The following is a 114,810-nucleotide window of genomic DNA, read 5'->3' as shown; positions in this document are numbered from 1 at the left end:
TTTTAAGTTTATGATCAATGCTATTGAAACTGATGTTACCAACTAACTCTTCTTGATAAAAAATACCACAGGTTAGGCTCTTACCATCGGCATAGTCATGTAATGACTTTTGGGCGAATCCTTTAAAATCATCCGCAGATTGGCAAAAGATAGGCCAAGCAAGCCATTGTTTTAAATAGTCATAATTCGCTTTAGCGAGTGCTGAATAAGCTTCTGAAAAGCTTGGATCAACTAGTCCTAGTTTAATATCTTGATCCACTTCCATGGCAAACATAAGTACTCCTTTATATTGTTCTCGTATGTTTGGACTGCTTATTAGAGCATGTTTTTTGGGCAGCTGCGCTAGCGGGATTTTAAATTAGTCGGTAATTAGGGCTATTGCTCGAAAAAACTTTAAACTATACTGTATGTATATACAGTTTTTTTGGAGTTGATATGCGAGTTTCTTATTTAGGTACATCAGAATCCCGTGCTTTTATTGATGCGAATAGCATCCAAATCCCTCTTTATATGGAATCTGTTTCAGCTGGATTTCCATCACCCGCGCAAGACTTTGTCGAGCGTAAACTAGATTTGAATGAACTTTGTATTAAACACCCACAATCTACCTTCTTTGTACGAGTGCAGGGAGACTCTATGTCTGAGGTAGGGATTTATAATCAAGATGTACTTGTGATAGATCGCTCCTTAACGGCTCGCCATGGGGATTTTGTTATAGCTTGTGTTCATGGGGAGATGACGGTGAAAGAGCTTGTGCTCAAGCCTAACGTGGCTTTAAGGCCAAAAAACAAAGCCTATTCTGCAATCGCTATTACAGAAGAGTCTGAATTGGCCATCTTTGGTGTTGTGATTAGCGTTGTTCGTAATATTCAGAGACAAGAATGAGCAAGGTATTTGCTCTGGTAGATTGTAATAACTTTTATGCCAGTTGTGAAAAACTGTTTCGACCTGACTTAAAGCATAAGCCCGTTGTCGTCTTGTCGAATAATGATGGTTGTGTTGTTGCACGCTCTCAAGAAGTTAAAGCTCTAGGAATCAAAATGGGTGGGCCTGTCTTTAAGTTGGCGGACGATATTAAACGTTATGGCATTACCTGCTTTTCCTCTAATTATGCCTTATATGCAGATATGTCGAATCGCGTGATGACTTTGCTAGAGGAAGCTGCGCCTGCCATTGAAATCTATTCTATCGATGAAGCCTTTTTGGACTTATCTGGTATTGATGCCTGTACAGACTTGTTAGATTTCTCTTTGGACCTTAAGCGTAAAGTGGATACTTATACTGGTATTCCTGTCTGCATTGGTATAGCGCCTTCTAAAACACTCGCTAAGTTGGCTAATCATGCAGCGAAGCAATATCGCGCAACAGGTGGGGTGGTGAATCTGATGTCGTCAGAGCGGCAAACACGTCTGTTAGCTTTAATTGATGTGGTCGAAGTTTGGGGAGTAGGTAGGCGTTTATCTAAAAAGTTGTATCAATTGGGAATACATACCGCGTTAGATTTAGCACGAGCAGATATCAATATGATACGTGAGCAGTTTTCTGTTGTGCTTGAACGTACGGTAAGAGAGCTAAATGGGGTTGCTTGCATTGACCTTGAACATATTCCACCCGTTAAGCAGCAAGTAATTTGCAGCCGTTCTTTTTCCCATAGAATTACCGAGAAAGATCAGATGCGTGAGGCTCTTTGTAAATATGTGACGCGAGCAGCAGAAAGGTTAAGGGAGCAAAAGCGAACAGCCAAGCTGGTCAGTGTGTTTATTCGAACCAGTGCTTATAGTCCGAACGAGGCGCAATATGCGAATTCATTAGTAGCCGAACTTGCTTGTCCTAGTGATGATACGAGAGACCTCATTGGTATTGTGGAAGCCAGTTTAGATAAACTGTGGCGAGAAGGGTTTTATTACGCTAAGGCGGGTGTTGTGCTATTAGATCTTTATGATGCAGAGCACAGACAGAGTGAGTTATTTACTTCCTCACGGCCTCAAAAAAAATCTAAAGAGCTTATGCAGGTGTTGGATAAAATCAATCAAAAAGGCATAGGGCATGTGTATTTTGCAGCACAGGGAACCGCCCCTGTTTGGCAAATGAAGCGAGAGTATTTATCCCCTGCTTATACGACTAATTGGCATGATTTACCTAAAGTACGCTGATGGGATATCAGACATACTTTAGGGTGTCATTGGCCCAAAGACTGGCTTCACCATAGGAGCGGCTTAACGCGATTCTTTCAACAGAGGGAAGAACCGCAATATAGTTCCAGTCTTGTTTTTCTAAGGCGCAGGCTTTACGCAAACGTGTGCCAATATCGCCGCGATAATGTTTAATCGCTTCGAGTATTTCGTCATCCAGATTAATCTGTTCAAACACTATCTTTTTTTCCACCTGAAGCACTAAATCGATACCTGACATAATACCTGCCATAAAATCAGAATCAGGACTGGTTGATTTTTCTTGTACTGCGAGGGCTTCACAGCATTTAGCGCGAATTAATAAAAAGCGAAAAATTTCGTTTGAGTGTTTTGAGTTTGCAGTAATCGTAATGAGTAAAGCCCATTTTTTGATTTGTTTTAGGCCTAAGAAAACAACGGCTTCTTTCAAGTTAGTGACTTTACGTTGCAAGCCACAAATGGGGCTATTTAAGATGCGTAATAACTGATAGGACAATCTAGGATCTTTACTAACTAGCTTGGTCACTTTCTCAACCGTGATGTTTTCATTAGATAGCTCGCTCACCAGTTCTAATGCGTTACTCATACTTGAGTTAATGCGACGGCCTTTCACAATAGAAGGTTTTTGTAAGTAGTAGCCTTGGAACAGATCAAACCCTAGTTCCTTGCATTCATCGTACATTTTTTGATCTTCAACTTTTTCTGCCACTAGAATAAGTTTTTGGTCCTTGAGTGCTTGAATCTGTTCGTGATGTTTATAAGGATCTGTGTGTAACACATCAATTTTGACCATTTTTATATAAGGGAAGAGACCTGCGTAACTTGGATCAAAGTTATAATCATCAAGTACGAATCGATAACCTGCTTTATGCCAACTGGCAACTGACTCGATGAAAGTGGGGGTGATTTTTTGATCTTCAAGGATCTCGATATAGACTAGGGTTGGGTCAATGGGAAAAAAGGCATCTGACATTAATAAATCACGAGTGATATTAACAAAATACGGGGTACGCATTTGCGTTTCTAACTCGGTAATACCAATACATAAGTTCACTAGTACTTGGCTGGTCGCATCCTCTCCATCAATAACATTCGCCATAGTTTCATCATTATTACGAAACAATAATTCATAACCAAACAACTTATTTTTTTTATCAAAAATAGGTTGCTGAGCCATCATTAAATCATTAAGCGTGCCAGGTAATGAAGCCATTCTATATCCTTTTGAAGGTGAACTTAGCAGGTTCTAGCCTGCCCAAATCTATGCTGTTAAATATTAACAGGGCTAATTCATAGATTACGAGCTGCATAATCAATAATAGTTGTAAAAGTTAGATCAGAGTAACTTAGATTAAGAAAATATCAGAAATTTAGGTAGGTTTGCTAAAAAAATAAAAGGAAGCGGGATTAGTGGCTAGTCATTGCTAAAAAAAGCAATTTCGATATCGCTTTTGACGATGGCGCAGCAGGCGAGTAGATAACCGCTTTGAACCCAAGCCAGTGGTTCTTCTAAATAGGTTACATTGCCCCGTAGGAGCTTAAGTGAGCATGAGCTGCAGTAGCCTTCACGACACTGGTATTCAACTAGAATACCAGCGCGTTCAAGCTGAACAAGTAAGGGTTCATCCTCAGTCACAATAATTTCTTTTTTACCCAAAAGCACCCTGTGTAGCAGGTCTTGGTTGTTAGAAATCACTGTCATTGAAATTGTCTTCCTTGTTACAAGTCGAAATCATCAAAATCAGATTCATCTAAGTCGTTATCAATTTGGCCGACTAAGTAAGAGCTGATTTCTGCTTCTTGAGGTGCAACTTGTACATTGTCACTTACCAACCAAGCATTAATCCAAGGGATAGGGTTATGTTTAGTTTCAAATGTAGGTAGTAAACCAATAGCTTGCATGCGTATGTTGGTGATGTACTCAACATATTGGCCAAGGATTTGTGCATTCAAGCCGATCATAGAGCCATCTTTGAAAAGGTAGCTTGCCCATTCTTTCTCTTGCTCTGCCGCTTCAAAGAAGATTTGGTAGGCTTCATCTTCACATTCTTTGGCAATTCCTTCCATTTCTGGGTCATCTTTACCTGATGCCATCAAGTTGAGTATGTGCTGAGTCCCTGTTAAGTGTAGGGCTTCGTCACGGGCAATCAGTTTGATGATTTTGGCATTACCTTCCATTAAGGTGCGTTCTGCAAAGGCAAAACTACAAGCAAAACTCACGTAGAAACGAATAGCTTCAAGTACGTTGACTGACACCATGGTTAGGTAAAGGGCTTTTTTAAGCGCTTTCAAGTTAACATTAACGTCACCTTTACCTGGAACATTGTGAATACCTGGGCCTAGGGTGTTATATAAACCGACTAATAGGATTAAATCGTCATACCATTTTGAAACACTTTCAGCGCGCTTGGTAATCTCTGTATTTTCTGTAATGTCATCAAATACAACACCTGGCTCATTTACTATGTTTCGAATGATATGGGTATAAGAGCGGCTATGAATTGTTTCACTAAAAGACCAGGTTTCAATCCAAGTTTCAAGTTCGGGAATGGAAACGATAGGTAGTAGGGCAACGTTAGGAGAGCGACCTTGAACACTGTCTAGTAGTGTTTGGTATTTCAGGTTGCTTAGAAAAATATGTTGTTCATGAGCTTCAAGGCGTTGGAAGTCTTTTCTATCAGAGGATAGATCCACTTCTTCAGGGCGCCAAAAGAAAGACAATTGCTTTTCAATGAGCTTCTCAAAAATAGGGTGCTTTTGTTGGTCGTAACGTGCGACGTTAACATTTTCACCAAAGAACATAGGTTCTTTCATACTATCAAAGCGTTTGCGGTTGAAAGTAGAGTAGCTCATTTAAATAAGGTGTCCTTTAATCGGTTTGCAGATATGGCTGAGTAAACACAAGTTTAACATGTGTTAATTATCACATAAAAACGCAGCACAAGGTGTCTTTTGTGCTGCGAATTCGAATGATGATATGTCTAAATTTGACTCGCTATCATGTATTTATACGTTAATCTTTCTTAACCTATATTTTACACGCACCGCCAGCGCAATCATCTTCTAAGTCATCTTGTTGATCGTCTGCACCATCACGAGTGTTATGGTAATAAAGTGTTTTAATACCCAGTTTATAAGCTGTCAGAAGGTCTTTCAGTAGTGTTTTCATTGGTACTTTTGAAGACTCAAATTTAGCTGGATCATAATTTGTATTGGCTGAAATTGCCTGGTCAACAAACTTCTGCATGATACCAACAAGCTGTAAGTAACCATCATTAGACGGAATAGACCATAACAGCTCATACTCATCTTTTAGTCGCTCAAACTCTGGTACTACTTGTTTAAGGATGCCATCTTTACTTGCTTTAACAGAAACATAACCACGTGGTGGCTCAATGCCATTCGTTGCATTATGGATCTGAGAAGAGGTTTCAGATGGCATAAGTGCTGTTAGTGTTGAGTTACGTAGACCGTGTTCAACAATGTCTTTACGCAGTGTTTCCCAGTCATAGTACAACTCAGGAGAGCAAACTTTATCGACTTCTTTCTTATAGCTATCGATTGGTAAAATGCCTTTAGAGTATGTGGTCTCGTTGAAGGCTTCACATGCGCCACGTTCTTTTGACAGATTGTTAGACGCTTTGAGTAGGTTGTACTGAATCGCTTCAAATGTTTTGTGAGTTAACTCGTTAGCACTACCATCAGAATAGCGAACGCCGTTCTTCGCAAGGTAGTAAGCATAGTTGATCACGCCCACACCTAAGGTTCTACGCAAATCTGTTGCTCTTTGAGCCGCTGGCACAGGGTAGTTCTGATAATCTAGCAAAGAGTCTAGTGCGCGTACAATAAGATCAGATAACTCTTCTAGCTCATCTAAGCTCTCAAGAGAACCTAGGTTAAAAGCAGATAGAGTACAAAGTGCGATTTCGCCTTTGTCGTCATAAATATGCTCTAAAGGTTTAGTCGGTAAAGCAATCTCAAGGCATAGGTTACTTTGTTTCACTGGCGCTACAGCAGGATCGAAAGGGCTGTGAGTATTACAGTGGTCGACGTTTTGCAGATAAATACGGCCTGTACTTGCACGTTCAGATGCAAATAAAGTGAATAGTTCAGAGGCTTTTATTGTTTGCTTACGAATGCTGTCGTCAGCTTCGTATTGTACGTATAAACGCTCGAATTTTTCTTGGTCTGCGAAGAATGCGTCATAAAGGCCAGGCACATCAGATGGGCTAAACAACGTAATGTTGCCACCTGAGATAAGGCGCTGGTACATAAGGCGGTTAAATTGAACACCATAATCAAGGTGACGAACACGGTTCTCTTCAACACCACGGTTATTTTTCAATACCAGTAGGCTTTCAACTTCAAGGTGCCAAATAGGGTAGAAAACGGTCGCAGCACCACCACGTACACCGCCCTGAGAACAACTCTTAACCGCTGTCTGGAAGTGTTTGTAGAAAGGGATACAGCCTGTGTGGAAAGCTTCGCCACCACGAATAGCACTACCTAGAGCACGAATTGCTCCTGCATTCACGCCAATACCAGCTCGCTGACTCACATACTTAACAATCGCACTAGATGTCGCATTGATAGAGTCAAGAGAGTCGCCACATTCGATTAGGACACAAGAACTGAACTGACGAGTCGGTGTTCGTATGCCAGCCATAATCGGCGTAGGCAATGAAATTTTGAAGTTTGATACAGCATCGTAAAAACGGCGGATATAATCAAGGCGAACACATGTGTCGTAATTGGCAAATAAACAAGCAGCAACTAACAGGTAGATGAACTGTGGGCTTTCGTAAATATCGCCTGTTACACGGTTTTGAACCAGATACTTGCCTTCAAGCTGTTTAACTGCAGCGTAAGAGAAGTTCATATCACGGCCGTGATCTAGGAAGCTGTTTAATTGATCGAATTCTTCTGCTGTATAGGCTGTTAAAATATCGGCATCATAGCGTTGTTGCTCAACCAAGTTTTGAACATGAGCATGTAGATGTGGTGGCTCGAATTCACCGAATGCTTTTTTACGTAAGTGGAAGATAGCAAGGCGTGCTGCCATGTATTGGTAGTCAGGCGTATCTTCAGAGATTAAATCAGCAGCAGACTTTATCAGTGTTTCGTGAATGTCTGTGGTTTTGATCCCTTCGAAGAATTGAATCTGTGCTTTTAGTTCAACTTGAGAAACAGAAACGTTGTCTAGACCTTCTGCGGCCCATGTTACAACTTTGTGTATTTTTTCTAGATTAATCGACTCTGTTTCGCCGTTACGCTTAGTGACTGTCAGTGTGGTCATGCCCATGCCTAAGATAAATGCTGATTTGATTTGAAATACTGTATCTAGTGTCTTAATCCTAAATGAGGCACTAGATATAGTAATTAATTTGATTTGTTGATGCAGACGATAGTGTGCATTGAGGTGAAAATCAAGCCTTGAAAAAGGCTTGATTTTAGGTCTTGCTTAACTAATAAGTGGTTACTTACTTGAGCCGCCTTAACTCTTCGTTAACTGCTTATTGCAACTCTTTTAAATTAAATTTTAAATTTTTTTGAGCCAATTCATGACTGATTTAAAAATATTCAACTAGTTGTTTTTTGGTTAAAATATCAACAGAGCTAATTGGCTAAATAAGGCAACTAAACTATAGAGTACAAGTTGGTGGCAAAGGTAAATAGGTAAGGCGTGTCTGCCTAAAAAGGTAAGCAGTTTACTGTTTAACGCACTAGGAAGACGCATTTTATGAAGTTTAAAGTGCCCCATTATCGGGCCAAGAAATACGACACCAATCCAAGGGAATAAGTTGACTATGTCTAAGGTGCGCTGAGGGAAGCCAAATTCACCTGTTAGATAAGTGTGTAAGCTAAAGCTTTTAACACTATCTATGCCAAAGTAGGCTGCTAGAAGGCCTATGCCAATGGCTAGGCTTAACCAGGGATTTCGCGCCACAGGAAGCACCAACCAGCTGGCTAAAAAGATAAAGTGCAGAATGCCAAAGAAAATCCAATTTTGGGGCACGGTCAGATAGGTCATTAATGAGATACCGCTAGCGGCAAGGAAAAGCTTAAACTGGCGTTTGAAAATACTTGGCCATTGGTAACCATTGCGACAGCTAATATAGGTTGACCAACCAACAGCTGTCATAAAAAGAGTGATAATGACGCTACGAAAACCCACCCAAAAAGGGTCTCTTAGTGAATAGTCTATATAGTCAAACTCACGTAAGTCCCAACATAAATGAAAGATAATCATGAGTAAAACAGCAAGTCCACGATATATATCTAAACTTGAGCTACGTTGCGTGTTGATGTGTTTGTTATAACCAGTCCATGATATCCATTTATGTGCTTGAGACTTCATATCTTACCTTGGTAAACGTTTAAGGAACCTGCGAATAAGTCCTCCCGCCTCAGCGTGTGGATAAAAGCGCCTAGATTTATGGCAAGAGCCACAACTTAATAGTCATTCTATTAATAAGGCACTTAACATAAAGATAGTGCTTTTAGACCGCGCCCTTCGGGTCTTTAAATAATACCTACTCGGTCTTTCAGAAAAAGTAACACTCTGCGTTGTCCCTTCTTGAAAGGTACCTACATTACATCAAAGTGACGCCTTGATTAATACTTTTTCTGAAAAGACTGAGAAGAGGTGACTTAATCGCAAGTTCCTTAACTTAATCACAGAATCTTTAGATTTATTATACGCAATGGTAGGGGGTGAAAATAGAGCCGGATAGGATTTGTGATATAAGCTTTGATGGCTGAGAACACCAAGAATGAAGCCAATACTCAATACGAATTAAAGTATTGAGTATTGCAGTCTGAGATTAAGGTGCTTTGCGAGACCTTACCCAGTGTCCATTTGAATCGAGTGTATAACACAGTCGATCATGCAGGCGGCTAGGTCTGCCTTGCCAGAACTCAATGAAATTGGCTTTTAAAATATAGCCCCCCCAATTTTCAGGGCAAGGGACTGTGTCTTCTTGTGTTTTCTGCTCTAAATCATGAAAGCGTTTATGTAGCTCATCTCTTTCTATTGTGTGGCTTTGAGGTGATACCGATGCAGCTAACTTGCTGCCTTGAGGTCGTGTGGCAAAATAGTCTTCAGAGGCTTTACGAGACACTTTTACTATTTCACCTTCAATACGAACTTGACGGCTGAGCTCAGACCAGAAAAAGTTCATGCAGGCTTTGTTGTTATTGGCAAGATCTTGGCCCTTGTCACTGTCATAGTTGGTAAAGAAGGAGAAGCCTTGCTCATCTCTTTGCTTAAGGAGCACAATACGAGAATGGGGTGCACCAGTTTGGTCCACAGAGCTAAATACCATAGCTGTTGGATCATTAGGGCACGCATCTATGGCATCCTTTAGCCAAGTGTCAAAAAACGCCATAGGGTCAAGGTTAGACTCATCTTCTAACAAGTCTTTGAATTGGTAATCACGTCGGATAGCACTAATATCTCGGTTCATAATTAAACTCTATAAGTAGATTTTGTCATTACTTTGGAAATCAAAGTCATAGTTTTCATAACGGCTTCAGGGAAAACCACTCCTCCAGATTCTAAAGCTGCAATTTGATGTTTGGCTTCATCTATACGCATTTGATTAAGTATCGCTTTACTCTTTTCGTCTTCGAGTGGCAGAGACTCTAGGTGTTGATCTATATGAAGACAAACTTGCTCTTCCGTTGCGGCAACAAAACCGAGACTCAAGCGGTCGCTGATTAAACCTGCACCAGCACCAATCGCAAAAGAGGCACCGAAGAATAAAGGATTAAGAACACTCGTATGGCTGCCAAGTTCGTGTAACCTTTGCTCACACCAAACTAGATGGTCAATTTCTTCCGCTGCAGCTTCATCCATTTCCTCTCTAACACTGGAGAGCTTTGCTGTTAGGGCTTGGCCAGAATAAAGCGCTTGAGCACAGACTTCACCAGTATGATTAATACGCATTAAGCCAATGCTATGACGCTTGTCTTTTTCATCCATAGGTGTTTCAACCGCCTTGTTGGCAGGAGAAGGGCGATTGGCTTTCGCTGAATTGGGTACAAGGGTGCGCAATGCTCGGTCAAGATTCAAAATGCTGTTATCAATAAAAGACATCATAAAAAAACTCTGGTAAAACTTTTCTGTGTTGCTTCCCTTTCATAAGTAAAGGAAGGGTGTGTGCTTAACGCTAACCTGGAGGCCAATTTAGTTTACGTTCAGCAAGTACGTGCATATGAATATGGTAAACAGTTTGGCCACCATCTTGATTGCAGTTCATCACGGTTCTAAAGCCAGATTCACTAACGCCTTTAGCTTTGGCAATGGTTTTAGCAACAAAGTGCATTTTTCCCATGAGTGGAATATCTTCTTCTGTCAGATCATTTAATGTGCTGATGTGTTTTTTTGGAATAACCAAAAAATGTACAGGGGCTGCAGGCATGATATCTTCAAATGCAATGACATCATCATCTTCATATAGCACGGTAGCAGGAATCTTTCCTGTGCTGATGGAACAAAATAAGCAATCCATATTAACTCCGTAATAGTCTGTGACTCGGTTCATTGAAGCAAGCTTTAAGCTGGCTCATCTTGACTTAGAGCAGGGTTGCTTTTTGTAAGCGCAAACCTTTTGCCGTGAGTCGGGTAATGGTGTGTTTAAGCTGCTGTGGCAGTTCAAGTGTATGTATTAGCTCATCAAAACCTAGAGTAAGAGCAAAGTCTTTAGGCATTTTAACATTGTCGCTTACCAGTAGACACTGATCTTCTAATCTCAGTAATGGTTTTATTTGGCGTACAACAAGTTGAGGGATATAACCATCGTGTTCAAATAGCACAACCAAGTTAATGATTTTCTTATCCGCTTGAGCGGGCTGCAGTGATGTAAGCTCGCTAATGTTCTTGATTTGTATGATATTAATTGGCCAAGACTGTAATAGGCTTAATAGCTTTTGACAAGCAATTGAGTCGTTGCCCATGATAAACAGTTGGCAAGCGTAAATAAGATCATTATCGGGTAAGCGGCTTTGAATACGGTATCTGGCTGGAAAATGTATGTTTAGGCGTCTTTGTTGTTTATCGCCAGAGATACTCATTTTTCCATGCATACTACTCAGTAAATACTCCACATAACCTAGGCCTAAGTTAAGTAAATGGTCTTGTAGCTGGGTAAAGCGCCTTGGTAGAGGAGAAATGCTGATATCTAAATGGCTTAGATTGTCCCTATTATCATCCAGCTTTTTTAGAGTGATAGTTAATGCCTTATCACCATAATGTTTTAGCTCTAATAGTAGTGTTAGGAGCAAGTGCTGAATTTTTTTACCTTGGTCAATTTGCTCATAAGATTGAGTGTTGGCTGTGTTAATTTCCACTAACACACCATCCTGATCTATTTCATGAAACAAATTAAGCGTTTCATCAATCAGGGTATCAATGTCAGCAAAGTCACTTGAAGTATCTTTAAGGTTGCCATTCATCTGACCAAGGTTATCCAATCTCTCAAGCATATTTTCTAAATTGCGATTTGCAAGCAGGGCCGTATCTTGATTGTCAGCAGATAAGTCAGTGTGTAGTTTGTCCTTTTCATTAAAGGCACCGCTAATAATATTAGTCTGGCGGCGCATTCTTGAGGCTAAATCGTTAACAAAGTCGAACAGCTGAGAGTCATGAAAATTGCTTTTTTCAATTCGGCTACCATTGAGTGAATTTAGTTTAAGTAGCATGGCAACAAAGTGGATTAGCCCTTCTAATATGACGGTTACCATAAGGCCCCAAATAAAGAAGGTTGGGCTGGCAAGAATGCCATACATGGTTAATATCCAAAAACTGTGGCCAATAAAGAGTAATAAACGAGCCGCTAAATAGTAGCCTGAGTATGGAATGTGTTTGAAACTGGCGATAATGCTCAAAATGGTTAAGCTGGTGACTGTTGATACCGTTGCTGTTGATAATAAGAAGATACTAAACTTATCTGGAGCCAAGCTATAGAGTAAGGCAAGAGCACCGTTTGTGACGCCTAGCGCAACTAAGAACTTATCGATTTTGGGCAAGGTGTTCTTACTATCGAGATAGTAGCGTGAGAAGAAAACCAGTGCCATCGCCGAAAAGAGTGCGGCAAAGTTATAACTACGGATTTGAATGCCAATACTATTGGGGAAAAGCTGGATCAGGTAGCCATGTAAAGAGAGATGTAAGATAATCATTCCTGCCAGTAACATGCTATAGAATAAGTACATAGGGTTACGGGAAAAGGAAAAGAATAAAATATTTGCAGCCATCAGTAAGACGATAATACCGATCAATATTCCTGTGATTAATGACTCTACTTGAAAGTCACTGGCGATATCATTGAGTGGTAAAATATCAATTTGGGCATTAATAGGCGTGCTAGAAGCTAGCTTAATATACACATTGGTAATGGGTGGGTTTCGGGTAGGAAATGGCACCAAATAATGTGGATGATTAAGAGGTCTGTTGTTATAAGGGCGAAGCTCTCCTAGTTCAGCAATGGGAAAGGCTATGCTTAAATGAGGCATATAAATATCAAGGATTTGCAGCCTAGGTGCTTTGACTTGAAGTGCAAGGCTGTTTTGCTCGGTTAGGTGTATTGCAAGTTTAGCTCGAATCCAAATGTTGCCTTTATTAAGGCCAAACTGCATAAAACTTTTGTTGATAGGTAGAAATTGAGAACTGTATTTCTCATTCATTAATTGAGCGAGATTTAATTGGCCAGATGGGTCATGAAGGTAGTCACCCACTAAGCCGATATCAACACGAGAGTTACGGTTATCTAACAAGCTAACTTCAAATTGTGCAAATGCCTGATTTGATAAAAACAAAAGAAATACAATGCAGAGTCGAATGATCACTGTGTTAGTCCATGAACAAGAGTTGTCAAAACCATATTATTAACTAGATAGGGGATTAAATGCTATATCCGATTTTGCTTGAGTATTATTTATATTTTTGTTTTGCCTTGTTGGCGATTACTTGGTTTACTCGCGCCACAAAGCCAGCACTAAGAACAAATCTATTATACGGGTATGGTTTGCTGTCAACGTTGGGCTTTTTATTGGCGCTTGATTGGATGGGAGGAGTCATTTTTGGCCTGATATTGTTAGAACTAGGCCGATTGTTAAGACGCTGGTTAGATAAAAAAGCAGAGCAGCTTAAGAAGTAGTGGCGTTTAATTAATCCAAGATATAAAAAAACCGTGACTTTGAAATCACGGTTTTTTTATGCTTAATAAAGCTAGGATCACTTTTTCAAACTAATCACTTTCAATTTAGTTTGATTGCTCACGCTTAATCGCTCTATGGGCAATGTCTGTTCTAAAGTAAACCTTGTCCCAGCTTACTTTATTGACAACATCATAAGCCGCTGCTTGGGCTTGTGAAACCGTGTCACCTAGAGAGACTGCACATAGAACTCGGCCACCATTAGTTACAACATTGCCATCTTGTTGGCATGTGCCTGCATGGAATATTTTTTGATGGCTAGGAAGTTGCACATCGTGGCCTGAAATAGCGTCACCTTTCGCATAAGCTTCAGGGTAGCCGCCTGCAGCAAGTACGACACCTACGCTAGCTCTAGGGTCCCAATCAGCTGAAACTTGATCTAGCTTGCCATTGATAGCGGCTAAACAGAGTTCAGTTAGGTTAGAGCGTAAACGCATCAAGATAGGTTGCGTTTCAGGGTCGCCAAAACGGCAGTTGTATTCCAATGTTTTTGGTGTGCCATCAGCAGCAACCATTACACCTGCATATAAGAAACCACGGTAACGGTTGCCTTCTGCATTCATGCCTTTAACGGTTGGCATAATGACTTCGCTCATGATGCGATCATGAATTTCAGGTGTCACGACAGGGGCTGGAGAGTAAGCACCCATGCCACCCGTATTTGGGCCTAGGTCGCCATTATCACGGGCTTTATGATCTTGGCTTGATGCTAGAGGGAGAACAATTTCGCCATCTACCATGCAGATAAAACTGGCTTCTTCACCGATTAAAAATTCTTCTATTACTACACGGCTACCAGCATCACCAAAACTGTTACCTTGAAGCATGTCTTCAACCGCCGCGATCGCTTCGGCTTCAGTTTGCGCTAAAATAACACCTTTACCTGCTGCTAAGCCGTCGGCTTTAACAACAATTGGTGCGCCTTGTTGCTTGATATAGGCAACGGCTTCGTCAATTTGAGTAAAGTTGCCATAAGCTGCTGTTGGAATGTTATGACGTGCTAAGAAGTCTTTAGTAAAGGCTTTTGAACCTTCAAGTTGAGCAGCTGCAGCGGTAGGGCCAAAAATAGCCAAGCCTGCTTTTTCAAAAGCATCTACGACGCCGATAACGAGCGGTGCTTCTGGCCCAACAATCGTAAGGTCAATTTTGTTTTCTAGAGCGAAAGCAACTAGAGCGTCTGTGTCAGTGACACCAATCTCAACATTTTCAACTTTATTTTCTAATGCGGTGCCAGCGTTACCAGGGGCAACGAAAACTTTATTAATATCGGATGCTTCAGCGACTTTCCAGGCTAGAGCATGCTCACGACCGCCATTACCAATAACTAATACTTGCATGGGATTTCTCCTAGCGATGACAGCTGGTGTTGTATACTAGCTGTCATCACAATGTTAATTAATATTTGTATGACTTAGTGACGGAAATGACGCATGCCAGTAAAGACCATTGCCATGCCAGCTTCATCAGCTGCAGCAATGACTTCTTCATCACGCATAGAGCCGCCAGGCTGTATAACTGCAGAAATGCCTGCTGCTGCCGCTGCATCAATACCATCACGGAAAGGGAAGAAGGCGTCAGATGCCATCACAGAACCTTCAACTTGAAGGTTTTCGTCAGCCGCTTTAATGCCTGCAATTTTAGCGCTATAAACACGGCTCATTTGACCTGCGCCGACACCAATTGTTTGGCCTGCTTTAGCGTAAACAATGGCATTGGATTTAACAAATTTAGCGACTTTCCAAGCAAATAGAAGATCATTTAGTTCTGCTTCACTTGGTTGACGTTTAGAAACAACTTTAAGGTCTGCCAAAGTGATGTTGCCATCATCGCGGCCTTGAACTAATAAACCACCATTAACACGCTTGTAATCAAGAGCTGCTGGCTTATCAGCTTGCCATTGACCACAGCTAAGAAGACGAACGTTTTGTTTTGCACTAACAATGTCAGCGGCTTCAGCGCTTACGCTAGGCGCAATGATAACTTCAACAAATTGGCGATCAACAATGGCTTTTGCTGTTTCTGCACCCAGCTCTTGGTTGAAAGCAATGATGCCACCAAAGGCAGAGGTTGGATCAGTTGCAAAGGCTTTGTCATAAGCTGCTAGTTGATTTTCAGCAGTAGCAACGCCACATGGATTCGCGTGCTTAACAATGACGCAAGCAGGTGTGGTGAAGCTTTTTACGCACTCAAGTGCTGCGTCAGTATCAGCAATATTGTTGTATGACAGAGCCTTACCTTGAATTTGTTTTGCTGTGCTAATAGAGGCTTCTTGAGGGTTAGCTTCAACATAGAAAGCGGCTTTTTGATGAGGGTTTTCGCCGTAACGCATTTCTTCTTGCTTGTTGAATTGCAAGTTAAAGGTACGAGCAAAGTCTTCGCTGCCACCAGGCACTTTTTTGCCTAGGAAGTTAGCAATAGCGCCATCATAATGAGAGGTATGCTCAAATGCTTGTACTGCTAGGTCAAAACGTTGTTCGTAGCTAAGGCCGCCATTTTCTTTCAGGCTAGCAAGAATGCCTTCATAATCATTCGGATTAACTACAATCGCCACATCTTTATGGTTTTTAGCAGCAGAGCGAACCATGGTTGGGCCACCAATGTCGATGTTCTCTATTGCCATAGGTAAGTCGCAATCAGGACGCTCAATAGTCGCCTCAAAAGGATATAGGTTCACAATCACCATATCGATTTCATCTATGCCATGCTCAGACATGATGTTTTTATCAAGATCACGGCGACCTAGAATGCCGCCATGAATCTTCGGGTGTAAGGTTTTTACGCGGCCGTCCATCATTTCAGGGAAGCCTGTGTAATCAGATACTTCAGTTGCTTTAACATTTGACTCTGTTAAAAGTTTAAAAGTACCGCCAGTAGACAGAATTTCAACACCTTGGGCAACGAGTTGCTCAGCAAAAGCAACAATACCGGATTTGTCGGAAACACTGATTAGAGCGCGTTTAATCGGGGTAACTGGGTTTTGATTTGCCATCGTGGATTTCTCAATTATTTATTTAGCCAAAGAACGGGGTAGAAAAACAAAAAAAGGGCGTTGAAAACGCCCTTTTTTGGAAACTATAACATGCCATACTGCTTTAGTTTTTTGCGCAGCGTGCCTCGGTTTAAGCCAAGGATAGCAGACGCTTTAGTCTGATTATCTTTCGTGAAGCTCATCACTGACTCTAGTAAAGGTGCTTCCACCTCTGCTAGTACTAACTGATATAAGTCAGTAATGGGTTGCCCATCAAGATGAGCAAAATAATTCTGTAACGCTCTATCGACATTGTCACGAAGTGTATGTGACTGTTCAGAAGAGGTTGATTGAAACGATTGAGTGTTAATTTGTTCTACCACTGAAAAACCTTTTAGTTTAAAGCTAACCAATTTCTAGCAAATAAAGCAAAAATGGGTGACGCTATTTTTGCTTTATCGACTATGTGCAAATTCTGTAGGACTATTGACCGACAAAAAAATCTTCTAATTCATCAAGCTGTTCACTCGTATTATCAATACGATTAAAAACAGCTCGAAATGTGCTCAGATCTGATAAAGTACGTAGGTACCAACCCACATGCTTTCTCGCAATACGAACACCTAAATAATCGCCATAAAATTGATGGAGTGCTGCTACGTGTGAAAGTACCAGTTGTTTTACTTCATCCAAAGTTGGCGCTGCAAGTTCTTCGTTGTGCTCTAAAAAGTGTGCGACTTCTCTAAATATCCAAGGTCTACCTTGAGCTGCGCGTCCGATCATGATGCCATCAGCACCGGTATAATCTTTCACAAATTTTGCTTTATGGGCATCATTAATGTCACCGTTTGCAAAAACAGGAATTGAGAGGGCCTGTTTAATTTCTGCTATGGTGTCATATTCAGCGTTACCTTGAAATTTACATGCTCGAGTGCGGCCATGAACTGCTAGGGCTTGGATGCCTATATCTTCTGCCATTCTAGCAATGCGTAAACCATTTTTTTGATCTTCACTCCAGCCAGTACGAATTTTTAACGTGACTGGTGTATCGACACTTTCTACTACCGCTTCCAGTATTTCTCGGACTAAAGCTTCGTCTTTTAATAGAGCAGAACCTGCTGCCTTATTACACACTTTTTTAGCTGGGCACCCCATATTGATGTCAATAATTTGGGCGCCAAGTTCAATGTTTTGACGAGCTGCTTGTGCCATCATGTCAGCATCTCCGCCAGCAATTTGAACTGACCTTGGTGATACTTCAGCATCATGTACAAGACGATTACGGCTTTTGTTTGTGTTCCATAATCTAACATCAGATGTAACCATTTCGGATACCACTAAACCCGCACCCTGCTGATGGCAAAGGCGTCGAAAAGGGATGTCCGTAATGCCTGCCATAGGGGCGAGAATTACAGGTGATGAAATAGAATAAGGACCGATAGCGAAAGCCATGATATTCCTGTTTACTGGTACGGTATTGTTAAAGATCAGTTACAGCGTCGAGCGGGCGTGAATAATACCTATGCCAAGGGTATTTTTGAAGTCTTGACATGCATAAAATTGACTGTTTTTTGTGCTTTTTTCGATTATTAGTTTAAAAAGTCTATTAAAACAATTAGCTTGAGTCTGATGCGAATTTTAGTCTTGATTTAATTGAAACGATAAAAAGTTGCTATTTGATGGTTTGGTTGAATTTCGAACAGCTGGTTTTGGTTGAAATTCTAGATTTATTCAAGTTATTTGACTTGGCGTTTCTCTTTAAACTGATAAAAGTAATTATCACATTTAGTAAGAGCGAGTTTCTGAACGGTATACTTTTAGTTTATGGGTAACGGCTGAGGCACCAGGGTCGGCAATCGGAATAACCAGGTGAATAGGTGTTTTTGGAGGCATATAGGTAATGTCTAAAAAGTCCTTATCGAGAAAGTCTTTTTGTGAAAAAAGGCGTGCTGCTACAGGGCTGCCATTTAAATCGTAAAATTCCATGGCGATTTTAGGCATGGGCTGCGAAAAATCACTATGATTTGTCATGATCGCATTAACTACTAATGCATTTTCTTTAGTTGGGTGGCTCTGCACTCTAACATGTTGGATATCGATAGCTTTGACGTCTTCAAAGATAGGTAGTACGCAGCCATAATAAGAGCACACAATATTATAGATAGGTCGAAATGAGGCAGAGCGACTGCCCGTTTCGTAGTTCACAATAATTAATTGAACCGCGCTTAAGATAATTAGAGTAAAGCAAGCAAGTGCCCAACGCCATGTATGTTTAGGTTTGGTATCGCCGTTTTCTTCCGGGTCATCCATTAGTTCCCCTAGGTTATGGGATACATCATGGTTAAATTGTAGGCTCTGACCACTATTATTGCCTTCTTGTTGAGAGACAGACTGGGCTAGCTCTTGCAGTGCTTGCATGTATTCTGGTTCTGCGGCGGGTCTAGCTGAACTTTCTTTTGTCTTTGGTGTTTGTAGGTTGGACGCTGTACTTTGCGGGCTAGTTAGGGTTTTAGCATCAAGGAAAAAGTCATCATCACTCATACTTAATGTTGGTTTAACAGATTTGTTAGTTTTAGAAGTATTGGTTTTAGCTTGATTTTGAGCGGCTTCAAGTTCTGCTAGCTCAAGTTCCCAAGGCGCTGGCTCTTTCTCTGCTTTTAATACCTTAGCATTTACTTTGCGAGGCTTATCAGTTTCTTTATTTGATGTTTTTTCACTGTTCTCAGGTGTTGCTAAGTCATCGTCTGAAATAAGTGTGTTTAGCCAATCTGGATTAACGATATCGTCATCATCTGCTGCCGTAAATAAATTTGGGCTATGGCCTTTGGGAGCTGCTTCTTTTGGTTTTGCTTTGACTACTTTTTTGTTTGGCGTTTTATGAGTAGGTGACGTGTTATTAGCTGTTGATGTTGTATTGTCCAGTGTTTGTGTTGCATGAGACTGTGCTTCGAAAATATGGAAGCATTGACCGCAGCGTACTTTACCTTTTGCCATAGTAAGTACGTCGGCACTTACTCGAAAAGCAGTGGAGCATTTTGGGCATTGGGTAATCATACTATCTGGCATAATAAAGCAATTCGTCTACTTGATTAAAATAATAAAAAGTTTTGCTTAAAAATATAAAAGTGAGCTTGTTAGAGCAAAAAACTATGTCAATAAAAGCCTTTCATTTATATTGCTTACCATGCTGGGCACGGTAAGCAATAGTGTCCGGTTAAGCATTTTTGGTTGCGACAATGCGGATCCAATCTTCTTTTTCAACGACTGACTCAATTGTAAACCAAGGGCTGTAGGCATCAATCACTTCTTGCGCTTGGTTTGATAAAATACCTGAAAGAGCCAGTTGGCCACCAGTAGCAACTAGTGCTGAAATAGTGTCAGCAAGTTGAGCTAGAGGGCCTGCCAAAATGTTAGCGACTACGATTTCAGCTTGCAGGTCGCTTTCATAAGGCGGTAGTTTTACTTCAATGCGGGTAGCATCTATTTTGTTGCGTTCTGCATTGTCTTGAGTGGCTTGCACTGCTTGAGGGTCAATGTCGATACCGACCATGTTGTTAGCCCCTAATAGCAAGCCAGCTATCCCTAAAATACCTGAGCCACAACCATAATCTATGATGGTTTTGTTATGACAATCTAGGTTGTCTAGCCATTCAAGGCAAAGTGCTGTTGTTGGGTGTGTGCCTGTACCAAAAGCTAAACCAGGGTCTAACATAAGGTTAACGGCGTCTGGATTAGGAATCTCACGCCAGCTTGGGCATACCCATAAACGTTCACCAAACTGAATAGGGTGGTAGCTATCCATCCATTCACGTTCCCAATCTTTATCCTCTAAAATCTCAATTTTAGTGGCTAAATCTGCATTAAGTTCGGTCGCTTTTTCATCGATTAAAGGGCGAATTTGTTCTATGTCAGCATCCGCTTCAAATAAGCCTGTGACACGGGTGTGGTTCCAAAGCGGTGTGGTATTTAATTCTGGTTCATAAACAGGGTCATCGTTGACGTCTTCAAATGTAACAACCATAGCGCCACACCCGAGCAAAAGGTCTTCTAGTTCTGGTACTTGTTCTGGCGTGCTCTGAACGCGGATTTGAAGCCAAGGCATATAATGTTTTCCTGTTTGTTATGCTTTTTAGGTGAAAAATTAACCTAATGATTTTGTTGATCAAGCTATGTAGAGTCAAAAACTACTGTTAACTTCCTGTTTAATCAAATAATAAAAGAACAGAAAGAGGGAGTATATTGATTTTATTTAAATAAAGCTGCTTGATAAACATGATTACGGCTCGAACTATCAAGGATAGTCGAGCCGTATTCTTAGCTTAACCTTTACTCAAAATGAAGTGTAGTAAAAGTTTATAGACCTAACTTCTTCTCAAGGTAGTGAATGTTAACACCGCCTTCGATAAAGTGTGGATCTGTTGCTAGTTCTTTTTGCAGTTCAATGTTGGTCTTGATGCCGTCGATGAAGGTTTCATCTAGTGCATTAGATAAACGTTTAAGTGCCGTTGTTCTATCGTCTGCATGGCAGATGATTTTACCTATCATGGAATCATAGGTAGGCGGAACAGAGTAGCCACTGTAAATGTGAGAATCAACACGGACACCCATGCCACCAGGAGCATGGAAGTAGTTGATCTTACCTGGGCTAGGCATGAAGGTTTTTGAATCTTCCGCGTTAATACGAGATTCAACCGCATGGCCGTTCAGTACTACGTCTTCTTGTTTGATTGAAAGTGTTAAGCCACTTGCAATGCGAAGCTGTTCTTTAACGATATCAACGCCTGTTACCATTTCGGTAACTGGGTGCTCAACCTGAACACGTGTGTTCATTTCGATAAAGTAGAAGCGGCCATCTTCATACAAGAATTCAAATGTACCTGCACCACGATAGTTAATCTCAATACAAGCATCAACACAGGCTTGTAAACAAGCTGCACGAGAAACTGGATCAAGGTGAGGTGCTGGCGCTTCTTCCAATACTTTTTGGTGACGACGTTGTAAAGAGCAATCGCGATCATATAGATGAACGGCATTACCTTGGCCATCAGCAAGAACTTGTACTTCAACGTGACGTGGGTTTGTTAGGAATTTCTCCATATAAACCGTGCTATCACCAAAGTAAGAACCCGCTTCAGATTGAGTGATGCTGATAGACTTAAGTAGGCTAGCTTCGTCGTGAACAACACGCATACCACGACCACCACCACCGGCAGCTGCTTTAACGATAATTGGGTAGCCAATTTCGAGTGCAATACGCTTACATTCTTGTTCATCGGTTGGTACTGGACCATTAGAGCCAGGTACTGTCGGAACACCCGCTTTACGCATGGCAACGATAGCAGATACCTTGTCACCCATTAGGCGAATTGTTTCAGCTTTCGGGCCGATGAAGGCAAAACCAGAGTTTTCAACTTGCTCTGCAAAGTCAGCATTTTCAGCTAAAAAGCCATATCCTGGGTGGATTGCTGTACTGTTTGTTACTTCAGCTGCACTAATAATCGCAGGAATGTTTAGGTAGCTTTTTGCTGATGGGTTTGGACCAATACAGATTGACTCATCAGCCAAGCGTACGTGCAGCAAATCACTGTCAATTTTAGAGTGGACAGCCACTGTTTTGATACCGAGTTCTTTACAAGCACGTAAAATACGTAATGCAATTTCACCACGGTTAGCAATCAAGACTTTATCAAGCATGATAGGACCTATTGAAGTAATTAAACGATAGTTACAAGCGGTTGGTCGAATTCAACAGCTTCGCCGTCTTCAACAAGAATTGCACCGATAGTACCTGATTTGTCAGCTTCGATTTGGTTCATCATTTTCATTGCTTCAACGATACAAATAGTATCGCCAGCATTTACTTTTTGGCCAACTTCAACGAAAACTTTAGAGCCTGGCGCTGGAGATCTGTAGTGAGTGCCAACCATAGGAGATTTAACTGCATGACCTGATACTTCAGGCGCTGCTGCTGGTGCGATTGCTGCAGGTGCTGCTGGAGCTGGTGCTGCCGCAGGCGCTGCTACTGGCGCAGGGGCTGCATAAGCGACAGGTGCTGCACCGCCGCGACTGATGCGTACTGCTTCTTCGCCTTCTTTAATTTCGATTTCGTATACATTGGATTCTTCCAATAGCTCGATCAATTTTTTGATTTTACGAATGTCCATGTTTTATCTCTTCTGTCTGTGTTTATTTTTCCAAAAAGTCTAAGCCTTCTGGTGTTAATTATGAGCGCGAACGCTAACTATGCTTATCTTGAGTGCAATAAGTCATAGCGAAATCTAGTGCATATTCATAACCTTTAGTGCCAAGACCACAAATGACGGCTTTGGCGACATCATTAAAGTATGAGTGGTGTCTAAATGGCTCTCGGGCATGAACATTAGAAAGGTGAACTTCGATAAAGGGCGTATCAATTGCTAAAATGGCGTCACGAATAGCGACACTAGTATGGGTAAAGGCAGCAGGGTTGATAATAATAAAGTCTACTGTGCCTCGAGCATCATGGATTCGATTAATGATGTCGTGCTCGGCATTGGATTGCATGAAATCCAATGTGTGCCCCGCATTTTGAGCTTGTTGAGTCAGTGTTTTTTCTACATCAGCTAGTGTTGTTGAACCATAAATTTCTGGTTCACGGGTGCCTAACAAATTTAGGTTAGGACCATTTAGCACTAAAAATGACGCCATACACTTTTCTCTTGATTGATAATTGACGTGAAATTATCGTTAAAAAGCAGGAATTTGTCTAGTTCTTCGGGAAAAAACACAAAAAATGTTTTTATTGTTTATTTTTCAATCTTTAGTAAACTCTTCGTTCGTTTTTCGTGTTACTAATTTTGCTTCAGGCTGTAATTAAGTCGATCGACTACTTCTTTTTTCGAGGGTTCGCCAACTAAAGCTATATCCTTTAAATGTTTACCTGCACCAGAGAAAAACAAAACACTGGGTGGCCCATATAATGAAAAAGCTTGCAGAAGGGCTTTGTTGTCGGCCGAGTTGTCTGTGACATCGGCTCTGACTAAGGTGAATTGATTTAACAGAGGGACGACATCCGGTGCTAAAAAGATTTCTTCTTCCATTACTATGCAGCTAATACACCAGTCAGCATAAAAGTCGAGCATGATAGGTTTGTCTTTTGGGTTGTTGGCGATGATGTTATCTAACTCTTCAAGAGAATAAATATCAGTAAAATTCAGTGCTTGAATGTCTGTTTTTGGCCCTGCTTGATTGAGGGTTAAATGGTGAAGCGGAGCTAAGGCATTGCGACCTCCAGATGCGCCGCCAATTGCTTGTAGCAGCGCTATCATAAGCATAATGATACCTAAGCCTAAGCGTAAAACATTATGTTTGTTTAGTTGGTAGCGCATGAGGAAATAAGCGCCTAAGAAAGCAAAGAATACGCTCCATATGATTAATTCGTAGTGACCTAAATTAAGGCGGCCAACTAACCAAATAGCCACGCCTAAAAGCGCAAATCCCATCAAAGCTTTAATGTCGTTTAGCCACTCTCCAGCACGAGGTAAAATTTTACGGCCAAATAATGCGACTAACAGTAAAGGCGTTGCCATGCCTAATGCTAAGACAAACATGAGCCCAGCCCCATAAAGAGGGTCTGCTTGAGCGCTGACGTATAAAATAATGCCAGCCAGAGGTGCAGATACACAGGGTGAAACAATCAAGGTAGCCACGACACCAGTGATAATGACACTGATGCTTTTGTGCTTACTGTTGCTATTACTCAGGTTCTCTAATTTGTTCTGTAAACGAGAGGGAAGCTTTATATCAAAAATGCCAAACATGGCGAGTGATAATAAGGCAAAGATACTTGCACTAATCAGCAGGACTGTGGGGCTTTGCAAATAAGCTTGTATGTTGTATTTGGTGCCAAAGAAGCCAGCTATTGCGCCTAAAGCGGCATAAGTAGACGCCATGGCAAAAATGTATAAAAGAGTATAGTAAACGCCTTGCCAAGGCTTTTTCTGCGAACCAACAACAATAGCTGAAACAATAGGCACCATAGGTAGTACGCAAGGGGTTAATGAGAGCAAAAGGCCCAAACCAAAGAGTGTCATTATGATAGTTAGGCCGCTGCCACTTTGAATTAGGTTAATGATTTCGCTGGTTTGTGATGGTGCAGGTAGTGCTGGATCTAGACTCAAAGTAGGTGAAATGGCTGACTGAGCTTTATTATTTGTAACGGTAACTTCAATTGGAAGAGATTGAGGAGGGTAACAAAGTCCTTTATCTGCGCAGCCTTGATACTTAACCTGGGTTTTGATTAACGTGCCAGCTGGTAGATTTTCATCATAAACTAGGGTTGCTTTGAATTGATCTCGATAGACGATGACATCGCCAAAATATGGGTCTGTTTTATCTAAACCTTGAGAAAAAGGGGCGAAGCGAATTTGGCTATTTAATTCACTTTGATCAACTAGTTTAAATTGGTGTTGATAAAGATAGTAACCATCAGCAATATCCCACATGACTTCAATCTGGTTGTTTTCTTTAGGACTAAAACTAAACTGAAATGCTTCTTGTACGGGTAAAAATTCATTTTTTGAATTAAATGGAAGTTTTAAATCCAATGCGTGCAATGATGCACTGGTTAAGAATAAAATAAGCAGGGTAAGGTATCGCATAAATTCCATCTGTATAGTGATGCTAAAATCTGAAACGGGCTAATGTTAACGTGTCAGACATATGATTGTGAAATTAGTTGCCAATAAAATGACTTTTTATGAAAGTTTTGAGGAGAGAAGTTTGAAATCATTGCTGGCGGTGTTTTTTATTTTATTATTGAGTGCTTGCCAATCAGTTTCTACAACACAAGTCAGCGCTGCTGAAAGTACTCTGCAGCCAGAGTCAGGCACAATAGTGTCTAAAGATGTTGGTAGTAACGCTGGTTTTATTTCAAATGTTAGTTTGAAGCAGGCTGTAGACGTAAAGCAAATTGATAGTTTAATGCAAGTTGAAGAGCTTGATGAAGAAAGTCTATTAGTTGTTGAGCCAAAGGTGATGACAGAGAAGCCTACCGATACTTCGATTTCATCAGACCCTATTACTTTGAGCTTATTAGAAAGAGGTGAGACTGCATTAGCGCAACAAAAGCTTCTTACGCCAGAAGATGATAACGCTAACCTGTATTTTCAAGCCGCTTTAGGCCGAGAACCTGATAACTCTTCTGCGCAGAATGGTATAAAAGAAATTATTCGCTATTACACCGCTTGGGCATTAGATAAGGCTAAGCAGGGACAAACAAGAAATGCTAATAAATATCTTGCTGCGGCAAGTTTTGTTGATGAAAGTGATCCTTTAATAATACAAACAAAGCGAGAGATTAAAGATTGGCGCGCAGGTATAAAGCGAACATCAAAAACGACACAAAATGCTCAAAATAAGTCAAAAAGTTTGCAAACAAAATTTTATTTGCCGCAGAACTTGTTTAGTTTGCCTGAAGCGCTTGTAATTCAAAAGTTACAACCAATTATTGATAGAATTGAGAAAGATCAACTTAATATTGAGATCTTTTGGCCGAATGATAAAGAAGCGAGACTGCTTTATCGCATTATCAATAGTCGTACGGAAGATTTTCGTGTACGTGGAATGATATATCGACGTGCACAACATATGATTGAAGTTAAACAAGGTTAAGGTGTAATTAACATGATGAAATTCGCAGATAAGTTGTCTTTTTTGCAAGGAGCTGGACGACTGTCTAGTGTGGGGAAGTGGATCGCCATACTTGTTGGCGTATTGTGTATTGCCTGGACCGCTCTGGGTGTTTATTGGAGTAATGAACCTGATCAGTTTGATGTCGTGTCAGCGGCAAAGCAACAGGCAGAACAGAGAGGTTACCTTAATAACAGTAAAAAGCTTGTGGTAGGTTATACCACAACGAATACTCTCTATACCTTGGTGGATACCTTGCTTGAAAAGCCTGGTGGTTTTTTAAGCAATGATATATTACCGCCTGGTGCTTTAGTTGATAATATTCCTGCTTGGGAGTTTGGCGTACTTGTGCAGGTACGTGACTTGTCTCGTGCATTACGTAAAGATTTTAGTCGCTCTCAGTCTCAGTCAACAGAAGACCAAAATCTTAAGGTTGTAGAGCCACAGTTTAACTTTGATCATACTAGTTGGGCGCTTCCTTCTAGTGAAAGTGAATATCAACGTGGTAATGAAGAGCTTTTAAAATACCTTGATAGACTTGCTGTACGCGGCGAAGGTGGTGCTCAATTTTATGCTCGCTCAGATAATTTGCAAAACTGGTTACAAGATGTTGAAACGCGTTTAGGTAGTTTGTCTCAGCGCTTGTCAGCAAGTGTTGCTCAAACACGTGAAAATACAGATCTTGCCGGTGATGCTAACGCTCAGCAATCGACTCAAGAAATGTCTCAACAAAAAGTAAAGACACCTTGGCTTAAAATTGATGATGTTTTTTATGAGGCGAGAGGCGCTAGCTGGGCTTTGATTCATATGCTTAGGGCTGTTGAAGTCGACTTTGTCTTTACTCTACAAGATAAGAATGCGTTGGTAAGTTTGCGACAAATTATTCGTGAATTAGAAGCAAGTCAGGCGACCGTCTGGTCTCCAATGATATTGAATGGTAGTGGTTTTGGTATGTTAGCTAACCACTCTTTGGTTATGGCATCTTATATTTCACGTGCAAACGCAGCCATTATTGACCTTCGTCGTTTGTTAGAGCAAGGCTAGTTGTGACGCTATTAAAGCAGGGGCATATTCGACTCGCTGAGTTGGAAGATGCCCCTGATATCCTATCTATTTATAATCAAGCGATTGAGACAGGGTTAGCCACAGGACACTTAACACCTATTAAACTATTAGATGTATTGGACTGGTTAGAAGCTGGGCATCTAGAGAGACCTTTCTGGGTTTTTGAGTATGAAAATTCAATTTTGGGTTGGGCTAATGTTGATGATTTTCATGGGTTACCGACTTTTTCAGATTGTGTTGAAGTAGGGGTTTATGTTTGCCCAGAGAATCATAGGCGTGGGATAGGAAAGGCACTGCTCAATCGGCTTGAAAAAGATATGACGCTATTGGGTGTTTCTCATCTTATGGCATTTGTTTTTCAAGCAAACAAATCTAGCTTGGCTTTGTTTGATTTACATGGATTTGAAGAATGGGGTTTATTGCCCAAAGCCGCAAAAGTATCGAGCCAACAATTTGATATTTGCCTTTTGGGTAAGCGTTTAAAAACTGAGGTTTAGAACACTGAGTATTTAAACAATGGATGCAAGAGAGCTAAGCAAGATACCTTGTTATTAAAAAAGGGCCATTGGCCCTTTTTTTGTGCTTGTAAAATGAATCCCTTAAATAGGCTAACTACATCGGTTCGAAAACAGAACCAAGGCTAGGGACGAAAAGCTTGTTATAAAGGCGACTGGCGTAATCATCCGTCATCGAAGCCATATAGTCACATATAATTCTGTGGCCGTTTTTGTCTTTAGTCTCGGCCTCTAGCCATTCGATTGCCAAATCTTGTGGTAGCAATCTTTGTGGATCAGCACTTAGTGCTTCAAACATTTCAAGTAACATTTGTTGACCCTTATAAACCAACATTTGCACCTCGGGTTTGAAGATGATGTGCTTCATTTCAAATGCTTTTAGTGCGTTAAGTGCTGTGGCTTCAGGTACTGGAAGCTTTGCTTGAAACCTTAGAAGGGGGTGTTCGAAACTTGAGTTTTCAGTGATTTGACATGAGGTGATGAAATGACTGACTAAAAAACCGATAGCATCTTTTCTAAGGTGGCTTTTTCCACTAAAAAGCTTATCTCGTATCATTGCAATATTGTCATCTAGTGCAGTACATCCGGCCTCGAGAAGTTTAGGTTCTAAGTGGGTTTGCCACATGCTTAGAGTAACCATACCAAGCACTATGGCATCTTCAAGGTCATGGACCCCATAAGCAATGTCATCGGCAAGATCCATAATGCTGGTATCAAAACCTGAATGGCATGATTTAGCGTGGCGGCTACCTGGTTGTTTATTTATTTGTTTAAAGGCATTTCGATCTGATTGAGAAAAGGGGGCTAAAATCCAGTCAAGTAAGTCCTTTTCATCATTGTAAACACACTTAGGCGGCGACCAAAGTACAGCTTTGAATTGGCGGAAAGAGGCTTGCTTTGCTTCATATTCGCCAACAACGTCTTGGTGTACCACTGGGTATTTTAAAATACCTAATAAGCTTCGGCGGGTAACATCCATGCCAAACTCTAGAGAGTAAGATCCTCGTTTACCAAGAATGCGTAAAGACTGAGCGTTGCCTTCAAAACCTCCGTGCTCTGTCATCAGGTAATTTAGCGCAACTTCTCCACCATGACCAAAGGGTGGGTGACCAATATCATGGCTTAAGCATATGGTTTCGATTAAAGACTCATCCGGTAGCCATGCTTGAAATTCTGCATCCTCAAAACTAGCGCTACGTAAGTGGTGCACTAATCCATTGCCGATTTGAGCGACTTCTAAAGAGTGGGTTAATCTAGTACGACTATAGTCATTTTGACGTATAGCGAGTATTTGGGTTTTGGATTGCAGCCGTCTAAAGGCTGCACTGTGAATGATTCTCGCCCTGTCCCTTTGATAAGGTGTTCTATAGTCATTATCTCTCGACTCAATTGGACCTGATTGACGCTCTTGCCATACATTGAACATATTCTGGGGTGCAGAATCAGTCACTTTTGGATCTCCTCGTTAAGGATTTGGGCAGTTAGCCTTCATCTTTCACGAAAAGACGATTTAGGTCAATGTTCGTTATAAATAGAGCTGCCATAATTTGAGCTTATATTTGAAATCTTATGGATGACGCCGTGTTAAACAGCCAACATTTAATTACGTTTAAACTTTTGGTGGAACAAGAAAGTTTTACCCAAACAGCACGTTCACTAGGCATAACTCAACCAGCAGTTAGTCAGCATATTCAAAAGTTAGAGCAAGAGCTTGGGCGAGTATTATTAATTCGTCATGGCCGTAAAATTGAGCTGACACTAGCGGGTAAAACCCTGTATCAGCATGCTCAAGACTTAGAAAAGGAGTATCTGGACCTTATGACTCGCTGGCCACAGACAGCTTAGATAAGAGGTGTTCTTGTTCTATCGAGTTAAGGTATTGCTCAGCTTGCTCTAACTGGTTTTCATTAAACACTTTAACCTGAAGCTTATTAAGTGCTGCGGCCGTAATACCTTGGCCAGGTATTTTTGTGCCCGAGAATTGACCGTTATAGATGTGATTGTTACCGCAAGAAGGACTGTTAGCTTTAAGAATGGCAAGTTTAATATCTTCTTTAACAGCAAGATTGCAGGCCAGCTGAGCCCCTTTTTCAAATGCTTGAGTGACCGTTTCACCATCAATGGTCATGACTTCAAGGTAGTTGCTTGATTGTTTATCTGAAATGATTTCTGCTGCTGCTCTAGGAGTACTTAAACCGCCTGCAACTTCAGGGCAAACACTGACTAAACGGCCTTCTTCTTGCCATTTTTTCCAGATTAAAGAGGGTAGCGCATTATCCTTGCCATCGTATCGAACAGGGTGTCCATCAAGGCAGGCGCTTACAAGAATTTTGTACATATAATAGGGCTTTTCGTTAAAACTCTATGATAGCACTACAAACAATAAAGAGAAGCTTAGTGGAATAAGCTTCTCTTTATTAAGTCTGAAGAAGTTATTGATTATTGACTGGGATAAGGTTTGAAGCGTGTAGGCCACATTCCTTATGCTCAGATTCTTCCCACCACCAGCGACCTTCTCTCTCATGCTGATTAGGAAGTACAGGACGAGTGCAAGGTTCACAACCAATACTGATATAGCCTTTTGCGTGTAGCTCGTTGTAAGGTACATCAAACATCTTGATGTAATTCCAAACATCTTCAGATGACCAATTTGCAAGAGGGTTAAACTTGTATAAAGGCTTATCTTCTAGGCTAAACGCATCGTCAAGCTCTGCGATAGCAAGTTGAGTTCGTGTGCCATGGCTTTGATCTTTACGTTGGCCTGTAATCCATGCATCAAGTGTGTGTAACTTTTTACGCAGAGGGGCAACTTTACGAATGCCACAGCATTCTTTATGGCCATCATCAAAAAAGCTAAATAGGCCTTTTTCACGGGTAAAGGCTTCTAAAGCTTCACGATCAGGGCTTAAGATATCGATTTTTAAGTTATAGTGTTTTCTAACTTGTTCGATAAAACGATAAGTTTCTGGGTGCAGACGTCCAGTATCTAGAGAGAATACTTGAATATCCTTTTTGGCTTTTACGGCCATATCAATTAATACAACATCTTCAGCGCCACTAAATGAGATAGCAATGTTGTCGAATTCTTTTAATGCGTTGTGAATAATTTTTTGTGCCGCATCTTCCGTGTTTGCTTGGGTGAAAGCATCTAAATCAAATGGTGTCATTGTATTGCGCCTAAATGGTTAGCCTCTTTTAGCGCAACCATAGCAAGATGTGACACGCTAATGAAATAAGAAAGCACACTAACCTTATGCTTTCTTGGATTAACTGTGAGAATGATTTTTATTTATCAAAACAGTGGTTTAATTAGCTCTCATTTGTGAGTGCTTGGTATAGGCAATATAAGATTCCGGCCGTTACACCCCAGATATGAATATTTTCATAAGTAACTTCAAAAAATCCTCTGGGCTTGTCGGCGAGTATTCTATGTTCAAATTTGAAGTTCTTCGGATTGAGCAAATAATCCAAAGGAACCCAATAAGCTGACTCAACCTCATCATAACAAATCATGATAGGTGTGAGCTTTGTTACTTCTGCGATGACAGGGCTGACACAGAAACCAGAGGTGGTGAAATAATCACCGAGTTGACCAATAACATTAAAGTTTTGTGGCTTAAGGCCAACTTCCTCTTCTGTTTCTCTAAGAGCCGTGGCAATCACTGTGGCATCGGTCGCATCCATTTGGCCACCAGGAAAGGCAATTTGACCTGGGTGGTTACGCATGTGCTTCGCTCTTTGCGTTAATAACACTTGCAAACCTGCGGTTGGCGAATGCCAGATAGGTAATAGGACTGACGCAGGTTTAAAGGTTAAATCATATTCACTCGGTGCTAATTTCTGATCTGGGTTCTGAACGTCAGGTGTGTAAAATTTGCTATCAAGCGCCCGCGAGATCTCTTCGATACTCGGAGAGATCGCAGGGGAAGCCAAAAATGTTTCTACATCCTTCATAGTATCCCTTAACTTAGAAATTCTGTTTCCAAAGTATGGGTCAAACGCTTCACTTTTGTGAAAGTTTCACGAAATTCTTCTTCGCATTGAGAGTCGGCAACAAGGCCTCCTCCGGCCCAACAGTGTATGTTTTCTTTATCGGCAACCAAGCTTCTAATTGTGATGCTTGAATCCATTTGCCCATTTAAACTGAAGTATGCAATTGATCCGCAATAAACCGAGCGCTCGTGCGGCTCTAGCTCATCTATGATTTGCATCGCTCTAATTTTTGGTGCGCCTGTTATCGAACCACCCGGAAAGCTATGTCTAAACACATTAAAGTGCTTGTGCTTTTCTTGGATACTGCCGGTAATTGTTGAAACAAGATGATGGACATTTGGGTAAGTTTCTAGGGCAAATAGCTTAGGCACTTTAATTGATCCTGTGTCACAGGTTCGTCCCATGTCATTACGTAGCAAATCGACTATCATCAAGTTTTCTGCTTTATCCTTAGTAGAATTTAGCAATTCTTGTGCCAATGCTTCGTCTTCTGCTGGTGTTTTGCCTCTAGCTCGAGTGCCTTTTATTGGCTTTGACTCTACTTTGCCTTGATCAACTTGCAGAAAACGCTCTGGTGAATGGCTTAGTATGCTCCCCAGTTTATCGATTTCCATATAGGCTGAAAACGGCGTAGGGCAGCTTTTTCGTAGACTTTGGTAAGCCTGTAGCGTATCACCTAGGTATTGGCTGCTAAAACGTTGGGCTAGATTGACCTGATAGCAGTCACCCGCTTGAATATACTGCATGACTTTTTCAAATTTAGCCGCGTATTCATTGGTTTGCATATTAGATTCAAAGTGACGCTTAAGCTCGAATCTAGTCTTAAGCGGATCGGTTGAATCTGGGCTTGTATTGCATTCATTTTGTAACTTAGTCTGAGCGCTTTTGAATATCTCATAGCGAGCTAAAATATCCTGAACTTGCTCTTCTTGACACCAGGGCGTGTGCATTAAAATAGTCTGTTTTGTTTCATGTAGACTGATAATTGCCCAACCATAAAGGCCAGCCTGAATAATAGGCAGGTTAACATCGTGTGCTACTGTGTTGGGCAAACTCTCAACAAAGTGACCACCATCGTAACCAAAATAGCCAACGAGTCCGCCAGTGAAGGGCAGCTTTTCGTCTGCTTCCTTTGCCCAGTCGAATTGACATGCTTTATTTATGACGTCTTCAATGCCTTCCATTACTGGTAAAGAGTCATCAAGATCAAATAAGGGCAGATCACGCCATTCAAGTTGGCAATGTGTATCATTTAGGTGCGCGCTTAGCTTGGCTAAGGGGTCTGCAACTAGAATATCACACTTGGTATCTGGGAAATGAGGGTGATTACTGTCTAACAGTATAGGCTGTGGTAGATCTCGATAAAAAGGGTAAAGGTGAAAGAGTTCCTCAAAGTAAGGAAGATTTACAAGCTTAATATCTGTCATAATAATATCGAAACAAGAAAAAACGCTATTGTATCGACTCTCGCTCATCAGTGGTATCACTTGAACGTCATTCACAAAGGAATATTCCCATTGTCCCAAGTTTTTTATCTTAATCTTACTAATACTAAGCTTGCCTATCGAGTTTATGAAAACCCCAATGTTTCAGTTCAGCGCACAGGTGTCTTTATTCATGGGGCTGGTGTGGGTGGTGAAATTACTTGGTCTGCCATTATGGAGCACTTATCTAGCTGGAATAAAATTATAGTGCCTGATTTAAAAGGTATGGGTGACACCTATGCCCACCATCAATCAGAAGAAGCAGTATCTATTGATACTTTGACTGAAGAGGTATGGCAGCTAATTGAGCATTTAGAATTAAAGCACTTTGATTTAGTTGGTTATTCATTAGGTGGTCTAGTATCGCTTAAGCTTAATCAGGTCTTAGCTCAGCAGCATAAAACGGGTAAAAATCTCGATTTGGCGATTAATAAAATGTGCCTATTGGAGCCTGCAAGCTTAGATAGACAAGATAATAATGAGTTGCTTGCTCTGAGAGAAAATTATAAAAAAGCCGCTAAAACTATTCGTGAAACAGGTGATGTGGAACTGGGCATAGCTCATTTTGTTGACAGCGTTGCACCAAATAGACGTAAATATCCTATTGCAGAGGCAACGACGCAGTCCCGTTTAGCACACAGAGCGGATGGCTTCTCTTATGCGTTGGATGCAGTAACAGATTATGTTCAACTTGATACACATGAATTAAGAGCCAATTTATTAAAACTTGCACCGCCAACGCTATTACTTGCGGGTGACTTAAGCCACATCGCTTTGAAGCAACATTATGAGGCGCTTGCACAGCAACACCCTGGTTGGGCTTTTGAGCTGTTATCTGGCTGTGATCATTCTTTACCTTTTCAAAAGCCCAGGCAGATCGCCAAGAAAATGAATAAATGGTTTACTAGTGAGAAAATTGTACAGTCTTAAATTTGAGCAAGATCAAAGGCTTGAGTTGATACTAAAGACTTATAGGGCACGCTTTATTGACTCGAGGTAAATCTCATTTTAGGGTATTAACGGCTCTTACAGGGCTTAATAATACATTAGTGTTGCTAGGGAACCTGCGATAAAGTCACCTCTTCTCAGTCTTTTCAGAAAGATCCGAAGGGCGTGGTCTAAAAGCCCTATCTTTACGTTGAAGAGCTTATCAATAGAATCACTATTAAGTTGTGCTCCTCGCCATAAATCTAGCGGCTTTTATCCACACGCTGAGGCGGGAGGACTTTTTCGCAGGTTCTCTAGGTATGAATTAACACTGATCTTAGTTTTAAAACGTTGGAAACAAGGAGGTTTCCTATGTCTTTAAACGCTAAGCGCGAAAGGCATGCTTTTACCTTGGTAGAAATGTTAATTGTGCTTGTCATCTTAGTGGTTATGGCTAAACAGGTTTTAGGATCAAGCTTAAGTCACTGGTTTGGCCAAACTGATTATGAAAAATTATTGGCTGCTCAGCAAAGTTTAGCTCGTGGATTAAATATTGCTCGTCAGTACGCCGTGCAAGCTAAACAAACTATCTCTCTTTGTGCAGGCGATTATCGAAATCAAGAGTGTGAAGGGGATTGGTCATTAGGTTGGTTTATTCAATCTGATACCGCGATTAAGACCTACCATTTATTCCCATCGGGCATCTCTATTGTCTGGTCTGGATTTCCGGCTGCTAAACAGCAGATCGATTTTTATCAAACAGGCTATTCAGGCTATCAAAATGGCACATTTTATCTGTGTCAGTTTGGTTTAATTGCTCGTATTGTTGTCAATCAAAGTGGGCGTTTTTACCTTCACCCTGTGAGTGAGTCGTCAGGCTCAGTTGAGGGCTGTTAATGAGGTCAACTTTCATAAGAGTCAGACACGCTTCTAAAGCGAGCTCATCAGGTTGGGTGCTGATAGAAACCTTAATGAGTTTAGTGATTTTTGCTTTGGTTATTGGTTTGTTAAATCAGCAAAATGAGAAAGAATTTGAACAAATTCAAGTGCTCAAGTCGTCCGTTAAAAAAGACTATCGAGATCAGCAGTTATTAACAGTTCGTCGACTCAAACAAGATTATTTATGGCTTGAAGCAAGCTTTGAAACGGGAGGGGCTAGCGAGTGCGTAACGTGCTCTCAAGCATCTTTAGATACTTGGTTTCTTCATTGGATCGCACCGATTGGTACAGTTGAATTTTTATCGAGTGAGCTAATGTTTGGAGTTCATGAGTGAAGCCTCAACTTTCCGCCAGTACTTTTTCTGGTTATTTGATGTTTGAGCTAGCGGTTTCAATGCTTGTTCTTATGGTGCTCATGCAACTGCTATTGCCTGTTTTAGCAAGCGTTAGGCAGCAAGCCAATACCAAAGGCCGATTGCTATCTCGGATTGAACTAGAGGCCGCTGTGATGGACCACTTTCAATCACAGCTTGCACCGATGTTTTGGCGAGGATGTGGCAATGCGTCTGGCTTAACTTTCACTATTGGAGCTGCTAAGCAAACACTGCCGGAGCGTATTGATAACAAAGCAGTAATAGCACAAAGCGATTGGCTCAGTGCTGCACATCTAGGTGTTTGTGCTTATCCTATTCAGGTAACGAGCTTGTCTGAAACAATTCCTTATACCTGTGAATGGACAGATGAGGTGATTTTTTCAAACTGTGATATGTCGTCACAAGGCGTGGTGGAACAAGTTGGAAGTAGTAGTACAGATTTAACATTCTATGATTCAGAAGTGCTTGGCAGAAGTGGTCTTGTATTATCAAAGCAAACTTTTATCTGGTATTTGGCTCCAGGTAAGCTAGAGGATGCTTTTTGGCATACACCAGGAGAGTTGGGCAATTCTCTTGAACTCTGGAGTGGTATTCGCCATATGTCATTTTATCCCTTATTGGATAGGGACTCTGATGGTACTTTTGACACAATGACAGTTGAATATGGGACATATCCTACCTCCCAGTTAAAAGGCTTATGGGTAGAGTTAGCTGTAGCAGAGAAGGTGTGCTCTCAAGAAGAGAAAAGTATTGAACAAGAGTTTGTAAATTACAGAGGAGAGGTTTGGCACTTCTACCCAAAATGTGAGTTCATTATTCGCTTTGTGGTGAGCTGATGTATCGACCTAAAATAAAAGCGGCTTTTATTAGTTTACCTGTTCTTCTCTTACTTTTATTTGTGATCTCGCTTTCTTATCAATTTAATCAGAAACAGGCTCAGCAAAGGCAATGGCGTTATCAACAAACAAAGGTACTAAAAGAGCAATTCATATGGCAGGCCTTTGAATTTCAAGTGGTTTCAAAAGTCATCTCTAGCCAAGCGAGTACGTCTGTGTGTGCTAGATTTTGTGAATTAGAGATTGATGAAATAACCACAGCTGCTTGGCCTAATACTTATCAATATCAGGGCGAAGCACTGGTTTGGCTCTTTGAAAAGTATCTAGGAGATAAGGATAGATACAGACTTTGTGCTAAAGCGGTTTTAAATCCCATGATTCATTGTTGGTGGTTAGAGCATGCTGATGGGCAACTGTATTGGTTTGCGAGTTTACCCATCAATCATTAGAAGTATTAGAAGAAGTTTCCTATTCTCTAATTATTGGTCTTCTAAATAGTGTTCTTTACTACAGTAGAAGTGATTGTTCTGGCCTTTAACTGCATGGCTTCTTGGGGTGTAAACACCGCAGACCTTACAGGAAATCATTTCCTCTTCAGGATGACTTTTGTTTTCTTTTTTATTTACTTGTTCGCTTCTTTGGTTGATGAGGGCACGAATATTTCTAAATAGCCACCAGAGTAGAAGAAAAATAAGAGTAAAAACAATTAAGCGTACGATCATCAATATTCCCTTTATTGGGTAACTTAAACATAACAAATCTATTCTAACAGACTTGATAGGATAACAAAGCAATGACCTTAAAAGTAGCGATGGCCCAGGTTGATATGTTGGTCGGTGATATTAAACAAAATAGCCAAACAGTTATTGCCGCAGCACTTAAAGCAAGAGATGAGGGCGAGGCTAGAGTGATTGTTTTTCCTGAGCTGACCTTGATGGGTTACCCACCTGAAGACTTACTATTAAAACCCAGTTTAGAGCAGGCAATTGAACTAGCATTAGATGCCGTATTAGATCAGGTGAAAGATATCTATGTGATACTAGGTTATCCAAGGCATGTTGACGGTGCTTTATTTAATTGCGCTGGTGTGCTGTTTAATGGGGTTTTAATCGCGGAATATAATAAACAGAAATTGCCGAACTATAGAGTGTTTGATGATAAGCGCTATTTTGAAGCGGGAAACCAAGCTCTGGTTGTTGATATTGATGGTATTCGAATTGGGCTTAGCATCAGTGAAGATATCTGGCATCAAGAGCCGAGTGCTTTAGCAAAAGAAGCGGGCGCACAAATTATTTTTAACTTAAATGCTTCACCTTTTCATATGGAAAAGGTAAATGTCCGCGAAGCATTACTTCATAAGAGAGCGTTAGAAGTAAATCTCCCCATTCTTTACGTTAATTACATGGGAGCTCAAGATGAGCTAGTGTATGAAGGCGGTTCATTTATTGTTGATCACAAGGGGGTGAAGGTGTTTCAAGCCCCTTGGTTTGAAGCGGGTTTGTATTATGTAGAATTAAGCGCTCATTTTTCTGTCACGCTGCGTGGCGAAGAGACATTCCTTGTTGAGCCATTAAACGGTGCTTTGATCCCTAATTTATCGACTGAAAGACGTCTCTATCAAGCCTTAGTATTAGGTTTACGTGATTATGTTGAAAAGAATCAATTTAAAGGAGTGTTAGTCGCCTTAAATACCCATCTCGAATCAATACTGACCTTTGTTATTGCAGTTGATGCTTTAGGTGCTGATAGAGTGAAAGCTGTGCTCATGACAGACGAAAGCACAAGTGAGATAGATTCTGGAGCCTTAATAAGTATCGCAAATAAATTAAATGTAGGAATTGAGCGAGTTGATATTGAACCTATGATGCTTGCTTATCAAGTGATGTCACCATTAGGTGGGAAAAAGCGCAAAGGCTCGGGAGCTAAATTAAAGGCGCGTATTCGAACCTTAACCTTGATGACAATGGCTAGTTCTTTAGGGGTGATGGCATTATCGAGCGTGAATAAAAGCGAGATGGCGCTAGGGTGTACCACTTTATATGGTGGCATGTCTGGAAGCTTTTCAGTGTTAAAAGATATTTTTAAAAGCCAAATTTTTAGTTTATGCCAATATCGAAATAGCGTTAAGCAAGTTATTCCGTCCAATTGGTTGCAAGAAAACGCTTTAGATCAAGATGTTATTCAATTACTGGATATTAAATCTATCCGCGACTATCAAGTACTGGATCAGGTGCTTGATCTCTATATAGGGCAGAACTTAAATTTAGAAGAGATAGTGACGCAAACACATATTAGTTATAGCAATGTATGTCGAATATTGAGTTTAGTCGACGCAAGCGAATTTAAGCGGCGCCAATCACCTCTGGGAGTACGAGTGACACAAGCAAGTTTTGGAAGAGATCGACGTTATCCGATTTCAAATGGCTGGCAACTAGGTGAATGAAAAAGAGAGGGTAGTTTTGTACCTAGAAATGAAAATAGGAAGGTGAATTACCACCTTCCCATGGTATCGTCTTGTTCTTTGATACGGCCTTACTCTATTGCCTCTCCTTCACTAGCAAAGCGAATACGTTCGACTCTCTCTTCTTCTTCTGCGAAAGCGGCTTTGATCTCTTCAAGTACACTATCAACATCAGCAGAATCACTTGCATCTTCAAATAGGCCTGTTAATTGAGTTTCTGGCGTGAGCTTTCCGTCTTCATACAGTGACCACATCTCTTCTGCATAGCGGCTGTGCTTCAACTCAGGCGCATATTGGCCGTAATATAAGGCCATATTTTCTACATCGCGTTTTAACATGTCGAAAGCGCTGTTATTCGCAGCGGCATTGACTGCTTGAGGCAAGTCAATGATCACAGGACCATAACTATCAACGAGCACATTAAACTCGGAAAGGTCTCCGTGTATCATGCCAGCACATAGCATGAGTTTGACATAGTGCATAACCAGTTCATGGTCTTCAATGGCTTGCTCATAGGATAAAAACACATCACTTAAACGTGGTGCTACATCACCCTCATCATCAGCAACTAGCTCCATTAATAGCACGCCATCATAACACCCATAAGGCTTGGGTACTCTGACGCCAGCAGCAGCTAATTTATAAAGAGCATCCACCTCGGCATTTTGCCAAACCTCTTCCTGTTGAGCTCTGCCATATTTTGACCCTTTCTCCATCGCGCGCGCGCGCCGGCTATTGCCAACTCGCCGGCCTTCTTGATAAAGAACGGCTTTTTTGAAGCTGCGTTTAGCGGCTTCTTTGTAAACTTTGGCGCACTGAATTTCGTTATTGGAGCGAACCACATAAACATCGGCTTCTTTGCCGCTCATGAGACGACTGATAACTTCGTCTATCAAACCGTCTTCAACGAGAGGCTGTAATCGTTTTGGTATTTTCATGAGGCCGTTTTACCTTATTTACTGTCTTTTGTGAATACTAATCACAAAAGACAGTAAAGGTTTCCTTCTGATATTAGATTTTAATGTGATTAAGATCTCTATTTACTTAAGTAAAGCATTGAGTGAATTAAAAGGGAGCAGGGAACTGACGAAATACAGAATTAACATCTTTTAGTACTTCATCGCTAAGGCTTAACTCAAATGCACTTAAATTCTCTTTTAGTTGAGGCATGCTGGTGGCACCAATAATCGTAGAGGTGACGCCGTCTACTTGATCACACCAGGCAAGCGCTAGCTGGGCGGGAGTTAATTGATGTTTCTGCGCTACATTAAGATATTCTGACACGGCCTGGTTAACTAGGCCGGTGTCTCTAAAGAGCCCGTGACGTTGGGTAGCAAAGCTCCAGCGAGCCCCTTCTGGTCTTGCGCCATTTAGATATTTACCCGTTAATGCCCCCGTTGCTAGAGGTGACCAAGGTAAATAGGCTATATCTTGATGGATACAATTCTCAATGAGATAAGGCCAGTCTTTAGCATGCAATAAACTAAATTCATTTTGGATGGAAACTGCTCTTGCTAGCTGGTGCTTCTCGCTCAAGTTAATGTACTCATTGATGCCCCAAGGGGTATCGTCAGATAATCCATAATGACGTATCTTGCCTGCTTTAATACACTCATCAAGGGCTTGAAGAACTTCCAGCATTTGATTTGAATGTTCTGCACCATCAATGTCACTGAATGTCACAGTGCCTGGGTGATGCTTGGAAAAATGAGGTGTTGTGCGGTTCGGCCAATGTAATTGGTATAAGTCGATGTAATCAGATTGCAATCGAGCCAAAGAGGCATCGACAGCGGCAAAAATGCCTTCAGCACTAAGGGGGGCTCCTGAGCGAATGTAAGGTAAACCTGGTCCTGTAATCTTTGTGGCTAAAATAAATTCACTTCTACGTTCTGGGTGGTGTGATATCCAATCACCAATAATTTCTTCAGTACGGCCATAGGTTTTTATAGTAGGAGGAATAGCGTACATTTCGGCGGTATCAATGAAGTTTATTCCTTGTGCTAGAGCATACTCTATTTGCTCATCAGCATCTTTTTGTACATTTTGTGAGCCCCAAGTCATAGAGCCTAAACACACTCTAGAAACGGATAAATTACTACTGCCTAGTTTTGAATATTGCATATACCTAGCTTCCTATTAGTAAGGCTATCTCGAATTATAATTAACTTATTGTTTTATATGATGGGGAGAAAAGTTGAAAAATCTACTAATCTCCTACATCACTTAACACTGTCTTTTCTTGCCTTAAGGTTTGAGGTGTTTTGTTAAACCAGCGATTAATTGCACGATAAAATGTTGAGGATTCTGCAAAGCCCAGTTGCAGAGCAATGGCCTTAAAGGCGAGGTCAGTTTCTTTGATTAACTGTATTGCTTGATCGCGTTTATGCACATCTAATAAGGATTGAAAACTGGTGTCTTCCTCTTGTAGGCGTCTTTGTAGCGTACGAGGGCTAACGTTTAAATGGTCTGCAATTGTTTTTTTGCTCAGGTTAAGGTGATGATACTGACCTAATGCGAATAAGGTCTTATCACGCCAGCTTCGGGTTTGATGGCTGAGAAATAGGGTTTGAGCATGGGATAAATGTAATTGATTTAAGCTAGCATCACTGTCTATTAACTCTTTATCTAATAAGGTGACAGGGAAGTAGATACAGGTTTGCTGTTGATTGAACTCAGGAACCAAGCCAAAGACATTTTTATAGGCATCTGAATCTGATGTCATCCCATGTTCAAGCATTACCTTGTCAGGGACTAAATCCTTATCTCCAACTAACCAACGAGTAAAGGTAAGTAAGAGTGTTAGAGCTGATTCGTATTGATGACGACTGAAAGGTGTTTGATCAATCTGGGGAGTGAAAACAATGCATATTTTATTTCTTTGATAGCACAAAGAGAGACTCGCAGCTTCCGTAATGAGGGGTAAAAACTTGATGAAGTGCTGATAAGCTTCTTTTAAATTTGGGCTGGTCATAGCAAGGTAAGCTACCACATGAAAATAAGACGGTCTAAAGACTTGTCCCATTATCAGGCCAAAGTGTTCATGGTTGCTTAATTTCTCGGCTTGAAACCAAATTTGCTGTGTTTCTTGTAACGAGAGGTATTCCGGTTTGTTTTTATCTAAATCTAGCGTTATTTGTGTTTTAGATAAGATCTCTTCTGTTTCAATACCGAGTGACTTGGCCGAGGCAAGTATGGCTTTTATCCAATGGATTGAAACACGCTTTTTAAACATCATTGCACTCATAGTGAATAGGTAGGGCTAGATTATCTTGCTTTGGCTCGTTAGGTCAATGAAGAGTGCTTCTTGGGCGACTGTTTTTCCTGAGGGTCTTGTTATCTTTAATAAGAGTGGCCTTGTGATCTAGGCTGATGAAAATTCAAAATAAAAATAAGGTGGTTCAAATGTCCAAATCTATGCAAACTTGGCTTGATGAGTACGGAGAGAGTCATCAAAACAAGCTAAACAAAGCTATTCATTGGTTTTGTGTTCCTCAAATTGTTTGGACTGTCATGGTTTTTATGTATGTCATACCTGTGCCAGACCTAATGACTTCGATTTCACCTTATTTAAACTTTGCCTCACTTGCCTGTGTATTTACTTTGATATTCTATTCAAGACTGTCTTTTTCATTAACAATTGGAATGACAGTCTTTCTGTTGGCTTGCTATTTTTCTATGCTGGGATTTGAATCTCTCTTCCCCGGTTTTTTATTAACCTTTGCTCTTGTATGGTTTGCCTTTCTCTGGTTCTTACAGTTTTATGGACATAAGGTTGAAGGGAAGAAGCCATCATTCTTTAAAGATCTACAGTTTCTTATGATAGGGCCAGCTTGGTTAATGAGTTTTATCTATCTCAAAATGGGCCTTAAATACTGATTGCTGATCATTATTTTCTTTAAGTAAAATATTGAACGGTTAGTTTGAGGAACTGCTTAAGAGCGATCTGTCAAAGCTAGGTTTGAAGCCTAGATCTATAAATTAATTTTATTCAAGTTAAGTTAAAAGAGAAGGCCTGCTTCTCTTTTAACACTCACCTTACTGGTTTTTAACAACCAAGCCTTTTCTACTTCTATACGAAAAAATCATTATGCGGCTTCGTTATTGTTCTTATGAATAAACTGTATTTGTAGTGTTTTGTTTTGATTGTTTTGAAAGAAACTGAACAAAGAAATAAGATTCAGCTTTTGAAATGTGGAGAAATTTAACCTAACTATCGATTTAATTGTTTTATTTTCTATTATGATGAAAAAAAATTTTCTATAATTGCTCGCCACTGTTACTAAGTGTTATTAAATGTGCGCTTTGTTAATTATGCGTTATTTGAAAATGAACCCTTTTTTAGCAAATTAGAATGGCTGTTTATACTTTATAAATAGTGATTACTTATTTGTTAAGGAGAATTCATTGTATTTTTCTTTATAAGGTCCTTAGATGAAAATTAAAACTCGATTAATTGCTATTCTTGTCGCCATTATGGTGCTCATGCTGATAGCAATTCTTTGTCAGAATATTGCTACTTACAAGAATGATGAACAAAACGAGAGTAGTCGTACCCGTTATTTATCTTATTTATTAGCCGATGAGTTTAGGCAAACATCCTTGGACCTTACTAGGTTAAGCCGCACTTATGTGGTGACAGGTGAGCAAAAATATTGGGATGCTTATTGGGATATTGCGAAGTGGCGTGCTGGTGATAAAGCTAGGCCAAATAATGTGAATCCGGCTTTATATCCAGGTCAACGTAAAAAACAAAGCGATATTATGGAGGAGCTACACTTTTCTAAAACTGAATTTAGATTGCTTGATGAGGCAACCAAAAGTTCTAATTTATTGATCGCAACAGAAACTCAAGCAATGGAGTCAATTCGCCATGGCCGCCTTGTTGAGGGGCCTTTTAAGCCTTATTCAGGGGAGTCTGTAAAAGCGTTTGCTGCAAGGATTGTATTTGATAATCAATACCACCAAGAAGTAAACGCTATTTTTAGCCCGGTTGATAAATTCTTCAAAGCGTTAGATCAGAGAACAGCTGCTGATTTAGCGCAGTCTCAAGCTTCAGCTTCTCTTTGGCTAAAAGCGGGCTTTGCTAGCCAAATTATTGTTGCTCTTCTTATTATTAGTTTGATCTTCTTTATCATGCAGGCTTTGTTTAGACCTCTTCAGTCAGCCATTAACGCTATGCTGAATATTGGTGAAGGGGATGGTGATTTAAGTAAGCGTCTTAATGATCAGGGAACTAATGAGCTATCGACTCTCGGTCGAGGTTTTAATTTGTTTGCGAATCAAATTCAGCATGTTGTGGTCGAGTTGCGTCAAGTCATTGATGATATATCTTCTTCCTCAACACAGCTAAGTGCGACAGCTAATTCAACAGATAAAGCTGTTGCTGAACAAAAAGTGGGAATAGAGCAGTTGCTGGTGGCTTTGGAGCAAATTCTACCTGCAGTTCAAGAGGTGGCTACAAATGCAGCTAAAGGTGCTGACTTAGCCAATACATCTGATAAAGCAGCGAGTAAAGGTTTGCTAGTTGTGGATGAAACCATTCAAAACATTCATCTATTACAATCTGATATTGATAGTGCTGCTGGGGTTATTAATAAATTAGCTCAAGATTCAGATGATATTGGATCTGTACTGGATGTTATTCGTGGCATTGCTGATCAGACTAACTTATTAGCGCTGAATGCAGCGATTGAAGCTGCTCGTGCTGGTGAGCAGGGGCGTGGTTTTGCCGTTGTTGCGGATGAGGTTAGAACCTTGGCAAAACGAACACAAGATTCAACGTCTGAAATACAGCTGATGATAGAGAAGCTGCAAACAGGTGCTAAAAATGCAGTAGAACGTATGGATGAAAGTAAATCCCGTGCATTGGCTTGTGTTGGTAACAGTCGTGATTCAGGGGAGTCGTTGACAGAAATTACCACATCCGTCGCTTCGATTAGCAATATTAACCAACAGATTGCCGCAGCAACCGAAGAGCAAAATACGGCAATAGAAGAAATAAGAAGAACGGTTGAAGTGATTAATGAACACGTTGAGAAAACCGCTGCAGGTTCAAAAGAAACGGCACATAGTAGCCAGCATACAACTGAGCTTAGTTTGAAAATTCAAACCTTAGTTGGAAAATTTAAAACTGACTGATTGAACCATGAATAAAAAAGCCCGATTGTTTGAGATAAACAATCGGGCTTTTTGAGTTTTCATATTTGCTATTTGCTATTTGCTATTACGAGAACTTAACACCTATGTCTGTCGCGAACTCTTCAGGGCTGACAACAATGCCTTCTCCTGCTAGGTTTGGGGCAATGCCAAGATTGAATCCATCCTTGGCCATACCTGGTAACCACTTCTCGACAAAGTCAGTAAACTTAATATGTAAAGCTTGGGACTTTTCATATTCGCTTCCACGCCACTGATTGGCTAACTCCTGGTCATGCCATATTGGTAATACCTTGTCTTTACCTAGATCGACAAGGATACAGCCATCTTCATCATGCAACACCCAAAGATCTTTTTGCTGTTTACAGTGGCTCATAATGGCGTCATAACGAGAGTTTGTTTGAAGACGAAAAAAAGTTTCGATTTGTTGGCTGTCAAAGCCCATTGCTATACCTATAAGTTTAAAATTTTCATCATAATATCATATTGAATTGGGACGAAAATCAAAAATTTGTGTTAATTGAAAGAATGGTGAGTATAGAGGCAGGTGATAATACGCTTAAGCGAAATAAAATATCCTGCCCGATTTTCTATGCAAATAGAGTATCTATTTGATTTAAAAAAAGTTGTCGCCTATCTGGGTTGATCCAAGCACCGCTAAAGCTATTTTTAGCTAACTGTTTAAGTTCATCTTTTGTCAGTTCTGATTGCTCTATCAATACTTGATAATTGTCATTCATGTAGCCACCAAAATAAGCAGGGTCATCAGAGTTAACCGTTGCAGCTAGGCCTTTATGGAGCATTTCTTTAATAGGGTGCTGGCTCATATCATTAACGACACAAAGTTTTTTGTTTGATAAAGGGCACACAGTTAAAGTTAATTGCTCATGGTTAATACGTTGGACTAGCTCATCATCTTCTAGGCAGCGATTGCCGTGATCGATACGATCAACTTTAAGTTCATTCACTGCTTGCCAGATATATTTTGGTGGCCCTTCTTCACCTGCATGAACGGTTACTTTTAAACCTAAGTTCTTGCAGGCTTTAAAGACCCTTAAAAACTTTTCAGGAGGATGGCCAAGCTCAGAGCTATCTAATCCAACGGCATAAATTTTCTCAAGGTGAGGGATTGCTTGTTCTAAGGTGTTAAATGCGCTTTCTTCACTTAAATGTCTTAAAAAAGACATGATGAGCTTAAAGCTCATTCCCCAGTTTGTTTCTGCTTCTTTTAAAGCACGATAAATGCCATTGATCTGGGTAGAGAAGGATATACCTCTTTCAAGATGGCCTTGTGGGTCAAAAAATATTTCAACATGCACCACGTTTTGGCTATGAACTTTGGTTAAATAAGCAAAAGTGAGCTCGTAAAAGTCCTGTTCGGTAATAAGAACTGACATGCCTTGATAGTAGAGATCGAGGAATTCTTGTAGATTGCTAAAAGAGTATGCTTGTTTAAGTTGTTCTATTGAGGTGTAAGAGAGAGATATCTTATTGCGTAGGGCAAATTCAAACATTTGTTCAGCTTCAAATGTACCTTCAATGTGCAAATGAAGCTCTGTTTTTGGCATGTTAAAAGCAAGGTCTAACAAATTCGATTTTTCTATCAAGAGGAGATCCTATTCTTATTTTGACTCCGTCTTGCTTTCGGCTTTAACGCTTTGTTCCTGCGACTTAACATCGTCTATTATATCCAATGACTCTATCTGAGTATTCTCTGCCTTGTTCTGCTTATTTTCAAGCTCTGCACGGACTTTTAATATGTGAGCAAGCGTTGAAATAGCAATTTCGCCTGGTTGTTTTGAAATGATTTCAACTTCACCCATAGGGCATTGCATGTGAGCAATCTGTTCTTTGTTAAAGCCCTTGTCTCTCAACCTATGCTTGAAACGAGCACTTTTCGTTTTTGAGCCAATGACACCTAAGAAAGCACTATCTTCACGTTTTAAAATCGCTTCACTCAGTTCCAAATCTAACTGATGATTATGGGTAAGAACTAGGTAGTAGGTATTTTCAGGCATATCGGCAATTTCATCGACAGGGTAATCGCTGATAATTTGATTCACATGCTGTGGGATGTGTTCTGGGTATTCGTCAGCTCGGCTGTCAACCCAACTAACTTGGCAAGGCATTTGGCTTAGACAGTTGATGATAGCTCGACCTACATGGCCTGCACCAAAAATTGCTAGGTGAAATTTTGGTTGGATAACGGTTTCAAATAACACGGTTACAAAACCGCCGCAGCATTGCCCTAGTGTTGCGCCAAGAGGAAAATCTTGGGTCACAATTTGAGCTTGATTTTGTTTAAGTTGTTGGCGAGCACTATCAATTGACTTAAATTCAAGATGACCACCACCAATCGTGCCAAAGCTGTGATTAGCCGTCACTAGCATACGCGCACCCACTTCACGGGGCGTAGAGCCTTTGATTGAAAGTACAGAGACCATTACAAAGTCTATCCCTGACTGCTCCAATCTTGCCGCTTCTTTGATCCAATGAGTATTCATACTTAAGTCTTCTTTATCTGTCGTAAATTAAAAGTGTGCCTAAAAGAGGGTATTCATACCCTCTTTTATTGTATCAAACTAGCTGCCGCGATATGTGCTGTAGCTGTAAGGAGATACTAATACTGGTACATGATAATGGCTGGTCACATCATTAATGCCAAAACGTAGGACTACATCATCTAAAAATAGTGGTTCTTCTTGCTGAATACCAAGGCGACGATAGTAATCACCGATTGCAAACTCAAGCTCATATTTACCTTTCGCAAAATCTGCTTCAGCTAAAATTGGGCTATCACAACGACCATCACTGTTTGTTGTTGTTTCTGCAATAAGCTCTTTTGTGTCGCTAATCTTAAATAGCTTAATTGCAACACCGCTTGCCGGAACACCATTTGTTGTATCAAGTACGTGAGTGGTTAAATATCCCATGTTACTTTCCTTTCGTTATTCTTGATTGTGAAATTATAGTTTCATATATTAACCTTGGTAACAAGAATTGGCTAGTATCGTAAACAAAAAAGGGGTATCAAATTGTGATACCCCTTTAAATTCAACAAAATAGGTTAGAAATTAATTCGGCATTTTAGCCTTGATACCCTCCACATACCAGTTTACTTGTGAGAGTTCTTTATCTGTTAGCGTGTGATTTGCCTCAATAACCAGTTTGCCGCTGTTGTCTTTTATCGGTCCGGTGAAAGGCTTAAATTCGCCAGAGCGAATAGCGTTATAGGTTTCATCTATTTTAGCTCTTACCTCTATTGGTAGGTTTGTATTGATAGAAGAGACATTTAGCATATCGTCTTTAAAGCCCCCCCAAAAATCTTGAGGCTTGTAAGTGCCGTTCATGACGGCTTGAGTGGTTTTTAAGTAGTAGGGGAACCAGTTATCTCTGATTGAAAAAATATGCGCATCTGGTGCAAAGTGGCTCATGTCTGAAGCTTGTCCTATGCCCTTAATGCCTCTTTTTTGGGCGGCAATAAGAGGGGCTGGGCTATCTGTGTGCTGTAGCATAATATCGACACCTTGGTCGATTAATGCGTTGGCAGCATCTGTTTCCTTGCCTGGATCATACCAGGTGTTAACCCAAACAATCTTAATATCAATATCTGGATTGACTGTTTTCGCGCCCATATAGACGGCATTGATATCTCTAAACACTTCTGGGATAGGGAAAGAGGCAATATAGCCTATGGTGTTTGTCTTGGTTAGCATGCCTGCTGCTACACCAGAAACATAGCGCCCTTCGTAAGTTCTAAGTGCGTATGTCCCCATATTCTTTGAACGCTTATAACCTGTAGCATGTTCAAAAGTCGTTTTCTTGAAACGCTTTGATACCTTAAGTGTTGGATTCATAAAACCAAAAGAGGTGGTGAAAATGAGGTCGTTTCCGGCTTTGGCAAGTTGTGTGATGACTCTTTGTGCATCAGCCCCTTCAGGTACGTTTTCGACGAAAGTGGTTTCTATCTTGTCGCCGAAGAATGACTGTAGCTCTTCTCGCCCTCGGTTGTGTTCATAGCTCCAGCCATGGTCACCAATTGGACCAACATAGACAAAGCCGACTTTAAAAGGCTCTTCTGCTTGCGCTAGATTCATACCTGTGACTAAACCTAATCCGACTAACAAAGATCTTAATTTCATTTTCACTCCTTCGCCCTAAGGCATACTAAGTTTTGAAACACTTATTGGGATACTACAAAGTTGACACATTCCTTAATTGGTTAAGTTCAGCAAATTTTAGGCCATTTGCCTTGGATCGAAAGGCTTACCAAGAGATCTTGGGGCCAAGAGTTTTTCTTTGAATTTATCTGCACTAATGATAACCATCACTAAAACAGTGGCAACATAAGGCAACATAGCCAGTAGGTTGGGGGAGATTGACCAGCCCATACCTTGTAAAACTAGATGCATAATACTGGCTAAGCCAAATAAATAAGCTCCCAACATAATGTTGCCTATGCGCCAAGAAGCAAAAACCACTAATGCCAAGGCGATCCAACCACGACCTGAAGACATATTTTCAATCCACATGGGTGTATAAACTAGCGACATATAAGCGCCTGAAAGGCCAGCCATAGCACCGCCAAACATAATGGCGCAATATCTCACTCTTAATACTTTAATACCGATCGCATTAGCTGCATGAGGGTTTTCTCCAACCGCTTTTAATACCAGGCCAGTTCGAGTTTTATTTGCGACATAAGCGACTATGCCTGCCATAGCAAAGGACACATATACAAGCAGATCATGAGTAAATAAAACTTTACCCAGTATTGGAATATCTGATAACAGGGGAATAATGATAGGTTGAAAGCCTTGTACTGTTTGTCCAACCACATTGGCTCCGACAAAGGCACTCAAGCCTGTACCAAAAATAGTAAGGGCTAAGCCTGTTGCCACTTGGTTTGCGCCCAGTTGCAGCACTAAGAAGGCAAATATTAAACTCATGATCATGCCCATAAATATAGCACCAAATATACCTAAGCCTGCCGAGCCAGTTGTATAGGCTGCTAGAAATCCCACCACGGCCCCCATTAGCATCATGCCTTCTTGACCAAGGTTTAAAACACCAGACTTTTCACAAATAACTTCACCTAATGCAATGAAAAGTAAGGGGGTTCCTGTCTTGATGGCTGCAAATAAAATTTGAGTGATAAAATCAATGTCCATAATAATGTCCAGCCTAGTTTTGATATTGGGAGTTTGAAGGGAAGGTCAAACGATAGTGAATAAAGAAATCACATGCTAACAAGAAGAAAAGTAGGACTCCTTGAAACATACCTACAACAGCAATAGGGATCCCCATTTCTATTTGAGCAAGGTCACCTCCCATATACAATACCGCCATAAAGGTGGCTGAAAGCAATGCTCCAAGGGGGTGTAGACGACCAAGGTAGGCTACAATAATGGCAGAGTAGCCGTAGCCTGGAGAGATGCCGGGAACCAGTTGACCTATTGGGCCTGCGACTTCAGAAACACCCGCAAGCCCTGCTAGAGCGCCTGCAAATAACATGACTGCCCAAGTTAATTTAGTCTGATTAAAGCCAGCATATCTAGCAGCAGGCTCGTCTGCTCCAAAGACTTTAATCTGAAAGCCTAAATGGCTTTTAGCCAGTACAAAGGCTGCAAAAATAGCTAATAAAACAGCAAAAATAATGCCTATATGAGCGCGGCCATCCTCATTTAACAGAGGTAAGATTGTGGCATCTGAGAAAATAGCCGATTCAGGAAAGCCAAACCCATCAGGATCTCGTAATGGACCATGTACACCCCATAAAAGCAGGTAGAGGGCGATATAATTAAACATTATGGTGGTGAGTATAAGATTAGAGTTGAATTTAAGTTTTAAGAATGTCGGGATAGCTGCCCATATCATACCGCTAAAAATGCCTGCGACCAGAGTAAGAGGAAGAGCAAACCAAGCTTCTGAATCAACAAATTGAAGCGCCATTGCGCTGCCACCTAGTGCCCCAATAAGGAGCTGCCCTTCTGCGCCAATGTTCCATAAATTAGCGCGATAACAAAGAGAGAGGCCGACTGCACAAAGTAGTAAAGGGCCCATTTTGACGAGCATTTCGCTAAAGTTGTAAGCATCAGATAAAGGCGCTATTAGAAGCAGATGCATTGCTTGAAGTGGATCTTTATCAAGCAGGCTAAATAAAATAGACCCGAAAATAAGTGTCAGTAAGATGGCCAGTAAAGGTGAAGCGAACGACATAAACTTACTGGGCTCAATACGAGCGGTAACTTGAATCATGCTGAAGCCTCCTTACTTGGTATACTTGTTTCGCCGATAAAAGTGCCTGCCATCCATTGTCCTATCTGATCAATGTTAGTGTCTTCACACCGTACGACAGGGGAAAGATAGCCGTCACATACTGCTGCCATGCGATCAGCTAACAAGAAGAGTTCATCGATATCTTCTGAGACGAGTAAGATGGTTGCTCCTTCATCTCTTAACTTTAATAGGGCTTGATGTATAGCTAAAGCCGCGCCAACATCTACACCCCAAGTAGGATGGGCGCATATAAGAACGTTAGGGTTTTGGCCAATCTCGCGGCCCATTATGAACTTTTGTAAATTCCCGCCGCTTAAACTTTGTGCCTCTGAGAATTCACCATGGCATTTTACTTTAAAGCTATTGATAAGCTGGCTGGTGTAAGATTTAAGACCTTTCCAGTCAACAATGCCTTTGTTAATAAAGCCTTTTGAATGGGTGAGTAGGGTGTTCTCACTTAAGCTCATATCTGGAACAGCGCCACGGCCAAGTCTTTCTTCTGGCACATAGGCCATGCCAAGTTGTCGGCGTTTTCCCGCACCTAAGTTACCTATAGGGACTTGATTAAGTTTAATCATTTCAGGTCTAGCTCTGCTGTCTTCACCACTAATAGCCGACATAAGCTCTTCTTGGCCATTGCCTGCTACACCTGCTATGCCTAGGATCTCTCCTGCGATAAGCTCAAATTGAATATCTTTAAGTTGTGTGCCAAAAGGCTGAGCGCTTGGAAGGTTTAAGCTATTTATTTCTAGGCAAACTTGATTGCCTGTTTTTTTGGTGTAACCGGCATCTTGGTCTGCTAGATCTCCTACCATCATTTTGGCTAAACTGGCGGGTGTTTCCTCTTTAGGGTTGCAGGTATCGACAACTTTACCTGCTCTTAAAATGGTTGCACTTTCGCAAATTTCAGTGACTTCATGCAACTTATGGCTAATGAAGAGTATGCTGCAACCTTCTATAGAGAGTTGTTTTAATACGACAAATAAACCGGCGACTTCCTGTGGTGTTAAGACCGAGGTCGGCTCATCTAAAATGAGCAGTTTTACAGATTGGACCAAGCAGCGCATTATTTCGACTCTTTGTCTTTCGCCTATTGAAAGTGAGTGAACATACTTATCAGGGTCAACATTTAAGCCATATTGTTTAGATAATTGGCTGATACGTTGAGGTAAGTTTGGGATGGCTGCAAGTTGGCTCTTGCTTAAACATAGTTCGATATTTTGGCTAACGCTGAGTGTCTCAAAAAGCGAAAAATGCTGGAACACCATTCCAATGCCCAAATCTCTGGCATTTGCTGGATTACTTATTTTGACAGGTGAACCTTCCCAAATAAGCTCTCCTGCGTTCGGGGCGACCACACCATAAATTGCTTTTACCAAGGTGCTTTTTCCTGCACCGTTCTCACCAAGTAGTGCATGAATTTCACCATTTTCAAGTGACATACTGATATTGTCATTGGCAAGGCAGCCAGGATATTCCTTTGTGATATTCTTTAGGATGAGGCGAGCTGGAGCGGTATTTTCTTCGTTAGTTGTATTCGGTGTCTCTATCACAATCACATCTCTACTTATTTTAAGCACACAATATTAGTGCTCAGATTTAAGTTGATATAATCCCAGCTCTGCTTAAGAGGTAGGGTACTTATAAAGTCTGAGTGCTGAACAAAAACAAATTTAATGATCAAGTATTAAGCTAAGCAAAAAGAGTGCCTAACTAGATTTTCCTATCTTGATGCTAGCTTTAGTCTAGTTGAAACTGAAAAATTGAAAGAAAAAACATCTAAATGTTGAAATTTTTGTTTCAGGTATTCAATAATTGCTCCATTTATTTTAAAGTTAGGGCATAAAGAATTATCTAACATGGAATTGAATTTATTCATCAATCGATAACATGCTCATATTTTTTTAACGTATCTATTTAGTTTTAACAACTATAAATTTAAAAAGAAATTTTCACGGAGTGCCACTTTATGTCTGATTACCCAAGAAACTTAACCGGCTATGGTGCCAATCCACCACACCCTAAATGGCCTAATAAAGCGCGAGTTGCTTTACAGTTTGTATTAAATTACGAAGAAGGTGGTGAGAACTGTATTCTTCATGGTGATAAAGCTTCAGAAGCGTTTTTGTCTGAAATGGTGGGTGCTGATGCGCGTGAAGGTGTTCGCCATATGAGTATGGAGTCTATTTATGAATACGGAAGCCGGGCTGGAGTATGGCGCTTACTTAACCTATTTAAAGAGATGGATATCCCACTCACTATTTTTGCTGTCGCAATGGCACTAGAGCGTCACCCTGATGTAGCTAAAGCATTTGTTGATGCGGGACATGAGATTTGTAGTCATGGTTATCGTTGGATTGATTATCAGTATGTGGATGAGGAAACAGAGCGTGAACACATGCATAAAGCGATTGAAATTATTGAACGCTTAACAGGAAGTCGTCCGCTTGGTTGGTATACAGGCCGTACTGGTCCAAATACTAACCGCATTGTGGCTGAAGAGGGTGGTTTTTTATATAACGCAGATGATTACAGTGATGATCTCCCTTTTTGGAAAGATGAAGCTGGTACTCCCCAGTTAATGATTCCATATACGCTAGACACTAACGATATGCGTTTTGCCGCTCTTCAGGGTTTCAATACGGGAGAGCACTTCTTTCAATACCTAAAAGATGCTTTTGATACATTATATGCAGAAGGCGCAGAGTCACCAAAGATGCTATCTATTGGCTTGCATTGCCGTCTTATTGGCCGTCCTGCTCGTATCGCTGGCTTGCGTAGATTCTTAGAGTATGTGAAACAGTTTGATGATGTTTGGTGCTGTCGCCGTATTGATATAGCTCATCACTGGCGTGAAAACTTCCCTTATCAGAAATAATGCCGATTAACTCGAAGTGCTAATTTTCAGTGCTTCTAAGCAAGAGAATAGATGATGACAATTTTAATTAATAAGCCGAGTGAATTAAGTAAAGAAGATTTCATGGCACAGTTTGCTGGTGTGTATGAACACTCTGATTGGGTGGCTGAATTATTATGGCAGCAACTTGAGGTGAGCGTTGAAAAGCAATGCTTTGATACTGTTGATGCGATTGCCGCTCAAATGCGCCAAATTGTAGACACCGCAAGTTATGACCTTAAATTAGCGCTTTTACGAGCTCACCCAGATTTAGCAGGTAAAGCGGCATTGGCGGGTGAACTAACTGACGACTCTACTTCTGAACAGGCTGGAGTGGGCCTTGATGAGTTAAATGAAGAAGAGTTTCAGCGTTTTCAGCATATCAATGATAGTTATAAAACTAAGTTTGAGTTCCCTTTTATTATGGCGGTAAAAGGGGCAACAAAAGTGCAAATTTTTGATGGCTTTGACGGCAGGATAGATAACAGTGTTGAAGTAGAGTTTGCCCGGGCAGTTAATGAGGTTCACAAAATTGCAGGCTTTAGGTTAGCGGAAAAATAACTTGTGTATTTATGAGTCGTTTACAGATAAATACTCATATTTTTAAATGAATAGTTTCATTAAAAAGGCTGTTAGGGAGAAGTTCTTCTTAACGGTCTTTTTTTATATCCGTGCTTTTTATGAATTTGCTAAGTTGATGAAAATTAAGGAAAGTTGGAATTTTGTTTTAACTTCTTATTAAATTTTCATGCTTTATCACAATAAAGGTGTATTTTTTAAAAGCAATTTGGCATATAGGGTAGGCTTTTTAATGGCGCTTCTGTAAGATAGTCGTTCGGTTTTTAATCATTGCTGAAATGATACTGTTAAATTGTATTAATGTTTTTAACGTGTTTTTTTGTTAGGTGTTTGATAGAAAAAAGCAGCAGCGTGGAGTTGGGTGAGTTTTGAGTCGTATCCGAGCTTGTATAGATCAATTTTTAGGCCTCGGCGTTGGTGTTGATGCTGATAGTAGTTCCTACCATGTACAGGTTGTAAATTTATCATATTTGCTAACCTTTGCGGCTTTTCTGATTCTTTTTATCCCTAGTCTTCAGCTTAATAACGTTTTCCTTCTTGTATTTGAAATTTTATCGCTTGGCTTTTTATTGTTTGGTTTGTACCTGAATATTAATCAGCGCCAAAATTATGCGGCGATATTATTTCCTGTCATTGTGATATGTAATACCTCTGTCAAAACCATGGTGTTTTATGGTGTTGATAGCCATCTTCATTGGTTCTTAGCGGTTATTGGTGTTTATGTGTATACGGCTTTTAGTCGTGAAATTAGACATTGGCGTGTTCCTTTTTTGATTGTCAGCGTTGCTATTTTTATTTTGTGTTATGCCTATCCTAATTCGTCTCAAATTTTGATGACTCCAGAGCAGCAAGTCGTTGTGAGGAACTTAACTTTTATTATTACGCTTGCCGCGATTAGTGGGGCAACCGCATTAGTTGTTGGGCGCCTTAGACGAGCTAATTCTGATTTACGAAAGCTTGCTGAGTTAGATGAGTTGACGGGGATCGCTAACCGTCGCAAAGTGCTTGCAGATGCTGTAAACATTTATGCTGATGCTGTTATTAATATGGAATCTTGTGTTTATGCCATCGTTGATCTTGATCATTTCAAAAAGATCAATGATACCTATGGTCATGAAGCTGGCGATGTCGTATTAAAAAGTGTTGCTGCTAAGATGGATGAAACAATCAGACCTTCGGATAAGTTAGGGCGTTATGGTGGTGAAGAATTTGTTGTCATCATGCCTGATACGGATATAGCGCAGGGGTTGCAAGAAATGGATCGTTTGCGCCAAGAAGTAAGTGATATGCTAATAGAAACTGATATGGGAGTGGTTGTTCCTGTCACTCTAAGTGTTGGTTTATCTGCAATCTCACTTGAAACAAACCGTTATGAAGAGATTCTTGCAGAAGCGGATAGTGCGTTGTATAGCGCTAAACGCGAAGGTCGTAATCGAGTTTCCGCATATACTAGTTTTTAGCTAAGTCCCCTTTTTTTATTTTTAAGCATGCCTTTATAGTCATGTTTAACTTTCCTTATTAGATCAAATTCTATGTCTATTTTACCTTACGTACTTTGTCGAGAAGCAGATTATTGGGTTGTTAATAAGCCTGCTGGTATGAGTTTTCATGCTGAAAGCCAAGAGTTGGGGTTTATGCAATGGATGCATGAGCATTATCCTGATCAAACTTTTTATCCAGTACACAGGTTGGATAAAATTACTTCGGGCTTGATCCTGTTAGCAAAAAACAAACAGGCTGCTCAAATGTTTGGGCAGATGTTTGAGCGGCACTTGATGACTAAGTTTTATTTAGCGATAAGTACAAAAAAACCAAAGAAGAAGCAAGGTAGTATCAAGGGTGGAATGCAGCAAGGTCGCCGTGGTAGTTGGATGCTTAACCAGACAAATGAAAACTTTGCACATACGCAGTTTTTCTCCACACCTTCAAAACCTGGTGTTCGGTTATTTTTATTAAAACCTAGAACCGGTAAAACACATCAACTTAGAGTGGCTTTAAAAAGTATAGGTGCACCTATTCTTGGTGATGTTCGTTATGGTGGTGAGGTGTCTGACAGAGGTTATCTGCATGCTTTTTATTTAAGTTTTGATTGGTTGGGTGAGACTAAGGTTTATCAAGCTGCACCTGGCTCCGGAAAGGAGTTTGAGTGCGTTGAATCTGCAATGCTTGAGGCCGGTTTTACTTCTCCTAGCGAGTTAGTTTGGCCTAAATAATCTTATTAATCTCAAACTTTCTTGTGGCTTATAAATTAAATCAGGATTGCCTGAGACTCTTATATTAAATCCTTGTAGAATGCCCGCCAGAGGTAAATTTAATGAAAAATGTTTTATTGTATTGTCGTCCAGGCTTTGAAAAAGACTGCGCCGGAGAAATTACTGAATTGGCATCAACTCATGGCTTTTATGGTTATGTTCGCATGCAACCAAAGCAAGGCTTTGTGGTTTTTGTAATGGAAAAAGCGGATGCGGGTGAGTCTCTAATTGATGCGCTTTCCTTTTCTGATTTAATCTTTGCTCGTCAAATTATTGCAGTGAATGATGAAATTAGTATGGGAAGTGGTGGTCGTGTTGAGGCCTTGCTTGATGCGGCTAAGCAGTTGCCATTAGCCCAGGATCTTTGGATAGAAACGGCAGATACAAATGAAGGCAAGGGGTTGGCTGGTTTAATTAAAAAACTGGATAAGCCATTACGTCAAGGTTGGAAAAAAGCCAGTTTGCTAAGAACTAAAGCCGTTGGTATTAGGCATCATTTGTTTCTTGTCAGTGGGGAGCTTGCTTACTTAGGTGTATCTAATGCCAAGTGTCGTAGTGAGTTTCCGCTTGGAATTAGAAGGCTAAGGTTTCCATCTAATGCGCCTAGTCGCTCTACTTTGAAACTTGAAGAGGCTATGCATGAGTTTGTACCAGCCAAGAAATGGCCGGTTTTGTTGCGAGAAGGTATGACTGCTGTTGATTTGGGGGCAGCACCAGGTGGTTGGACTTATCAATTGGTTGAGCGTGGTATGCGTGTAACCGCTATAGATAATGGGCCTATGGGTGAGTTATTGATGGCGACAGGTTTGGTTGATCATCAAAAGGCGGATGGTTTTAAGTTTCAACCACCAAGACAAGTTGATTGGCTTGTATGTGATATGGTTGAGAAGCCGCAAATGGTTACAGAGCTAATGGCTAAGTGGCTTAGTCAGGGTTGGACTAGGCGCAGTATTTTTAATCTTAAGTTGCCCATGAAAAAGCGCTTTCAAGAGGTCTCTACTTGTTTGGCTCTGCTAAAAAATTCGCTGGATAAAGCGGGGCGTCAATACGAAATTCAGGCAAAACATCTGTATCATGATAGAGAAGAAATTACTGTGTGCGTTATCTGTCATTAAAGTTGATTTCATATCAGTAAAAAGGCCAATCATTTGATTGGCCTTTTTACGTTATATTGCAGAGTTTTCAGGAGAGGGGAAGTATCCCATGGCTTCTTCCATTAACTTGTCTCTTTCGTAAATATCTTTTCTAAAGCCCGGCATTCCATTTCTATCAGGCACTACAGTGAAGTAGACAATATAAACTGGCAATTGTTTGGGTAAGCTCACAATCTTGGTTTGCTTTGATTGAATCGCATTTTGTAACACTTCAACTTGTTTGCTGCCTGCGATTAGGTTGTTGGCAAATAGGTCTGGCTCTTCAAGGCGAATGCAGCCAGAGCTAAAAGCACGATTAGACTCTTTGAATAGGTGTTTTGCAGGTGTGTCGTGTAGGTAGATTTCGTTCCTATTAGGGAACATAAACTTGTAAAGACCTAACGCATTGCCTTCGTCTGGTGTTTGCTCAAACCGATATTTCAGCTTTTGTGGTGTAATTTTCTTCCAGTCGATCTGGCTTGAGTCAAGTTCTTTGGCACCAACTGTCCAGCTGGAATAAACCTTATAACCCTGTTCAAGTAGATAGTTAGGGTTTGTGTGTAGCTTAGGTAGTAAGCTCTCTTGTGCTATTCTGTGAGGAACTCGCCAAGTCGGGTTGGCAACCATATAGGTCATTTGACCTTTAAATACAGGTGTTTTACGTTCTTTTTTACCTATTACCGCTTTCATAGTAGAGTGCTGATCATTCAGGATGGTGTGTACTTTGTAATCAGTTAAATCTACCCAGATTCTCTCGGCTTCTAGCTCAGAAGGGAGCCAGCGCCAGCGTTCTAAATTATAGGCAATTTGCTTTGCTCTTAATTCAATTGGAACATTTAGCATCTCAATAGTTTGCGAGCCGGCATGTCCATCTGCCTTCAAGTCATGGCGACGCTGGAAGTTAATAAGCGCCTGCTTAACTTTTTTGTCGAATTTATCTTCTTGAATGGTTCTGGTGGAGAAGCGAATGTCTCCTAGTTGAACTAGGCGGGCTCTAAGTTGTGCGATTCTCGGGCCTTGGTCGCCTAAGGAAAGTGGAACGCCAGCAGAAACGCGGATGTCTTTTTGTTTGTTGGCAATATCTTGATAGTAAACTAACCACTTCTGTAAAACTTGGTAATTAGGGTGACGTGGTGCTAGTTGGGGTAGGTAGTTAACCATATCGCTAGTGGCGTTTAAGTAAAGTAGTTCTGACCACTGGCTTGTTGGGGCATCTAATTGCCAGTTAGGGTCTATAAGTTGCGGCTCGTAGCGACCAATGCTTAAGTCGTGGGCGTAACTTGATAAGGCAATTGTGGCGATAACATCTAGTTCGGCGAGCTGCTGTGTACTTGGTTGCTGAATGGCTAGATAGTCTTTAATTGTGCTGGTGTGATAATAAATGGGATTTAGGCCGTGGCTGCCAGCTTCTTCTAAGATATCAACTAATTTGTATAAGGAAGGGTTTAGGATATTATTTTCTATCCAAAAAGGTTTGAATTCTCTGAAGCGATAGGCGGCTTGAACGGCTTCATTTGGCAGAGCTTGTCCTGCAACTGGGGAGAATGCATTTACCATCATGCTGACTTGGCTAGTAACGCTTGTAGCGATTTGTTCGACACTAGGTGGTGTGACGACAAAATTACTCGGGCTGCTTTTGGGTTTCGGGGCTGAGCAGGCACTAAGTAATAATATAGCTAGTGCGCTAGCAAGTCCTTTTAAGGCAGTCCAGTTCATTCATATCTCCTTGGTGATTGACTCATATTAGTTGGTCATTGTTTCTAGTTCAGTAATTGTGATTAATGCCATGTCTCTGGTATCTCCACAAATATCTTTGTCAGCTTTAAAGTCACTGCATACTTTAGGTCGAGCATTATCTTCAAAGATATTACATTGAAAATCATTGAGAAGATGTATGCACCTTTCTCCTGCAGCTTTGCCATTAGGCATGCCTGGAATAGCAGAGCTTATTGATGGCGCTATACAGCAAGCTCCGCAAGAGGGTCTACATTGCATTCTTGTCTCTTAATTGGCAAAAGATAATTTTAACCTAAAACTATGTAAAGCAAGTGAAAAATATGTATTTTTTCGATTGTGTTAAGTAGATTGTTTTTTATAGGGATTTTGCTCTGTAACCATGTTAACTAATGTAATATTTGGTGTATTAAACTGTCGCTTTTTCGTCTGCCCGTGTATTGTTTATGTGTCTAGTTCCCTTATATGAAATGAATATGAAAGAAAAAATCCTTTTGGTTGAAGATAGCTCTGTGGTGCTAAAGGTACTTAAGCATTTGGTTGGTCAAAATTCAAACTTTGAACCTGTTTTAGCCAATAGCTATAAAGCGGCATTGGAGCAAATTGACATTCATGGTAATGACTTATTTGTTGCAGTTGTTGATTTGCATTTACCTGATGCGGAAAATGGTGAGATCGTAGATGCAATGCTTGAAAAGGGGATTCCATGTGTTGTGTTAACTGGGACCTATGATGATAATCTACGCCTGTCTCTGCTTAATAAAGGTGTTGTGGATTATGTGACTAAAGATAGTCGCTATTCATATCAGCATGTTATGAAGGTGGTTGAGAGATTACGTAAAAATGTTGCAATTAAGGTATTAGTAGCTGAGGACTCGACAACCAGTCGAAACTTTATCAAAACTTTATTGCAGCAATATCGTTTTCAGGTAATCGAGGCGAAAGATGGGCAGGAGGCGCTGACTATCTTGGAGTCGGATGACACCATTAGTATGTTAATAACCGACCACAATATGCCTATTATCAATGGCTATGATCTAGTAAGGATGTTGCGACGTAACATGCGCTTTCAAGATTTGGTAATTATTGGTTTGTCTTCTGAAGGTGATTCATCGTTAACCGCAAAGTTTATTAAGTCAGGCGCAAATGACTTTCTTAAAAAGCCTTTTTACCATGAAGAATTCCACTGTCGAGTGATACATAACTTAGAAGCGCAAGAGATGTTAAATACCATAAGGGATTTGGCGAATCTAGATGCGCTTACAGGCCTTTATAATCGCCGTTATTTGATGGCTGAAGGGGAGAGTTTCTATCAGGGGGCGGTGGCTGCGCATAGGCCAATCCATGTTGTCATGATAGATATCGATCATTTTAAGCAGATTAATGATAATTATGGCCATTTGATTGGCGATAAACTCTTGGAGGCTTTTTCTGAACTTTTAAGTGAGTTTTTCTCAGACTCCTTAGTTGCTCGTTTTGGTGGTGAAGAATTTTGTGTGCTAAATGATGCTTGTACTGTGGAGGGAATCTCTCAGCGCTTAAAGGCATTGAATGAGTGTTTGGATGCTCGGTCGTTTACCAGTGAAGAAGTGAAAGTGACTTATAGTGGTGGCGTAGTGAGTGAAGTTTATGAAAACTTAGAAGGTGCCGTAAAAGTGGCGGATACACGTCTTTATTTGGCCAAGAACAATGGTCGGAATCAGGTTTGCAGTTTAAGTGAAGTTGGTTAGTTTTAATAAATAGTTGGTGTTAAAAAAATATAAAAAAACCGCGTATCATACGCGGTTTTTTGTTTTGCAGGTTTTAGCTTTTTAGTAGCTTCATCAAAATCGGGGTAACAATGCCTGGATTAGCCTTACCTTGGGATGCTTTCATGATTTGTCCCATAAAAAAGCCCATCATTTTTTTCTGTTTATCTGCTTCAGCTGCTTTAAACTGTTCTACTTGAGCAGGGTTTGCTGCGATGATTTCTTGAATCATGGCTTCAATAGCGCCTGTGTCAGTAACTTGCTTAAGGCCTTTCTTTTCAATAATTTCATCAGCACTGCCTTCGCCATTCCACATGTCAGCAAGTATGTCTTTTGCAGTTTTTCCATTAATTGTATTGTCTTTAATGCGTGCTAATAATAGGCCCAGGTTGCTCGCATTAACAGGGCTGTCTTTGATGTCTAGCTGGTTTTGGTTTAGTAGCTTGCTTAGCTCGCCCATCACCCAGTTTGCAGATAGTTTAGTGTCACCTGCAGATTTGTTAGTGTCTTCAAAATAATCAGCCATAGGGCGGCTAGAAGAAAGTACACCGGCATCATATTCGCTTAGTTTGTAATCACAGATAAAGCGTGCGGCTTTTTGAGTCGGAAGCTCAGGTAGGCTTGTTTTAATTTCATCAACATACTCTTGTGTCAATACGACAGGGAGTAGGTCTGGGCAAGGGAAATAACGGTAGTCGTTAGCATCTTCTTTCGAGCGCATGCTACGTGTTTCATCTTTATCAGGATCATACAGTCGTGTTTCTTGTGTGATTCTACCGCCATCTTCTAGGATATCAGCTTGTCGTTCGACTTCAGTGTGGATGGCTTTTTCAATGAAACGGAAAGAGTTTACGTTTTTGATTTCGGTGCGAGTGCCGAATTCTTCTTGGCCTTTAGGGCGTAGTGAGATGTTAACGTCACAACGCATAGAGCCTTCTGCCATGTTGCCATCGCAAATGCCAAGGTAGGTTACGATAGAGTGAATCATCTTAACGTATGCAACGGCTTCTTTTGCTGAGCGAATGTCTGGCTCAGAAACGATTTCTAATAATGGAGTGCTTGAGCGGTTTAAATCTATGCCAGACATGCCATGAAAATCTTCGTGTAAAGACTTGCCAGCGTCTTCTTCTAGGTGGGCACGAGTGATACCGACGCGTTTTGTTGTGCCATCTTCAAGGGCTACATCTAGGTGGCCGATACCAACAATTGGGTCGTCCATTTGGCTGGTTTGATAGCCTTTTGGTAAATCTGGGTAGAAGTAGTTTTTACGAGCAAAAACAGATGTCATGCCAATGTCTGCATTGACGGCGTGTCCAAACATCACAGCCATTCTAAGGGCTTCCTTGTTAAAAACAGGAAGAGCACCTGGCATGCCTAAGTCAACTAAGGTTGTTTGAGTGTTTGCGTCAGCACCAAAGCTAACAGGTGCGCCAGAGAAGAGTTTAGATTGCGTGGATAGTTGGGCGTGAATCTCAAGGCCTATAACGATTTCCCAGTTCATTCTTATGCTCCTTTTTCCATGCTAGGGGTTTGTAGGTGCCAATCAGTTACTTGCTGGAACTGGTGTGCAATGTTAAGTAGTTTTGATTCAGCAAAATAGTTGCCCATAATTTGTAGGCCAACAGGCATTTTATTGCTAAAGCCTGCCGGTACTGACATGGCTGGGATGCCTGCTAAGTTTACTGACAAGGTGTAGATATCTTCTAGATACATGGCAACAGGGTCATCTGTTTTGCTGCCAATAGCAAAGGCGGTACTTGGCGCAACAGGGCCCATAATAACGTCAACTTCATTTAGAGTATTAACAAAGTCCTGCTTAATTAAGCGACGAATTCGCTGTGCTTTTAAGTAGTAAGCATCGTAATAACCTTCTGATAGTGCATATGTACCGACCATGATGCGCTTTTGTACTTCCTTGCTAAAGCCCTCTGCGCGAGATCTCATATACATATCTAACAGGTCTTTTGGTTCATCGCAGCGGTGGCCATAACGAACGCCGTCAAACCTTGATAGATTAGAAGAGGCTTCGGATGGTGCAATGACATAATAAGCTGGAATGCTTAATTTTAAGTTAGGTAGTGATATATCAATAACACTAGCACCTAATTTCTCAAACTCTTTTACCGCTTCTCTGATTGCATCAGCGACGCCTTGTTCTAGGCCTTCGCCAAAGTACTCTTTAGGTAGACCTATCTTTAAACCCGTAAGTGGTTTGTTTAGGTCGGCTAAGTAGTCTTGAGTGTCTACTTCTGCAGATGTCGAATCTTGTGGATCGAAGCCCGCAATGGCGTTCATCAAGTGAGCGCAATCTTCTGCGCTACGAGCCATAGGACCAGCTTGGTCTAAACTGGAGGCGTATGCAATCATGCCAAAGCGAGACACTCGACCGTAAGTTGGTTTAAGGCCTGTGATACCACAAAAAGAAGCGGGCTGACGAATTGAGCCGCCGGTATCTGTTCCAGTTGTTGCAACGGCCATCCCAGCTGCGACTGCTACAGCAGAGCCGCCAGAAGAGCCTCCAGGAACTAGGTCTGTATTCCAAGGATTCTTCACGAGGCCGTAATGGCTGTTTTCATTAGAAGAGCCCATTGCAAACTCATCCATGTTTGTTTTGCCAAGCATGATTGCGCCAGCTTGTTCTAGGCGAGCTGTTACGGTTGACTCATAAGGTGGGATGAAGTTATTTAGCATTTTTGAGGCGCAGGTTGTTTTAATGCCGTTAGTGCAGAATAAGTCTTTATGCGCAATCGGTATGCCGGCTAATGGACCTGCTGTGCCGGCTTGAATCGCTTCATCAGCTTTTTGGGCTGCAGCAAGTGCTGATTCAGAGCACACAGTGATATAGCTATTTAGGCTAGGGTTTAGTTCCTTGATTTTATCAAGGTAGCTTTGTGTTAATTCGACGCTTGTGATTTCTTTGTTGCGTAGCTTTTGTACAAGGCTAGAGATGTTTTGTTCAAGCATGATGGTATCCAATTAATCAATCACTTTGGGCACTAAGAAAAGGCCTGCTTCTGTGCTTGGAGCATTCGCTAGGAAAGCTTCGCGACGGTTTTCTTCTGTTACTTCATCTGCACGTAATCTTTGTGTCATTTCCAACGGATTGGAAAGCGGCTCTACACCATCTGTATCGACTGACTGCATTTGCTCAACTAGTTCTAAAACGCTGGAAAGAGATGATTGATATTGAGAAGCATCTTCTTCAGTGAGTGCTAGGCGCGCTAAATGAGCAATTTTTTGCACGTCTTGTTTATCTAGAGACATATTTCACCCATAAATAGTGTGTTGTAAAAAATGTTGGCTATTGTATCGAGAACCAAGGTTGGGTGATAGAGGATTGCCTTAAAAACTGATTAATAAGCCGCTAAATTAAAAAAATTTTAATAAACAATGAAATAGCACCCTCTATTTTGTAGAAAAGCGTGTATTCAGCTTGCCGAATGGGCCTTGGATTGGTACATTTTTACGCTGTTCGTATCGTATCTATCAGGGTGTTGAAATTCATGTTTAAGAAAATCAGGGGAATGTTTTCAAGCGATTTGTCGATTGACCTAGGGACGGCGAATACCCTTATCTATGTTCGCGACCGTGGAATCGTGCTTGATGAACCCTCCGTTGTGGCAATTCGCCATAACGGCAATCAAAAAACCGTTGCGTCCGTTGGTACTGATGCGAAGCGTATGTTGGGTAGAACACCCGGCAATATTACCGCTATTCGCCCATTAAAAGACGGCGTCATTGCAGACTTTCATGTTACTGAAAAAATGCTGCAGTATTTTATTTCGAAAGTTCACGAAAACAGTTTAATGAAGCCAAGCCCTCGTGTTCTTGTTTGTGTGCCTTGTAAATCAACGCAAGTTGAGAGACGAGCTATCAAAGAGTCTGCGTTAGGTGCAGGTGCTCGCGAAGTTTACATTATTGAAGAGCCTATGGCCGCGGCAATTGGTGCAGGCCTGCCTGTAGCAGAAGCGTCGGGTTCTATGGTGATTGATATTGGTGGTGGTACTACCGAGATTGCAATCATCTCATTAAATGGTGTTGTAACATCTGAATCTATTCGTGTTGGTGGTGACCGCTTTGATGAGGCCATTACGACTTATGTACGTCGTGCATACGGTAGCTTAATTGGTGATGCCACAGCAGAAAAAATCAAAACTGAAATCGGTATGGCATATCATACGGGTGAAGAGTTACAGATTGATGTTCGTGGTCGTAACTTGGCTGAAGGTATTCCGCGAAGCTTCACGCTTAGTAGCACTGAAATTCTTGATGCTTTACAAGAGCCTCTTGCGCAAATCGTTCAGGCAGTTAAAGGTGTGCTTGAGCAATCTCCACCAGAGCTGGCTGCTGATATTGGTGAAACAGGTTTAGTGTTAACTGGTGGTGGTGCTTTGTTGCGTGAAATTGACCGCCTTATCAGTGAAGAAACTGGATTGCCTGTGATTATTGCTGATGACCCACTGACTTGCGTTGCTCGTGGTGGTGGTATGGCATTAGAAATGATAGACAAACATGCTTCAGAACTCTTTACTGCTGATAATGAGTAAAAGGTTAGAGGTGAGCTATTAGTACTCTCTTTTTTGAAGGTAAGGTTTCTGGCTTACGGTTTTTTTTGCTAGTGATTTTATCTTCTATCATGATCATTGCGGATGCTCGAAGTGGATTTTTTAATCCACTTCGCCCTTATTTAAGCTTTCTTGTTACACCTATTCAAGTTGTTGTGAATGCACCTCAACAAGCTATTTCTTGGGGAGTAGAGCATCTTGCTAGCCGTGAATACCTTGTCTCTGAAAATCAAAGGTTAAATCAAGACGTTTTAGTGCTGCGAAGCCGCTTGCAAAAGCTGGATTCTTTGCGTGCTGAAAATGTGCGTCTACGTGAACTTTTAGATGCTTCTCAACAAGTCGAAGCTAAAATCATCATGGCGGAAGTAATTGGCTTTGACCAAAATGCTTATAGTCATAAAATCATGATTGATAAGGGGTTCTCTTCTGGTGCTTATGTTGGCCAGTCTGTATTAGATGCAACTGGGGTGATGGGGCAGATTGTTGAAGCCGGTGCCTATAATAGTCGCGTATTGTTAATTGCCGATGCGAGTCATTTTGTACCTGTGCAATTATCTCGTACTGGATTAAGAAGTATTTTGCGTGGTACAGGTGATCTTAAGCGTCTTGCCTTGATGAATGTGCCGCATTCGGCTGATATCAAGAAAGGTGATGTGCTGACAACCTCGGGGTTGGATGACAGGTTTCCAAGTGATTACCCTGTTGGTGTGGTTAAATCTGTCGCAAATATCTCTGGTAAGCCCTACGCTGATGTCGAAGTGGTTCCTCTTGCTCAACTTGAACGAAGTCGACATGTAATGTTAATTGATGTGCCGGAGTCTCAGCGCTAATGAAAGCCAGTTTGGTATTTTTGGTCACCCTCCTTTTTGCTCTCATGCTTGAAGCTTTGCCTTTTCCAGATGCATTTGTTTGGTTTAGGCCAGAGTGGGCGCTTTTAGTTATCTTGTATTGGGTTATAGCGCTCCCTTATCGTGTTGGAGTGGGTGTTGCTTGGATGTTGGGTATTATGGTCGACCTTTTGCAGGGTGGGGTATTAGGCCAGCATTCTTTAACTTATGTCATTATTGCGTTTACCTGTGCTGTTTTTTATCAAAGATTGCGTATGTATCACTCTTGGCAGCAGGGGGTATTTGTAGGGCTTCTTGTTAGTATTAGTCAGTTGGTAGATTTTTGTATTGATAGATATCTTGGAGATGCGGAACCTACTCTTATGATTTTTGTACCTGCTATTATTACTGGGGCTTTATGGCCTTGGTCCTTTGTTGTGTTACGTAGTATTCGACGTATGTACGCCATCCGTTAAGGAAATAGAATGATATTGTTAGCTTCAGCATCACCACGCAGAAAAAGTTTATTAGGGCAGTTGGTGAGGGAGTTCGATATCTTGCCTGCTGATATAGATGAAACCCCATTTGAAAACGAAGATGCCGCTGAATACGTTCAGCGTATGGCAGTTGAAAAGGCTAAGGCAAGTGCTGACTTGTCTTTGCAGACTGAACTTTCCCCTCCTGATAGGTCTATTATTATAGGCTCAGATACAAGCGTTGTTCTTAATGGAGAGATCTTAGGGAAGCCTGAAAATTTTGAGCATGCAAGATCCATGTTGCGCTCTTTATCTGGTAAGACTCACCAAGTTATGACTGCTGTATGTTTATTTGATGCTAGGTTTGATCACTTAGTTGTTCAAAACGTCATAACTCAAGTGACATTTTGTCAGATATCTGATCTTGAGATTAGTCGTTATTGGGCGAGTGGTGAGCCGCAAGATAAAGCTGGGAGTTATGGTGTTCAAGGGCTAGGTTCTGTTTTTGTCGAACAAATCAATGGTTCTTTTTCTGCTGTGGTTGGTTTGCCTATGTTTGAAACGGCGCAGTTATTGCAACAAGTGGGAATAGAGCCATTACAGGAGATGTCCAATGAGTGAAGATGTTTTAATCAATGTAACCCCGATGGAAATTCGAGTCGCTCTTGTTGAAAATGGTGTTTTACAAGAAGTATATATCGAAAGATCTACCCGTAAAGGTATTGTGGGTAATATTTATCAGGGTAAGGTTGTCCGCGTTTTGCCTGGTATGCAGGCAGCGTTTGTTGATATAGGGTTAGAAAGGGCCGCGTTTATTCATGTTTCTGAGGTGGCTGAGCGTGATGCTATTAATCCAAGTGATCAAATTGGTGACTATTTAAGAGAAGGTCAGTCTTTGGTTGTGCAAGTGACTAAGGACCCTATTAGTACTAAAGGTGCTAGGCTCACAACTCATTTATCTATCCCTTCACGTTATTTGGTTTATATGCCAGACCAATCTCATGTTGGTGTCAGTCAAAGAATTGAAGATGAGGCAGAGAGAGAAAGATTAAAACAGCTTGTTTCAGCTGCACTGACTGAGGCTGATGAGACAAGTGGCTATATTTTAAGAACAGCGGCAGAAGGTGCTGGCGAAGAAGAAATCTTAGCGGATATTAAATTCTTAACGCGTTTATGGCAGTCGGTTAAAAAGCGTATAAGTTCTGCAAAAGCGCCTTCAGTAATCTATGATGATTTACCATTACATTTGCGTACCATGCGTGACTTAGTCAGTCTTAAAACTGAAAAAATACGGATAGATTCTAGAGAGAATTACGCTAAATTAAAGTCTTTTGCGGAAGAGTTTATACCTGAGGTGGGGCAAAGGGTCGAATACTATCCTGGTGAGCGACCTATCTTTGATATTTATAGTGTTGAAGATGAAATTCAAAAAGCCTTAGATCGAAAAGTTCAGCTCAAATCTGGTGGTTATCTATTAGTAGAGCAGACAGAGTCAATGACCACTATTGATGTGAATACGGGTGCATTTGTAGGTAGTCGCAACTTAGAAGAAACTATTTACAAAACTAACTTAGAGGCGGCTACTGCGATAGGTCGTCAATTAAGGTTACGTAACTTAGGCGGCATTATCATTATTGACTTCATTGATATGGAGGATGAAGAGCATAAGCGACAAGTCTTGCGTATGTTAGAGAAAGTTTTAGATGTTGATCATGCCAAAACTAAGATTACGGGTGTTTCTGAATTAGGCTTAGTCGAAATGACGCGGAAGCGGACGCGTGAAAGCTTAGGGCAAACTTTATGTGAGCCATGTCGCTCTTGTCGCGGCAGTGGTTTGGTTAAAACGCCTGAAACTGTATGTTATGAAGTCTTTAGAGAAATACTTCGTGCTGATCGGGCTTATGATTCACCAACTTATGCTGTTTTGGCGTCACGATCTGTTATTGATCGTATGCAAGAAGAAGAAAGTGCTAGCGTGGCTGAGTTAGAAGCGTTTATTGGTAAGAGTATTCATTTCCAGATAGAAACCATGTATACCCAAGACCAATATGATGTGGTCATTCGATAATTGTTTGTGATTGATAAGTGTCTAGTCGAATGAACTTGAGTGTGAAGCGGGTTGCCGATGTAGTTTGGTGGCTCTTGGTTTCAATTGTTCTATTTTTTGCCAGTATCATGTTATTGGTGAAATTTTCATTGCCCTATGCTGATGAATATCGATACCAGATAGAAAGAAACTTAAGTCAGGTTTCTGGTTATGAGATAGGAATTGAGAATATATCGGCGAAATTGGAAGGTCTGGATCCAAGCTTTTCAATTGATGGATTGAGTTTAAAAGTTGAGGGTGAATCTCAACCTTTAAGGTTTGAGCGATTAATGATTCGCCTAAACTTATGGCAATCATTGATTAAATTTGAGCCAAACTTTAGTTATATCCGTTTATATCAAACACAGGTTAGCTTATCTGAGCAGTCAGGTCATTGGTCCTTAACTGGCTTGCCTGTGGTTGCATCTCAAAATACGGGCGGCTTTACTCGTATCTTCAATTATTTTTTAGACCAAAGGCAAATTTCGTTAATAGGTACACAAGTCTCAATTCAAAGTGAGCGTGTTGGTATCATTAACTTATCTTCTGATGCTATGTACCTTCAAAGAACTGCTTCTGGTATTGGTGTGAGCGCGAATGTTCAGCATCAAAACTATGATGAAGAGTTTAAGCTTAATGCTGAGATTCAGGGAGACTTGAGTCGACCCAAAAGTTTGAAGTTTATAGCTGAACTTGATCTGCCTGAAATGAGCTTTAGTAAGACCGAACTTATTGAGCTTGAGAAACTGCAGCTTTCTCAATTGGATTTTGGTGCTAAATTGTGGGTATCTTATTCCTCAGGCTCCGGCTTTTCTGTAGTGGGGGATCTTAATTTACAGCCCAAATTGTTTACCGGAGAAGTGTTATCTTTTAGTTCTAAGCTTAATTCCCAATACTCCCTCAATACGAGGAAACTCAGTCTCCAGTTGGTTGATTTAGTGATTAACAGAGATAATGTTTTATTCCCTGCAGCAAATATTAAGATAGATAAAGACTTTAAATTAGGAGTGACGGAGGTTGTGTTCGACCGCCTGGACCTAGGATTAGGGATTGATCTGGCTATCCCATATTTAAAAAAGTCGTGGTTTGTTACTAAGATGTTGTCAGCAATGCAGGCTCAGGGGGTTGCTGAGAATGGGCATCTGAAAATAATAGAAGCTCCAGAACTATCTGTTACTTATGAGGGGAATTTATTCATAGAGTCGGCTGATGGTTATCAAAATATTCCAAAAGCGGAGCGATTAGAGGCGATTCTGACAATTGATAATGATCAAGGGTCAATTGGCTTTGCTTCAAATAATGCCAGTTTAGCTTTTCCTCTCATGTATCAAGATGCTTGGCAGCTTGATGGGGTGGTCGGTCATGTTGCATGGGGGTCACAGCAGGATAGTTTTTTAGTGTCAGCAAATAATTTGTATTTAAGTCGAAATGGTGCGGATCTGACGGGTGATTTTCGATTAGAGGTTGTTCAAAACGGCAATGATACATTGGCGCTAGATATTCATGGTGAAAACCTTGTTATGTCTGATGGCTTGGCTTACATCCCAGATAGCGTTTTGCCAGAATCTGCCAATGAATGGCTCAATGAATCCTTAATAGAGGGCCGTGCAAAACAGGCTGACTTTGTGTTGCAAACTGAGTTATCTAAAGGTGCTAGTCCGCAATTTTTAGTTAATCTTGATGTTGATAGTGTGAAAGTTAAATTTGCATCAGATTGGCCAATTGCAAAAAAGGTGGATGCGGCTGTTTATATTGATGATGCAGGTGTTGAGCTTGAACTAAATTATGCAGCATTGGCTGATGTAGAGAGTAGAGATCTATCATTATCTATCCCTTTCATAGAGGGTGGTATAGGGCCTTTAAGCCTAGAGGGTAGGTTAACTGATGATCTTGGTGATGTTATGTCGTTGCTTGCTCAGACGGATTTGGCAACGAATGCGCTTAAGCCATTTCAGTCTTGGCATGCTAAGGGTGTGGCAAAAGGTGAGTTTAAATTAATGCTTCCATTAGTGAGTGAGCATAAAGAGGCTCCACATTTTAACCTTGCTTTACGGCTTAAAGATAACTTGCTTCAAATAACTGACCTTGAGCTATCTGGTAAAGTGCTTGAAGGGGTGTTGAACTACGATACAAAGAAAGGCATTTATAATTCAAACTTTGATATAGAGGCCTTTTCTGGCGCGACTAAGCTGAATTTATATGGGGATGTATTGCCTTCAGGTGACTTATTGGTTAGGGCGGATATTAAAGGTGATTTAGACCTTGAAGAGGTTATGGCCTGGCAGAAACTACCTAAAATGTTGACGAAGGCAGTGCAGGGGGAAGTTGATTTTACGGCTGATTTTACTATCAACCCAGACTTACCTGCTTTAATAAATGTTAATGCTGAGACTAATTTAAAGGGGGCGAGTTTATCTCTCCCTGTTCCTTTCGCTAAAACGACAAATACTCAAAAGCCCTTAGCGCTTTCGATTGATGTGTTATCTGATTATGCTGACGTGTCTATCTTATATGATGGTAATTACCGCTCTAAGTTACGTTTCTCTGAATCTGGCTTTTATGGCGGTCAAGTGCTGATTAATAATGCTAATGAGAGTGATTTTGAGGTGAGCTCGGGTCTATCTCTTAAGGGGCAACTACCTCATGTTGAGCTTGCTGCATGGCGGAAATTTTTAAATGAACCAGATGATACGAATACATCTTCGCCGCAAAATTTACGTCTGTTTGTGCCAGAGTGGCTTTCTTTTGTAAATCTGATAGTTGATCAAGTCAGACTTAACGAAGATAACTTGTTGCACAATGTTAAAGTTCAATATGACATTAGTAAGCGTCCAAGCGATATTTACCTTAATTCTGAAGAAATGAGTTTGCAGCTAACAAAGGATCTGCAGGGGCCTGTTGTGAACTTTTCCTATCTTAGCTGGAATAGTCCAGCTAAAGACGATAAGCAAGGTATTGAAGTTGATGCTGCGAAGGTTGCCGATTCTGCTGTCATTAAGGCTCAGCAAATTCCTACCATGTCACTGAATATAAATGAATTAGTTGTTAATAATCAGCCATATGGTGATTGGCAGTTAATGATTACAAACTTGGGTAAAAAAATCAGAATTGATCCATTTTCTACCGAGCTAACTGAAGGGGATTTTGTTGGTAGCCTGTTTTGGCAGGATGATGAGCATTCTAATGTCGAATTTCTGCTTAATGTTGATGGTGGGGATATTGATGAGTTGACGAGAAAATTTTCTAATCAAACATTGCTGACTTCTAAGGAATATAAAATCAATGTCAGTTTGAGTTGGTTGGGTACACCATTTGATATTCAAAGAGATACCTTGACGGGGCGCATTGAATTTTTATCGAAAAATGGTGTTTTGGAAAAGGTGAATGAGTTGCCTAGTTTCTTGAAAGCTTTAGGGATTTTCAACTTGCATGCGTTAGCGCGCAGATTGACCTTAGACTTTTCTGATGTCAGTTCGGATGGGCTAACCTATGATAAAATGTCAACGTCACTGGTTATTCAAAATGGTCAGTTAAATACAAGTAAGCCTTTGAGTATTGTGTCGCCAACAGTTGAAATTGAGTTGCAAGGTAATGCAGACCTAGTAACAGAGACGCTAGATGAAAGAATGATTGCCTATTTTCCTTTAGGTAATGCTTTACCTATTGCTGGCTTTTTACTTGGTATGCCTCAGGTTGCGGGTATTCTATATATAACGGATAAAATTTTTGGTGATAAGTTATCAAAAGTGACCAGTGTTGAATATTTGATAAAAGGGCCTTTTGCGGATCCTATTATTACGCCAGTGGTACATACACCTAAAGTTCGGCCCAAAAACAGGGATAAATAACATGAAGATCGCAGCAATTCAGCTTACTAGTAAGGATGATTGGCAAGCTAATTTAACTGATATTCGAGAGATGACTAAGAGTGCTGCCAAGCAGGGTGCCAAATTGGTTGTATTACCTGAGAATGCTCTCATGTTTGCAGGTAATAAAATGCGTCCTTTAGCTGAATCATCTGAACAAGAATTTATATTGGCTGAACTTTCACGGTTGGCAAAGCACCATAAAATACACTTGGTTGTTGGTTCGCACCCAAGTTTAAATCGCCCTGATGGTAGCCTAGTCGACGGTGGGAGAGTGCGTCAGTCTTGTTTGGTATTTGGTGTAGATGGTGAATTGAAGGCTAGGTACGACAAGATACACCTTTTTGATGTCATGGTATCTGATCAAAATGGTCAGTATATGGAGTCAAAAGTAATCGAGCCTGGACAGCTAGACCCCATTGTTGTTGATATTGACGGTGTGAAGCTTGGTCTGTCGATTTGTTATGATGTTAGGTTTCCTGAAATGTATCGAAAGCTTGCTGATTGCGGCGCTGATTTGGTTGTCGTACCTGCTGCTTTTACCTATCGCACAGGTGAGGCCCATTGGCACACTTTGCTAAAGTGTCGTGCGATAGAGAATCAATTTTATGTTCTTGGAGTGAATCAGTGTGGACATCACTCTAGTACACGTCATACCTATGGGAATTCAACTTGCTATTCTCCTTGGGGTGACTGTGTTGGGCAATTGGAGCACGAACCTGATGTGCTGCTGATAGAGATAGATTTAACAAAAATAAATGAGAGTCGTGGCACTATGCCAGTTCATAGTCATAGGCGTTTTAATTAGATGCTATTAAGTGTTGATTATGAAATAAAAAGCGCTTTTTTAAGCGCTTTTTTATTTCTATTAATAGCTAAATCCCTGGTAGGAATTAGGCTAATCCAAGTTTTTTATCTTGAATTTCCCTTAATAGCTTAAATAGCTTTTTACGGTTTGTTGTTTTGCCGCTTTGGCTTACTTCTTTTTGAGCTTGTCTAATGAGTTGTCTGAAGTGTTGAATATCAATGTCTGGGTTTTCATTTAAATATTCTTGGAGAACACTTTGGCTGTTCTCACCAATCAAGGCATCACGTAAGTTTTCAAGTTGATGAAACATTTTATTGTGAGCGGCTGACGTTGTATCAAATAACTCGATGCGAGCGGCAATCTTCTCGTGATCCTCTGTTCGCATAATACGTCCGATATATTGCATATGACGGCGCATAGCTTCATGTTTTTTGATGCGATCAGCTTCAGCGAGAGCGTCTCTTAATGTGTCAGACATCTCAACTTTTTTCTGTTGTGCTTTGCTTAAACCTAACAGTTTTTTGCCCAAAGCTTGTAAGGCTTCCATTTCACGCTTTATTTGGGTTTTGCTGATAAAGTTTTCGTCGTCTTCTAATTGTTCAAAATCTGTCATGTGAGCCTAAATAAGAAAGATAGTTGCTAGCCCTAAAAAGGATAAAAAACCGACTACGTCAGTGACTGTAGTGAGTATTACGTTACCCGCAAGTGCAGGGTCTATGCCCAAACGCTTTAATGTAATAGGGAGGAGTGTGCCGACTAGTGCGGCAAACAGTAAATTTATGATTAATGCGCCCGCTATGATATAGGCAATCTCAATGTTGTCAAACCAATATGCGGTTAAAGCGCCAACAACGATTGCCCATAAAATACCATTTAAAAAGCCGACGACAATTTCTCGGTTTAAAAGCCACCGTGTGTTAGCGGCGCCAATGTGGCCTAGTGCTATCCCCCTTATGACTAATGTTAGTACTTGAGAGCCTGCTATACCGCCCATACTTGCAACAATAGGCATAAGAATGGCGAGGGCTACAACTTGATCTATGGTGTTTTGAAAAAGCCCAATAACATAAGACGCAATAAAAGCAGTAATCAAATTGATGCCTAACCAAACGGCACGGCGCTTAGAGGTTTGCATAATGGGAGCAAAAGTATCTTCATCGTCATCAAGGCCGGCCATGCTTAACATCGAGTGCTCTGCCTCATCTCGAATGACGTCGACCACATCATCGATTGTAATACGACCTAGCAGTTTACCTGATGCTTCATCAATGACAGGTGCTGATACTAGATCCATCTTCTCAAACAGTTGAGCGACTTCACTTGCTGGTGCGTCAGCTTCGATGACAGTTGTTTCTGTTTCCATGATTTCTCGTACGCTCGCATCTGGGTCTGCAACGAGAAGTTTAGTAAGAGGGAGTGTACCTAAAAACCTATCAGAGCGACTGACGACTAATAGGCTGTCAGTCATGTCGGGTAGGCTTGCGTGTCGTCTTAAGAAACGAAATGCGATATCTATTGTAATATTTGGTCTAACAGTAATGGTATCGGTATTCATTAAGCCGCCAGCAGAGTCTTCTGGGTAGCTTAATAGGGATTCGACTCTTGATCTGTCCTGAGCTGTCATTGATGCTAGTACTTCAGCAACGACTGTCTCAGGTAGGTTTTGAAGTATGTCTGCTAAATCATCACTTTCTAACTGCTCAGTCACTGCGACCAGCTGCTCAGTATCCATTTCCTTTAAAAATTGGACGCTGATATCTTCGCTTAGATACTGGAGTATCTCGCCTTCATTCTTTTGTTCAATGAGGTCCCATAAAAGACGTCTTTCTTTCGGGGGTGAGGATTCTAGGAGGCGAGCGACGTCTTGCGCAGGTAAGGCGCCATTAAGTAAGTACTTAATTTGCATTGTGCCACCTGACTCAAGTGAGTCGGTGACCGTTTGCAAGTGTTGTTGCGTATCCTGTTCAACCATTTTCTATAGGCTTTATTCTTCTTCGTCAAAACGATTGTTGATAAGGGTGGTAATGGCGTCAAGCGCAGCGGCTTCATCTTCACCATTAGTTTTAATGATGATGTTAGTGCCTTTGGATGCAGCGAGCATCATCATTGCCATAATGCTTTTACCATCAACATTGCGTCCTTCTTTGTCTATCGTAATATCACAAGAAAATCGTGATGTGGTTTCTACTAGTTTGCCTGCGGCTCTAGCATGTAAACCTAGTTTGTTAATGATTGTGATCTCTTGCTCTAACATGTTGATCCCTATAACAATGATTTGAATGTATCGTAAAGTGCCTGGTTTGAATTTGCTTGTCTTAAAGACTCAAGTTTTTCAGGAGACTGAGCAAACTCTGCGATTTGACCTAATGTCGTAAGGTGGTGATCGCATTCTTGTGGCGGCACAATTAAAGCAAATATTAGATCGACTTTCTTACGATCTATAGCGTCAAAATCAATCGCTTTTTCTAGGGAGATAACAACCATGGCGGTATGGTTTGCTTCTTCTAGGCGACAGTGAGGTACTGCGATGCCTTGTCCTACACCAGTGCTTCCTAGCTTCTCACGAGCAAGCAAAGCATCAAAAACAGCTTCTTTATCGCAATGAAGTCTATCGGCTACCAGATTAGCAATATTCTCAAGTGTTCTTTTCTTACTTGTTGTTGCAAGGTTTGCTATTACTAGCTCTGGTTTTAAAATGTTAGTTAATGACACTTTCAATTCCGCTTTATATTAGTCTTTTTCGTTCATTTGAAGGGGGGATGTTCATTGCTTCACGGTATTTAGCAACGGTTCTCCTTGCCACTTGTATGCCTTGATCTGCCAATGCCGTTGCAAGCTTGTTGTCGCTTAAGGGTTTTTTGGCGGGTTCATCTGTAATGAGTTTTTTGATCATGGCTCGGATTGCTGTTGAAGAACATTCTCCTCCAGAGTCAGTGCTTACATGACTTGAGAAGAAGTATTTCAATTCAAAGATACCTCTTGGGGTATGCATATACTTCTGGGTAGTAACGCGTGAAATGGTGGATTCATGCATGCCAACTTCTTCAGCAACATCATGCAGTACCATCGGTTTCATTGCTTCTTCACCTAACTCAAAAAAATCAATTTGCTTTTCAACAATACAGCTAGCAACTTTGAGTAGGGTTTCGTTACGACTTTGAATGCTTTTCAAAAACCACTTAGCTTCTTGCAGTGAGTTTTTAATGTAATTTACTTCTTCAGTTTTCTTTGAGCTATTAGCAAGTGAAGAGTAGGTCTTATTGATTCTGACAGGAGGTAGAGCGTCGTTGTTGAGTTCTACTTGCCAAATATCATTTCGCTTTCTGACATTCACATCAGGGATAACATAATCGGTATCATCTTGATCTATGAGAGAGCCCGGTCTTGGGTTTAATTGCTGTATTAGCGCAATAACCTCTTTTAGGGCTTCTTCTTTAAGTTTGGTCTTTCTTGATAGTTGAGTGAAGTCTCGGCTACCCAGTAATGCTAGATGTTGGTTTATTAAGTTGTGCGTGCTCTTGTAGAGAGGGTGATCTTTGTAAGCTTGCAACTGTACTAGCAAGCACTCTCTTAAATCGGCAGAGCAAACGCCAACAGGGTCAAAGCACTGTAGTCTATGTTGTACAGCTAATACTTCGTCTTCTTCTAGCTCTTCAAGTTGTGGGGTTAAGCCTTGCCAAATATCATTAATGGTAATGCTTAAATAGCCATCTGGTTGAACGCATTCAATAATAGAATAAGCAATTTCTATGTCACGTTCAGAGAAAGGGGTTAAATTGAGTTGCCATATGAGGTGGTCTTGAATGCTTTCAGAAGGGGCGTTTCGGCTTTCGAAATCAAAGTCATTGTCATAGCTTTGGCCTTCTGATGCGGCAGCTGAGTTCTGATAGGTGTCATCCCAAGAGCTGTCGATGGATAGTTCTTCAGGGATGCTTTCTGTCCATTCGGACTCTACTCGCGCTTCATCATTGTTCTGACTATTTGCGCTAGCTTCATTATCTTTTTTGTCAGTGCTTTCTTCTACATTTGTGTCATTAAAATCATCGTCATCCATCTCTAATAATGGGTTAGATTCTAAGAACTCATGAATTTCTTGTTGTAAGTCCAATGTAGATAATTGCAGTAAACGTATAGCTTGCTGCAATTGAGGGGTCATGGTCAGTTGTTGACCAATTTTTAACTGTAAAGATTGCTTCATAGTGAAACACTTTCTGTAAGAATGATTTGGAACGAGTTATGCATATTACTCCCTTTTTTAGTAAAAGAGAAAGATCTAGAGTCGGAAGTTGTCACCAAGGTAAACTTTTTTCACCTGTTCATTCGAAATGACTTCTTCGGCATTGCCTGAGGCAATAATATGCCCGTTTCCGACTATGTAGGCTTTGTCGCAAATATCTAATGTTTCCCGCACATTGTGGTCTGTGATAAGAACGCCAATGCCACTTTGCTGTAGATGTTTAATGATTTGTTTGATGTCTCCAACAGAGATTGGGTCAACACCTGCAAAGGGTTCGTCAAGCAAGATGAATTTAGGGTTCATAGCAAGGGCGCGTGCAATTTCAACACGTCGTCTTTCGCCCCCAGAGAGAGCCATGCCTAAATTTTTACGAATGTGGGTGATATGGAATTCGTTAAGTAGTTGTTCAAGCTTTTCTTCACGTTCTTGCTTAGAAAGGCTTTTGCGAGTCTCTAAAATGGCCGCTATATTGTTTTCAACAGACATCTTGCGAAAGATAGATGCTTCCTGAGGGAGGTAGCCAATGCCTTTTTGTGCTCTTGCATGCATCGCCAGATGGGTGACAGGTTCGCCATCAATAAATATATCACCTTTATCATTAGCAACCATGCCAACTATCATATAGAAGCAAGTTGTTTTACCTGCTCCGTTTGGGCCTAATAGGCCAACCGCTTGGCCAGATTCAACCGCAATAGATACATCAATAACAACCTGACGTTTTTTATAGCTTTTAGCTAAATTCTTAGCTTCTAAAATCGCCATTAATTAGCCTTAGGTGGAGTGTTGGATTGTGGTTGTAGTGTCATAGAAACACGACCGCTTTTGTTTTTCTTCGCTTCAAATGTGCCTGTAGTCATGTCATAGCGAATGAAGTCTGCGGCGATTTCATCCTCACCACGTTTAATAAAGCCTTCTCCCTCTACTTCTAGAATAGAGGAGCTACTGTCATAGAATATTTTTGTGCCACGGCTAATGATCATATTGCCAGCAGCGTCAACTTGTTGGCTAAAATTTGCAGCTTGATCGTCTGTTCCTTTTGCAAAGATCTTGTCATATTTATTGTTGGATTTTGAGCTGGTAATGGTTAATTTATTTGCGCTAATTAGTATGGTGCCTTGGCTAACTTTTACATTGCCAATATAAATGGCATTGCCTTTTTCATTGTCAATGAAGGCAGAGTCAGCTTCGATTTCAATAGTTTCTTGATAATCTTCAGGTAGTGCGTATCCAGATGTAGTGCTAAAAATACAGCTAACTAAAAATAATAATTTAACGATTTTGTTCATAACTTCCTCGTACAGATCCCTGCATTGTGACCTTGTTTGAACTGGTGAATGCGGTGATAGTGTCTGCTTTAATGTTGCCTTGTGCTGATGTGATGTTTGCTTCACCTAGGCTGGTGATGCTTTGGTCTTTATCTGTATAAATAATAGTGTTGGACGTAATAATGGTCGGTTTTAATTTATTTGATTGATTCGTTATTTTAGCAGAACCGTTTAATAATATATCGCTGCTACTGTCTTTAATTAAACCAGTATCGCTGGATGCCACCCAAACACTGCTTTTTTGAGTTTTGCTTACTGTCGGCTTTATAAGACGTGACTCACCTTGCATTGGGTAGTGCTTAATTTCTTCTGCTAGTAGCTTCTCGGTTAGAACCCCATTTGCATCAAATGTTTTCGTCTCGACACCTTCTAAAAAAAAGTCGGGAGCAGACTCTAATTCACTTTTTTGTACCAAGCTTTGCTTAGGTGTTAGGCCAAACCAGAATGTGAACCCAAATACTAATATGGTGCCCAGCGCAATAGAAACAAGTGTCCACTTCTGTTTCATGATAAATATTTACCTAGCTTGTAAAAATAAACTGATTAAATAAGTAGCATAACTGATGAGTAAGAGAATGCCGATCCATTTTGGGATGCTGGTAGATTTTGTCTTGCGAAAGATAAGGATGCAAAGCGCTAAGAATAATGAGGTGCAGAACATCCACCAATAATCCCTGCTCATGATGTTAGGGTCAATGATTCCTGGTGCAATGATTGCTGGCAAAGGAAGTACGGTTGCTAAGTTGAAGAGATTTGAGCCTAATATGTTGCCTATGGCAATATCATGGTGCCCTTTCAATGCACTTGTTATTGATGCTGCCAGTTCTGGAAGGCTGGTTCCAATCGCTATAATAGTGAGGCCAATAAGAAGTTCACTAACGCCAAAGGCGACGGCTATACCTGTTGCTCCCCAAACAAGAATTTTGGAGCTCAAAATTAAAGCAGCAAGACCAATTACGGCAATGGTTAGGGATTTTGTGACGCTTGAACCGTCATCTTCTGGAAGTTCTTGCGTTAGCTCTTCTTCTAGACTTTTGCTATTTCGTAACAATAAAAATAGCGCGACAAAAAAAGCAATGATCAGAATAATACCGTCCAAAACATCTAGGCTGTTATCTAGCATAAGTAAGCCAGCCAGAATGGTAATACCAAGTAATATAGGTACTTCTTTTGTTGCTAACCCTTCCTTGACTGGAATGGCACTAATAAGGAGAGTAGCACCAAATACTAATGCGACATTTGCAATATTTGAACCCAATACGTTACCGACAGCGATTTCAGGGGCACCATCTAATGCGGCAATTGCGGATACCACCATTTCGGGCGCCGATGTGCCTAAAGCTACCAAAGTAAAGCCAATAACAATTGGGCTGACATTTAGTTTTTCTGCTACCAATGCAGAGTGTTCTATAAACTTGTCGGAGCTAAAAACCAGAAGAATAAGGCCAAAAAATAGGGCAGCAGAAAATAGCAGCATGAGGTAAAACTGACTCGTATGAAAAATGATGCCTCATTTAATGAAGTTTGCTCCATAAATTCAAGACCTTAAATGCCATAAACCACTTAATCTCCTTGTTTTAGTGTTCAATTTATTAAAATCCAGTGTAATATTCACGTTTGGTGATAGAGAACCAGGGAAAACTAATGAGCAATAACTTTGTTGATATTCAGAATATGAGTTTCTATCGTGGTGATAGGGCAATTTATAAAGACATATCGCTACAAATTCCAAAGGGTAAAATTACTGCTGTTATGGGGCCAAGTGGAACAGGGAAAACGACCTTGTTGCGATTAATTGGTGGACAGCTAATGCCTGATGAAGGGAAGGTTCTATTAGATCAACAAAATGTACCGGACTTATCAAGAAAACAATTGTACGAAGCTAGAAAAAAAATCGGCATGTTGTTTCAAAGTGGTGCACTTTTTACTGATATTAGTGTCTTTGATAATGTTGCTTTTCCATTAAGAGAGCACACAAACTTTAGTGAAGATGTGATTCGTGATGTTGTCTTGATGAAATTACAGAGTGTCGGTTTACGTGGTGCGGCTAAATTGATGCCAGCTGAACTTTCTGGTGGTATGGCTAGACGAGCAGCACTTGCTAGGGCGATTGCATTAGACCCACAATTGGTAATGTTTGATGAGCCTTTTGCAGGGCAAGATCCAATATCTATGGGGGTTGTTGTTGAGCTAATAAAACGACTCAATCAGTCTGTCGGTATGACGTCTGTATTGGTTTCTCATGACGTAGAAGAGTCTCTATCTATTGCTGATTATGCTTATATTCTTTCTGGCGGTGCGGTTGTTGCTCAAGGCACGCCAGATGAGATTAGAAACTCGTCCGATGAAAGGGTTAGGCAGTTCTTAGGTGGCTTGCCTGATGGGCCTGTGCCTTTTCATTTTGATGCAATGGACTATCAAGAGGATATGAATATGGGTAGGACAAATTAAATGAAATCAATACAGTCGACAGGATTGACTGCGATTAATTCGATTGCTGCTTTTGGTCGGGCAGGGTTGTTTTTGATCCATGTTATGTTGCATAAGCCAAAATCTTTTTCTGGGGCGATGAATTTGTTGATAAAGCAAATTTATTCAGTCGGTGTGCTTTCCCTTGTGATTATAATTGTCTCTGGGCTTTTTATCGGTATGGTGCTTGCTCTTCAAGGTTATACCATTTTAGCTAAATTTGGCTCAGAACAAGCAGTAGGTCAATTATTAGCGCTGACTTTATTGCGTGAACTAGGACCCGTTGTGACTGCTTTGTTATTTGCTGGACGGGCCTGTTCAGCTTTAACTGCTGAAATTGGTTTGATGAAAGCAACGGAGCAACTTTCAAGTCTTGAGATGATGGGGGTTGACCCTTATCGACGTATCATTGCACCAAGGTTTATCGCTGGCCTAATATGTTTGCCCATTTTGTGTATTATCTTTTCTGCTGTTGGCGTGTTAGGTGGTGAGTTTGTTGCGGTAAGCTGGCTGCAAATTCATGGTGGAAGTTTCTGGTCATTAATGCAGCAGTCAGTTTATTTCTCTACGGATGTTGTTAATGGCATTATTAAAGCGCTTTGTTTTGCTATAGCGACAACTTGGATTGCAGTGTTTCAAGGGTATGAGTGTGAGCCGACATCAGAGGGTATCGGTAAAGCCACAACAAGAACTGTTGTGTTGGGGTCATTGTCGATTCTCGCATTAGATTTTATTTTAACCGCCGCTATGATAGGAGATTTTTAGCATGAAGAGTAAGCAGCTAGAGCTGATGGTAGGTTTGTTTGTTGTTTTAGGGTTTGCTGCTTTAGCGTATTTAGCTATTCAAGTAAGTGGTCTTTCTGGTTCAAGCTCAAAAGATGTTTATCAAATACAAGCAAGATTTGATGATATAGGTGGATTAACTGAAAGAGCTAAAGTTTCTATTGCTGGCGTTACTGTTGGTGAGGTTGACAGTATTGTTTTGGATAAAGAGCTTTATATGGCGCTTGTGACTTTCAATATTTATGCGGATGTTGAAAATATTCCTACAGATAGTTCTTTTGCTATTTTAACAAATGGTCTGCTTGGCGAAAAATACGTGGGCGTTTCAATTGGGGCAGAAGAAGAGTACCTAACGCAAGGGGGTGAGATTTATGATACTCAATCAGCCTTGGTGTTAGAGAACCTTATTAGTCAGTTTCTGTTTGAATCGACTCAAGGGGATTAACAATGAAAACCTTAATGTCTGTTTGTGTCTTGCTTTTATCCTTGGTGATGCAGCCTGTTTATGCTCAACTTGGTCCTAGGGAGCAGGTTGTAAATGTTGTTGAATTATTGAAAACAGAAATAGTTGCGAACCGTGAATTCTTGTCTAAGGATAAGGCTGCTTTAAGGCAAAAAGCGGATGAGATTCTTTCTCCTCTCATTAATTTTGATAATTTTGCAAAAAATGTAATGGGAAAATACTATCGAAGGGCATCAAAAGCTCAGCGACTTGAATTCTCAACAGTGACTAAGCAAACACTTTTAAACAGTTATGCTACAGCTTTATTAGAGTTTGATGAAGATAAAGTTAAGATCCTCCCTCTATCGCCTTCAAAGAAGAAAAACAAAGCCAGAGTAAATATGGAGTTTGTTACTGATGCTGGTAGCTTGGTTGATATTGTGTTTTTGATGAAGCTTAGCAAGCAAAATGAATGGTTGTTGGATAATGTGATAATCAGTGGCATCAATTTTGGTTTAACCTTCAGAAAGCAATTTGCATCTATGGTTCAAAAAAATAAGAACAATATAGATTTGGCGATAGCTAGCTGGGCAAAATCATTGGAAAAGAGAGCTGAGTAGTTATGCTTGAGTTAGTTGAAAATGATAAGGAGATTAGCATTTTAGGCCTGTATAAAGCGTCTGAACTTATGCGTTTTGACGAAAAACTAACCCAATGTTTGATACGCCTTAATGTTGCCAAAGATTTAAATTTAACCTCTCTAGAGGGAAGTGATAGTGGGTTAATTGCGTTGCTTTTGTCCTATCAGAGATTTGCGAATAAAAAACATTGGCAAGTAAAGTTAATAAATGCCAGTGCCGGAGTAAAAGGTCTGATAGAATTGTCCCAGTTGAATGATTTTTTTACACTAGTTGATGATAAATAGTCTTGTAATGACTTGTTTTGACTAGTTGATATAAGGTTTTTGGCAATCTAGTGCCAATAAACAGAATTAGGTATAGGCGTTATTAAAGATTTTGGAGTGGTTGTGAACGCAAACGAAGTAAAAGCATTATTAGAAAGTGAAATTGAGAGCTGTGAAGTCATTGCTGAAGGAGAAGGATGTAACTTTCAGTTAACTTTAATTTCTCCTGTTTTTGATGGTTTATCCATGGTGAAAAGACAACAGTTGGTTTACGCACATCTTCAAGACTCTATTGCTAGTGGCGCCATTCATGCCGTCACTATGAAAACATATACGCCTGCACAATATAGCCAATTAAACTAATTACACGTTAAGGAAAGAGTATGGATAAGCTGCTAATTACTGGCGGTCAGTCACTTAATGGTGTGGTTAGAGCATCTGGTGCAAAAAATGCGGCTTTGCCAATTTTGGCTGCAACACTTCTTACAAAACAGCCTATTACAATTAAAAACTTACCGCATTTGCATGATATTACAACGATGTTGGAGCTTTTGGGGTCAATGGGTTGCGGTGTTGTTGTTGATGAGAAAATGAATGTGCAGTTGGATGTTTCTACGGTCAACCGTACTGAGGCGCCATATGAATTAGTTAAAACGATGCGCGCTTCTATTCTGGTTCTAGGGCCGTTGGTGAGCCATTTTGGTGAAGCGATTGTCTCTTTACCTGGTGGTTGTGCGATTGGTAGTCGACCTGTTGATCTTCATTTGCGCGGTCTTGAAGCAATGGGTGCGGATATTCAAGTTGTGGGTGGTAACATTGTTGCTAAAGTTGATGGTCGTCTGAAAGGCGCGAGAATCTTCTTTGATAAGGTAACCGTGACAGGCACAGAAAATCTGCTTATGGCCGCAGCATTGGCTGATGGTCGTTCAGTCTTAGAAAATGCTGCCCGAGAGCCTGAAGTTGTAGATTTAGCTGAATGCTTGATTGCTATGGGTGCAAAAATCACAGGTCATGGCACAGATACTATCACTATAGATGGTGTTGAAGAGCTATTTGGTACTGAATACTCAGTAATGCCTGATCGTATTGAAACTGGCACTTTCCTTGTTGCAGCAGCAATTACTGCAGGTAAAGTAAAAGTTATTGATACTGATGTTCATTCTATGGAAGCTGTGCTTGCGAAACTTGAAGAGGCAGGTGCGAGTGTTGAAGTAGGTGAAGATTGGATTGAGCTTGATATGCAGGGGCGTCGACCTAAAGCTGTCAATATTAGTACAGCGCCTTATCCTGCTTTTCCTACAGATATGCAGGCACAGTTTGTGGCATTGAATGCTATTGCTGATGGTGTTGGTCGTGTGACAGAAAATATCTTTGAAAATCGCTTTATGCACGTTGATGAAATGTTGCGTATGGGTGCTGATATTGAAGTTAATGGCAACACAGCTATTGTCAAAGGTGGTAGTGCGCTTAAAGGTGCACCTGTCATGGCAACAGACTTGAGAGCATCGGCAAGCTTGGTGTTATCTGCTTTAGTGGCAGAAGGTGATACTAAGATAGATCGAATTTATCATATTGATCGTGGTTATGAATGTATTGAAGAGAAGTTTGGTTCTCTCGGCGCGAAAATATCAAGGGTATTAAATTAAAATGAGTAAGACGTTAACGATAGCTTTATCAAAAGGCAGAATTCTTAAAGAGACTTTACCTTTATTGGAAAAAGCCAATATTATTCCCGCAGAAGATATTTCTAAAAGTCGTAAACTAATTTTTGATACCAATCATGAAAATATTAAGTTAGTTATTCTAAGGGCGACAGATGTACCAACCTATGTAGGTCATGGTGTTGCTGATTTTGGGGTAGCGGGTAAAGATGTATTGATGGAATCCAATACAAGTAACATTTATGAGTTGCTTGATTTGGAAATCGCAAAATGCCGTTTGATGACGGCTGGTGTTGTGGGTGCACCTGCAACGACAGGTCGTTTGAAAGTTGCCTCTAAATTTACCACCACTGCGAAAGAGTACTTTGCTCAACAGGGTATTCAGGCGGATGTGATTAAGCTTTATGGTGCGATGGAATTAGCGCCTATTATGGGGTTGGCTGACCTGATTGTCGATATTGTTGATACAGGTAATACCCTTAAAGCCAATGGTTTAGAGGCACGTGATTTGATTGCAGATATTAGTACTCGTTTGGTGGTTAATAAAGCAGCCTATAAAACTAAATATGATCAGATTCAACCAATTATGGAAATGCTGCAATCTGCGGTTGAAGGTGAAAGAAAAAGCTAATGAGTATTAATATAAGAAGACTTTCTACTCAGGACGAGAGCTTTAAAGATGAGTTGGATGCTCTGCTAGCATGGGATTCTGTTTCAGACTTAGATGTTCAGCAGACAGTTTCTAATATTGTTTTTGATGTGCGTAAGCAAGGCAACCAAGCCTTGCTTGAATACACAAATCAGTTCGACCGTTGTCAGTTTACCTCGGCAGAGCAATTAGAGGTGCCGGTTTCTGATATTCAGGCAGCTATGGCTCGTGTCGATGCAAGTATTTTAAGTGCTTTAGAGTCTGCTGCCGAACGTGTTAGGTCTTATCATCTGCATCAGAAGCAAGACTCTTGGCAATACGAAGAGGCTGATGGGACTGTTTTGGGGCAGCAGGTAATGCCTCTAGATCGAGTCGGTGTTTATGTGCCAGGGGGTAAGGCGGCATATCCATCTTCTGTGTTGATGAATGTGATGCCGGCGAAAGTAGCTGGTGTGAAAGAAATTATCATGGTGGTACCAACGCCTGATGGCGTGGTCAATGATATTGTCCTTGCAGCTGCCAGTATTGCGGGTGTTGATCGTGTCTTTACGGTTGGTGGTGCTCAGGCTGTCGCTGCACTTGCTTATGGAACAGAAACTATTCCTAAAGTGGATAAGATAGTGGGTCCAGGCAATATTTATGTTGCAACAGCTAAGCGTATGGTTTTTGGTGCTGTCGGTATTGATATGATTGCTGGTCCGTCAGAAATACTGGTTGTTTGTGATGGGAAAACCGATCCAGATTGGATTGCAATGGATTTATTTTCGCAAGCTGAGCATGATGAAGATGCTCAATCAATTCTGATTTCGCCTGATGCTGAATACCTAGATAAAGTATTGGCTTCGATGGATAAGCTTCTTGAGGGGCAAAGTCGTAAAGATATTATCTTAGCTTCTCTAGAGGGGCGTGGTGCTTTGGTTCATGTTACTAGCATGGATGAGGCGATCGAAATTGCTAATCACGTGGCCGCTGAGCACTTGGAGTTGTCGGTGGATGAGCCAGAGTTGTGGGCGCCTAAAATACGCCATGCTGGTGCTATTTTTATGGGGCGTCATACAGCAGAAGCGCTAGGTGACTATTGTGCTGGACCTAACCATGTTCTACCGACATCTGGTACAGCTAGATTTTCATCGCCTCTAGGGGTTTATGATTTTCAAAAGCGTAGCTCCTTGATTAATTGTTCTGTTAAAGGTGCCAGTGAGTTGGCGAAGATTGCAGGGCCTTTGGCTCGAGGTGAGTCTTTGCAAGCGCATGCTATGTCGGCCGAATATAGACAGATCAAGGAATAGGTTTTGTTAAAACGTGAAGCACCAGATCATCAGCGAAAAGCTCTTTATCAGCTAAGAGTGGTTACGCGAATTTTTGCTTTAGTGGTGGTGTTGCTTTTGGTGGTGGGTTACTTCCTTCCTAAAAGCTATCATATCGAACGCTCAGTAGACATAGATGCGACACAGGTTGAGGTGACCGAGTTTTTATCGCAAGCGTCAAACTTACCTGAATGGCTCTATGTTCAAAAAGGGCGTGTTGAGGTGTTTGATGTTACGCTTGCGCAGGATTTAATCTTAGCGATCAATTATGAATCTGGCGATAAAGGCTCGATTAAAATTGGCGAGCTTAGATCTGCTAGCTACCAGTTTGATGTCGTCCCTAAAGAGGGGCAAAGGGCTGTTGCAAATCAGCTTAGCCTTCAGGCGCTAGAATCTGGAAATGTAACACGTGTCTCTTGGTCTATTAATGGTGAGCTAGAGTCGGGTTTATTGAGTCCATATCTTGCTTTGTTTGCCAATGATATTGCTGGAGCAAACTTCGAAAAAAGTTTGTCTCAATTAAAGGTTCACTTAGAAAAGTAAGTTGAAATTTAATTTTTAAAAATGCCGCAATTTAGCGGCATTTTTTATTTATGGCTTCTCTGCTCCCATCATAGGTTGTTCACCTAATTTAATGCTTGTTTGATATGATTGAGTGCCTCTTACGCCAACAATTGAAACGACTTTGCCGGGTTTGTATTTGGCAATCTGGTTTCGAGTGTTGTTAGCGTTTGTTGTTGCAATGCCATCTATGCTTAATAAAATGTCCCCACTTAAAATGCCTGCGTGTTGTGCGGGGCTTTTATTGTTAACGTCTGAAACAAGCAAACCTTCTTTGATGTTTAAGTTTAGGATTTTAACGGTCGCAGGTGTGATTTGCCTTGCTTCAATTCCTAAATAACCTCGTTCAACTTTGCCGAATAATATCAGGTCTTCCATGATATCAACGGCGTCTGCAATGGGGATGGCGAAGCCAATGCCTTGTGAGCCTCCACTATTTGAATAAATTGCAGTACTAATGCCGATGATTTCACCTTGACTGTTGATCAGTGCGCCGCCAGAGTTTCCTGGGTTGATCGCTGCGTCAGTTTGAATGAAGTTTTCATAGGCATTAAGGCCTAGTTGGTTTCTTCCCATGGCGCTGATTATTCCCATGGTGACCGTTTGTCCAATGCCAAAAGGGTTGCCTATTGCGAAGACTAAATCGCCAACAGATGTGGTGTTCTGCTCAGGCATAGTGATGCTAGGTAGCTCAAGCAAATTTATCTTTAAAAGTGCTAAGTCAGTTGCTGGATCTGTACCAATGAGTTTTGCTCGTGTTTGGCGGCCGTCTCTGAGGGCAACGATGATGCCATCAGCACCTTTGATTACGTGGTGGTTGGTGAGAATGTAGCCATTGTCTGACGTAATTACCCCAGATCCAAGGCCAACAGACTTGTTTGATGTTTTTTTAGATAGCGTGTTGCTATTGTTGTTGTTGGTGATTTTCTTTTGAGTGTAGATGTTAACAACCGCGGGAGCAGCTTGGTTGACAGAGTTTGCATAGCTTTGTGTGTGTACTTCTGAGTGAGATTCTTTGACTTGAAAATAAAGTAGATAAGATAAACCAAGACACAGGCCTACTAAGCTGGCTAAAATTGTATTGATACTAAGTTTTTTACTTATCATAATTTTTATTAATACTGCCTATGGAGATAATGGTGAATCGTCACGAGTTTGAAAAAGAGCTAGCTGCTATTCTAAAGCCAAATAAGTTTAAAGACTATGCCCCAAACGGCTTGCAGGTTGAAGGTGCGGAAAAAATTTCAAAAGTGGTAACGGGTGTAACTGCTTCGCAAGCCTTAATTGATGAGGCTATTAGGTTAAAAGCAGATGCTATCTTGGTTCATCATGGCTACTTTTGGAAAGGTGAATCCCAGGTGGTTACGGGGATAAAATACAAGCGTATCGCGAGCCTAATTAAGCATGACATAAATCTATTTGCTTATCATTTGCCTTTGGATGCGCACCCAGAACTAGGTAACAATGCCCAGCTTGTGAAAATGTTTGGTTTGCAAAGGTCGCAATCGCTACAAGCTTCTTTACCACTAGAAGAATCAATAGGTGTTGTTGCAGAGTTTGATCAAGCTATAAGTTTGAGTGACGTAAAATCAATTGTAGAGAATGCGTTAGGTCGCAAGGTTCTATTAGAGGCAGCGGGTAAGTCTTCAATCAAGACGGTTGCATTGTGCTCAGGAGGCGCTCAAGGTTATATAGAGCAGGCGGTTGAAATGAAGGCTGACTTATATTTGACTGGTGAAGTATCTGAGCAGACTATTCATTTGGCTCGTGAGTATGAGATTAACTTTATTGCAGCGGGTCATCACGCGACAGAACGTTATGGAGCAAAGGCGATGGCGGATTTTATTCAGAATACGCTTGGGGTTGAAGCCTTTTTCATCGATATAGATAACCCTGCTTAAGGTTATCTATATCTTGTAACATAGGTTGTCTAATGCCTAGGGCGTGTTACTTTTTTCTTGTTCTTTGTTGAAACCAAAGTCTTCAGATAAAGTGCCTGGAGATTGTATGTCGGTTTTAAGGGCGTAGTCTCTAGGTGGCTCGGCTTCTAAAGTCGTTGTGTCTTCAGTGGTTGGTGTGCTCGTTATGTTGGAGTTGTTTTGGATGCTAACGTTACTTAGTTCAAGAGCACCATTTGCAATTTGATTTCTTAGCTTGGCTACGGTTGTTTCTGCTTGATCAAGCGCACTCTCTGTTTCTTCAAAGAAGCTATCGATCGCAACTTGTTGTTTATCCAGTTCGTGCTTCACAGCATCCGGCGATAGAATAGTGGTGTTGTTTGTAGCTGATTTATTTTCTTTCTTTAAGCTCATGCCCAAAAATAGGCCTACAGCTGCGCCAGCGATAAAAATTACCGCATCAATTACTTCTAAGTTCATGACTTACTCCAAAAATATAACACCTTAAGTATAGCTGAATCTTGTCTCGAAAGAAGCCTTATTGAGATGAGCTTTGATGAGAAATTTGCTAGAATTAACTTGAATTTAATTGGTTTGTTTATCTTTCAAAGTTTAAGAGCCCTATGACCCCTTTATCACGTTACCGTAAAGATTTAACTCGTTCTGATTTTGCCTACGATCCTGCTCAAGAAGAGGCTGTTGAGGCCCTGCAAGACTTGTTTGACAGAATCGTTAATAAAAAACCTGAAGCGACAGGTGGATTCCTGAGCTTCTTCAAAAAAAGTCATCAGCCAGAAGTGGAAAAAGGTCTGTATTTTTGGGGGGGAGTGGGTCGCGGTAAAACATACCTGATGGATACCTTTTTTGATTGTTTACCGACTGAGCGAAAGCTGCGTTTGCATTTTCACCGCTTTATGCAAATGGTCCATAAAGAGTTACGTGAAGTGAATGATGTAAAAAATCCATTGGAAGTGGTCGGTAAACAAATTGCTGCTAAGGCAGAGGTCTTGTGCTTTGATGAATTTTTTGTAAAAGACATTACGGATGCCATGATATTGGCAGGCTTGCTAAAAGTCTTATTTGAAAATGGAACGAGCCTCGTTGCTACATCAAACATAGAGCCGGATGGTTTGTATGAAAATGGATTGCAAAGAGCGCGCTTCTTGCCTGCTATCGATTTAGTAAATAAGCATACCCGTGTCATGAATATAGATGGTGGTATTGACTACCGATTACGTGCACTTAAGCAAGCAAGTCTTTATTACACTCCATTGGGACAAGATTCAGAGGCTGCTTTGGCGGCTTGTTTTGCTCGTTTAGCCCCCGATTTGGCTCAGGCAAAAGAGGGTGGTGTAGTTGAAATCGAAAACCGTAAGATACATCTACAAAACAGTTGTGAAGATATCGCTTGGTTTGATGTCTATGCTTTGTGCGATGGGCCTAGAAGTCAGGTTGATTATATTGAAATTGCAAAACTTTATACTACGGTTATTGTGTCGAACGTGCCGCAGTTTGATACGACTCGTGATGATATGGCTAGACGTTTTATCAATCTAGTAGATGAGTTTTATGATAGGCACGTTAAGTTAATTGTTTCAGCAGAAGTAGATATTCCTGATATATATAAAGGGACTCAGTTGTCTTTTGAGTATGACAGAACCGTCAGTCGTTTACTCGAAATGCAATCTGAAGAATACCTGTCGTTAGAGCATCGACCATAAAAGCACGTAATAGCGATAATAACTTGGTGTTTATCTAAATTGTCCTCTTTATAAAGTGGGGTGGAATGTGTATAATCCGCTCGCCTTTTTTAAAAGGTATATGCACGTTATATCTTCATTAATGTCGATATAACCAATAATAATAGGTATTGAGCATGTCAATACATGCTAAATGAAAGGGTTTTTGATGAAAACTTTTACTGCAAAACCTGCTGAAGTAAGACGCGACTGGTTCGTTGTTGATGCTGAAGGCAAAACTTTAGGCCGTTTGGCTACCGAGATTGCTCGTCGTTTACGCGGTAAGCATAAAGCTGAATATACTCCTCATGTTGACACTGGTGATTACATCGTTGTTATCAATGCTGAGAAAGTTCACGTTACTGGTAACAAGGCTAAAGCTAAACAATACTATCGTCACACTGGTTACCCAGGTGGCTTGCGTTCGATGAATTTTGAAACGCTGATTGATCATGCTCCTGAGCGCGTTCTTGAACTCGCAGTTAAAGGTATGTTGCCAAAAGGTCCTTTGGGCCGTGCTATGCACAAGAAAATGAAAGTGTATGCTGGTACTCAACATCCACATGCAGCTCAACAGCCGCTAGAACTTAATATTTAATACGGAAGATCATTATGTCAGCTACTCAATACTACGGTACAGGTCGTCGCAAATCATCTACCGCTCGTGTATTCCTAAAGGCCGGTACTGGTAACCTAGTTATCAATGACCGTTCTCTAGAGCAATATTTCGGCCGTGAAACTGCGCAAATGGTTGTTCGTCAACCACTAGAGCTTGTTGAAGCAACAGAAAAATTTGACGTTTACATCACTGTTAAAGGTGGTGGTATTTCTGGTCAAGCTGGTGCTATTCGTCACGGTATTACACGTGCATTGCTACAGTATGATGAGACACTACGTCGTTCTCTACGTGCTGCTGGTTACGTTACTCGTGACTCTCGTGAAGTAGAACGTAAAAAGGTTGGTCTACGCAAAGCGCGTCGTCGTCCTCAGTTCTCCAAGCGTTAATCTTGGGATACTTCCAAACGCCTGGTTATCCAGGCGTTTTTTTTATGCGATATGTCAATGTCGCTCTTCTGGTAATGAGACTTTTCTTGCCAGAACCCTTTGTTTTTTTTACTATTTGCACTGCATTCATATTGGGGTTCGTCATACTCTAATTTGGGATTTGTAATTTGGTGGGAGAGAACCATAATGAGTCAAAGCGACGTTAATAAAGGTCGACGTCGATTCCTGGTCGGAACAACAAGTGCTATTGGCGCGGTTGGTGCGGTCGGTATCGCGACCCCCTTTGTTGCTTCTTGGAATCCAAGCGCAAAAGCGAAAGCAGCTGGTGCGCCAGTTAAAGTTGATATCAGTAAGTTAGAAACTGGTCAACAAATGATTGTTGAGTGGCGTGGGCAGCCTGTTTGGGTCGTAAAACGATCTAAAGAGACACTTGATAATCTAACAAAAATATCTGATCAACTCAGTGATCCATCTTCTGAGAAAGAACAGCAACCTGAGTATGCACAAAATGCATACCGCTCTATTAAACCTGAAATTGCAGTGCTACTAGGTATTTGTACACACCTTGGTTGTTCTCCAACATACCGCCCAGAGTTAGCTCCAGAGGATTTGGGTCCAGAGTGGGTTGGTGGTTATTTCTGCCCTTGTCATGGTTCTCGCTTTGACTTAGCTGGACGTGTTTATAAGAGTGTTCCTGCGCCAATCAACCTATTAGTACCACCTTATCAATACCTTTCTGATAATGTGATCTTAATTGGTGATGACGGAGGTAAAGCATAATGGCTGATTTTAAAGAATCTAAAGGTTTGATGGGTTGGATTGACGCTCGTCTTCCTGTGACTGAAGCCTTTGAAAAACACATGAGCAAATATTATGCTCCGAAAAACTTCAATGTGTTTTATATCTTTGGTGTTCTGTCTCTCGTTGTACTTGTTAACCAAATACTAACGGGTGTGTGGTTGACTATGAGTTATACGCCTTCAGCTGAAGCAGCTTTTGCATCGGTTGAATACATCATGCGAGATGTAGAGTATGGCTGGCTTATTCGCTATCTGCATTCAACAGGTGCTTCGGCATTCTTTGTTGTTGTGTATATGCATATGTTTAGAGGCTTGTTGTACGGTTCTTATCAGAAACCACGCGAATTAGTTTGGTTATTTGGTATGGCTATTTACCTTGCTTTGATGGCTGAAGCTTTCATGGGGTACTTGCTTCCTTGGGGACAAATGTCTTACTGGGGTGCGCAGGTAATTATCTCCTTGTTTAGTGCGATTCCTTTGATCGGTCCAGACTTAGCTGAATGGATTCGTGGTGACTACCTGATTTCTGGTATTACGCTGAACCGCTTCTTCTCCTTGCATGTTATTGCTTTGCCTTTAGTTATTGTGGCACTTGTAGTATTGCACTTATTGGCATTACACCATGTGGGTTCTAACAACCCTAAAGGTGTTGATATCAAAAAGTATAAAGATGAAAACGGTGTGCCTTTAGACGGTATTCCATTCCATCCTTTCTATACAGTGCATGATTTGGTTGGTATTGCAGTCTTCCTATTTGTTTTCTGTTCAGTTGTCTTCTTCTTCCCAGAAATGGGCGGTTATTTCCTTGAGAAGCCGAACTTTGAAGCAGCTAACCCATTGAAGACACCTGAGCATATTGCGCCAGTATGGTATTTCACACCTTTCTATGCAATTTTGCGTGCCGTTACTTTTCCTCTATTTGGCTTAGACGCTAAGTTCTGGGGTGTAGTTGCGATGGGTGGTGCAATCGCGATTCTATTTGTATTGCCTTGGTTAGACAGAAGCCCTGTTAAGTCAATGCTATATAAAGGATGGATGAGTAAAGTTGCACTCTTTATCTTCTGTATCAGCTTTGTTGTGTTGGGTGTGTTAGGTGTGCTTCCTTCAACTGATGGTAGAACAACTGCTGCTCAAATCGCTTCTGTAATATACTTTGCGTATTTCCTATTGATGCCATGGTATACACGTTGGGAAAGCACTAAAACTGTGCCAGAGAGGGTGTAATTATGAAAAAAATTATTGCTACTATTACTCTGGCATTACTACCAGCACTAGGTTTTGCTGCAGGTAGTTCTGTAGAGCTAGAAGATATGACGCCAGATCTTCATGATAAAGCGTCACTACAGCGTGGTTTAAATACTTTCGCAAACTATTGCTTAGGTTGTCACGATGCAGGTTATGCACGTTTTGAACGTGCAGCAACTGACTTAGGTATTCCAGCAGATCTTTTCACTGAAAACTTATTGCCAGCAGGTAATAAAATTGGTGATTTGATGTCTAACTCTATGGACTCTAAAGATGCTAAAGCTTGGTTTGGTGCTCCGCCACCTGATCTTACGCTTGAAGCTCGCGTTCGTGGTAGTGACTGGGTTTATAGCTATCTAAAAGCTTTCTATGAAGATGAAACTCGTCCTTGGGGTGTAAACAATACTGTTTTCCCTAATGTCGGTATGCCGAATGTTTTGGAAGGTCTGCAGGGTGTTCGTCATGTGACCTGTGCACAAGCACCTGCATATGATGAAGATCACAATCCATTATTTGATACTTTAACGGGCGAAGCTCTTACTGTTGAAAAGTGTGGTATTGTAGCTCAGAAAACTAAAGGTTCTTTATCTGAAGAAGAGTTTGAGCAAGTGGTTTACGATGTAACTAACTTCTTAGTTTACATGGCTGACCCTATCCGTCTTCAGTCTGAAGCCTTAGGTTTGAAAGTATTATTATTTATCGTATTGTTTGGTGTTTTTGCCTTCCTCTTGAATAAAGAGTACTGGCGCGAAATTGACCATTAAAATACTGCAAACAATAGCCGCATTTGCGGCTATTGTTTGAATGCGTTTATGTAGCCCCACTTAGGGGTTTTCTTTGTTTTTGGAATAGGGGTTTATCCATGGGTGTTGTTGCAAAACGCTCTTCAATGACTTTTTTCTCTGATGGTGAAGACCATTACAGTCACAGAGTCAGAATTGTTTTAGCAGAAAAAGCCGTAACGGTTGATATCATTGATGTGGATCCATTCAACAAGCCAAGTGAGTTGGCGGATGTGAACCCATACAATGAGCTACCTGCGCTAGTTGACCGTGACCTTGTCTTGTATGAGCCAAATGTCATGATGGAATATTTGGATGAACGTTTCCCTCATCCTCCTCTGCTTCCTGTGTACCCTGTTGCACGTGCTGAAAGTCGTTTGTATATGTACCGTATTCAAAGAGACTGGGCAGCATTAGCTGATTTTATTCTAACGAGTAAAGATCAAGCAGCAATTGAAAAAGCTCAAAAAGAGCTAAGAGAAAGCCTAATTAATGTAGCGCCTATCTTTCAAGAAAAGCCTTACTTCATGAGTGATGAGTTCACGATTGTTGATTGTTGTTTAGCGCCGATTTTATGGAGACTTCCTATCCTTGGTGTGGAAATAACAAAAGAACAGGCGCAACCTTTATTTGAATACATGGATCTTATTTTTGATCGTGAATCGTTTAAAGAAAGCCTTTCTGAAGCTGAACAAGAAATGCGTTTAGACTAACCTTAATAAGTTAGTTATTAAATAAAGGGGCCTTATGCCCCTTTATTTGTTTAACAGAGAAACTAAAAAGAGAGAAGGGCGATGATCCCAAAAAGATCCTATTTATTGAAAGCTGCCTATGAGTGGGTTGTTGATAATGATATGACACCGTATCTTTTGGTGAATGCAGAATTGCCAAATGTGGTTGTGCCGACAGAGTTTATTCAGGATGGACAGATAGTTTTGAATATTAGTATGACAGCGGTAAGGCACCTTATTATGGATCAAGAAGCCGTGTCTTTTGAGGCTCGCTTTAGTGGTAAGCCAATGCAGGTTTATGTGCCTATTAAAGCAACGTTAGCGGTTTATGGTAAAGAGAATGGTGATGGCTTGTTCTTCCCTGACGAAGAGTTTCCTGATGAGCCTACAGATCCATCTCCAAAGAAAGAACCTGAGCCTCAAGCTGATAAAAAAGGTTTTACCTTAAGGGTCGTCAAGTAGCTCGATTAAAGCTATGGAAAATGAATTTTCAGGTTAATAAAAAAGGCGCTTAAAGCGCCTTTTTTAATCTTCGTATCCAAACAGTTGTCGTTCTATTAGATCTATTAGAGTGTGTATGACAAGGACTTGGCACTCATGTACTCTAGCAGTCCCTAATAGATTGATTTTGATTTCAGTGTCGTCTGTTGAAGTTAATGCTGAAATGTTCTTAGCTTCTGGGCTAGTTAAGGCCACGATAGACATCTTTCTTTGGTGTGCTGCTTGAATCGCTTGAATGATAGGGGAAGTGTTTCCTTTATTGGCTACTATGAAAAGTACATCGCCAGGGTTACCAATGGCGGTTAATTGCTTAGAAAACACATCATGGTAACTATCATTGTGTGAGATAGATAACAATGAGGCACCTTCGCCGCTTAGCGTAATTGAAGGTAGGCCAGGTCTTTCTCTTTCCATTTTATCTAACATTAAAGTATTAAAGTAATGGGCAAGATGTGATCCGGTGCCATTGCCGCAACAAACGACCTTATTGCCTTCAGCAATACTTGCAAACATAACTTTTGCAGCATGTTCAATATAAGGAGGCAAAGACTCAAAAGCACTCTGTTGTGCTTCAAAGCTATGGGCGAATTGGGTATAAATTGCTTCTTGAAAATCCATATAGTTAAAATGCGCTTTTAAGCCAAGTAAGATGCTGCTCATCTATGCTTTGATCAAAGAGTATGGCATCAAAGCGTATGTCTACATCGTGTTTATGGTTGATCAAAAGCCAGTATTGAGCACTTTTAATCACTTTTCTTTGTTTTCCATGATGAATGCTTTGTGCTGCATTGCCATGGCTTTTATCTTTTCGGTATCTTACTTCAACAAAAACGATTACACCATTTTCAATGCAAATTAGATCAATCTCGCCTAGTTTACATAAGAAGTTCTGTTCTAGAATCGTGAGTTTCTGTTTTTGTAAATAATGTTTTGCAGCGAGCTCTGCTAACTGTCCTTTATTGGTAACCTTCTTCTTGAGGGCGAGTGATTGTAAAAATGTCCTTATTTTTCGCATTGATCAATCTTCCTGATTTGAACATGACGAGTTCTGGTCTTTTTCTAAAAATACCTAATTCATCTAAAGTGATTAAGCCGGTATTTGCAGAAATTCGAGCTTGAGGTAACTTATGGAAAACCCAGTAACGATTGGCTAATAGGTAAGCGTCAGCTCCCATCGCCTGTAGTCTTTTTAAAATATTTTTAGATACTTTTGATGATACCGGATCTAGCAGACTATTTGCTCTTGTTAAAGCGGGTACTTCGGTAAAAAGTATCCGTTCAATATCTTCTTTTTTAGTGTTTTTATCTGGTGTTTTATTATTAATTGAATGGCTTGCCAAAATAGGGATGTTATTGTCATTAGCATAATAATAATCAAGGGATGGTCTAATCTGTTTTGCATCGGTTAAATGCCCAACAAAGTATAAATAATCTAAGTCTTGTCTTGGTCTATCGATACTGCTCACTTTTATGTTCAGAGTGCGCTCAATTAATTTCTTTCTTTTTTGGCTTTCATTAATGAGTAGTAATTCCTTAATGGCCGTTTCTCTTTCTTTAGGCTTGTTATTGAACTCTATGTTGCTGACAATTTTAATGTTTTCTTGTTCACCTATCTGTTTGAACTCATCAGCTTGGCGAAGAGCCCAAGGATCTGTCAAAGACAGAATACCCGCATTAATAGCGCCTTCTTGCTTGGCAAAAGAGATAAGCTCTAGGATGTCATCAGCACTGGTTAAAGAAAAATAGTGAAGGTTAGGGTGCTTAGTCGATGTTTCTAACTGATTCAGCGCTATGACAGGCTTTTCTAAATCAAAGCGGCTTAATTGAGCGACAGAGCTTTTAGCAAGAGGTCCAATTATAACATCTACATCTTGAATATAGGCTTCGTTTAAAGCTGATTCTATATCTTGATATTCATCGCTGTTAATAAAAATTAGTTGGGCTTTATCTGCATCTTTAATTTGATAATAGGCAGCTAAGAAACCGTCAATAATTGCCCGAGAGGCAAGGCTCAGTCTGCCGGTCATTGGTAATATAATCGCTATTTTATTGAGCTTTGTTTGATCTAACTCGCCAATAACAACAAAGTCTTCAGGTGGTGTGCTTGCTGCAGGGTGTAATGGGTTAATTGCTTGCCACTGTTTAAAAGCATTGAGCTGCATACTGATTGTAGCGGACTTTGATCTAAGGATTGATGAGATGTTGAGCCAGCCCTTTAAAACAGGGTCAGAACTTTTCTGCATAAAACTGACTTCAGGGTCAGTCAGGTTTTGGATAGCTTGCCATAAGAAGAATTGATTTACCGCTAATTGATCAAGGGGAAGCAATGAGTCCAGTTTAATTCTTTCTCTAACGGCTGCGGGCCAATTTTGAAGTACTTCAAGTGCTGCTGCTCTTTTTAACCCAAGCCTGTATTGACTGGAATTAATGCTGGCACCGTCTAATCTTTTTGCTTTAAAAAGAGCGCTTAAAGCATACAAGGGCTGCTTTAACTCAGTGTAAATTTGTGCCGATAAAAGATAAGCATCAAACTGTTTAGAGCTGGTAAAAGGGATGACTTGGTTGTCTAGAATTGAAAGTGAAGTGGCAAGTTGTCCTACATTGTATTTTAAATTTGCAGCATCAAAATAGTAAACAGAAGACACGCTCGTTTGTAGGCTTCTTTCCGCTTGCCAAATTAGCTTTTCAAATTTGTCTGCCGGTGCTTTTTCGATAGGCTCAACGACAATGGGTTCAGCAATTACGGGCTCTTGAGCCACTTGAACCTGGACACTTTGTACCGTTTTTTCAGATCCGCATGCAACCAAGAGTGCAGAACACAAAGATAATGCTATTATACGCCCGTTAAAAAGACTCATATGCTTAAAAATCAAAGAAAAAGAGGTCGTATGTTACCACATAGTTCTACGGATGTTAGTGGCACCCTGTATATTGTCGCTACACCAATTGGAAATTTAGATGACCTTAGTAAAAGGGCAAAAGAAACTTTAGAAAAGGCAAGCTATATCGCTGCTGAAGATACACGTCACACAAAAAAATTACTAAATTTCTTTAATGTTGAAGCTCGCCTTTTCTCGCTCCATGATCATAATGAAAAAGATCGTGCCCAGTATATTGCCAAACTATTAGATGATGGAGAGGATGTTGCATTGGTATCAGATGCCGGTACCCCTTTGATCTCTGACCCAGGGTATCATGTTGTTAGTCATCTAAGAGATCTAGGCTATAAGGTCTCTCCGATTCCCGGACCTTCTGCCATCATAACTGCTTTATGTGCATCAGGTTTACCGACAGATAAATTCTTTTTTCAGGGGTTTTTGCCTGCTAAAAGTAAGTCTCGAAAAGATGTTATGCAGACTTGGAAGCAGCAAACAGGTACGACAATCTTCTATGAGTCAACGCACAGAATTAATGATTCAATAGCTGATCTAATGGCTGTGTTTGAAGATGATGTTGAACTTGTTTTAGCCCGTGAATTGACTAAAACTTTTGAGACCTTTCTTAAAGGTAAACCATCATACATCCTGCAGCGCTTTGAAGAAGATTCGAATCAAATGCGCGGTGAATTTGTGGTGATGGTCGATTATAGGCCACAAGAAGATGAGAGTGACAATGATCAAGAGGCAAGGCGAATTCTTGAGATATTATTAACTGAATTACCTGTGAAGCAAGCCTCTCAGTTAGCAGCAAAAATTACAGGGTTAAAGAAAAATTTCCTTTATCAAATAGCCCTAGATATGAAGCCATAAATCACTACTGATATGTTTTTTGATGATATTGCTTTTTACTAATATAGTTATTTGAAATAATGAGTATAGAGGTATCATTAAGGATTTAGTTGTCTGGGATATTGTCAAGGTAAGAGGAACTTGCCTATTATCGCTAGACTATTAAAAAAAACTTATGGATTTGTTATCAAAATGGCTTAAATCGCCAGCCTCTATGATCTTTGTTATAGCGCTAATTGTCACAATTTGCGCTTGGCTTACCTATGCTTTTCTTTCTGCAAATGATAAGACGCTCCCAGCTCATTCTTTTGGAAAAAATCGAATTCAATCCATCGCTTTAGATCGCCAAATTTTATTTCAAACCTCGCACGTTGAAAAGTTGGTCAATCACCTTAAGAGCTTAAAAAACTTTTCAGACAGAGATATCGCTCAAGTATTGGAGCAAGCCAAATATGATAAAAAAGTGTTCAATTATGTTTGGTTAGCTGCTAATGAGTACTCCACTGGGTTGATTGAGCTCCTAAATCAATATCAAATGCTTGAACTTCCATATGAAAGCAGTACTAGCGCTAATCCGTTATATATAAGTCAATCCGAAGCATTCAAAGGTACGATTGCTTCAAGTGTGTCGATTAAAGAGGCGGGTGTTTTGTTTGTAAGCATGAATCTGACAAGCTTTATAAACACTAATACAGACGTTTATAAAGTAAGGGCGCTACCTTGTTTTCATCTATCGCTATCATCTTCTTCTACTACTGCTTTAAACTCGCTTTATCAATCTAAAGCGCTAGCTTGCCAAGGGGTGAGTGACTCTTCAGCCTATGATACTCATTCATTTTCATGGTTAGGTCATAAACTGACATTCATCATTTACCCTCCTTTTAGTCCTATTCAAAACGAGCCAAGATCTTTAATAAAGCTTTTGCTTGCTATGCTCGCACTAATGGCGAGTCTCATTGTTTTTTATGTGTATAGGTCAAGGCGCTATGAGCATAAAATCGAGAGCCTTTTAAAAGACAGGGGGCAAAGTTTAAAAGAGGTTCGAACTGAATATTCAAACCTATTTATGTTGTCTGTAGATGGTATTTATCGAGCGAGTTTAAACGGAAACCTTCTAAAAGCTAATCCTGCTTATGCAACTGCGTTTGGTTATAGTAACGAAGACGAGCTTTGTATTAAGGTAAAAAATATCGGTAAGCAATTGTACCTAGATCCTAAACAATATCTAGATTTTATTAATTTACTTAAAAAGGATCAAAGGGTAATCGGTTTTGAATGGCAAAGTCAGGATCAATTTGGCAGGCGTATTTGGTTACTTGAGAATGCATATTTAACTCAGCAAGATAATGGTGAAATCTATTATGAAGGCTTTATAGCAAATGTGACTGAAAAGAAAAAAGTAGAGGCTGCACTTAAGCATCAGGCGCAAATGGATTCATTAACAGGTCTGTTGAATAGAGCAACTTTTGTCTCCCAGATGTCATTATTTATTGATCAAAATAGTGCCAGGCAAAGTGCTATCTTCTTTATTGATTTAGATAAGTTTAAAACGGTTAATGATCAATATGGACATCATGTAGGGGATGAACTTTTAGTCGAGTTTTCACGGCGTTTACAGGCTTGTTTTAATCAAGATGAAATGATTACTCGATTAGGTGGGGATGAGTTTGCTGTGTTTTTAAAAGATGTAACAGGGTTGCCTCAGTTACATGAACTTGCAGATAAAGTGGTTGCTGGTATGCGTAAACCCTTTGCTTTTAGTAATGGGTTTAATTTTAAAATATCTGCCAGCATTGGTATTAGCATGCTTGATGAAAGTGTTAAGAATGCCAGCGAAGGACTGAAGCAAGCAGACATGGCCATGTATGAAGTTAAGCGCAATGGACGTGCTGATTTTATTATTTTTAATCAGGGTCTCAATGAATCTGAGAGGCGCAGGAGCCTACTTGAAAATAACCTCCTTAGCGCACTTAAGCATAATGAGATTTATATTAACTACCAGCCTATAGTATGTTTTGAAACGGGTGAAATTAAAGGCATGGAAGCCTTGATACGTTGGAAAAATGAAACCTTAGGAGAGGTTTCTCCGGCTGAGTTTATTGCCATTGCAGAACAAATTAATTTGATTAACCCATTTTCAAATTGGTTAATCCATCATGTTTGTCATGATTTGAAAGCCTTGATAAAAAGTAGTGGTAACCCCAATCTCTTTGTCAGTATTAACATATCACCTAAGCAGCTATTGTCAGATCAAGTTTGTGACAACCTATTGATGTCTATGGAAGTCAATCAGCTAACGCCTAAAAACATTAAAATAGAGATTACAGAAACGGCTATTTATGATCAGGAAGAGAGTGTAGTCCGCCAATTAAGGCGCATTCGCAGCTATGGAATAGGTATTTATATTGACGATTTTGGGACTGGTTATAGTTCTCTTGAAAGGTTAACTCAATACCCCTTTGATGGCCTTAAAATTGATAGGTCTTTTGTGAAAAACTTGGTACCTGGTAATAGTCAGGATGTCATTCTTAAGGCATCTGTGAAAATGGCTGAAATGCTCAATCTAGTTGTTGTGGTCGAAGGCATAGAGAGCCATTTTCAGTATGATTTTTTTAAAACCTTAAAGTGTGAATATGCCCAAGGTTTTCTGCTTTATAAGCCTCTATCATTGTATGAGTTGAGCCAAGAAATACTGCAAAAAAATCATTTAAGTACAAGTCTTCCTAGTGACGAAACAATCCGTTAATACGTTATCAAGGCTTTACTTTTGTTCTAATCTCCTTATAGTTGCTTCCACTTGTCGGAGTGCCATTTGGCTGAGATCGTGTTTATGCACGGGATCCGCAGAACCTGAACAGGGCTAAATACCTGCGTAGGGAACAAGAAAATCTTCATTCTTTCTTATCTGCATCGAATGCTTTCCATTCTTTAATTTTGACTAAATGTCATTAATAAAGATTGGTGTTAGCAAAAATCATAGATATGATTTTTGTGAAAGCAAACGCACGACTGACAAGCACTTCTTTCATTTAAAAGGATTGCTTATGTCTTCTAATGAGTTAACAAATTCTAAGTCAAATATTGCTGTACCAGAGGTACAAAGTAAACGAGAAGAAGCTAGGTTGAAGGCGAAAGCCTTTATTGACTCGCTTCAAGCTAACCCCTTTCCTGCTTCTGAACGTGTTTTTATTCAAGGTAGTGACACCTCGATTCAAGTACCAATGCGTAAAATTAATGTTTCAGATACGCCAATTGGTAAAGATCCTGCTAACTTCACTTATGAAAAAAATGAAGCTATTTATGTCTATGAATGCTCTGGACCTTATTCAGATCCAAGTCGAAAAATTGATGTTTATAAAGGCATAGCATCCACACGAGGCAAGTGGATTGAAGCACGTAATGATATACAGGAACTAGATGGCGTCTCTTCTGATTTTGCTCAGCAAAGGTTAAGTGATGAAAGGTTGGATGACCTAAGGTTTGAAAACTTACCAAAAGTTGTGAAGGCTAAGCCAGGTGCTGTAGTTACTCAATTGCATTATGCACGTCAGGGGATTATTACCCCTGAAATGGAGTTTATTGCGATTCGCGAGAATCAAAATATGCAGGCGGTAAAAAGCGAGCTTTTATTAAAGCAGCACCCAGGGCATAGTTTTGGCGCTAATATTCAAACAGTTATCACGCCAGAGTTTGTGCGTCAGGAAGTGGCTTCAGGTAGAGCGATCATTCCTGCAAATATTAATCACCCAGAATCAGAGCCAATGATTATTGGTCGTAATTTCTTAGTGAAGGTAAACGCGAACATAGGCAACTCAGCCTTAACCTCATCTATTGAAGAAGAAGTTGAGAAGCTTGTTTGGTCAACGCGTTGGGGCGCTGATACCCTGATGGATTTGTCGACAGGTAAGAATATTCACGAAACTCGTGAGTGGATTCTGAGGAACTCACCGATTCCAATTGGTACAGTACCGATTTATCAGGCGCTGGAAAAGGTGAAAGGTATTGCTGAAGATCTGAATTGGGACGTTTTCAGAGATACATTGATTGAACAAGCCGAGCAAGGTGTAGATTACTTTACAATCCATGCGGGTGTTTTATTACGTTATGTGCCAATGACGGCAAAAAGGCTAACAGGAATAGTATCTCGCGGCGGTTCAATAATGGCGAAATGGTGTTTAGCTCATCATGAAGAAAGCTTTTTATACCAACGTTTTCGTGAGATTTGTGAAATCTGTCAAACATATGATGTTTCACTGTCGCTTGGTGATGGTTTACGACCTGGTTCTATTATGGATGCCAATGACGAAGCTCAAATGTCCGAGCTCAAAACGCTAGGGGAATTAACTAAGGTTGCTTGGGAATATGATGTGCAAGTTATGATTGAAGGGCCTGGGCATGTGCCGATGCAAATGATCAAGCATAATATGACTGAACAACTTGAGCACTGCCATGAAGCCCCTTTTTATACACTAGGACCACTGACTCAAGATATCGCACCTGGTTATGATCATTTCACATCAGGTATCGGAGCGGCTCAAATAGGTTGGTATGGTTGCGCTATGTTGTGCTATGTAACACCGAAAGAGCATCTAGGCTTACCCAATAAAGAAGATGTTAAACAAGGCTTGATTACTTATAAAATCGCTGCTCATGCCGCCGACCTTGCTAAGGGGCACCCAGGTGCACAAATTCGAGACAATGCTTTATCTAAAGCACGTTTTGAGTTTCGTTGGCAGGATCAGTTTAATTTAGCATTAGATCCTGAAACAGCCAGAGCTTATCATGATGAGACCTTGCCTCAGGCGTCAGGTAAAGTTGCTCATTTTTGCTCTATGTGTGGTCCAAAGTTTTGCTCAATGAAAATCACCCAAGAAGTTAGGGATTATGCCGCGGATCTTGAACGCAATTCAAAAATCGAAGTTCACAATGTTGATGCCAATGACGTTCGTAAAGGGATGGATGATATGTCAGCTCAGTTTAAAGATTTGGGAAGTGAGGTGTATTTGTTACAAGAAGAAGCTAACTAGGCTTCAATAATACCGCGTTTTGAATTAATCTAGGACCCTCTAAATTAGCAAGTGCTTGTGGGTGTGATACAGCGATATAATGTATGACACTTACTCTTTAGCATTTGCTTATTTGAGGGTTTTTTTATGTATTACTTTAAATTTTTTACCGCAAGATTACTTCAGACTGACACATCTTGACGGGTTAATGGTCATAATCAAAGCATGGCTATTATTTGCCTGAAAAGGAGTTTGCTGTATGGTGATCACACTAACTAAAACCTGGTGCTTTTTGATTGCGCTAACCTTATTGGCATTAGTCGTGTCACCTTATGCTTTTGTGGCGTGGAAATCAGAAAGTTTTAAGCGTGAAATCCTTGACGACCTCAAAGAGCTTCGTCGGCCTCCACCTCCTCCGCATGTTGTTCACAACCCGAGATATCGAAAACCTTCTGATATGCCGCAAGTCATTTTCCCTAAAGCGGTTGTGACAAGGTCATCAATGGATATGCCGACAGATCATGTTGTCTATTTTCTGGCGAGAAAATTAAATCTATCAAATGATGCTCAAAACACCTTGTCAGATATTGTTATTCGATACTCAAATCAAAGAAAAATTTTACAAGGAAAAATAGCGGTAGAAGTTCAGCTACTTGCTGAGTTGAGCCCAAGTGACGCTGACTATATGCAAAAAGTTTCTGATGCGGCAAGTATACAGGCCGATATTAGCACTCAAGTTATGCGTCTGTATGCTAAGCAGCAAGTTGAAATTTATCAGTTATTAACCCTTGCTCAAATTGAAGAGCTTGAATTGATTAAGCACAGGTTTGCGCAAAGGATGAAAGCGCGAATCGCCAAGGATAGAACGAAAGATATTTTCTCCTTTGAAAGTGGTGATATTGAATCGAGCGAGCCTAAGTCAAACAAGTAATCTTGTTTGATCGTTTATCCAAGTATAAAAAAACCAGCCTTAGCTGGTTTTTTTATACTTGGATAAACTAGCTCGTGACTTTATTAAATAGTTCAAAGTAAGTTGGGAAGGTTTTGGAAGTGCAACCTGGGTCATTAATTGTCACTTGGCTATTGGAGAAAGCGACTAGAGAAAAGCACATGGCAATTCTGTGGTCATTGTAGGTATCGATTGCAGCATGCTGTACATCTGTTAAGGGTTCAACATAGATATAGTCTTCACCTTCATCGACTGTGGCTCCAAGTTTGCGTAGCTCTGTCGCCATAGCATTTAGCCTGTCTGTTTCTTTTACGCGCCAATTATAAATATTTCTAATACGCGTTGGGCCTTTGGCAAAAATGGCTGTGGTAGCGATGGTCATAGCGGCATCTGGAATATGGTTCATATCAAGATCAACACCATTTAGTTCGCCTTTACTGGCTTGAACCCAGGTTGGGCCATAACTAATGTTTGCACCCATAGCAGCAAGGACTTCAGCAAACTTTACATCTCCTTGTACACTGTCTGTGCCGATACCATGTACCTTGATTGTACCGCCTGCGATAGCTGCAGCCGCTAAAAAGTAAGAAGCCGAAGATGCGTCACCTTCAACCATGATCTCACCCGGGCTCACATAGGTCTGATTGCCTTTTAACACAAAACTTTGATAATTCTTGTTCTCAACCGTAACGCCAAACTGCTTCATCACATGTAAGGTGATATCAATGTAAGGTTTAGAAACAAGTTCACCATCGACATGGATAGTTAGGTCGTTTTGTGCAAGCGGTGCACTCATTAAAATAGCTGTCAAAAATTGGCTTGAGATATTACCTTTAATAGATACTTCACCACCTTGAATGCCATTTGCATGGATTTTAAGAGGTGGATAATTCTCTTCGCCTAAATACTCAACATTAGTTCCAAGTTGGCGTAGTGCGCTGACTAGGTCACCAATAGGGCGTTCATGCATACGAGGTTCGCCATGCAACAGATATTCGCCTTGACCTAAGCATAATGCAGCAGTGAGTGGGCGCATTGCTGTGCCAGCATTCCCTAAAAACAAATCTGCAGAGATAGGCTCTTTGTTAGCATTGGATAGTGGACCTGCAACACCTTGTACTGTGCAACTTGTGCCATTATCACTTAATTGATAATTTACGCCTAGGCTTTGAAGTGCGTCAAGCATATGTCGAATATCGTCACTGTCTAGCAAGTTGGTGATCTTAGTTTCACCTTTTGCTAATGCAGCTAATAAAAGGATGCGGTTTGAAAGGCTTTTAGATCCAGGGATTTGGATCTCGCCATTGGCGTTGGAAAGCGGTCCAAGGGTAAGTGAGTTCATTAATGTTTCCGTTAAAAATGCGTTACTACTAGTTAATTGATATCAATTTTTATTATGTTTTATTTAAAGTTCAAGCTTCAAATTCATCGATTAGCGCACCATTGTTAAGTGCGGCCATATCTAATTCGTTTAAGGTTTGATAAGTCTCTTCAATGGCTTGAATTCTATCATTCGCCTCATTGTAATTATCTTGGTAAACCCCATTTGCTAAGACACTGATAATGTTCATAACACTGGCGTAAGAGTCAAAAGCGGAAACTCCGCGAACCACACAAGAGAAATGAATGTCACTGACTTCTTTTGGATTTACGTCAGCATGATCCGTAATATAAATGAGGTAAATGCCACGTTTTCTTAAGGTAATCATTAGGTTTTTAAGCCAAGCAGGGCGACGACGAATACCCATAATAATCACAGTATCTTTCGCCGTGAAACTGGCAACTTCTTCACCAAGTGTTTGGCCGGGAAGAGGAAGAAGGGTGACATTATCACGACATTGAGTCAGTTGTTGGCGTAGATGAAGCGCGAGAGCGTGATTGTTACGGTAACCAATAACATAGACCCTTTGTGCTTGGCCTATGGATTTAACCGCGGCATCAAAATCACTTGTCTTAATGGACTCTAATGTTTTTTGAATATTGTTTTGGTCACACTGGATATAGTCGCTAAACACATTCGAAATAGATTGATGCTCAGGTTGCTTCTCTGCAATGGGTGTGCCCCAACGACGTGCAGCACGAACTTGGCGCTTAACTTCACCAAAGTCCTTGTACTCTAGCCTTTGTAGTAGGCGTGTCACTGCTGATTTAGATACACCGGCTAATTTTGCTAACTCAGTGGCAGAATATGTAGCTATGTCACCTTGATGATTCAATATGCAAGATGCCAGCTTTTGCTGCGTTGGAGATAACTGATCGTAAATTTGCTTAATTCTTTGTTCTATTGATAGGTCTTGCATGGGTAATAGTCAGTTCCGCATCAAAATACTTGGAATAATTACTATTCGTATTAGTAATTCGCTCTTAGTGCTAAGAAGTTCTTGAGAGTATACCTTTTTCATTGAAAAAAGTGCGTTATGAAAAAAAATATTTGGTTATAGTGAAACAAATGTATTATAGTTGCATTATTGAAACATAAATTTCATCTTTGGCGTTTTGAGAATACTTCACTTTTTTAGCTTCTCACCAAAGAGATAACCTTATTAAAACCTCATTAACCTTTCTAGGAGAGACCATGTCTAACACTGAAAAAGTTTGGTACGGAGTGAATTTAGCATCTACTCGTTTAGGTGCAGAAGCACTGTATGCAACTGATGATTTCTTTGCGCCAATTAGTCGTATGATCCAGGATCACGATCCAGTTTGGATTGATGACAAATATGATGATAACGGTAAGTGGATGGATGGCTGGGAAAGCCGTCGTAAGCGCTCTGAAGGTTTTGACTATGGTATTATCAAGCTAGGTATCTCAGGCAAAATTAAGACACTTGAAATCGATACTCGTTTCTTTACAGGTAACTTTGCACCAGCGACCTTGATCGAAGCTTGCTACTCAGAAACAACCCCAGATGAAAATACTCAGTGGACAGAAATTACAGAGAACATTGCGCTTTCTGGTAATAACCAACTGTTTGTTGATGTAAATGACGACACGGTTTACAACCATGTACGTGTCAATATCTACCCAGATGGCGGTATTGCTCGTTTACGTGTTTATGGTGAGCCAGAAGTACGTTGGGATGAAGTAACAGGTGATAAGCAAATCGACCTAGTTGCTGTTGAGAATGGTGGCCGTGTACTTGCTTGTAACGATGAGCACTTCGGTACTATGCACAACATCATCATGCCTGGTAAGGGCATTAACATGGGTGATGGCTGGGAAACACGCCGTCGCCGTGAGCCTGGCAATGACTGGGTTATTTTAGCACTGGGTCATCCTGGTGAAGTTGAGTCTGTTACGATTGATACGGCTTTCTTCAAAGGCAACTTCCCTGACGGCTTATCTTTGCAGGTAGCAAATATTTCTGACTTGCCTGATACAACACTTGCAGCTCAAAGTATTTACTGGAAAGAACTGCTACCTAAGCAATCTTTATCTGCAGATGCTGAGCATGTATTCGCTGAAGAACTTAACCGTGTTGGGGTTATCACTCACGTACGTATGAATATCTTCCCTGATGGTGGTGTCAGTCGTATTCGCTTGATGGGTAAGCCAGTTAAAAACTAATTTAGAAAAATATAACGAGCCTAAATGTTAGGCTCGTTAAATAGAACAGGATTCGTGATGAAACTGAAGATAGAAACGCTAACAGCAGATGCCTTTGCAGATTTCGGCCAAGTAATTGATACTGAAATATGCACCAACCAATTTGCAATCAATGGAGGCACTACACAGCGCTTTCACGACCTTGCTGAAGTGGAAACAATAGGTGAAGCAAGAGGTGGTATCAGTATCTTTCGCGGGGATGCAAGGCAATTTCCAATGCAAATTGAAATGCTAGAGCGTCATCCAAAAGGTTCTCAAGCATTTATGCCGTTGCAACAAAGGCCCTACCTTGTGGTCGTTGCTCCTGCATTAAATGATGAGGAACCAGATCTGAGTAGGTTGCGTTTGTTCTATGCGACGGGGGCTCAAGGGGTAAATTACTTCACTGGTACTTGGCATCATCCATTATTGGCGCTTGAAGAGGTATCTGATTTTCTTGTCGTAGACAGAATCGGAGAAGGGCACAATTGTGATGAATTCTTTTTTCCAGAAGGAAGTGATATTCAAATTGCAGCAATGAGTTTCGAAGGGGTTTAAAATGTTAGATGGCCACTATAATGAATGGTTAAACTTACTAGTACGTTGGTTTCATATCACGGCTGGTATTGCGTGGATAGGCGCATCTTTTTACTTTAACTGGTTGGAAAATAACCTAGTTAGAACAGGCAAGCAAAAAGAAGGGATTTCTGGCTATCTTTGGGCCATTCATGGTGGCGGTATTTACCGTCTAGAAAAATACAAATCTGCACCGGAAAAAATGCCGGAAACCTTGCACTGGTTTAAATGGGAAGCATACACAACTTGGTTAACAGGTATTGCTTTACTCTTTGTACAGTATTACATGAATGCCAATCTGTACCTGATTGATCCACAAGTCATGGCGCTTGAAGCATGGCAGGCTGTGGCAATAGGTATCTTAGTCATCGTGGCAACCTGGGTGATTTACCACTACCTATGTGATTTGTTAGCAAACAATCCTCAAGTGTTAGTGGCCGTTGGTTTTGTACTCATGTCACTAGCGGCTTACGGTCTGACACAAGTGTTTAGTGGACGTGGTGCATTTATCCATATCGGTGCCATGATAGGTACTATGATGGTGGGTAACGTAGCGCATGTTATTATGCCTTCTCAACGAGCTCTCATTGCAGCGGTAGAAAAAGGTGAAGATGTTGACCCTAAATACGGTGCTAAGGCGTTGTTGCGTTCGCGTCATAACAACTACTTAACGCTACCTATTTTGTTCATTATGATCTCTAACCACTATCCTTCTACGTTTAGCGATACGCATAATTGGGCAATCCTATTAGGTTTGGTTGTGATTAGTATGGCAATCCGTCATCACTTTAATATCCAGCATAAGCCTGAAAAATCAGCGTGGATTTTACCTGTAGGTGTCGTTGCATTACTTGGTTTAGCTTTCATTACTAAGCCAGCCGCTTATGTTCCACCGGTAACTGCAAATGCAGCGGTTGAGCAATCAGTTGATGCTAAACATGCATTAAATGTAAAAGCGAAAGATATCATTGTAGAGCGTTGTGCTAGTTGTCATGCTGCTACGCCAAGTTCTGAAATGTTTACAGCAGCGCCTCTTGGCATCTTATTAGAGAATCAAGAGCAAATTGATGCGCTACAAGAACGTATTTTCCAGCGTTCTGTTGTACTGAAAACAATGCCACTTGCTAATATCACGCAAATGACAGACGAAGAGCGAGATCTTCTTGGTCAATGGTATAGTGCCAACCAGAAGTAGAACTGCTTTAGTGATGGCTTGATTTTAGTTAAGCCAAGTTAAATCAAAAAAGGGTCCGATTATCGGACCTTTTTTTTTGCGTTTAAAAAAATTATTTTCTATTTTTAGAGGGTAAAGGATTGAGTTAAGTAATTGGGTTTAAAAAGAGGTGATTTTCTGATTGTTACAAATACCTTGATGAAGACTTTTGTAAGTTGAGTAAAGGTTCTGTTTCAAAAAAGAGAGTGCATTCTATCGTTGAGCTGTAAAACCAGATGTTAGCGCTCAGATTTGAATGTATGAAAATAGAAAAGATTTTGATAACCTGTTACCAAGTACTAAGGATAGAGTGCTGAACATAAAGGTTTTTTTAATAACAAGACGGAGTTTGTTGCGATAATATTATTTAAACAAAAAAATATTGTTAAGTTTAAAAAAATTGTTTCGATACTAAATTGCATGAGTTACCCTTCTTAGACATTAGTCTAAAAAGATTATTTAATGTAACGTCGTGTAACAATTCAATGCAGCTTAATCAGGTGAATGCAATATGTTGGTAAATCTCAGCTTTAGAGCTAAGCTCACCATTTTACTATTTTGTGCTATAAGTGGTTTTGTCGTAGTCACTTTGGTCGCGTTAAATGGTTTAAATACTCAGCAAGCCACTTCTTCCCGTCTTCAAAACCTCTCTGAAATAGAAAGTAATCTTGATGCTCTTGTCATATCCATGATGAAAAAGTATGAAGGTGTACTGACTATTAATAATGACAATTATGAGTCGTATATCGAGGGTATTGATTCAAACAAGGAAACGTTCTTAGTAAGTTTAGATCAAAATATTAGTGAGATAGGTACCGAAGAAGGTCGTGCAACACTTGAAACGGCTAAAGCAAGTCTAGAGAGTTACTCTAACTCGTTAACCAATATTGTTCATCAAAGGCATATTTTAGGTTTTGATGGCCAATCTGGTATTAAAGGAGAGATTGCTTCTCTTGGTGAAGTCGTACTTGGTGAAATTTCTTTTTTAAGTTTGGTTAAACAAGAATTTCTACCTGTTCGTGAAGCTGAGAAAAACTATATCTTTGAAACAACTGAAGATAACCGTACTTACTTCCTTGAAAAATATAATAGCTTTTTTAAACGAGTTAAAAACTTTGGTTTAGAGGAGCGTTTTGGTGAAAGCATTAAGACTTATCTTGCAGCCGTTGAGAAATTGACAGTTCAAAATGCAATTACTCATGAAGCAGAACAAGTCTTTGCAGCACAAAAAGCTGAATTTGCTACTAATCGCTCAGCAGCATCAGACTATTTGAAAAGCCTAATCAGCAATGCTGAAACCTTAGCTAAAGAAAGCTCTAAACAAGCAAGTTTCACACTCATTAGTGTGAGTATTCTTGTTGCTGTGTTTGCTGGCTTGATGATGATGGGTATTGGTAAGAGTGTAAATAAAACACTTAATCAAATTATTCGTGATCTAGTGAAAGTGAAAGAGGGTGACTTAACAGCAAGACTTTCGATAAATGCGAAAAGAAATGATGAGTTTGATGCGCTTTGTGGTTCGGTCAACGAAATGACGGGTGGCTTAGGGTCAGTGCTAAGTGATGTAGTAACAACGACCACAGAAGTTAATGACATGGTTTCTGAGTTAAATACAGCCGTGTCAAACATTGCTGATAGTAACAAGTCTATCAATACTCAAACCAACTCATTAGCTGCTGCAACTGAAGAAATTTCAACCACCATCTCAAGTATTTCTGATACAACAGATACCCTAAGTGTGCAGTCTAAAGATACTTATGAATCTGCGAAAAATGGTGCAGAGACAATTAAAGAAGCACTGTTTAATCTGTCTAAAACGGTTGGGTTTGTTAATAAAACAGGCGACCAATTAAATGAATTAGGTCGTTTATCTAAAGACATTGATGGTGTGATCTCTATGATCAATGACTTGGCTAATCAGACTAACTTGCTTGCACTTAATGCTGCTATCGAGGCCGCTCGAGCGGGTGAAGCTGGTCGTGGTTTCTCTGTTGTTGCTGATGAGGTGCGCTCTCTTGCTGAGAAGACAGTTGATGCTACCGCTAGAATTACAGACATAGTAAGCACGATTCAAACGTCTACAAGCTCCGCTATCTCAACGATGAAGAATGGCCAAGAGAACCTTCTTGCAATCGAAGAGTCGGGTGAAAAAGCAGAACAAGCTATGCGTGAAATTGAAGTTAACGCCAGAACAGGTGCCGATTCTGCGAACCATATGGCACAGTCAATTCAAGAAGTGTCTAAAACTGCCGTACACATGAGTGAAGATATGGATAATATTGCTCAACAGTTACAAGCAGATACAGATTCAATTACGACTATTGCTGATAATACTAACCAAATTCATAATTTGGTTGATCATCTTGATAGTAAGACACGTGTATTCACGACTGTCTAATGTATTGATGAGATATAAAAAAACCGGCTTCTGCCGGTTTTTTTATATCTAAGAGTCGAAGTTTAAAGTGCTTGGAATTCTTTTTCCCAACGCTTACCTTCTTTCTTAGAAGGTGAGCCAACTGCATTAACAGCCGCTCTTAGTCTTGCTCTTGAGATATCAGGACCAAGAATTGCCATAGAGTCAAAGACAGAAACTGACGATGTAGTGCCTGCTATTGCAACAAACAGAGGTGCAAAGAAGTCTTTTGGTTTGATTTCCATCACTTGGGCAAGAGATTTCATGGCATTA

Annotated in this window: 114 protein-coding genes and 1 riboswitch (2 of these 115 cut by a window edge); of the genes, 55 read left to right on the top strand and 59 right to left on the bottom strand. The window is 40.6% G+C overall.

All coding sequences use genetic code 11. From position 1 onward, the window contains the following. Positions 1–274, bottom strand: partial view of a GNAT family N-acetyltransferase gene (locus Q0A08_RS08690; RefSeq protein WP_438466352.1) — the 5' portion only. It extends 260 nt beyond the left edge of the window; only the first 274 of its 534 coding nucleotides appear in the window; the start codon lies at positions 272–274; its stop codon lies off the left edge, out of view. A 161-nt stretch (positions 275–435) separates the two neighbouring features. Here Q0A08_RS08690 and umuD point away from each other — a divergent pair, with 161 nt between their 5' ends. Both umuD and umuC read left to right on the top strand, forming a co-directional pair. Continuing rightward, positions 436–885 (top strand): translesion error-prone DNA polymerase V autoproteolytic subunit, encoded by a 450-nt coding sequence (gene umuD, locus Q0A08_RS08685; protein WP_438466350.1) that lies wholly within the window; start codon positions 436–438, stop codon positions 883–885. Continuing rightward, the gene (gene umuC, locus Q0A08_RS08680; RefSeq protein WP_438466348.1) at positions 882–2,153 is read left to right on the top strand and encodes a translesion error-prone DNA polymerase V subunit UmuC; all 1,272 of its coding nucleotides are present in this window, start codon (positions 882–884) and stop codon (positions 2,151–2,153) included. Before umuD ends, umuC begins: the two co-directional genes overlap by 4 nt. Before the next feature lie 7 nt (positions 2,154–2,160). Here the strand turns inward: umuC and Q0A08_RS08675 are convergent, their stop codons facing one another. From Q0A08_RS08675 to Q0A08_RS08635, 9 genes are all read right to left on the bottom strand, one after another. After that, entirely contained in the window at positions 2,161–3,384 is a 1,224-nt protein-coding gene (locus Q0A08_RS08675; protein WP_438466346.1) for an EAL and HDOD domain-containing protein, read from the bottom strand. A 201-nt stretch (positions 3,385–3,585) separates the two neighbouring features. Further along, the gene (gene yfaE, locus Q0A08_RS08670) at positions 3,586–3,873 is read right to left on the bottom strand and encodes a class I ribonucleotide reductase maintenance protein YfaE (protein ID WP_438466344.1); all 288 of its coding nucleotides are present in this window, start codon (positions 3,871–3,873) and stop codon (positions 3,586–3,588) included. A 17-nt stretch (positions 3,874–3,890) separates the two neighbouring features. Continuing rightward, entirely contained in the window at positions 3,891–5,024 is a 1,134-nt protein-coding gene (nrdB, locus tag Q0A08_RS08665; RefSeq protein ID WP_438466342.1) for a class Ia ribonucleoside-diphosphate reductase subunit beta, read from the bottom strand. Positions 5,025–5,199: 175 nt separating this feature from the next. Then, positions 5,200–7,467: a class 1a ribonucleoside-diphosphate reductase subunit alpha gene (gene nrdA / locus Q0A08_RS08660; RefSeq protein ID WP_438466340.1), complete on the bottom strand. Its 2,268-nt coding sequence runs from the start codon at positions 7,465–7,467 to the stop codon at positions 5,200–5,202. Between the two features lie 303 nt (positions 7,468–7,770). Further along, entirely contained in the window at positions 7,771–8,529 is a 759-nt protein-coding gene (locus tag Q0A08_RS08655) for a heparan-alpha-glucosaminide N-acetyltransferase (protein WP_438466338.1), read from the bottom strand. A 466-nt stretch (positions 8,530–8,995) separates the two neighbouring features. Continuing rightward, complete coding sequence (gene pdxH, locus Q0A08_RS08650) at positions 8,996–9,637, bottom strand: pyridoxamine 5'-phosphate oxidase (RefSeq protein ID WP_438466336.1); 642 nt, start codon at positions 9,635–9,637, stop codon at positions 8,996–8,998. A 2-nt stretch (positions 9,638–9,639) separates the two neighbouring features. Continuing rightward, positions 9,640–10,272 carry a 2-polyprenyl-3-methyl-6-methoxy-1,4-benzoquinone monooxygenase gene (gene coq7, locus Q0A08_RS08645; protein WP_438466334.1) on the bottom strand — a complete coding sequence of 211 codons (633 nt, stop codon included), beginning with the start codon at positions 10,270–10,272 and terminating at the stop codon, positions 9,640–9,642. A 70-nt stretch (positions 10,273–10,342) separates the two neighbouring features. Further along, positions 10,343–10,684 (bottom strand): histidine triad nucleotide-binding protein, encoded by a 342-nt coding sequence (locus tag Q0A08_RS08640; RefSeq protein WP_438466332.1) that lies wholly within the window; start codon positions 10,682–10,684, stop codon positions 10,343–10,345. A gap of 64 nt (positions 10,685–10,748) precedes the next feature. Further along, entirely contained in the window at positions 10,749–13,019 is a 2,271-nt protein-coding gene (locus tag Q0A08_RS08635) for a 7TMR-DISM family protein (protein ID WP_438466330.1), read from the bottom strand. A 59-nt stretch (positions 13,020–13,078) separates the two neighbouring features. Between Q0A08_RS08635 and Q0A08_RS08630 the strand changes: the two genes are divergently transcribed. Beyond that, positions 13,079–13,330, top strand: coding sequence for a hypothetical protein (locus Q0A08_RS08630; RefSeq protein WP_438466328.1), 252 nt, complete (start codon positions 13,079–13,081; stop codon positions 13,328–13,330). A 105-nt stretch (positions 13,331–13,435) separates the two neighbouring features. On the opposite strand, the gene purD is transcribed toward Q0A08_RS08630, so the two are convergent. The 10 genes from purD to dsbD form a co-directional block, all read right to left on the bottom strand. Next, positions 13,436–14,725, bottom strand: a complete 1,290-nt coding sequence (gene purD / locus Q0A08_RS08625; RefSeq protein WP_438466327.1) for a phosphoribosylamine--glycine ligase — start codon at positions 14,723–14,725, stop codon at positions 13,436–13,438. A gap of 74 nt (positions 14,726–14,799) precedes the next feature. Then, positions 14,800–16,377 carry a bifunctional phosphoribosylaminoimidazolecarboxamide formyltransferase/IMP cyclohydrolase gene (purH, locus tag Q0A08_RS08620; protein WP_438466325.1) on the bottom strand — a complete coding sequence of 526 codons (1,578 nt, stop codon included), beginning with the start codon at positions 16,375–16,377 and terminating at the stop codon, positions 14,800–14,802. An 83-nt stretch (positions 16,378–16,460) separates the two neighbouring features. Then, positions 16,461–16,739 carry a DNA-binding transcriptional regulator Fis gene (fis, locus tag Q0A08_RS08615; RefSeq protein WP_046016774.1) on the bottom strand — a complete coding sequence of 93 codons (279 nt, stop codon included), beginning with the start codon at positions 16,737–16,739 and terminating at the stop codon, positions 16,461–16,463. 100 nt (positions 16,740–16,839) lie between these two features. Then, complete coding sequence (gene dusB, locus Q0A08_RS08610; protein ID WP_438466322.1) at positions 16,840–17,808, bottom strand: tRNA dihydrouridine synthase DusB; 969 nt, start codon at positions 17,806–17,808, stop codon at positions 16,840–16,842. Between the two features lie 333 nt (positions 17,809–18,141). Beyond that, positions 18,142–19,422, bottom strand: a complete 1,281-nt coding sequence (locus tag Q0A08_RS08605; RefSeq protein ID WP_438466321.1) for a zinc-ribbon and DUF3426 domain-containing protein — start codon at positions 19,420–19,422, stop codon at positions 18,142–18,144. 148 nt (positions 19,423–19,570) lie between these two features. Next, entirely contained in the window at positions 19,571–20,458 is an 888-nt protein-coding gene (gene prmA / locus Q0A08_RS08600; RefSeq protein ID WP_438466320.1) for a 50S ribosomal protein L11 methyltransferase, read from the bottom strand. 251 nt (positions 20,459–20,709) lie between these two features. Next, a complete protein-coding gene (gene accC / locus Q0A08_RS08595; protein ID WP_438466318.1) occupies positions 20,710–22,050 on the bottom strand; it encodes an acetyl-CoA carboxylase biotin carboxylase subunit in 1,341 nt (446 codons plus the stop codon). 20 nt (positions 22,051–22,070) lie between these two features. After that, positions 22,071–22,520, bottom strand: a complete 450-nt coding sequence (accB, locus tag Q0A08_RS08590; RefSeq protein ID WP_438466316.1) for an acetyl-CoA carboxylase biotin carboxyl carrier protein — start codon at positions 22,518–22,520, stop codon at positions 22,071–22,073. A 73-nt stretch (positions 22,521–22,593) separates the two neighbouring features. Then, complete coding sequence (gene aroQ, locus Q0A08_RS08585; protein ID WP_438466314.1) at positions 22,594–23,043, bottom strand: type II 3-dehydroquinate dehydratase; 450 nt, start codon at positions 23,041–23,043, stop codon at positions 22,594–22,596. Positions 23,044–23,186: 143 nt separating this feature from the next. Further along, positions 23,187–24,995, bottom strand: coding sequence for a protein-disulfide reductase DsbD (dsbD, locus tag Q0A08_RS08580; RefSeq protein ID WP_438466312.1), 1,809 nt, complete (start codon positions 24,993–24,995; stop codon positions 23,187–23,189). Between the two features lie 121 nt (positions 24,996–25,116). On the opposite strand from dsbD, the gene Q0A08_RS08575 reads away from it, so the two are divergent. Genes Q0A08_RS08575 through Q0A08_RS08565 form a run of 3 tightly spaced genes read left to right on the top strand, consistent with a single transcriptional unit; the run spans position 25,117 to position 27,587 of the window. Continuing rightward, positions 25,117–26,007 (top strand): hypothetical protein, encoded by an 891-nt coding sequence (locus Q0A08_RS08575; RefSeq protein ID WP_438466310.1) that lies wholly within the window; start codon positions 25,117–25,119, stop codon positions 26,005–26,007. A gap of 12 nt (positions 26,008–26,019) precedes the next feature. Continuing rightward, positions 26,020–27,069: a DUF2333 family protein gene (locus tag Q0A08_RS08570; protein WP_438466308.1), complete on the top strand. Its 1,050-nt coding sequence runs from the start codon at positions 26,020–26,022 to the stop codon at positions 27,067–27,069. A gap of 2 nt (positions 27,070–27,071) precedes the next feature. After that, a complete protein-coding gene (locus Q0A08_RS08565; RefSeq protein ID WP_438466306.1) occupies positions 27,072–27,587 on the top strand; it encodes a GNAT family N-acetyltransferase in 516 nt (171 codons plus the stop codon). 115 nt (positions 27,588–27,702) lie between these two features. Here Q0A08_RS08565 and Q0A08_RS08560 read toward each other — a convergent pair whose 3' ends face one another. After that, the gene (locus Q0A08_RS08560; RefSeq protein ID WP_438466304.1) at positions 27,703–29,055 is read right to left on the bottom strand and encodes an anti-phage deoxyguanosine triphosphatase; all 1,353 of its coding nucleotides are present in this window, start codon (positions 29,053–29,055) and stop codon (positions 27,703–27,705) included. Positions 29,056–29,174: 119 nt separating this feature from the next. Here Q0A08_RS08560 and Q0A08_RS08555 point away from each other — a divergent pair, with 119 nt between their 5' ends. Beyond that, positions 29,175–29,450, top strand: coding sequence for a LysR family transcriptional regulator (locus Q0A08_RS08555; RefSeq protein WP_438466302.1), 276 nt, complete (start codon positions 29,175–29,177; stop codon positions 29,448–29,450). Here the strand turns inward: Q0A08_RS08555 and Q0A08_RS08550 are convergent. The 4 genes from Q0A08_RS08550 to pabB form a co-directional block, all read right to left on the bottom strand. Then, positions 29,422–29,943: a DUF523 domain-containing protein gene (locus Q0A08_RS08550; protein ID WP_438466300.1), complete on the bottom strand. Its 522-nt coding sequence runs from the start codon at positions 29,941–29,943 to the stop codon at positions 29,422–29,424. The genes Q0A08_RS08555 and Q0A08_RS08550 overlap by 29 nt on opposite strands. Positions 29,944–30,037: 94 nt before the next feature. Continuing rightward, positions 30,038–30,772, bottom strand: coding sequence for a phosphoadenylyl-sulfate reductase (locus Q0A08_RS08545; RefSeq protein ID WP_438466298.1), 735 nt, complete (start codon positions 30,770–30,772; stop codon positions 30,038–30,040). 142 nt (positions 30,773–30,914) lie between these two features. Continuing rightward, positions 30,915–31,559: a CoA pyrophosphatase gene (locus tag Q0A08_RS08540; protein ID WP_438466296.1), complete on the bottom strand. Its 645-nt coding sequence runs from the start codon at positions 31,557–31,559 to the stop codon at positions 30,915–30,917. 8 nt (positions 31,560–31,567) lie between these two features. Beyond that, complete coding sequence (pabB, locus tag Q0A08_RS08535) at positions 31,568–33,025, bottom strand: aminodeoxychorismate synthase component I (RefSeq protein WP_438466294.1); 1,458 nt, start codon at positions 33,023–33,025, stop codon at positions 31,568–31,570. A 90-nt stretch (positions 33,026–33,115) separates the two neighbouring features. Between pabB and Q0A08_RS08530 the strand changes: the two genes are divergently transcribed. The 5 genes from Q0A08_RS08530 (at position 33,116) to Q0A08_RS08510 (ending at position 36,607) form a co-directional block, all read left to right on the top strand. Beyond that, complete coding sequence (locus Q0A08_RS08530; RefSeq protein WP_438466293.1) at positions 33,116–34,012, top strand: alpha/beta fold hydrolase; 897 nt, start codon at positions 33,116–33,118, stop codon at positions 34,010–34,012. Positions 34,013–34,381: 369 nt separating this feature from the next. Beyond that, entirely contained in the window at positions 34,382–34,906 is a 525-nt protein-coding gene (locus Q0A08_RS08525; RefSeq protein ID WP_438466291.1) for a GspH/FimT family pseudopilin, read from the top strand. Further along, on the top strand, positions 34,906–35,283 hold the full coding sequence (locus Q0A08_RS08520) for a hypothetical protein (protein ID WP_438466289.1): 378 nt from the start codon (positions 34,906–34,908) through the stop codon (positions 35,281–35,283). Before Q0A08_RS08525 ends, Q0A08_RS08520 begins: the two co-directional genes overlap by 1 nt. Beyond that, positions 35,280–36,158 carry a hypothetical protein gene (locus Q0A08_RS08515; protein ID WP_438466287.1) on the top strand — a complete coding sequence of 293 codons (879 nt, stop codon included), beginning with the start codon at positions 35,280–35,282 and terminating at the stop codon, positions 36,156–36,158. The genes Q0A08_RS08520 and Q0A08_RS08515 overlap by 4 nt, the downstream gene beginning before the upstream one ends. Beyond that, positions 36,158–36,607: a hypothetical protein gene (locus Q0A08_RS08510; RefSeq protein WP_438466285.1), complete on the top strand. Its 450-nt coding sequence runs from the start codon at positions 36,158–36,160 to the stop codon at positions 36,605–36,607. Before Q0A08_RS08515 ends, Q0A08_RS08510 begins: the two co-directional genes overlap by 1 nt. Positions 36,608–36,637: 30 nt before the next feature. Here the strand turns inward: Q0A08_RS08510 and Q0A08_RS08505 are convergent, their stop codons facing one another. Continuing rightward, positions 36,638–36,880 (bottom strand): PP0621 family protein, encoded by a 243-nt coding sequence (locus Q0A08_RS08505; RefSeq protein ID WP_438466283.1) that lies wholly within the window; start codon positions 36,878–36,880, stop codon positions 36,638–36,640. A 71-nt stretch (positions 36,881–36,951) separates the two neighbouring features. Here Q0A08_RS08505 and Q0A08_RS08500 point away from each other — a divergent pair, with 71 nt between their 5' ends. Then, positions 36,952–38,601: an NAD+ synthase gene (locus Q0A08_RS08500; protein WP_438466281.1), complete on the top strand. Its 1,650-nt coding sequence runs from the start codon at positions 36,952–36,954 to the stop codon at positions 38,599–38,601. Between the two features lie 89 nt (positions 38,602–38,690). Here the strand turns inward: Q0A08_RS08500 and Q0A08_RS08495 are convergent, their stop codons facing one another. From Q0A08_RS08495 to Q0A08_RS08485, 3 genes are all read right to left on the bottom strand, one after another. Then, entirely contained in the window at positions 38,691–39,557 is an 867-nt protein-coding gene (locus tag Q0A08_RS08495) for a PA4780 family RIO1-like protein kinase (RefSeq protein ID WP_438466279.1), read from the bottom strand. Positions 39,558–39,684: 127 nt separating this feature from the next. Further along, on the bottom strand, positions 39,685–40,740 hold the full coding sequence (locus tag Q0A08_RS08490) for an aldo/keto reductase (protein WP_438466277.1): 1,056 nt from the start codon (positions 40,738–40,740) through the stop codon (positions 39,685–39,687). Between the two features lie 85 nt (positions 40,741–40,825). After that, on the bottom strand, positions 40,826–41,851 hold the full coding sequence (locus tag Q0A08_RS08485; RefSeq protein WP_438466275.1) for an AraC family transcriptional regulator: 1,026 nt from the start codon (positions 41,849–41,851) through the stop codon (positions 40,826–40,828). A 170-nt stretch (positions 41,852–42,021) separates the two neighbouring features. Here Q0A08_RS08485 and Q0A08_RS08480 point away from each other — a divergent pair, with 170 nt between their 5' ends. Both Q0A08_RS08480 and Q0A08_RS08475 read left to right on the top strand, forming a co-directional pair. After that, positions 42,022–42,495: a DUF962 domain-containing protein gene (locus tag Q0A08_RS08480; RefSeq protein WP_438466273.1), complete on the top strand. Its 474-nt coding sequence runs from the start codon at positions 42,022–42,024 to the stop codon at positions 42,493–42,495. A 555-nt stretch (positions 42,496–43,050) separates the two neighbouring features. After that, complete coding sequence (locus Q0A08_RS08475) at positions 43,051–44,757, top strand: methyl-accepting chemotaxis protein (protein WP_438466271.1); 1,707 nt, start codon at positions 43,051–43,053, stop codon at positions 44,755–44,757. Positions 44,758–44,842: 85 nt separating this feature from the next. Here Q0A08_RS08475 and Q0A08_RS08470 read toward each other — a convergent pair whose 3' ends face one another. The 8 genes from Q0A08_RS08470 to Q0A08_RS08435 all read right to left on the bottom strand — a co-directional run bounded on the left by Q0A08_RS08470 (position 44,843) and on the right by Q0A08_RS08435 (position 52,607). After that, positions 44,843–45,220, bottom strand: coding sequence for a DUF2750 domain-containing protein (locus tag Q0A08_RS08470; RefSeq protein ID WP_438466269.1), 378 nt, complete (start codon positions 45,218–45,220; stop codon positions 44,843–44,845). Positions 45,221–45,365: 145 nt separating this feature from the next. Continuing rightward, on the bottom strand, positions 45,366–46,382 hold the full coding sequence (locus tag Q0A08_RS08465; protein WP_438466267.1) for an adenosine deaminase: 1,017 nt from the start codon (positions 46,380–46,382) through the stop codon (positions 45,366–45,368). A 15-nt stretch (positions 46,383–46,397) separates the two neighbouring features. Next, positions 46,398–47,279, bottom strand: a complete 882-nt coding sequence (gene xdhC, locus Q0A08_RS08460; RefSeq protein ID WP_438466265.1) for a xanthine dehydrogenase accessory protein XdhC — start codon at positions 47,277–47,279, stop codon at positions 46,398–46,400. A gap of 78 nt (positions 47,280–47,357) precedes the next feature. Beyond that, entirely contained in the window at positions 47,358–47,708 is a 351-nt protein-coding gene (uraH, locus tag Q0A08_RS08455; RefSeq protein WP_438466263.1) for a hydroxyisourate hydrolase, read from the bottom strand. A 141-nt stretch (positions 47,709–47,849) separates the two neighbouring features. Beyond that, positions 47,850–48,917 (bottom strand): BMP family ABC transporter substrate-binding protein, encoded by a 1,068-nt coding sequence (locus Q0A08_RS08450; protein ID WP_438466261.1) that lies wholly within the window; start codon positions 48,915–48,917, stop codon positions 47,850–47,852. A gap of 96 nt (positions 48,918–49,013) precedes the next feature. Beyond that, on the bottom strand, positions 49,014–49,946 hold the full coding sequence (locus Q0A08_RS08445) for an ABC transporter permease (protein ID WP_438466259.1): 933 nt from the start codon (positions 49,944–49,946) through the stop codon (positions 49,014–49,016). A 13-nt stretch (positions 49,947–49,959) separates the two neighbouring features. Continuing rightward, positions 49,960–51,033, bottom strand: a complete 1,074-nt coding sequence (locus tag Q0A08_RS08440; protein WP_438466257.1) for an ABC transporter permease — start codon at positions 51,031–51,033, stop codon at positions 49,960–49,962. Beyond that, complete coding sequence (locus Q0A08_RS08435) at positions 51,030–52,607, bottom strand: ABC transporter ATP-binding protein (RefSeq protein ID WP_438466255.1); 1,578 nt, start codon at positions 52,605–52,607, stop codon at positions 51,030–51,032. The genes Q0A08_RS08440 and Q0A08_RS08435 overlap by 4 nt, the downstream gene beginning before the upstream one ends. A gap of 416 nt (positions 52,608–53,023) precedes the next feature. Between Q0A08_RS08435 and puuE the strand changes: the two genes are divergently transcribed. The 5 genes from puuE (at position 53,024) to rlmM (ending at position 57,896) form a co-directional block, all read left to right on the top strand. After that, on the top strand, positions 53,024–53,932 hold the full coding sequence (gene puuE / locus Q0A08_RS08430; RefSeq protein ID WP_438466253.1) for an allantoinase PuuE: 909 nt from the start codon (positions 53,024–53,026) through the stop codon (positions 53,930–53,932). Between the two features lie 51 nt (positions 53,933–53,983). Beyond that, complete coding sequence (uraD, locus tag Q0A08_RS08425; RefSeq protein ID WP_438466251.1) at positions 53,984–54,511, top strand: 2-oxo-4-hydroxy-4-carboxy-5-ureidoimidazoline decarboxylase; 528 nt, start codon at positions 53,984–53,986, stop codon at positions 54,509–54,511. 386 nt (positions 54,512–54,897) lie between these two features. After that, positions 54,898–55,989: a GGDEF domain-containing protein gene (locus Q0A08_RS08420; protein ID WP_438466249.1), complete on the top strand. Its 1,092-nt coding sequence runs from the start codon at positions 54,898–54,900 to the stop codon at positions 55,987–55,989. Positions 55,990–56,061: 72 nt separating this feature from the next. Next, positions 56,062–56,742, top strand: a complete 681-nt coding sequence (locus Q0A08_RS08415; RefSeq protein WP_438466248.1) for a TIGR01621 family pseudouridine synthase — start codon at positions 56,062–56,064, stop codon at positions 56,740–56,742. 101 nt (positions 56,743–56,843) lie between these two features. Then, positions 56,844–57,896 carry a 23S rRNA (cytidine(2498)-2'-O)-methyltransferase RlmM gene (gene rlmM / locus Q0A08_RS08410; RefSeq protein WP_438466246.1) on the top strand — a complete coding sequence of 351 codons (1,053 nt, stop codon included), beginning with the start codon at positions 56,844–56,846 and terminating at the stop codon, positions 57,894–57,896. Between the two features lie 51 nt (positions 57,897–57,947). On the opposite strand, the gene Q0A08_RS08405 is transcribed toward rlmM, so the two are convergent. Beyond that, positions 57,948–59,630 carry a L,D-transpeptidase family protein gene (locus Q0A08_RS08405; RefSeq protein WP_438466244.1) on the bottom strand — a complete coding sequence of 561 codons (1,683 nt, stop codon included), beginning with the start codon at positions 59,628–59,630 and terminating at the stop codon, positions 57,948–57,950. A gap of 27 nt (positions 59,631–59,657) precedes the next feature. After that, positions 59,658–59,909: a YkgJ family cysteine cluster protein gene (locus Q0A08_RS08400; protein ID WP_438466242.1), complete on the bottom strand. Its 252-nt coding sequence runs from the start codon at positions 59,907–59,909 to the stop codon at positions 59,658–59,660. 215 nt (positions 59,910–60,124) lie between these two features. Between Q0A08_RS08400 and Q0A08_RS08395 the strand changes: the two genes are divergently transcribed. Next, a complete protein-coding gene (locus Q0A08_RS08395; protein WP_438466240.1) occupies positions 60,125–61,378 on the top strand; it encodes a diguanylate cyclase in 1,254 nt (417 codons plus the stop codon). 73 nt (positions 61,379–61,451) lie between these two features. On the opposite strand, the gene gatB is transcribed toward Q0A08_RS08395, so the two are convergent. The 3 genes from gatB to gatC are packed head-to-tail and all read right to left on the bottom strand — an operon-like array spanning position 61,452 to position 64,660. Further along, positions 61,452–62,897, bottom strand: a complete 1,446-nt coding sequence (gatB, locus tag Q0A08_RS08390; RefSeq protein ID WP_438466238.1) for an Asp-tRNA(Asn)/Glu-tRNA(Gln) amidotransferase subunit GatB — start codon at positions 62,895–62,897, stop codon at positions 61,452–61,454. Positions 62,898–62,899: 2 nt separating this feature from the next. Continuing rightward, positions 62,900–64,360, bottom strand: coding sequence for an Asp-tRNA(Asn)/Glu-tRNA(Gln) amidotransferase subunit GatA (gene gatA / locus Q0A08_RS08385; protein WP_438466236.1), 1,461 nt, complete (start codon positions 64,358–64,360; stop codon positions 62,900–62,902). 12 nt (positions 64,361–64,372) lie between these two features. Next, positions 64,373–64,660, bottom strand: coding sequence for an Asp-tRNA(Asn)/Glu-tRNA(Gln) amidotransferase subunit GatC (gene gatC / locus Q0A08_RS08380; RefSeq protein WP_046016813.1), 288 nt, complete (start codon positions 64,658–64,660; stop codon positions 64,373–64,375). Positions 64,661–64,899: 239 nt separating this feature from the next. Here gatC and Q0A08_RS08375 point away from each other — a divergent pair, with 239 nt between their 5' ends. From Q0A08_RS08375 to Q0A08_RS08345, 7 genes are read left to right on the top strand one after another with little or no spacing between them, the layout of a single operon-like run. Next, positions 64,900–65,943 (top strand): rod shape-determining protein, encoded by a 1,044-nt coding sequence (locus Q0A08_RS08375; protein ID WP_046016814.1) that lies wholly within the window; start codon positions 64,900–64,902, stop codon positions 65,941–65,943. A gap of 17 nt (positions 65,944–65,960) precedes the next feature. Further along, a complete protein-coding gene (gene mreC / locus Q0A08_RS08370; RefSeq protein ID WP_438467620.1) occupies positions 65,961–66,791 on the top strand; it encodes a rod shape-determining protein MreC in 831 nt (276 codons plus the stop codon). Beyond that, entirely contained in the window at positions 66,791–67,264 is a 474-nt protein-coding gene (gene mreD / locus Q0A08_RS08365) for a rod shape-determining protein MreD (RefSeq protein ID WP_438466233.1), read from the top strand. Before mreC ends, mreD begins: the two co-directional genes overlap by 1 nt. Before the next feature lie 9 nt (positions 67,265–67,273). Then, a complete protein-coding gene (locus tag Q0A08_RS08360; RefSeq protein ID WP_438466231.1) occupies positions 67,274–67,885 on the top strand; it encodes a Maf family protein in 612 nt (203 codons plus the stop codon). Further along, entirely contained in the window at positions 67,878–69,332 is a 1,455-nt protein-coding gene (rng, locus tag Q0A08_RS08355; protein WP_438466229.1) for a ribonuclease G, read from the top strand. Before Q0A08_RS08360 ends, rng begins: the two co-directional genes overlap by 8 nt. A 29-nt stretch (positions 69,333–69,361) precedes the next feature. Further along, positions 69,362–73,198 (top strand): YhdP family phospholipid transporter, encoded by a 3,837-nt coding sequence (locus tag Q0A08_RS08350; RefSeq protein ID WP_438466227.1) that lies wholly within the window; start codon positions 69,362–69,364, stop codon positions 73,196–73,198. 1 nt (position 73,199) lies between these two features. After that, positions 73,200–74,024 (top strand): carbon-nitrogen hydrolase family protein, encoded by an 825-nt coding sequence (locus Q0A08_RS08345; protein ID WP_438466225.1) that lies wholly within the window; start codon positions 73,200–73,202, stop codon positions 74,022–74,024. Positions 74,025–74,109: 85 nt separating this feature from the next. On the opposite strand, the gene yjgA is transcribed toward Q0A08_RS08345, so the two are convergent. The 9 genes from yjgA to Q0A08_RS08300 form a co-directional block, all read right to left on the bottom strand. Further along, a complete protein-coding gene (gene yjgA / locus Q0A08_RS08340) occupies positions 74,110–74,637 on the bottom strand; it encodes a ribosome biogenesis factor YjgA (RefSeq protein WP_438466223.1) in 528 nt (175 codons plus the stop codon). A gap of 6 nt (positions 74,638–74,643) precedes the next feature. After that, entirely contained in the window at positions 74,644–75,996 is a 1,353-nt protein-coding gene (gene mgtE, locus Q0A08_RS08335; RefSeq protein WP_438466221.1) for a magnesium transporter, read from the bottom strand. A gap of 12 nt (positions 75,997–76,008) precedes the next feature. Beyond that, positions 76,009–76,278: an HPr family phosphocarrier protein gene (locus tag Q0A08_RS08330; protein WP_438466219.1), complete on the bottom strand. Its 270-nt coding sequence runs from the start codon at positions 76,276–76,278 to the stop codon at positions 76,009–76,011. Positions 76,279–76,286: 8 nt separating this feature from the next. Beyond that, on the bottom strand, positions 76,287–76,736 hold the full coding sequence (ptsN, locus tag Q0A08_RS08325; protein WP_438466218.1) for a PTS IIA-like nitrogen regulatory protein PtsN: 450 nt from the start codon (positions 76,734–76,736) through the stop codon (positions 76,287–76,289). Between the two features lie 13 nt (positions 76,737–76,749). Further along, the gene (locus Q0A08_RS08320; protein WP_438466216.1) at positions 76,750–78,222 is read right to left on the bottom strand and encodes an RNA polymerase factor sigma-54; all 1,473 of its coding nucleotides are present in this window, start codon (positions 78,220–78,222) and stop codon (positions 76,750–76,752) included. 75 nt (positions 78,223–78,297) lie between these two features. Further along, positions 78,298–79,023, bottom strand: a complete 726-nt coding sequence (lptB, locus tag Q0A08_RS08315) for an LPS export ABC transporter ATP-binding protein (protein WP_438466214.1) — start codon at positions 79,021–79,023, stop codon at positions 78,298–78,300. Then, a complete protein-coding gene (gene lptA, locus Q0A08_RS08310) occupies positions 79,023–79,547 on the bottom strand; it encodes a lipopolysaccharide transport periplasmic protein LptA (RefSeq protein ID WP_438466212.1) in 525 nt (174 codons plus the stop codon). The genes lptB and lptA overlap by 1 nt, the downstream gene beginning before the upstream one ends. Continuing rightward, entirely contained in the window at positions 79,531–80,094 is a 564-nt protein-coding gene (gene lptC, locus Q0A08_RS08305) for an LPS export ABC transporter periplasmic protein LptC (protein ID WP_438466210.1), read from the bottom strand. The genes lptA and lptC overlap by 17 nt, the downstream gene beginning before the upstream one ends. 9 nt (positions 80,095–80,103) lie before the next feature. Next, a complete protein-coding gene (locus Q0A08_RS08300; RefSeq protein ID WP_438466208.1) occupies positions 80,104–81,063 on the bottom strand; it encodes a calcium/sodium antiporter in 960 nt (319 codons plus the stop codon). Positions 81,064–81,230: 167 nt separating this feature from the next. Here Q0A08_RS08300 and Q0A08_RS08295 point away from each other — a divergent pair, with 167 nt between their 5' ends. The 10 genes from Q0A08_RS08295 to Q0A08_RS08250 all read left to right on the top strand — a co-directional run bounded on the left by Q0A08_RS08295 (position 81,231) and on the right by Q0A08_RS08250 (position 88,344). Then, entirely contained in the window at positions 81,231–82,037 is an 807-nt protein-coding gene (locus Q0A08_RS08295) for an ATP-binding cassette domain-containing protein (protein WP_438466206.1), read from the top strand. Continuing rightward, the gene (gene mlaE, locus Q0A08_RS08290; RefSeq protein WP_438466204.1) at positions 82,038–82,820 is read left to right on the top strand and encodes a lipid asymmetry maintenance ABC transporter permease subunit MlaE; all 783 of its coding nucleotides are present in this window, start codon (positions 82,038–82,040) and stop codon (positions 82,818–82,820) included. A gap of 1 nt (position 82,821) precedes the next feature. Continuing rightward, entirely contained in the window at positions 82,822–83,283 is a 462-nt protein-coding gene (mlaD, locus tag Q0A08_RS08285) for an outer membrane lipid asymmetry maintenance protein MlaD (RefSeq protein WP_438466202.1), read from the top strand. A 2-nt stretch (positions 83,284–83,285) separates the two neighbouring features. Next, a complete protein-coding gene (locus tag Q0A08_RS08280) occupies positions 83,286–83,900 on the top strand; it encodes an MlaC/ttg2D family ABC transporter substrate-binding protein (protein WP_438466200.1) in 615 nt (204 codons plus the stop codon). A gap of 2 nt (positions 83,901–83,902) precedes the next feature. Next, positions 83,903–84,205, top strand: coding sequence for an STAS domain-containing protein (locus tag Q0A08_RS08275; RefSeq protein WP_438466198.1), 303 nt, complete (start codon positions 83,903–83,905; stop codon positions 84,203–84,205). 102 nt (positions 84,206–84,307) lie between these two features. Beyond that, a complete protein-coding gene (locus Q0A08_RS08270; protein ID WP_063338681.1) occupies positions 84,308–84,547 on the top strand; it encodes a BolA family protein in 240 nt (79 codons plus the stop codon). Positions 84,548–84,567: 20 nt separating this feature from the next. Then, entirely contained in the window at positions 84,568–85,830 is a 1,263-nt protein-coding gene (gene murA, locus Q0A08_RS08265) for a UDP-N-acetylglucosamine 1-carboxyvinyltransferase (protein WP_438466195.1), read from the top strand. A 1-nt stretch (position 85,831) separates the two neighbouring features. Continuing rightward, positions 85,832–86,476, top strand: coding sequence for an ATP phosphoribosyltransferase (gene hisG / locus Q0A08_RS08260; RefSeq protein WP_438466193.1), 645 nt, complete (start codon positions 85,832–85,834; stop codon positions 86,474–86,476). Continuing rightward, positions 86,476–87,783: a histidinol dehydrogenase gene (hisD, locus tag Q0A08_RS08255; protein ID WP_438466191.1), complete on the top strand. Its 1,308-nt coding sequence runs from the start codon at positions 86,476–86,478 to the stop codon at positions 87,781–87,783. The genes hisG and hisD overlap by 1 nt, the downstream gene beginning before the upstream one ends. Before the next feature lie 3 nt (positions 87,784–87,786). Next, positions 87,787–88,344, top strand: a complete 558-nt coding sequence (locus Q0A08_RS08250; RefSeq protein ID WP_438466189.1) for an SRPBCC family protein — start codon at positions 87,787–87,789, stop codon at positions 88,342–88,344. Between the two features lie 48 nt (positions 88,345–88,392). Here Q0A08_RS08250 and Q0A08_RS08245 read toward each other — a convergent pair whose 3' ends face one another. Then, positions 88,393–89,469: a S1C family serine protease gene (locus tag Q0A08_RS08245; protein ID WP_438466187.1), complete on the bottom strand. Its 1,077-nt coding sequence runs from the start codon at positions 89,467–89,469 to the stop codon at positions 88,393–88,395. A gap of 29 nt (positions 89,470–89,498) precedes the next feature. Between Q0A08_RS08245 and Q0A08_RS08240 the strand changes: the two genes are divergently transcribed. Next, a complete protein-coding gene (locus tag Q0A08_RS08240; RefSeq protein WP_438466185.1) occupies positions 89,499–90,263 on the top strand; it encodes a Nif3-like dinuclear metal center hexameric protein in 765 nt (254 codons plus the stop codon). A 36-nt stretch (positions 90,264–90,299) separates the two neighbouring features. On the opposite strand, the gene Q0A08_RS08235 is transcribed toward Q0A08_RS08240, so the two are convergent. Continuing rightward, positions 90,300–90,740, bottom strand: coding sequence for a ZapG family protein (locus Q0A08_RS08235; protein ID WP_438466183.1), 441 nt, complete (start codon positions 90,738–90,740; stop codon positions 90,300–90,302). Between the two features lie 143 nt (positions 90,741–90,883). On the opposite strand from Q0A08_RS08235, the gene zapE reads away from it, so the two are divergent. The 8 genes from zapE (at position 90,884) to Q0A08_RS08195 (ending at position 97,024) form a co-directional block, all read left to right on the top strand. After that, positions 90,884–91,981, top strand: coding sequence for a cell division protein ZapE (gene zapE, locus Q0A08_RS08230; protein WP_438466181.1), 1,098 nt, complete (start codon positions 90,884–90,886; stop codon positions 91,979–91,981). Positions 91,982–92,168: 187 nt separating this feature from the next. Continuing rightward, complete coding sequence (gene rplM / locus Q0A08_RS08225) at positions 92,169–92,597, top strand: 50S ribosomal protein L13 (RefSeq protein WP_438466179.1); 429 nt, start codon at positions 92,169–92,171, stop codon at positions 92,595–92,597. A 14-nt stretch (positions 92,598–92,611) separates the two neighbouring features. Further along, positions 92,612–93,004 (top strand): 30S ribosomal protein S9, encoded by a 393-nt coding sequence (gene rpsI / locus Q0A08_RS08220; protein WP_438466177.1) that lies wholly within the window; start codon positions 92,612–92,614, stop codon positions 93,002–93,004. A gap of 186 nt (positions 93,005–93,190) precedes the next feature. After that, entirely contained in the window at positions 93,191–93,784 is a 594-nt protein-coding gene (gene petA / locus Q0A08_RS08215) for a ubiquinol-cytochrome c reductase iron-sulfur subunit (protein WP_438466175.1), read from the top strand. Beyond that, positions 93,784–95,028, top strand: coding sequence for a cytochrome b (locus tag Q0A08_RS08210; RefSeq protein ID WP_438466173.1), 1,245 nt, complete (start codon positions 93,784–93,786; stop codon positions 95,026–95,028). The genes petA and Q0A08_RS08210 overlap by 1 nt, the downstream gene beginning before the upstream one ends. Before the next feature lie 2 nt (positions 95,029–95,030). Next, entirely contained in the window at positions 95,031–95,813 is a 783-nt protein-coding gene (locus Q0A08_RS08205) for a cytochrome c1 (RefSeq protein ID WP_438466171.1), read from the top strand. 98 nt (positions 95,814–95,911) lie between these two features. Then, positions 95,912–96,544 (top strand): glutathione S-transferase N-terminal domain-containing protein, encoded by a 633-nt coding sequence (locus Q0A08_RS08200; protein ID WP_046016850.1) that lies wholly within the window; start codon positions 95,912–95,914, stop codon positions 96,542–96,544. Positions 96,545–96,625: 81 nt separating this feature from the next. Continuing rightward, the gene (locus Q0A08_RS08195; protein ID WP_438466168.1) at positions 96,626–97,024 is read left to right on the top strand and encodes a ClpXP protease specificity-enhancing factor; all 399 of its coding nucleotides are present in this window, start codon (positions 96,626–96,628) and stop codon (positions 97,022–97,024) included. Positions 97,025–97,087: 63 nt separating this feature from the next. Here Q0A08_RS08195 and Q0A08_RS08190 read toward each other — a convergent pair whose 3' ends face one another. The 3 genes from Q0A08_RS08190 to Q0A08_RS08180 are packed head-to-tail and all read right to left on the bottom strand — an operon-like array spanning position 97,088 to position 99,921. Beyond that, positions 97,088–97,723 carry an SIS domain-containing protein gene (locus Q0A08_RS08190; protein WP_438466166.1) on the bottom strand — a complete coding sequence of 212 codons (636 nt, stop codon included), beginning with the start codon at positions 97,721–97,723 and terminating at the stop codon, positions 97,088–97,090. Beyond that, positions 97,686–98,078: a YraN family protein gene (locus Q0A08_RS08185; RefSeq protein ID WP_438466164.1), complete on the bottom strand. Its 393-nt coding sequence runs from the start codon at positions 98,076–98,078 to the stop codon at positions 97,686–97,688. Before Q0A08_RS08185 ends, Q0A08_RS08190 begins: the two co-directional genes overlap by 38 nt. Continuing rightward, positions 98,020–99,921, bottom strand: coding sequence for a penicillin-binding protein activator (locus Q0A08_RS08180; RefSeq protein WP_438466162.1), 1,902 nt, complete (start codon positions 99,919–99,921; stop codon positions 98,020–98,022). Before Q0A08_RS08180 ends, Q0A08_RS08185 begins: the two co-directional genes overlap by 59 nt. A 30-nt stretch (positions 99,922–99,951) precedes the next feature. Between Q0A08_RS08180 and rsmI the strand changes: the two genes are divergently transcribed. The 4 genes from rsmI to Q0A08_RS08160 all read left to right on the top strand — a co-directional run bounded on the left by rsmI (position 99,952) and on the right by Q0A08_RS08160 (position 106,728). Then, on the top strand, positions 99,952–100,812 hold the full coding sequence (gene rsmI / locus Q0A08_RS08175; RefSeq protein ID WP_438466161.1) for a 16S rRNA (cytidine(1402)-2'-O)-methyltransferase: 861 nt from the start codon (positions 99,952–99,954) through the stop codon (positions 100,810–100,812). 154 nt (positions 100,813–100,966) lie between these two features. After that, the gene (locus Q0A08_RS08170; protein ID WP_438466159.1) at positions 100,967–103,537 is read left to right on the top strand and encodes a putative bifunctional diguanylate cyclase/phosphodiesterase; all 2,571 of its coding nucleotides are present in this window, start codon (positions 100,967–100,969) and stop codon (positions 103,535–103,537) included. A gap of 45 nt (positions 103,538–103,582) precedes the next feature. Further along, positions 103,583–103,687, top strand: a riboswitch (TPP riboswitch). A 148-nt stretch (positions 103,688–103,835) separates the two neighbouring features. Next, positions 103,836–105,818, top strand: coding sequence for a phosphomethylpyrimidine synthase ThiC (thiC, locus tag Q0A08_RS08165; RefSeq protein WP_438466158.1), 1,983 nt, complete (start codon positions 103,836–103,838; stop codon positions 105,816–105,818). 238 nt (positions 105,819–106,056) lie between these two features. Next, positions 106,057–106,728, top strand: a complete 672-nt coding sequence (locus tag Q0A08_RS08160) for a hypothetical protein (protein WP_438466156.1) — start codon at positions 106,057–106,059, stop codon at positions 106,726–106,728. A 67-nt stretch (positions 106,729–106,795) separates the two neighbouring features. Here the strand turns inward: Q0A08_RS08160 and aroA are convergent, their stop codons facing one another. Together aroA and Q0A08_RS08150 are read right to left on the bottom strand one after the other, a co-directional pair. Beyond that, the gene (gene aroA, locus Q0A08_RS08155; RefSeq protein ID WP_438466154.1) at positions 106,796–108,088 is read right to left on the bottom strand and encodes a 3-phosphoshikimate 1-carboxyvinyltransferase; all 1,293 of its coding nucleotides are present in this window, start codon (positions 108,086–108,088) and stop codon (positions 106,796–106,798) included. Between the two features lie 70 nt (positions 108,089–108,158). After that, positions 108,159–109,046 (bottom strand): MurR/RpiR family transcriptional regulator, encoded by an 888-nt coding sequence (locus tag Q0A08_RS08150; protein WP_438466152.1) that lies wholly within the window; start codon positions 109,044–109,046, stop codon positions 108,159–108,161. 275 nt (positions 109,047–109,321) lie between these two features. Here Q0A08_RS08150 and alc point away from each other — a divergent pair, with 275 nt between their 5' ends. The 4 genes from alc to Q0A08_RS08130 all read left to right on the top strand — a co-directional run bounded on the left by alc (position 109,322) and on the right by Q0A08_RS08130 (position 114,519). Beyond that, complete coding sequence (gene alc / locus Q0A08_RS08145) at positions 109,322–110,314, top strand: allantoicase (protein ID WP_438466150.1); 993 nt, start codon at positions 109,322–109,324, stop codon at positions 110,312–110,314. Positions 110,315–110,371: 57 nt separating this feature from the next. After that, positions 110,372–110,890, top strand: a complete 519-nt coding sequence (locus Q0A08_RS08140) for an ureidoglycolate lyase (RefSeq protein WP_438466148.1) — start codon at positions 110,372–110,374, stop codon at positions 110,888–110,890. 1 nt (position 110,891) lies between these two features. Beyond that, a complete protein-coding gene (locus Q0A08_RS08135; RefSeq protein ID WP_438466146.1) occupies positions 110,892–112,103 on the top strand; it encodes a urate hydroxylase PuuD in 1,212 nt (403 codons plus the stop codon). A 529-nt stretch (positions 112,104–112,632) separates the two neighbouring features. Continuing rightward, the gene (locus Q0A08_RS08130; protein WP_438466144.1) at positions 112,633–114,519 is read left to right on the top strand and encodes a methyl-accepting chemotaxis protein; all 1,887 of its coding nucleotides are present in this window, start codon (positions 112,633–112,635) and stop codon (positions 114,517–114,519) included. Positions 114,520–114,581: 62 nt separating this feature from the next. Here the strand turns inward: Q0A08_RS08130 and gltX are convergent, their stop codons facing one another. Further along, positions 114,582–114,810, bottom strand: partial view of a glutamate--tRNA ligase gene (gltX, locus tag Q0A08_RS08125; RefSeq protein WP_438466142.1) — the final stretch only. It continues 1,253 nt past the right edge of the window; 229 of the gene's 1,482 nt are visible here — the last part of the coding sequence; the start codon falls outside the window, past its right edge — the gene reads right to left on this strand; its stop codon occupies positions 114,582–114,584.

This window comes from Marinomonas sp. PE14-40, assembly GCF_051623805.1.
Classification (GTDB): Bacteria; Pseudomonadota; Gammaproteobacteria; order Pseudomonadales; family Marinomonadaceae; genus Marinomonas.
Note: the sequence above shows the minus strand (reverse complement) of the source record. Positions and strands in the feature narration are given on the sequence as shown.

Excerpts from the sequence above, each read along its gene's own strand:
- umuD (WP_438466350.1), top strand. The coding sequence starts at position 436 with ATGCGAGTTTCTTATTTAGGTACATCAGAATCCCGTGCTTTTATTGAT.
- umuC (WP_438466348.1), top strand. The coding sequence starts at position 882 with ATGAGCAAGGTATTTGCTCTGGTAGATTGTAATAACTTTTATGCCAGT.
- Q0A08_RS08675 (WP_438466346.1), bottom strand. The coding sequence starts at position 3,384 with ATGGCTTCATTACCTGGCACGCTTAATGATTTAATGATGGCTCAGCAA.
- yfaE (WP_438466344.1), bottom strand. The coding sequence starts at position 3,873 with ATGACAGTGATTTCTAACAACCAAGACCTGCTACACAGGGTGCTTTTG.
- nrdB (WP_438466342.1), bottom strand. The coding sequence starts at position 5,024 with ATGAGCTACTCTACTTTCAACCGCAAACGCTTTGATAGTATGAAAGAA.
- nrdA (WP_438466340.1), bottom strand. The coding sequence starts at position 7,467 with ATGACCACACTGACAGTCACTAAGCGTAACGGCGAAACAGAGTCGATT.
- Q0A08_RS08655 (WP_438466338.1), bottom strand. The coding sequence starts at position 8,529 with ATGAAGTCTCAAGCACATAAATGGATATCATGGACTGGTTATAACAAA.
- pdxH (WP_438466336.1), bottom strand. The coding sequence starts at position 9,637 with ATGAACCGAGATATTAGTGCTATCCGACGTGATTACCAATTCAAAGAC.
- coq7 (WP_438466334.1), bottom strand. The coding sequence starts at position 10,272 with ATGATGTCTTTTATTGATAACAGCATTTTGAATCTTGACCGAGCATTG.
- Q0A08_RS08640 (WP_438466332.1), bottom strand. The coding sequence starts at position 10,684 with ATGGATTGCTTATTTTGTTCCATCAGCACAGGAAAGATTCCTGCTACC.
- Q0A08_RS08630 (WP_438466328.1), top strand. The coding sequence starts at position 13,079 with ATGCTATATCCGATTTTGCTTGAGTATTATTTATATTTTTGTTTTGCC.
- purD (WP_438466327.1), bottom strand. The coding sequence starts at position 14,725 with ATGCAAGTATTAGTTATTGGTAATGGCGGTCGTGAGCATGCTCTAGCC.
- purH (WP_438466325.1), bottom strand. The coding sequence starts at position 16,377 with ATGGCAAATCAAAACCCAGTTACCCCGATTAAACGCGCTCTAATCAGT.
- dusB (WP_438466322.1), bottom strand. The coding sequence starts at position 17,808 with ATGGCTTTCGCTATCGGTCCTTATTCTATTTCATCACCTGTAATTCTC.
- Q0A08_RS08605 (WP_438466321.1), bottom strand. The coding sequence starts at position 19,422 with ATGCCAGATAGTATGATTACCCAATGCCCAAAATGCTCCACTGCTTTT.
- prmA (WP_438466320.1), bottom strand. The coding sequence starts at position 20,458 with ATGCCTTGGCTTCAAATCCGCGTTCAGAGCACGCCAGAACAAGTACCA.
- accC (WP_438466318.1), bottom strand. The coding sequence starts at position 22,050 with ATGCTTGATAAAGTCTTGATTGCTAACCGTGGTGAAATTGCATTACGT.
- accB (WP_438466316.1), bottom strand. The coding sequence starts at position 22,520 with ATGGACATTCGTAAAATCAAAAAATTGATCGAGCTATTGGAAGAATCC.
- aroQ (WP_438466314.1), bottom strand. The coding sequence starts at position 23,043 with ATGGCGTCATTTTTAGTGCTAAATGGTCCTAACCTAAATTTGTTAGGC.
- dsbD (WP_438466312.1), bottom strand. The coding sequence starts at position 24,995 with ATGCGATACCTTACCCTGCTTATTTTATTCTTAACCAGTGCATCATTG.
- Q0A08_RS08570 (WP_438466308.1), top strand. The coding sequence starts at position 26,020 with ATGATGAAATTCGCAGATAAGTTGTCTTTTTTGCAAGGAGCTGGACGA.
- Q0A08_RS08555 (WP_438466302.1), top strand. The coding sequence starts at position 29,175 with ATGGATGACGCCGTGTTAAACAGCCAACATTTAATTACGTTTAAACTT.
- Q0A08_RS08550 (WP_438466300.1), bottom strand. The coding sequence starts at position 29,943 with ATGTACAAAATTCTTGTAAGCGCCTGCCTTGATGGACACCCTGTTCGA.
- Q0A08_RS08545 (WP_438466298.1), bottom strand. The coding sequence starts at position 30,772 with ATGACACCATTTGATTTAGATGCTTTCACCCAAGCAAACACGGAAGAT.
- Q0A08_RS08540 (WP_438466296.1), bottom strand. The coding sequence starts at position 31,559 with ATGAAGGATGTAGAAACATTTTTGGCTTCCCCTGCGATCTCTCCGAGT.
- pabB (WP_438466294.1), bottom strand. The coding sequence starts at position 33,025 with ATGACAGATATTAAGCTTGTAAATCTTCCTTACTTTGAGGAACTCTTT.
- Q0A08_RS08525 (WP_438466291.1), top strand. The coding sequence starts at position 34,382 with ATGTCTTTAAACGCTAAGCGCGAAAGGCATGCTTTTACCTTGGTAGAA.
- Q0A08_RS08520 (WP_438466289.1), top strand. The coding sequence starts at position 34,906 with ATGAGGTCAACTTTCATAAGAGTCAGACACGCTTCTAAAGCGAGCTCA.
- Q0A08_RS08510 (WP_438466285.1), top strand. The coding sequence starts at position 36,158 with ATGTATCGACCTAAAATAAAAGCGGCTTTTATTAGTTTACCTGTTCTT.
- Q0A08_RS08505 (WP_438466283.1), bottom strand. The coding sequence starts at position 36,880 with ATGATCGTACGCTTAATTGTTTTTACTCTTATTTTTCTTCTACTCTGG.
- Q0A08_RS08500 (WP_438466281.1), top strand. The coding sequence starts at position 36,952 with ATGACCTTAAAAGTAGCGATGGCCCAGGTTGATATGTTGGTCGGTGAT.
- Q0A08_RS08495 (WP_438466279.1), bottom strand. The coding sequence starts at position 39,557 with ATGAAAATACCAAAACGATTACAGCCTCTCGTTGAAGACGGTTTGATA.
- Q0A08_RS08490 (WP_438466277.1), bottom strand. The coding sequence starts at position 40,740 with ATGCAATATTCAAAACTAGGCAGTAGTAATTTATCCGTTTCTAGAGTG.
- Q0A08_RS08485 (WP_438466275.1), bottom strand. The coding sequence starts at position 41,851 with ATGTTTAAAAAGCGTGTTTCAATCCATTGGATAAAAGCCATACTTGCC.
- Q0A08_RS08480 (WP_438466273.1), top strand. The coding sequence starts at position 42,022 with ATGTCCAAATCTATGCAAACTTGGCTTGATGAGTACGGAGAGAGTCAT.
- Q0A08_RS08475 (WP_438466271.1), top strand. The coding sequence starts at position 43,051 with ATGAAAATTAAAACTCGATTAATTGCTATTCTTGTCGCCATTATGGTG.
- Q0A08_RS08470 (WP_438466269.1), bottom strand. The coding sequence starts at position 45,220 with ATGGGCTTTGACAGCCAACAAATCGAAACTTTTTTTCGTCTTCAAACA.
- xdhC (WP_438466265.1), bottom strand. The coding sequence starts at position 47,279 with ATGAATACTCATTGGATCAAAGAAGCGGCAAGATTGGAGCAGTCAGGG.
- uraH (WP_438466263.1), bottom strand. The coding sequence starts at position 47,708 with ATGGGATATTTAACCACTCACGTACTTGATACAACAAATGGTGTTCCG.
- Q0A08_RS08450 (WP_438466261.1), bottom strand. The coding sequence starts at position 48,917 with ATGAAATTAAGATCTTTGTTAGTCGGATTAGGTTTAGTCACAGGTATG.
- Q0A08_RS08445 (WP_438466259.1), bottom strand. The coding sequence starts at position 49,946 with ATGGACATTGATTTTATCACTCAAATTTTATTTGCAGCCATCAAGACA.
- Q0A08_RS08440 (WP_438466257.1), bottom strand. The coding sequence starts at position 51,033 with ATGATTCAAGTTACCGCTCGTATTGAGCCCAGTAAGTTTATGTCGTTC.
- puuE (WP_438466253.1), top strand. The coding sequence starts at position 53,024 with ATGTCTGATTACCCAAGAAACTTAACCGGCTATGGTGCCAATCCACCA.
- uraD (WP_438466251.1), top strand. The coding sequence starts at position 53,984 with ATGATGACAATTTTAATTAATAAGCCGAGTGAATTAAGTAAAGAAGAT.
- Q0A08_RS08415 (WP_438466248.1), top strand. The coding sequence starts at position 56,062 with ATGTCTATTTTACCTTACGTACTTTGTCGAGAAGCAGATTATTGGGTT.
- rlmM (WP_438466246.1), top strand. The coding sequence starts at position 56,844 with ATGAAAAATGTTTTATTGTATTGTCGTCCAGGCTTTGAAAAAGACTGC.
- Q0A08_RS08405 (WP_438466244.1), bottom strand. The coding sequence starts at position 59,630 with ATGAACTGGACTGCCTTAAAAGGACTTGCTAGCGCACTAGCTATATTA.
- Q0A08_RS08400 (WP_438466242.1), bottom strand. The coding sequence starts at position 59,909 with ATGCAATGTAGACCCTCTTGCGGAGCTTGCTGTATAGCGCCATCAATA.
- Q0A08_RS08395 (WP_438466240.1), top strand. The coding sequence starts at position 60,125 with ATGAAAGAAAAAATCCTTTTGGTTGAAGATAGCTCTGTGGTGCTAAAG.
- gatB (WP_438466238.1), bottom strand. The coding sequence starts at position 62,897 with ATGAACTGGGAAATCGTTATAGGCCTTGAGATTCACGCCCAACTATCC.
- gatA (WP_438466236.1), bottom strand. The coding sequence starts at position 64,360 with ATGCTTGAACAAAACATCTCTAGCCTTGTACAAAAGCTACGCAACAAA.
- gatC (WP_046016813.1), bottom strand. The coding sequence starts at position 64,660 with ATGTCTCTAGATAAACAAGACGTGCAAAAAATTGCTCATTTAGCGCGC.
- Q0A08_RS08375 (WP_046016814.1), top strand. The coding sequence starts at position 64,900 with ATGTTTAAGAAAATCAGGGGAATGTTTTCAAGCGATTTGTCGATTGAC.
- mreD (WP_438466233.1), top strand. The coding sequence starts at position 66,791 with ATGAAAGCCAGTTTGGTATTTTTGGTCACCCTCCTTTTTGCTCTCATG.
- Q0A08_RS08360 (WP_438466231.1), top strand. The coding sequence starts at position 67,274 with ATGATATTGTTAGCTTCAGCATCACCACGCAGAAAAAGTTTATTAGGG.
- rng (WP_438466229.1), top strand. The coding sequence starts at position 67,878 with ATGAGTGAAGATGTTTTAATCAATGTAACCCCGATGGAAATTCGAGTC.
- Q0A08_RS08350 (WP_438466227.1), top strand. The coding sequence starts at position 69,362 with ATGAACTTGAGTGTGAAGCGGGTTGCCGATGTAGTTTGGTGGCTCTTG.
- Q0A08_RS08345 (WP_438466225.1), top strand. The coding sequence starts at position 73,200 with ATGAAGATCGCAGCAATTCAGCTTACTAGTAAGGATGATTGGCAAGCT.
- yjgA (WP_438466223.1), bottom strand. The coding sequence starts at position 74,637 with ATGACAGATTTTGAACAATTAGAAGACGACGAAAACTTTATCAGCAAA.
- mgtE (WP_438466221.1), bottom strand. The coding sequence starts at position 75,996 with ATGGTTGAACAGGATACGCAACAACACTTGCAAACGGTCACCGACTCA.
- Q0A08_RS08330 (WP_438466219.1), bottom strand. The coding sequence starts at position 76,278 with ATGTTAGAGCAAGAGATCACAATCATTAACAAACTAGGTTTACATGCT.
- Q0A08_RS08320 (WP_438466216.1), bottom strand. The coding sequence starts at position 78,222 with ATGAAGCAATCTTTACAGTTAAAAATTGGTCAACAACTGACCATGACC.
- lptB (WP_438466214.1), bottom strand. The coding sequence starts at position 79,023 with ATGGCGATTTTAGAAGCTAAGAATTTAGCTAAAAGCTATAAAAAACGT.
- lptA (WP_438466212.1), bottom strand. The coding sequence starts at position 79,547 with ATGAACAAAATCGTTAAATTATTATTTTTAGTTAGCTGTATTTTTAGC.
- lptC (WP_438466210.1), bottom strand. The coding sequence starts at position 80,094 with ATGAAACAGAAGTGGACACTTGTTTCTATTGCGCTGGGCACCATATTA.
- Q0A08_RS08300 (WP_438466208.1), bottom strand. The coding sequence starts at position 81,063 with ATGCTGCTATTTTCTGCTGCCCTATTTTTTGGCCTTATTCTTCTGGTT.
- Q0A08_RS08295 (WP_438466206.1), top strand. The coding sequence starts at position 81,231 with ATGAGCAATAACTTTGTTGATATTCAGAATATGAGTTTCTATCGTGGT.
- mlaE (WP_438466204.1), top strand. The coding sequence starts at position 82,038 with ATGAAATCAATACAGTCGACAGGATTGACTGCGATTAATTCGATTGCT.
- mlaD (WP_438466202.1), top strand. The coding sequence starts at position 82,822 with ATGAAGAGTAAGCAGCTAGAGCTGATGGTAGGTTTGTTTGTTGTTTTA.
- Q0A08_RS08280 (WP_438466200.1), top strand. The coding sequence starts at position 83,286 with ATGAAAACCTTAATGTCTGTTTGTGTCTTGCTTTTATCCTTGGTGATG.
- Q0A08_RS08275 (WP_438466198.1), top strand. The coding sequence starts at position 83,903 with ATGCTTGAGTTAGTTGAAAATGATAAGGAGATTAGCATTTTAGGCCTG.
- murA (WP_438466195.1), top strand. The coding sequence starts at position 84,568 with ATGGATAAGCTGCTAATTACTGGCGGTCAGTCACTTAATGGTGTGGTT.
- hisG (WP_438466193.1), top strand. The coding sequence starts at position 85,832 with ATGAGTAAGACGTTAACGATAGCTTTATCAAAAGGCAGAATTCTTAAA.
- hisD (WP_438466191.1), top strand. The coding sequence starts at position 86,476 with ATGAGTATTAATATAAGAAGACTTTCTACTCAGGACGAGAGCTTTAAA.
- Q0A08_RS08245 (WP_438466187.1), bottom strand. The coding sequence starts at position 89,469 with ATGATAAGTAAAAAACTTAGTATCAATACAATTTTAGCCAGCTTAGTA.
- Q0A08_RS08240 (WP_438466185.1), top strand. The coding sequence starts at position 89,499 with ATGGTGAATCGTCACGAGTTTGAAAAAGAGCTAGCTGCTATTCTAAAG.
- Q0A08_RS08235 (WP_438466183.1), bottom strand. The coding sequence starts at position 90,740 with ATGAACTTAGAAGTAATTGATGCGGTAATTTTTATCGCTGGCGCAGCT.
- zapE (WP_438466181.1), top strand. The coding sequence starts at position 90,884 with ATGACCCCTTTATCACGTTACCGTAAAGATTTAACTCGTTCTGATTTT.
- rplM (WP_438466179.1), top strand. The coding sequence starts at position 92,169 with ATGAAAACTTTTACTGCAAAACCTGCTGAAGTAAGACGCGACTGGTTC.
- rpsI (WP_438466177.1), top strand. The coding sequence starts at position 92,612 with ATGTCAGCTACTCAATACTACGGTACAGGTCGTCGCAAATCATCTACC.
- petA (WP_438466175.1), top strand. The coding sequence starts at position 93,191 with ATGAGTCAAAGCGACGTTAATAAAGGTCGACGTCGATTCCTGGTCGGA.
- Q0A08_RS08210 (WP_438466173.1), top strand. The coding sequence starts at position 93,784 with ATGGCTGATTTTAAAGAATCTAAAGGTTTGATGGGTTGGATTGACGCT.
- Q0A08_RS08205 (WP_438466171.1), top strand. The coding sequence starts at position 95,031 with ATGAAAAAAATTATTGCTACTATTACTCTGGCATTACTACCAGCACTA.
- Q0A08_RS08200 (WP_046016850.1), top strand. The coding sequence starts at position 95,912 with ATGGGTGTTGTTGCAAAACGCTCTTCAATGACTTTTTTCTCTGATGGT.
- Q0A08_RS08195 (WP_438466168.1), top strand. The coding sequence starts at position 96,626 with ATGATCCCAAAAAGATCCTATTTATTGAAAGCTGCCTATGAGTGGGTT.
- Q0A08_RS08190 (WP_438466166.1), bottom strand. The coding sequence starts at position 97,723 with ATGAGCAGCATCTTACTTGGCTTAAAAGCGCATTTTAACTATATGGAT.
- Q0A08_RS08185 (WP_438466164.1), bottom strand. The coding sequence starts at position 98,078 with ATGCGAAAAATAAGGACATTTTTACAATCACTCGCCCTCAAGAAGAAG.
- Q0A08_RS08180 (WP_438466162.1), bottom strand. The coding sequence starts at position 99,921 with ATGAGTCTTTTTAACGGGCGTATAATAGCATTATCTTTGTGTTCTGCA.
- rsmI (WP_438466161.1), top strand. The coding sequence starts at position 99,952 with ATGTTACCACATAGTTCTACGGATGTTAGTGGCACCCTGTATATTGTC.
- Q0A08_RS08170 (WP_438466159.1), top strand. The coding sequence starts at position 100,967 with ATGGATTTGTTATCAAAATGGCTTAAATCGCCAGCCTCTATGATCTTT.
- thiC (WP_438466158.1), top strand. The coding sequence starts at position 103,836 with ATGTCTTCTAATGAGTTAACAAATTCTAAGTCAAATATTGCTGTACCA.
- Q0A08_RS08160 (WP_438466156.1), top strand. The coding sequence starts at position 106,057 with ATGGTGATCACACTAACTAAAACCTGGTGCTTTTTGATTGCGCTAACC.
- aroA (WP_438466154.1), bottom strand. The coding sequence starts at position 108,088 with ATGAACTCACTTACCCTTGGACCGCTTTCCAACGCCAATGGCGAGATC.
- Q0A08_RS08150 (WP_438466152.1), bottom strand. The coding sequence starts at position 109,046 with ATGCAAGACCTATCAATAGAACAAAGAATTAAGCAAATTTACGATCAG.
- alc (WP_438466150.1), top strand. The coding sequence starts at position 109,322 with ATGTCTAACACTGAAAAAGTTTGGTACGGAGTGAATTTAGCATCTACT.
- Q0A08_RS08140 (WP_438466148.1), top strand. The coding sequence starts at position 110,372 with ATGAAACTGAAGATAGAAACGCTAACAGCAGATGCCTTTGCAGATTTC.
- Q0A08_RS08135 (WP_438466146.1), top strand. The coding sequence starts at position 110,892 with ATGTTAGATGGCCACTATAATGAATGGTTAAACTTACTAGTACGTTGG.
- Q0A08_RS08130 (WP_438466144.1), top strand. The coding sequence starts at position 112,633 with ATGTTGGTAAATCTCAGCTTTAGAGCTAAGCTCACCATTTTACTATTT.